The 113,633-nt window shown below is 62.4% G+C and carries 100 protein-coding genes, 1 tRNA gene and 12 pseudogenes (2 of these 113 only partly in view); 47 read left to right on the top strand and 66 right to left on the bottom strand.

Going from position 1 to position 113,633, the window contains the following annotated elements:
- The 5 genes and pseudogenes from THIX_RS14380 to THIX_RS14360 all read right to left on the bottom strand — a co-directional run.
- A protein-coding gene (locus THIX_RS14380) for a tetratricopeptide repeat protein (protein WP_158540901.1) crosses the window boundary here: on the bottom strand, positions 1–388 show its 5' portion. 347 nt of this gene lie to the left of the window's left edge; the window shows 388 of its 735 coding nt (coding positions 1–388); it begins with the start codon at positions 386–388; its stop codon lies beyond the left edge, outside the window.
- A gap of 255 nt (positions 389–643) precedes the next feature.
- Complete coding sequence (locus tag THIX_RS14375; RefSeq protein ID WP_112486740.1) at positions 644–1,669, bottom strand: patatin-like phospholipase family protein; 1,026 nt, start codon at positions 1,667–1,669, stop codon at positions 644–646.
- Positions 1,670–1,789: 120 nt separating this feature from the next.
- The gene (locus THIX_RS24905; RefSeq protein ID WP_112486739.1) at positions 1,790–2,029 is read right to left on the bottom strand and encodes a cytochrome c; all 240 of its coding nucleotides are present in this window, start codon (positions 2,027–2,029) and stop codon (positions 1,790–1,792) included.
- A 26-nt stretch (positions 2,030–2,055) separates the two neighbouring features.
- A pseudogene (locus THIX_RS23835) lies at positions 2,056–2,218 on the bottom strand (IS5/IS1182 family transposase); the annotation flags it as partial.
- A 319-nt stretch (positions 2,219–2,537) separates the two neighbouring features.
- The gene (locus tag THIX_RS14360) at positions 2,538–3,044 is read right to left on the bottom strand and encodes a DsrE family protein (RefSeq protein WP_112486738.1); all 507 of its coding nucleotides are present in this window, start codon (positions 3,042–3,044) and stop codon (positions 2,538–2,540) included.
- Between the two features lie 431 nt (positions 3,045–3,475).
- On the opposite strand from THIX_RS14360, the gene THIX_RS23830 reads away from it, so the two are divergent.
- Positions 3,476–4,240 carry a cytochrome P460 family protein gene (locus THIX_RS23830; RefSeq protein WP_199195307.1) on the top strand — a complete coding sequence of 255 codons (765 nt, stop codon included), beginning with the start codon at positions 3,476–3,478 and terminating at the stop codon, positions 4,238–4,240.
- Positions 4,241–4,484: 244 nt separating this feature from the next.
- Here THIX_RS23830 and dmeF read toward each other — a convergent pair whose 3' ends face one another.
- Both dmeF and THIX_RS14345 read right to left on the bottom strand, forming a co-directional pair.
- Entirely contained in the window at positions 4,485–5,768 is a 1,284-nt protein-coding gene (gene dmeF, locus THIX_RS14350) for a CDF family Co(II)/Ni(II) efflux transporter DmeF (protein WP_112486737.1), read from the bottom strand.
- An 8-nt stretch (positions 5,769–5,776) separates the two neighbouring features.
- Complete coding sequence (locus THIX_RS14345) at positions 5,777–6,055, bottom strand: metal/formaldehyde-sensitive transcriptional repressor (protein ID WP_112486736.1); 279 nt, start codon at positions 6,053–6,055, stop codon at positions 5,777–5,779.
- Between the two features lie 243 nt (positions 6,056–6,298).
- Between THIX_RS14345 and THIX_RS14340 the strand changes: the two genes are divergently transcribed.
- The 5 genes and pseudogenes from THIX_RS14340 to THIX_RS14320 all read left to right on the top strand — a co-directional run bounded on the left by THIX_RS14340 (position 6,299) and on the right by THIX_RS14320 (position 10,937).
- Complete coding sequence (locus THIX_RS14340) at positions 6,299–8,014, top strand: multicopper oxidase family protein (RefSeq protein ID WP_112486735.1); 1,716 nt, start codon at positions 6,299–6,301, stop codon at positions 8,012–8,014.
- A 61-nt stretch (positions 8,015–8,075) separates the two neighbouring features.
- Positions 8,076–9,404: pseudogene (locus THIX_RS14335) on the top strand (heavy metal translocating P-type ATPase); the annotation flags it as partial.
- 197 nt (positions 9,405–9,601) lie between these two features.
- A complete protein-coding gene (locus THIX_RS14330) occupies positions 9,602–9,997 on the top strand; it encodes a DUF302 domain-containing protein (RefSeq protein WP_112486734.1) in 396 nt (131 codons plus the stop codon).
- 87 nt (positions 9,998–10,084) lie between these two features.
- A complete protein-coding gene (locus THIX_RS14325) occupies positions 10,085–10,336 on the top strand; it encodes an SHOCT domain-containing protein (protein ID WP_031407537.1) in 252 nt (83 codons plus the stop codon).
- Positions 10,337–10,346: 10 nt separating this feature from the next.
- A complete protein-coding gene (locus THIX_RS14320) occupies positions 10,347–10,937 on the top strand; it encodes a hypothetical protein (protein ID WP_112486733.1) in 591 nt (196 codons plus the stop codon).
- Between the two features lie 148 nt (positions 10,938–11,085).
- On the opposite strand, the gene THIX_RS14315 is transcribed toward THIX_RS14320, so the two are convergent.
- The 6 genes and pseudogenes from THIX_RS14315 to THIX_RS14300 form a co-directional block, all read right to left on the bottom strand.
- The gene (locus THIX_RS14315) at positions 11,086–11,577 is read right to left on the bottom strand and encodes a protein-disulfide reductase DsbD domain-containing protein (RefSeq protein WP_233224566.1); all 492 of its coding nucleotides are present in this window, start codon (positions 11,575–11,577) and stop codon (positions 11,086–11,088) included.
- A 10-nt stretch (positions 11,578–11,587) separates the two neighbouring features.
- Positions 11,588–12,760, bottom strand: a complete 1,173-nt coding sequence (locus THIX_RS14310; RefSeq protein ID WP_112486731.1) for a protein-disulfide reductase DsbD — start codon at positions 12,758–12,760, stop codon at positions 11,588–11,590.
- Between the two features lie 15 nt (positions 12,761–12,775).
- Positions 12,776–12,961: a hypothetical protein gene (locus THIX_RS23075; RefSeq protein ID WP_146748563.1), complete on the bottom strand. Its 186-nt coding sequence runs from the start codon at positions 12,959–12,961 to the stop codon at positions 12,776–12,778.
- A gap of 572 nt (positions 12,962–13,533) precedes the next feature.
- Positions 13,534–13,752: a hypothetical protein gene (locus tag THIX_RS14305; protein WP_112486730.1), complete on the bottom strand. Its 219-nt coding sequence runs from the start codon at positions 13,750–13,752 to the stop codon at positions 13,534–13,536.
- A 52-nt stretch (positions 13,753–13,804) separates the two neighbouring features.
- Positions 13,805–13,879: pseudogene (locus tag THIX_RS24900) on the bottom strand (hypothetical protein); the annotation flags it as partial.
- A gap of 32 nt (positions 13,880–13,911) precedes the next feature.
- Positions 13,912–14,666, bottom strand: a pseudogene (locus THIX_RS14300) (multicopper oxidase domain-containing protein); the annotation flags it as partial.
- Between the two features lie 303 nt (positions 14,667–14,969).
- On the opposite strand from THIX_RS14300, the gene THIX_RS14295 reads away from it, so the two are divergent.
- Complete coding sequence (locus THIX_RS14295) at positions 14,970–15,653, top strand: heavy metal response regulator transcription factor (RefSeq protein ID WP_112488392.1); 684 nt, start codon at positions 14,970–14,972, stop codon at positions 15,651–15,653.
- A complete protein-coding gene (locus tag THIX_RS14290; protein WP_112486729.1) occupies positions 15,643–17,070 on the top strand; it encodes a Cu(+)/Ag(+) sensor histidine kinase in 1,428 nt (475 codons plus the stop codon). The genes THIX_RS14295 and THIX_RS14290 overlap by 11 nt, the downstream gene beginning before the upstream one ends.
- Positions 17,071–17,235: 165 nt before the next feature.
- On the opposite strand, the gene THIX_RS14285 is transcribed toward THIX_RS14290, so the two are convergent.
- The 8 genes and pseudogenes from THIX_RS14285 to THIX_RS14250 all read right to left on the bottom strand — a co-directional run bounded on the left by THIX_RS14285 (position 17,236) and on the right by THIX_RS14250 (position 22,346).
- Entirely contained in the window at positions 17,236–17,802 is a 567-nt protein-coding gene (locus THIX_RS14285; RefSeq protein WP_146748562.1) for a BON domain-containing protein, read from the bottom strand.
- A 68-nt stretch (positions 17,803–17,870) separates the two neighbouring features.
- Positions 17,871–18,509 (bottom strand): glutathione S-transferase family protein, encoded by a 639-nt coding sequence (locus THIX_RS14280; protein ID WP_199195306.1) that lies wholly within the window; start codon positions 18,507–18,509, stop codon positions 17,871–17,873.
- A 104-nt stretch (positions 18,510–18,613) separates the two neighbouring features.
- A pseudogene (locus THIX_RS14275) lies at positions 18,614–19,016 on the bottom strand (VOC family protein); the annotation flags it as partial.
- Complete coding sequence (locus tag THIX_RS14270) at positions 19,013–20,335, bottom strand: RNA polymerase sigma factor (RefSeq protein ID WP_112486727.1); 1,323 nt, start codon at positions 20,333–20,335, stop codon at positions 19,013–19,015. The gene THIX_RS14270 and the pseudogene THIX_RS14275, both read right to left, overlap by 4 nt.
- A 38-nt stretch (positions 20,336–20,373) precedes the next feature.
- A complete protein-coding gene (locus THIX_RS14265) occupies positions 20,374–20,664 on the bottom strand; it encodes a VOC family protein (RefSeq protein ID WP_199195305.1) in 291 nt (96 codons plus the stop codon).
- A gap of 214 nt (positions 20,665–20,878) precedes the next feature.
- Positions 20,879–21,220 carry a YciI family protein gene (locus THIX_RS14260; protein ID WP_112486726.1) on the bottom strand — a complete coding sequence of 114 codons (342 nt, stop codon included), beginning with the start codon at positions 21,218–21,220 and terminating at the stop codon, positions 20,879–20,881.
- A gap of 172 nt (positions 21,221–21,392) precedes the next feature.
- The gene (locus THIX_RS14255) at positions 21,393–21,938 is read right to left on the bottom strand and encodes a DUF4256 domain-containing protein (RefSeq protein ID WP_112486725.1); all 546 of its coding nucleotides are present in this window, start codon (positions 21,936–21,938) and stop codon (positions 21,393–21,395) included.
- 51 nt (positions 21,939–21,989) lie between these two features.
- On the bottom strand, positions 21,990–22,346 hold the full coding sequence (locus tag THIX_RS14250; protein WP_199195304.1) for a dihydrofolate reductase family protein: 357 nt from the start codon (positions 22,344–22,346) through the stop codon (positions 21,990–21,992).
- Between THIX_RS14250 and THIX_RS14245 the strand changes: the two genes are divergently transcribed.
- Positions 22,310–23,665, top strand: coding sequence for an IS1182-like element ISThsp16 family transposase (locus tag THIX_RS14245; protein ID WP_112484377.1), 1,356 nt, complete (start codon positions 22,310–22,312; stop codon positions 23,663–23,665). The genes THIX_RS14250 and THIX_RS14245 overlap by 37 nt on opposite strands.
- A gap of 149 nt (positions 23,666–23,814) precedes the next feature.
- Here the strand turns inward: THIX_RS14245 and THIX_RS14240 are convergent, their stop codons facing one another.
- From THIX_RS14240 to THIX_RS24310, 9 genes and pseudogenes are all read right to left on the bottom strand, one after another.
- On the bottom strand, positions 23,815–24,225 hold the full coding sequence (locus tag THIX_RS14240; RefSeq protein ID WP_199195303.1) for a hypothetical protein: 411 nt from the start codon (positions 24,223–24,225) through the stop codon (positions 23,815–23,817).
- A gap of 64 nt (positions 24,226–24,289) precedes the next feature.
- Positions 24,290–24,775: a VOC family protein gene (locus THIX_RS14235; protein WP_112486724.1), complete on the bottom strand. Its 486-nt coding sequence runs from the start codon at positions 24,773–24,775 to the stop codon at positions 24,290–24,292.
- Between the two features lie 98 nt (positions 24,776–24,873).
- Positions 24,874–25,230, bottom strand: a complete 357-nt coding sequence (locus THIX_RS14230) for a YciI family protein (protein WP_112486723.1) — start codon at positions 25,228–25,230, stop codon at positions 24,874–24,876.
- Positions 25,231–25,258: 28 nt separating this feature from the next.
- Positions 25,259–25,648, bottom strand: coding sequence for a VOC family protein (locus tag THIX_RS14225; protein ID WP_112488390.1), 390 nt, complete (start codon positions 25,646–25,648; stop codon positions 25,259–25,261).
- Between the two features lie 50 nt (positions 25,649–25,698).
- On the bottom strand, positions 25,699–26,160 hold the full coding sequence (locus tag THIX_RS14220) for a VOC family protein (protein WP_112488389.1): 462 nt from the start codon (positions 26,158–26,160) through the stop codon (positions 25,699–25,701).
- Positions 26,161–26,252: 92 nt separating this feature from the next.
- Positions 26,253–26,675, bottom strand: a complete 423-nt coding sequence (locus tag THIX_RS14215; RefSeq protein WP_112488388.1) for a YciI family protein — start codon at positions 26,673–26,675, stop codon at positions 26,253–26,255.
- Between the two features lie 167 nt (positions 26,676–26,842).
- Entirely contained in the window at positions 26,843–27,199 is a 357-nt protein-coding gene (locus tag THIX_RS14210; protein ID WP_371413006.1) for a hypothetical protein, read from the bottom strand.
- Positions 27,084–27,329 (bottom strand): ketopantoate reductase family protein, encoded by a 246-nt coding sequence (locus THIX_RS24895; protein WP_371412923.1) that lies wholly within the window; start codon positions 27,327–27,329, stop codon positions 27,084–27,086. The genes THIX_RS14210 and THIX_RS24895 overlap by 116 nt, the downstream gene beginning before the upstream one ends.
- A gap of 19 nt (positions 27,330–27,348) precedes the next feature.
- Positions 27,349–27,849, bottom strand: a pseudogene (locus tag THIX_RS24310) (MFS transporter); the annotation flags it as partial.
- 152 nt (positions 27,850–28,001) lie between these two features.
- Here THIX_RS24310 and THIX_RS14200 point away from each other — a divergent pair.
- A complete protein-coding gene (locus tag THIX_RS14200; protein WP_112486722.1) occupies positions 28,002–28,379 on the top strand; it encodes a carboxymuconolactone decarboxylase family protein in 378 nt (125 codons plus the stop codon).
- Between the two features lie 401 nt (positions 28,380–28,780).
- On the opposite strand, the gene THIX_RS14195 is transcribed toward THIX_RS14200, so the two are convergent.
- A complete protein-coding gene (locus THIX_RS14195) occupies positions 28,781–29,533 on the bottom strand; it encodes a phasin family protein (RefSeq protein ID WP_233224565.1) in 753 nt (250 codons plus the stop codon).
- A 100-nt stretch (positions 29,534–29,633) separates the two neighbouring features.
- Here THIX_RS14195 and THIX_RS14190 point away from each other — a divergent pair, with 100 nt between their 5' ends.
- Positions 29,634–30,812, top strand: coding sequence for an AI-2E family transporter (locus THIX_RS14190; RefSeq protein ID WP_112486721.1), 1,179 nt, complete (start codon positions 29,634–29,636; stop codon positions 30,810–30,812).
- Between the two features lie 177 nt (positions 30,813–30,989).
- On the opposite strand, the gene THIX_RS14185 is transcribed toward THIX_RS14190, so the two are convergent.
- From THIX_RS14185 to THIX_RS14155, 7 genes are all read right to left on the bottom strand, one after another.
- Positions 30,990–32,441, bottom strand: a complete 1,452-nt coding sequence (locus THIX_RS14185) for an MFS transporter (RefSeq protein WP_112486720.1) — start codon at positions 32,439–32,441, stop codon at positions 30,990–30,992.
- Positions 32,442–32,830: 389 nt separating this feature from the next.
- Positions 32,831–33,721: an oxaloacetate decarboxylase gene (locus THIX_RS14180; RefSeq protein ID WP_112486719.1), complete on the bottom strand. Its 891-nt coding sequence runs from the start codon at positions 33,719–33,721 to the stop codon at positions 32,831–32,833.
- 33 nt (positions 33,722–33,754) lie between these two features.
- Positions 33,755–34,699, bottom strand: a complete 945-nt coding sequence (locus THIX_RS14175; protein WP_112486718.1) for a hydroxymethylglutaryl-CoA lyase — start codon at positions 34,697–34,699, stop codon at positions 33,755–33,757.
- 29 nt (positions 34,700–34,728) lie between these two features.
- Complete coding sequence (locus THIX_RS14170) at positions 34,729–35,946, bottom strand: CaiB/BaiF CoA-transferase family protein (protein ID WP_112486717.1); 1,218 nt, start codon at positions 35,944–35,946, stop codon at positions 34,729–34,731.
- A 201-nt stretch (positions 35,947–36,147) separates the two neighbouring features.
- Positions 36,148–37,035: a LysR family transcriptional regulator gene (locus THIX_RS14165; protein WP_112488386.1), complete on the bottom strand. Its 888-nt coding sequence runs from the start codon at positions 37,033–37,035 to the stop codon at positions 36,148–36,150.
- Between the two features lie 337 nt (positions 37,036–37,372).
- Complete coding sequence (locus THIX_RS14160) at positions 37,373–37,699, bottom strand: hypothetical protein (RefSeq protein WP_112486716.1); 327 nt, start codon at positions 37,697–37,699, stop codon at positions 37,373–37,375.
- A 176-nt stretch (positions 37,700–37,875) separates the two neighbouring features.
- Positions 37,876–38,331, bottom strand: coding sequence for a DMT family transporter (locus THIX_RS14155; protein ID WP_112486715.1), 456 nt, complete (start codon positions 38,329–38,331; stop codon positions 37,876–37,878).
- 158 nt (positions 38,332–38,489) lie between these two features.
- Here THIX_RS14155 and THIX_RS14150 point away from each other — a divergent pair, with 158 nt between their 5' ends.
- Both THIX_RS14150 and THIX_RS14145 read left to right on the top strand, forming a co-directional pair.
- Positions 38,490–42,146 (top strand): EAL domain-containing protein, encoded by a 3,657-nt coding sequence (locus THIX_RS14150; protein ID WP_233224564.1) that lies wholly within the window; start codon positions 38,490–38,492, stop codon positions 42,144–42,146.
- A gap of 368 nt (positions 42,147–42,514) precedes the next feature.
- Positions 42,515–42,591, top strand: a tRNA-Asp gene (locus tag THIX_RS14145).
- Positions 42,592–43,041: 450 nt separating this feature from the next.
- Here the strand turns inward: THIX_RS14145 and THIX_RS14140 are convergent.
- The 3 genes from THIX_RS14140 to THIX_RS14130 are packed head-to-tail and all read right to left on the bottom strand — an operon-like array spanning position 43,042 to position 45,408.
- Positions 43,042–43,911 (bottom strand): crotonase/enoyl-CoA hydratase family protein, encoded by an 870-nt coding sequence (locus THIX_RS14140; protein WP_112486713.1) that lies wholly within the window; start codon positions 43,909–43,911, stop codon positions 43,042–43,044.
- Between the two features lie 8 nt (positions 43,912–43,919).
- Positions 43,920–45,191 (bottom strand): beta-ketoacyl synthase, encoded by a 1,272-nt coding sequence (locus tag THIX_RS14135; protein ID WP_112486712.1) that lies wholly within the window; start codon positions 45,189–45,191, stop codon positions 43,920–43,922.
- The gene (locus tag THIX_RS14130) at positions 45,142–45,408 is read right to left on the bottom strand and encodes an acyl carrier protein (protein ID WP_112486711.1); all 267 of its coding nucleotides are present in this window, start codon (positions 45,406–45,408) and stop codon (positions 45,142–45,144) included. The genes THIX_RS14135 and THIX_RS14130 overlap by 50 nt, the downstream gene beginning before the upstream one ends.
- A gap of 164 nt (positions 45,409–45,572) precedes the next feature.
- Here THIX_RS14130 and THIX_RS14125 point away from each other — a divergent pair, with 164 nt between their 5' ends.
- Complete coding sequence (locus THIX_RS14125; RefSeq protein ID WP_112486710.1) at positions 45,573–46,640, top strand: HD-GYP domain-containing protein; 1,068 nt, start codon at positions 45,573–45,575, stop codon at positions 46,638–46,640.
- A gap of 78 nt (positions 46,641–46,718) precedes the next feature.
- Positions 46,719–48,875: an ATP-binding protein gene (locus THIX_RS14120; RefSeq protein ID WP_112486709.1), complete on the top strand. Its 2,157-nt coding sequence runs from the start codon at positions 46,719–46,721 to the stop codon at positions 48,873–48,875.
- A gap of 140 nt (positions 48,876–49,015) precedes the next feature.
- Here THIX_RS14120 and THIX_RS14115 read toward each other — a convergent pair whose 3' ends face one another.
- On the bottom strand, positions 49,016–49,891 hold the full coding sequence (locus THIX_RS14115; RefSeq protein ID WP_112486708.1) for an alpha/beta fold hydrolase: 876 nt from the start codon (positions 49,889–49,891) through the stop codon (positions 49,016–49,018).
- Here THIX_RS14115 and THIX_RS23690 point away from each other — a divergent pair.
- Positions 49,796–50,002: a hypothetical protein gene (locus THIX_RS23690; protein WP_162497975.1), complete on the top strand. Its 207-nt coding sequence runs from the start codon at positions 49,796–49,798 to the stop codon at positions 50,000–50,002. The genes THIX_RS14115 and THIX_RS23690 overlap by 96 nt on opposite strands.
- Positions 50,003–50,392: 390 nt before the next feature.
- Here the strand turns inward: THIX_RS23690 and THIX_RS14110 are convergent, their stop codons facing one another.
- The 3 genes and pseudogenes from THIX_RS14110 to THIX_RS14100 all read right to left on the bottom strand — a co-directional run bounded on the left by THIX_RS14110 (position 50,393) and on the right by THIX_RS14100 (position 53,307).
- Positions 50,393–51,232 (bottom strand): energy transducer TonB, encoded by an 840-nt coding sequence (locus THIX_RS14110; RefSeq protein ID WP_158540900.1) that lies wholly within the window; start codon positions 51,230–51,232, stop codon positions 50,393–50,395.
- Positions 51,232–52,050 (bottom strand): annotated as a pseudogene (locus tag THIX_RS14105) (IS3 family transposase); the annotation flags it as partial. The pseudogene THIX_RS14105 and the gene THIX_RS14110, both read right to left, overlap by 1 nt.
- Before the next feature lie 60 nt (positions 52,051–52,110).
- The gene (locus THIX_RS14100; RefSeq protein ID WP_233224539.1) at positions 52,111–53,307 is read right to left on the bottom strand and encodes a LysR substrate-binding domain-containing protein; all 1,197 of its coding nucleotides are present in this window, start codon (positions 53,305–53,307) and stop codon (positions 52,111–52,113) included.
- On the opposite strand from THIX_RS14100, the gene glyA reads away from it, so the two are divergent.
- Entirely contained in the window at positions 53,260–54,480 is a 1,221-nt protein-coding gene (gene glyA / locus THIX_RS14095; RefSeq protein ID WP_233224563.1) for a serine hydroxymethyltransferase, read from the top strand. The genes THIX_RS14100 and glyA overlap by 48 nt on opposite strands.
- Before the next feature lie 59 nt (positions 54,481–54,539).
- Here glyA and THIX_RS14090 read toward each other — a convergent pair.
- From THIX_RS14090 to THIX_RS14075, 4 genes and pseudogenes are all read right to left on the bottom strand, one after another.
- A pseudogene (locus tag THIX_RS14090) lies at positions 54,540–55,641 on the bottom strand (IS3 family transposase).
- Between the two features lie 284 nt (positions 55,642–55,925).
- Positions 55,926–56,345, bottom strand: coding sequence for a ribonucleotide reductase subunit alpha (locus THIX_RS14085; protein ID WP_112488384.1), 420 nt, complete (start codon positions 56,343–56,345; stop codon positions 55,926–55,928).
- A gap of 61 nt (positions 56,346–56,406) precedes the next feature.
- Complete coding sequence (locus THIX_RS14080) at positions 56,407–57,033, bottom strand: response regulator (RefSeq protein WP_199195301.1); 627 nt, start codon at positions 57,031–57,033, stop codon at positions 56,407–56,409.
- A 1-nt stretch (position 57,034) separates the two neighbouring features.
- On the bottom strand, positions 57,035–58,960 hold the full coding sequence (locus tag THIX_RS14075; protein ID WP_158540899.1) for a histidine kinase: 1,926 nt from the start codon (positions 58,958–58,960) through the stop codon (positions 57,035–57,037).
- Between the two features lie 536 nt (positions 58,961–59,496).
- On the opposite strand from THIX_RS14075, the gene THIX_RS14070 reads away from it, so the two are divergent.
- The 7 genes from THIX_RS14070 to THIX_RS14040 all read left to right on the top strand — a co-directional run bounded on the left by THIX_RS14070 (position 59,497) and on the right by THIX_RS14040 (position 70,085).
- A complete protein-coding gene (locus tag THIX_RS14070) occupies positions 59,497–60,453 on the top strand; it encodes a cytochrome c (protein ID WP_146748561.1) in 957 nt (318 codons plus the stop codon).
- 37 nt (positions 60,454–60,490) lie between these two features.
- Positions 60,491–64,108 carry a nitrate reductase subunit alpha gene (locus tag THIX_RS14065; RefSeq protein ID WP_199195300.1) on the top strand — a complete coding sequence of 1,206 codons (3,618 nt, stop codon included), beginning with the start codon at positions 60,491–60,493 and terminating at the stop codon, positions 64,106–64,108.
- Between the two features lie 12 nt (positions 64,109–64,120).
- Complete coding sequence (gene narH / locus THIX_RS14060; RefSeq protein ID WP_112486703.1) at positions 64,121–65,614, top strand: nitrate reductase subunit beta; 1,494 nt, start codon at positions 64,121–64,123, stop codon at positions 65,612–65,614.
- Complete coding sequence (locus THIX_RS23070) at positions 65,614–66,324, top strand: hypothetical protein (protein ID WP_146748560.1); 711 nt, start codon at positions 65,614–65,616, stop codon at positions 66,322–66,324. The genes narH and THIX_RS23070 overlap by 1 nt, the downstream gene beginning before the upstream one ends.
- 1 nt (position 66,325) lies before the next feature.
- Positions 66,326–67,051, top strand: coding sequence for a respiratory nitrate reductase subunit gamma (gene narI / locus THIX_RS14050; protein WP_158540898.1), 726 nt, complete (start codon positions 66,326–66,328; stop codon positions 67,049–67,051).
- 144 nt (positions 67,052–67,195) lie between these two features.
- Positions 67,196–68,581, top strand: a complete 1,386-nt coding sequence (locus THIX_RS14045) for a NarK family nitrate/nitrite MFS transporter (RefSeq protein ID WP_112486700.1) — start codon at positions 67,196–67,198, stop codon at positions 68,579–68,581.
- Positions 68,582–68,723: 142 nt separating this feature from the next.
- Positions 68,724–70,085 (top strand): IS1380-like element ISCARN34 family transposase, encoded by a 1,362-nt coding sequence (locus THIX_RS14040; protein ID WP_086558171.1) that lies wholly within the window; start codon positions 68,724–68,726, stop codon positions 70,083–70,085.
- Between the two features lie 442 nt (positions 70,086–70,527).
- Here the strand turns inward: THIX_RS14040 and THIX_RS24305 are convergent.
- From THIX_RS24305 to THIX_RS14000, 7 genes and pseudogenes are all read right to left on the bottom strand, one after another.
- Positions 70,528–71,993: pseudogene (locus THIX_RS24305) on the bottom strand (IS5 family transposase); the annotation flags it as partial.
- A gap of 133 nt (positions 71,994–72,126) precedes the next feature.
- Positions 72,127–73,077 carry an ACP S-malonyltransferase gene (locus THIX_RS14025; protein ID WP_112486697.1) on the bottom strand — a complete coding sequence of 317 codons (951 nt, stop codon included), beginning with the start codon at positions 73,075–73,077 and terminating at the stop codon, positions 72,127–72,129.
- Positions 73,074–75,338 carry a malonate decarboxylase holo-ACP synthase gene (locus tag THIX_RS24300; RefSeq protein ID WP_233224752.1) on the bottom strand — a complete coding sequence of 755 codons (2,265 nt, stop codon included), beginning with the start codon at positions 75,336–75,338 and terminating at the stop codon, positions 73,074–73,076. The genes THIX_RS14025 and THIX_RS24300 overlap by 4 nt, the downstream gene beginning before the upstream one ends.
- Before the next feature lie 18 nt (positions 75,339–75,356).
- Entirely contained in the window at positions 75,357–76,169 is an 813-nt protein-coding gene (gene mdcE, locus THIX_RS14015) for a biotin-independent malonate decarboxylase subunit gamma (protein ID WP_112486695.1), read from the bottom strand.
- Positions 76,166–77,014, bottom strand: a complete 849-nt coding sequence (locus THIX_RS14010) for a biotin-independent malonate decarboxylase subunit beta (protein ID WP_112486694.1) — start codon at positions 77,012–77,014, stop codon at positions 76,166–76,168. The genes mdcE and THIX_RS14010 overlap by 4 nt, the downstream gene beginning before the upstream one ends.
- Entirely contained in the window at positions 77,011–77,304 is a 294-nt protein-coding gene (locus tag THIX_RS14005; protein WP_112486693.1) for a malonate decarboxylase subunit delta, read from the bottom strand. Before THIX_RS14005 ends, THIX_RS14010 begins: the two co-directional genes overlap by 4 nt.
- A pseudogene (locus THIX_RS14000) lies at positions 77,285–78,160 on the bottom strand (triphosphoribosyl-dephospho-CoA synthase); the annotation flags it as partial. The pseudogene THIX_RS14000 and the gene THIX_RS14005, both read right to left, overlap by 20 nt.
- A gap of 36 nt (positions 78,161–78,196) precedes the next feature.
- Here THIX_RS14000 and THIX_RS13995 point away from each other — a divergent pair.
- Positions 78,197–78,373: pseudogene (locus THIX_RS13995) on the top strand (elongation factor P); the annotation flags it as partial.
- A gap of 46 nt (positions 78,374–78,419) precedes the next feature.
- Here THIX_RS13995 and THIX_RS13990 read toward each other — a convergent pair.
- Together THIX_RS13990 and mdcA are read right to left on the bottom strand one after the other, a co-directional pair.
- Positions 78,420–78,708 (bottom strand): annotated as a pseudogene (locus THIX_RS13990) (hypothetical protein); the annotation flags it as partial.
- Entirely contained in the window at positions 78,677–80,203 is a 1,527-nt protein-coding gene (mdcA, locus tag THIX_RS13985) for a malonate decarboxylase subunit alpha (protein ID WP_256359982.1), read from the bottom strand. The pseudogene THIX_RS13990 and the gene mdcA, both read right to left, overlap by 32 nt.
- A gap of 105 nt (positions 80,204–80,308) precedes the next feature.
- Here mdcA and THIX_RS13980 point away from each other — a divergent pair, with 105 nt between their 5' ends.
- The 12 genes from THIX_RS13980 (at position 80,309) to THIX_RS23445 (ending at position 90,942) form a co-directional block, all read left to right on the top strand.
- Positions 80,309–80,971, top strand: coding sequence for a GntR family transcriptional regulator (locus THIX_RS13980; RefSeq protein WP_112486692.1), 663 nt, complete (start codon positions 80,309–80,311; stop codon positions 80,969–80,971).
- 79 nt (positions 80,972–81,050) lie between these two features.
- Entirely contained in the window at positions 81,051–81,581 is a 531-nt protein-coding gene (gene def / locus THIX_RS13975; RefSeq protein ID WP_112486691.1) for a peptide deformylase, read from the top strand.
- 86 nt (positions 81,582–81,667) lie between these two features.
- Entirely contained in the window at positions 81,668–82,132 is a 465-nt protein-coding gene (locus tag THIX_RS13970; RefSeq protein WP_112486690.1) for a nuclear transport factor 2 family protein, read from the top strand.
- Between the two features lie 165 nt (positions 82,133–82,297).
- Entirely contained in the window at positions 82,298–82,843 is a 546-nt protein-coding gene (locus THIX_RS13965; protein WP_112486689.1) for a sigma-70 family RNA polymerase sigma factor, read from the top strand.
- Positions 82,840–83,658 (top strand): anti-sigma factor, encoded by an 819-nt coding sequence (locus THIX_RS13960; RefSeq protein ID WP_112486688.1) that lies wholly within the window; start codon positions 82,840–82,842, stop codon positions 83,656–83,658. Before THIX_RS13965 ends, THIX_RS13960 begins: the two co-directional genes overlap by 4 nt.
- A 200-nt stretch (positions 83,659–83,858) precedes the next feature.
- Complete coding sequence (locus tag THIX_RS13955; RefSeq protein WP_112488381.1) at positions 83,859–86,714, top strand: AMP-binding protein; 2,856 nt, start codon at positions 83,859–83,861, stop codon at positions 86,712–86,714.
- A 72-nt stretch (positions 86,715–86,786) separates the two neighbouring features.
- On the top strand, positions 86,787–87,206 hold the full coding sequence (locus tag THIX_RS13950; protein WP_112486687.1) for a hypothetical protein: 420 nt from the start codon (positions 86,787–86,789) through the stop codon (positions 87,204–87,206).
- A 24-nt stretch (positions 87,207–87,230) separates the two neighbouring features.
- The gene (locus THIX_RS13945; RefSeq protein ID WP_112486686.1) at positions 87,231–88,253 is read left to right on the top strand and encodes a heavy metal-binding domain-containing protein; all 1,023 of its coding nucleotides are present in this window, start codon (positions 87,231–87,233) and stop codon (positions 88,251–88,253) included.
- A 65-nt stretch (positions 88,254–88,318) separates the two neighbouring features.
- Positions 88,319–89,164: a heavy metal-binding domain-containing protein gene (locus tag THIX_RS13940; RefSeq protein WP_199195299.1), complete on the top strand. Its 846-nt coding sequence runs from the start codon at positions 88,319–88,321 to the stop codon at positions 89,162–89,164.
- 30 nt (positions 89,165–89,194) lie between these two features.
- A complete protein-coding gene (locus THIX_RS13935) occupies positions 89,195–89,899 on the top strand; it encodes a PspA/IM30 family protein (protein WP_112486685.1) in 705 nt (234 codons plus the stop codon).
- Between the two features lie 12 nt (positions 89,900–89,911).
- Positions 89,912–90,055 (top strand): hypothetical protein, encoded by a 144-nt coding sequence (locus THIX_RS23450; protein ID WP_158540896.1) that lies wholly within the window; start codon positions 89,912–89,914, stop codon positions 90,053–90,055.
- Positions 90,056–90,549: 494 nt separating this feature from the next.
- Entirely contained in the window at positions 90,550–90,942 is a 393-nt protein-coding gene (locus tag THIX_RS23445) for a hypothetical protein (RefSeq protein WP_158540895.1), read from the top strand.
- A gap of 98 nt (positions 90,943–91,040) precedes the next feature.
- Here the strand turns inward: THIX_RS23445 and THIX_RS13925 are convergent, their stop codons facing one another.
- Positions 91,041–91,343 (bottom strand): hypothetical protein, encoded by a 303-nt coding sequence (locus tag THIX_RS13925; RefSeq protein ID WP_112486683.1) that lies wholly within the window; start codon positions 91,341–91,343, stop codon positions 91,041–91,043.
- A 292-nt stretch (positions 91,344–91,635) separates the two neighbouring features.
- Here THIX_RS13925 and THIX_RS13920 point away from each other — a divergent pair, with 292 nt between their 5' ends.
- The 4 genes from THIX_RS13920 to THIX_RS13905 all read left to right on the top strand — a co-directional run bounded on the left by THIX_RS13920 (position 91,636) and on the right by THIX_RS13905 (position 96,995).
- Positions 91,636–93,945, top strand: coding sequence for a bifunctional diguanylate cyclase/phosphodiesterase (locus tag THIX_RS13920; RefSeq protein WP_112486682.1), 2,310 nt, complete (start codon positions 91,636–91,638; stop codon positions 93,943–93,945).
- Positions 93,942–94,445, top strand: a complete 504-nt coding sequence (locus tag THIX_RS13915; protein ID WP_146748558.1) for a CZB domain-containing protein — start codon at positions 93,942–93,944, stop codon at positions 94,443–94,445. Before THIX_RS13920 ends, THIX_RS13915 begins: the two co-directional genes overlap by 4 nt.
- A 147-nt stretch (positions 94,446–94,592) precedes the next feature.
- On the top strand, positions 94,593–96,458 hold the full coding sequence (locus tag THIX_RS13910) for a phosphoenolpyruvate carboxykinase (GTP) (RefSeq protein WP_112486680.1): 1,866 nt from the start codon (positions 94,593–94,595) through the stop codon (positions 96,456–96,458).
- A gap of 66 nt (positions 96,459–96,524) precedes the next feature.
- The gene (locus tag THIX_RS13905; protein ID WP_112486679.1) at positions 96,525–96,995 is read left to right on the top strand and encodes an HAD family hydrolase; all 471 of its coding nucleotides are present in this window, start codon (positions 96,525–96,527) and stop codon (positions 96,993–96,995) included.
- Positions 96,996–97,096: 101 nt separating this feature from the next.
- Here THIX_RS13905 and THIX_RS13900 read toward each other — a convergent pair whose 3' ends face one another.
- Both THIX_RS13900 and THIX_RS13895 read right to left on the bottom strand, forming a co-directional pair.
- Positions 97,097–97,486, bottom strand: a complete 390-nt coding sequence (locus THIX_RS13900; protein ID WP_112486678.1) for an Hsp20/alpha crystallin family protein — start codon at positions 97,484–97,486, stop codon at positions 97,097–97,099.
- A gap of 16 nt (positions 97,487–97,502) precedes the next feature.
- Positions 97,503–97,940 (bottom strand): Hsp20/alpha crystallin family protein, encoded by a 438-nt coding sequence (locus tag THIX_RS13895; RefSeq protein ID WP_112486677.1) that lies wholly within the window; start codon positions 97,938–97,940, stop codon positions 97,503–97,505.
- Between the two features lie 227 nt (positions 97,941–98,167).
- On the opposite strand from THIX_RS13895, the gene THIX_RS13890 reads away from it, so the two are divergent.
- Both THIX_RS13890 and THIX_RS13885 read left to right on the top strand, forming a co-directional pair.
- Positions 98,168–99,133, top strand: coding sequence for a DnaJ C-terminal domain-containing protein (locus THIX_RS13890; protein WP_112486676.1), 966 nt, complete (start codon positions 98,168–98,170; stop codon positions 99,131–99,133).
- Between the two features lie 14 nt (positions 99,134–99,147).
- On the top strand, positions 99,148–99,486 hold the full coding sequence (locus THIX_RS13885) for a chaperone modulator CbpM (RefSeq protein WP_112486675.1): 339 nt from the start codon (positions 99,148–99,150) through the stop codon (positions 99,484–99,486).
- A gap of 24 nt (positions 99,487–99,510) precedes the next feature.
- Here THIX_RS13885 and THIX_RS13880 read toward each other — a convergent pair whose 3' ends face one another.
- Together THIX_RS13880 and map are read right to left on the bottom strand one after the other, a co-directional pair.
- Positions 99,511–102,093 (bottom strand): [protein-PII] uridylyltransferase, encoded by a 2,583-nt coding sequence (locus THIX_RS13880; RefSeq protein ID WP_371413005.1) that lies wholly within the window; start codon positions 102,091–102,093, stop codon positions 99,511–99,513.
- A 65-nt stretch (positions 102,094–102,158) separates the two neighbouring features.
- On the bottom strand, positions 102,159–102,977 hold the full coding sequence (map, locus tag THIX_RS13875; protein ID WP_112486674.1) for a type I methionyl aminopeptidase: 819 nt from the start codon (positions 102,975–102,977) through the stop codon (positions 102,159–102,161).
- Positions 102,978–103,196: 219 nt separating this feature from the next.
- On the opposite strand from map, the gene purL reads away from it, so the two are divergent.
- Entirely contained in the window at positions 103,197–107,180 is a 3,984-nt protein-coding gene (purL, locus tag THIX_RS13870; protein WP_112486673.1) for a phosphoribosylformylglycinamidine synthase, read from the top strand.
- A gap of 19 nt (positions 107,181–107,199) precedes the next feature.
- Positions 107,200–107,949: a DUF1624 domain-containing protein gene (locus THIX_RS13865; RefSeq protein ID WP_233224751.1), complete on the top strand. Its 750-nt coding sequence runs from the start codon at positions 107,200–107,202 to the stop codon at positions 107,947–107,949.
- A gap of 88 nt (positions 107,950–108,037) precedes the next feature.
- Here the strand turns inward: THIX_RS13865 and THIX_RS13860 are convergent, their stop codons facing one another.
- The 3 genes from THIX_RS13860 to THIX_RS13850 form a co-directional block, all read right to left on the bottom strand.
- On the bottom strand, positions 108,038–108,445 hold the full coding sequence (locus THIX_RS13860; RefSeq protein ID WP_112486671.1) for a hypothetical protein: 408 nt from the start codon (positions 108,443–108,445) through the stop codon (positions 108,038–108,040).
- Positions 108,446–108,592: 147 nt separating this feature from the next.
- Complete coding sequence (locus tag THIX_RS13855) at positions 108,593–110,269, bottom strand: DUF5666 domain-containing protein (protein ID WP_233224562.1); 1,677 nt, start codon at positions 110,267–110,269, stop codon at positions 108,593–108,595.
- Positions 110,256–111,161 carry a DUF6502 family protein gene (locus THIX_RS13850; protein ID WP_112486669.1) on the bottom strand — a complete coding sequence of 302 codons (906 nt, stop codon included), beginning with the start codon at positions 111,159–111,161 and terminating at the stop codon, positions 110,256–110,258. The genes THIX_RS13855 and THIX_RS13850 overlap by 14 nt, the downstream gene beginning before the upstream one ends.
- Positions 111,162–111,299: 138 nt before the next feature.
- On the opposite strand from THIX_RS13850, the gene THIX_RS13845 reads away from it, so the two are divergent.
- Positions 111,300–112,979, top strand: coding sequence for a hypothetical protein (locus THIX_RS13845; RefSeq protein WP_112488378.1), 1,680 nt, complete (start codon positions 111,300–111,302; stop codon positions 112,977–112,979).
- Between the two features lie 3 nt (positions 112,980–112,982).
- Positions 112,983–113,633, top strand: partial view of an EAL domain-containing protein gene (locus THIX_RS13840; RefSeq protein ID WP_112486668.1) — the 5' portion only. 225 nt of this gene lie beyond the right edge of the window; 651 of the gene's 876 nt are visible here — the first part of the coding sequence; the start codon lies at positions 112,983–112,985; its stop codon lies off the right edge, out of view.

Below are 113,633 nucleotides of genomic sequence, written 5' to 3'. Positions count from 1 at the left end.
CGCGGAACCAGAGGGCGGCTTGCGCGAAGTCTTGGGCCACGCCCTGGCCTTGTTTGTGAAAGATGCCCAGAGCGCACTGTGCGCCGGCATGGCCCTGCGCTGCAGCCTTGCCATACCAAAAGGCTGCTTGCACGAAATCCTTGAAGACATCTTGACCGTGGGCATACAAGAAGCCCAGATGGAACTGAGCCACCGAGTTGCCGTGGTCAGCGGCCTTGCGTAACCAGATGGCAGCTTGCGCGTAGGCATGACTCGCTTTGAACGAGAGCCCGATCGCCAGGGGATCGGCTGAAAGTTCGGGCCCCTTGCTCCGCGCCGGCGGCACGAACCAGGGGGCATGTTGTCTCCCCGAGTGCCACGGTGCCGCTGGTATCGTGTTTTCAATCATGGGATGTACATCATTGAGGACGCGATCCTTGATCGCAAAATAGCCTTGCGCGAGGTGGGTGAGCTCTGCTGGGAACGACCGTGTCACAGGAGCGACCTCGCCCCGCGTGAAGTCACATGAAAGGTGATTGAAACCCCTGTGTGTGACTGCCGCATGACGTGGGCGGGGCATGCCTGGCCGATTCTTGGAGTCGGATGACCCTTCCGGAGCACCTGCGGCGCAGGGATGGGATCAGCCCGTCGGCTTGCCACAAGCTCAACCGAACAGCGCAGACAAATCCAGACTGGATTGCCGTCCGAGTTTGGCGCGGTGTTGGTCCAGCCATGTCGTCGTCTGCTCGCGACCAAGGTCTCGCAAGTGTTCGAGAAAGGGCAAATGCGGGGTCAGTCGGGTTTCGGCCGCAAGGTCGTGCATCAGCGCATGGGCCTCGATCAAGTGGAAGCGCGAACGCATGATGCGTCGCTCCAGCCGACCGAAGCGCATGGGCGACAAGGCGACAAAATCGTGGATGTGGGCAATGATCTGCATTTCCCGCAGGAATGGTGCCGTGAACGCCAGTTCCAGGGTGCGCTCCCGGATGCCCTGCACGCTGCGCGGGGTCGACACCGACTGGAGCGGACTGAGTAGAACCAGCAAGGTGTCGCTAGCACCTGTGAATAGCAGGGGCAAAACGGCAGGGTTGGCGGCAAAGGCGCCATCCCAATACATCGCGCCGTCCAGTTGAACGGCATGTTGCAGATTAGGCAAACACGCCGAGGCCAACAAGGCTTCGACGCCGAGTTCAGGGTTGCGGAACAGGTGTAGCTGGCCTGTCGCCACGCGCGTGGCGGCGATGAACAAGCTGGGCAACGCGGTCGTGCGCAACGCGTCGAAGTCCACCAGTTCGCCCAAGACCTCACGCAACGGGTTGAGGTTCAAGGGGTTGAACTGATATGGCGAGATGAATTGGGCCCACTGCAGCATCAGGCGCGCCGCAGGGGTCAAGGCCACATCGGCCCTTTCGTCGGTGGGCATGACGAACCCGATGGGCACATGGGCAGCGACACGGGTCCAGAACGTGGCCAACAGATCACGAGCACCATCGCGCCCGCCTCGGCGTAGCCCCTCAGCCAGCATCACGGCATTCATCGCTCCAGCGCTGGCGCCACTGAGGCCATCAAAACTGAAGCGGCCATCCTCCAGCAAAGCATCCAGCACCCCCCAGGTGAATGCTCCATGAGCGCCGCCCCCTTGCAGGGCAAGGTTGAGACGGATCGGCGATGAACGGTTAAAGAACAACATTGGAACGCGTACCTCCAGTGCATGGCCCACTCCGCGCCGAATCAACGACGAATCAACGACTCTTGTCGAAGTGACCGATGCTGATGCGTCGCGGTTGCGCCGTATCGGCCGCGCTTCACCCTAATTGCGGAAGCTGTCGTGGCAGCTCTTCCAAGTCTTGACGGTCTGGCCGAAGACGACGCGCATTGGGTTGAGTTGACCAGTCTGTGCGGCAGCGGTGAGTTTAGGTGTCAACCGCTTCAGATCCTGTGCATCGATCTGGAAGCGTTGCCGTTCGTGCCAGATTGACGACTTCGCATCAGTTCCACGAACGTCGGTTCCACCTTCGCGCGCAGGCTGGCCTTGCGTTGCTCGACCCATTCCATCTTTTCTACCCAGCCGTGCTTGGGCGGGCGGCCACGGCCACCGCTGCTGGGATCGTGAGGCGCAAGGACCGCTACCAGCGCATCCCAAGGCGCATCACCGCTTCAATCTCAGCCAGGAAGCGATCGCGCCGCGCGTCTGCCTCTTCTTGTTGGCGTATTCGAATTCAGAAAAGCTCGTCTGCACAGGGGCTCCTCAGCGTCTCGGGAGCAGCTTTCATTGTCTCAGCGCCACACCGCCAAGCCAAACGGCAGGCCGGGAATGAATCAGAATCAGCGCTTCCTTTTGTACTATCCATTAAAAATCGTGTTTATAAAATAAAATAAATGGATATAGTTAAACTTAATCATAAGTATCAGGGTAAACGTGATTCTTGGTTATGCTGCCACCTGCGCTGTTACGCAGATGGCAGCATGTTTGCCACTTCAACATGGGCGCAGTCGGTTCCGCGTCCTGGCATTGACACCGAAAGCTTTGCTTTGTCCGCCTTGGTTGCGTGGCGCTGTCATGGCTTGACATACGCAAAGCCATTTTTTTCGAGTTGCATGAGGCGCACGACACCCCCTGGAACGATCACAGCGCTGGGTGTCAACACAGGCATGTGCCCGAGTTTTTTGGCCATCCCTTCCATGGTGACGTGGCAGGCGTCAAATTCAATGCCCTCGGCATCTTGTGCTGCGATGCGCTCGGATACCGTGCTGTTTTTCAAGAGCATCAGAAGCCCTGGGCCATAGGCCACAACCACGATGCGCACGTTTCCCTGGCCGAGGTTGTCCATCACGTTTTGTGCATTGTTCAGCGTGAGGTTCCACAATTTTTGGTTGCCGTTGCTGACCTGTAACACCAGCTTGTATTTTGCAAACGGAAGGTCATGAACGAAGGTTGGCTTCTCAAAATTGAAGTCCTTCATCATGGATGGATTGTCGGCGCGCGCGTACGTTGCACCGCCAACGAGCAAGGCTGTGACCAGCAAGGTGTGACGTGCGAGGTGTGCCCAATAGTTGTTGCCCATTCTGATCTCCTCTGGTGCTGAACATGCCCCGCTTTCCTTATACAGCGCGCCGGGGCCTGGGGCATGCTGCATGTTCGCCAATGGTCCAGTGCGGGACAACTAGGCGACAGCGCGGATCCTAGGGATTCAGATCGCGACCGACAATCCAGGGATAGCCTGATCTGACCCACGAGGAACGCACGACAGACGGACTTGATGCTGATTCGCCATGCTGGCCGTGACCGGGAAAAAGCAGAGACAAGGCGCGCCATGGCGTGGTGCAACGACGCGAGTTCGCGCCAACGCTTGGTCGGTCATCAGGGCGCGGAGGCTCAGCTGGTCACGTCGAGAGCGTTTGACTCTGCGAACGCCGCGTGACGCCGGGCATGGGATGCTCCCAAGGAAGCGCAGGGCGGCCCCGGAGCTCGCGTTCAGCGCGGGTTGCCGCAGTCATGGCCGCCCCGGAGTCGTTCGGATTGACCAACACACTGTTACAGAAATGGTGGGGTGACTGGAATAAACCACCTTTGGATCGCGTCCTTCATCAGGCCAATCTGGCGAGGACTCGACGTCATGGCAAGCGTTCTTGCCTCCCGCCATCATGTCCCCCACGCACAAGGAGATTACCCACGCGCAAGCTGTTTTTGTCCGGCATCGCCATCATCATTCTGGCCGCTCCGACCCTGTCGTCTGCAGCCCAGGCCCCGACTTCCGCCGCGCTCTGGCAGGACATACAGGCTCTGGAAAAGAGCCATGCCATCATGCTGGATAGCCAGCCTTATCAGCTCGGTTCGCGCACCGTGGACGTCTACACCACCGACCTTGCCAACGCCGCCGAGAACGACGCCGTACGCAAGGCCGGCAGCATCGAGAAGGTCAAGCGTTATCCCAATGGAGCCTTGGTGGTCAAAGAGAACTATGACGCCCACAAAAAACTCACCGGGGTCACCGCCATGCTCAAGCTCGACGGCTACGACAAGGCTGATCGCGATTGGGTCATGGCCGCGTACAAGCCGGATGGCCAAGTCGTCGCCTACGGCAAGGTTCAGGCCTGTATTGCCTGCCATGCCATGGTGACGCAGCAGGACTTTGTCTTTGCGCCGCCGCCCGAGCAGTTGCTGCCGGTGTCGATCTGGAAAGCGTTTTTCCCCAAGCAGCAGATGTCCACGCAATACGTCAAGCTGCTGGATCAGCACCCTGAGGCGATTGTGAAGTAAGGTAGTTTCAATGCCGCTTGTGCGAGCATGAAAAGAGCCGACCCAGTGGCCGGCTCTTTTCATGCTCAGCCCAGAGGGCATTGACTTGGCTGCGGTGATGTCGCCGCAAGCCACGTACTTTTTCCGATCGGTCGGGCTGGGTCACTCCCTTGGGCGTGCCCTTCAGATGCACGATGACCGCATGCCGAGCCGGTGCGCCGGCGTTCGGGATTCGTGGCGCCACAAGGATCGAATGCAGGTGGAGCTACGCCCTTCCAACCTCGACCGTCAGATGCGACAAGTCCTGGAAGCCTTGCAACTTGTGCCGGTAGTGGCGCGCATCGCGAGCGGGATCGTGGCTGTTCACCGCCACGATCGCCCCAAGGTGCCCAGGCCCGAGGCGCCAGAGATGCAGGTCCGCAAGCTCATCGCCTTCCTCCTGAACGGCCTTGCGGATGGCCTGGCTCAACGGCTCGTCCGGATTCACGTCCAGCAAGATGGCTCCCGTATCACGGATCAAGCCGACGGACCAATTGGCGATGACCACGGCACCCACAATGCCCATCACCGGATCCATGAAGTTCAGGCCGAAGAACTTGCCCGCCATCAGCCCCAGGATGGCCAGCACCGAAACCGCCGCGTCGGCCGCCACATGCACGAACGCCGCGCGCATATTGTGGTCGCGGTGATGGGCGGCATGGCCGGGGTCATGGGCATGATCTTCGGGCTCGGCAAAATGCAGCGTGTGGGTGAAAACATCGGCCCCGATGCGCAGATGCAAGCTGGCCTGGAAGGCATGGGGTTCGGGGATGGTGTCGATGGATTCCCAATAAGCCCCCTTGTCCTGGAATGCGAAGGTCTGGCGCAGGCCTTGAGGGCGAATCGTCTCCATGGTCAACTCCAGGGGCGCACGCACCGGCGGCAGGCCCGGAGGGGCGTCTGAACGATCCGGCCAGTGCAGCCGAAACCTCGGCGGTACGCGATCTTCATGAATCTCCACCCGCACACGCCCTGCGGCGGTGTCCACGAACTGTCCCGCATCGTCTGCGGCTGCCGCGCCATGCGCGTGACCATGCCCATGCCCATGGCTGTGGCCATCGCCACTGAGCAGCCAGGCGCTCACGATGTTGACGAACAGCCCGAGAAAGGCAATGGCGATGGCCGCGTTGAAGTCGATTTCCACGGGGTGGATGAAGCGCGAGATCGCCTCATAGCCGATCAGCAAGGCGATCATGGCCAGAATGATGGCGCTGGAAAAACCGGCCAGATCTCCCACTTTGCCCGTGCCGAAGCTGAAGCGGGGGTCCCGGGCATGTTGGCGCGCGTAGCGGTAGGCGAGGGCGGCAATCAGCATGGCCGCCGCATGGGTGCTCATGTGCAGGCCGTCGGCCACCAGCGCCAGGGAGCCGAAATGCATTCCGCCGGCGATCTCGACGACCATCACCACGGTGCACAGGGCGATGACGGACCAGGTCTTGCGGGCGTTGCGGTCATGGCCCCGGCCGAGAAAGACATGCTCGTGTTCCATGGCGAGTGGCATGACGGACATGGGTGTTCTCACTTGAAGTAGCTGTGCACGACGTCGATCAGCTGCGCGGCAGCCTCGGCGGATTCGTCCTGCTTGCCCTTGAGGGGATCGATCAGGTGGGTCTGGATGTGAGCTTCGACGACTTCGGACAGCAGGCCGTTGATGGCCCCGCGGCAGGCAGCGATGACATGCATGACCTGCTCGCAGCCAGCCTCGTTCTCCAGCGCCCGTTCGATGGCATCGACTTGGCCACGGATGCGGCGCACGCGGTTGAGGAGCTTGGTTTTTTCTCGGATGGTATGACTCATCCGGACAGTATAGGTGGGTAGGCTATTGTTCAGATGTTGCCTCTGCACGAACTCCGAAGCACCGGCCTTGTATTTCACGATGCTTGTGCTACATCAATCTGGTGGCGACTGGGCATGCGATGATGAGCCGTTCGCGTGTCGTGCTGCGCATCGAAGGAGCATCATCGAGATGCCGTGGAGCGCATCCCGAGCGAGATCAGCCACGAAGACAAGCAACGCACGAGATCAAACCTGGAGTCACCCATGCTCAACGATCCCCAGCAAGACGCAGATCCTTCCCCGCAGCCCGACCTGGCATCGAGCCCGGAGACCCGAATGCTCACGCGGCGCCAGGTGTTGGGTGCTGTTGCGGCCGGCGGCGCCCTCTGGGCGGCGCATCACGCCCGCGGCCAGGGCATGGCTGGGCCGCCCATGGGGATGATGGGCGGCGGAATGGCGGGGATGTCCGGCATGGGCGCGCAGCCCATGGCGAAGCCGCAACCGGCCCCGTTCAACCGCCCCCTTCCCATCCCTCCTCAGCTGCAAGGGCAACTCGAGGCCGATGGCAGCCTGGCCTATGCACTGCGCATGGCGCCGGGCAGGACGGCGCTGCTGGCTGGCGTGCAAACACCGACCTGGGGCTACAACGGGGCCTACCTCGGGCCCGCACTACGCGTTCCGCAAGGCAAACCGGTGCGCATCACCCTGCGCAATGACCTGGACCAAACCACCACCACCCACTGGCATGGTGCCCACGTACCAGGTCGCATGGACGGCGGCCCCCAGAGCCTGATCGCCCCGGGTCAATCGCTGGACGATACCTTCACCCTGAATCAGCCCGGTGCAACCCTGTGGTACCACCCGCATCCTGATGGACGGACCGGGGCGCATGTCTACGCCGGGCTGGCGGGATTGCTGCTGCTGGACGACGGCGTCGACAAATCCCTGGGGCTGCCGCACACCTGGGGCGTGGACGACATTCCGGTGGTTCTCCAAGACCGCCGCGTGGCTGCGGACGGTACCCTGCTGTACATGACCAGCATGATGGATCGCATGGGCATGAAGGGGGATCGTTTTCTGGTCAACGGCTGCGAGCAGCCTTATGTCCAGGTTCCCGCGCAATGGGTGCGCTTGCGCGTGCTCAATGGCTCCAACGCACGGGTCTACAACCTTGCGTTTGCCGATGACCACGGCTTCCAGGTGATTGCGGGTGACGCCGGCCTGCTGGCGCATCCCGTGGAGATGCGCAGCTTGCTGCTGGCCCCGGGCGAGCGCGCGGAGATGCTTCTCGACCTTCGCCGGCTGCAGGGCAAGACGTTGATCTTGCGCAGCAACTCGGGCACTGTCGTTCCCGGGCTGAGCAGCATGCCGATGGATGCCGACGCCTTCGACCACCAAGGTTTCGATCTCCTGCAACTGCGGGTGATGGCCCCAAACGCAAGGCCAGGCCGACTGCCCGTGAAGCTTGCCTCCATGCCTGTGCTGCGAGCGGATGCGCCCCTGCGGCGCTTCAGCCTCCAGGGGATGGGTGCCATGATGGCTGGCGGTGGCATGGCTGGCATGATGGGTGGCATGATGGGCCGGCAGACAGGCTCCGAGAACACAGGCCCCGGCGGGATGAGCCTGGGGGTTGGCATGCAGCACCTGTTCTCCATCAACCACCAGTTCATGAATATGGCGGTGATCAACCAGCGCGTGCGCCTGGGCAGCACCGAGATCTGGGAGGTGAGCAACGATGCGGCGATGGCCCACCCTTTTCATGTGCATGGCACGTCGTTTCAGATCCTCTCGCGCGACGGCATGGCTCCACCGGAACATGAGCGCGGCTGGAAGGATGTCGTTTTCGTGCTGCGGGACCAAACCGTGCGGCTGATTGCCCGCTTCGATCAGCCAGCCGGCCAAGATCACCCGTTCATGTACCACTGTCACATTCTGGAGCATGAGGACAACGGCATGATGGGGCAGTTGACCGTGGCATGACAAGCGGCGACGTGTCCGGCCCGTCAGCGTGGCCAGCCCATTCAGGAACGAGGCGATCCGCATGAACACCACCAGCGTCATCGATGTCTCCGGACTGGTATCGAGCCTCTGCGCCCATGGAGTCGAAAAGCAGCTCCGGCGCCTGCCCGGTGTCGACGACGTGCAGGTCAACTACGTCGCGGGCAGCGCCACGGTTGTGTACGACGCGGCCTTGACCAACCTGGCCGCACTGCAGGCGCAGGTCGAGCGTTGCGGCTACCACTGCCGCGGCGAGTCGGTTCCCGACCATCTGTGCGAGCCGCGCGAGGAGCGCGCCGTGCGGCATGCCCAGGGTGCGCACAAGGCTGGGATGGAGTATGGCGGGGCCACGCTCCAAGGCGCCGAACACGCCGCCCATTCCGGACGTGCGACCGGCATGGACGCCATGGCGCACGACATGGGCCATGGCGCCGGCATGGACGCGCGTGACATGGCGCGAGACATGCGCAACCGGTTCTGGGTGTGCCTGTTGTTCACGGTCCCGCTGTTCGCGTACTCGCCCATCATGGGTGGCCTGTCCGCACCGCCGGCGCCGCCGTTCGGTCTCGCGCTCAAGGACTGGCTGTTCGGCCTGGCCAGCGCTGCAGTGATCTATCCGGCGTGGCCCTTTTTCGTCGCGGCGGCACGCGCACTGCGCAACGGTGTGCTCAATATGGCGGTGCTGGTCGTGCTCTTCGTCGGCACAGGCTATCTGTTCAGCGTCGGCACGACCTTTTTCTTCGAGGGGGCGCAGTTCTACGAGGCCGTGTCGGTGCTGCTGGTGTTCATCCTGCTGGGGCATTGGCTCGAAATGCGCGCCCGCGCCGGCGCTTGCGAGGCGATCCGCACGCAGATGAACCTGGCGCCGCCCAAGGCGATGGTGCTGCGCAACGGTGCAGAAATCACGGTTGCAACCTCCGAGGTGCCGCCGGGCGACGTGGTGCTCATCCGCCCCGGCGACAAGATTCCGGTGGATGGCGAGGTGCTGGAAGACGCGTCGCAGGTCGATGAGTCGATGCTGCCCGGCGAGTCGATACCGGTGGGGAAAAAACCCGGCGACGCGGTGATCGGAGCGACCATCAACAAGAGCGGCAGCTTGCGCTACCGCGCCACCAAGGTGGGCGCCGACACCGCGCTGGCGCAGATCGTCAAGCTGGTGCAGGAGGCGCAGAACTCCAAGGCGCCGGCGCAATTGCTGGCCGACCGCGCAGCGCAATGGCTGGTGGTGATCGCCGTCCTGATCGGCGTGGCGACCTTCGTCTCCTGGTACGTCGTCCTGGGGCAGCCGCTGCTGCTGGCGCTGGCACTGACCATCACCGTGTTCGTCATCGCCTGTCCGGACGCCCGGGGCCTTGCTACCCAGATGGCCGTCAATGCCTTGATGCTCAAGCGCACCCGGCTGGCCGGCATTCGCATCGGTCCGGCCACGAGCGCCGTGGTCGGGCCGCAGATGGCAACAGCGCAGGCGTGACATGCAGCCGACAGAGCCGCCATGCGCCAGACGATGCCATCAAGGACCGTGCACCACCATCTTCAACCCGTTCATTCCTAAAACCCGGAGGTTTACCCATGAGTGACTATGTCTTTACCGTGACCAGCCCCAAAGGCTTCGAGGCCACCGTGCGAGCGGTGACCGAGGCGTTGCAACAGGAGGGCTTCGGCGTCCTGACCACCATCGATGTGGCCGCCACGCTCAAGGCCAAACTCGGCATCGAGGAACGTCCCTACCTCATCCTCGGAGCCTGCAATCCGAGCTATGCCCATCAGGCCCTGCAAGCCGAGCCGGATATTGGCGCGCTGCTGCCCTGCAATGTCGTCGTGCGGGAAGAGGCGGACGGCAGGGTCAGCGTGGTGTTCATGGATCCAGCGGCCGTGCTCGGCATGGTCAAGCGCCCCGAGGTGGACAAACTCGGCGGCGAAGTGCGCGACAAGCTCAAGCGCGTCGCCGAGGCCCTGCGTGCCTGAGGGCTGCGTCGGTGCCGTCATCAAGGCGCTGATTCGGTCCAGCCGGTCGGTGCCTGGTTATTGTGAACATCCAATGGGAGCATGGTCATGGGCTATGGATATGGAATGATGGGCGGATGGGGCGGCTTCGGTTTGGGCTGGCTCTTTATGCTGGTGTGGTGGGGTTTGATTCTCGCCGTGCTTGTGGGTTTGATCCGATGGCTGTTCACGGGCCATTCGGGCGATTCCGGGGCGCGATCCGACAGCAAAAGGCACCTGGACATTCTGAAGGAGCGCTACGCCCGCGGGGACATCGACCGCGACACCTACGACCGCATGCGGCGCGAGCTGGAAAGCTGAGGCCCGGATCATGAAACCGCTACCGAAGTGGCTGCTCGCGCTGGCGATCGTGCTGTTCGCTTTTTACCTGCTCTTGATCCCCGAATTCGGCGCTGTCCCCTTCTGGGGCCGGCGATGGGAAGCGGGCGCACCACCCCCCTGGCGTGAAAGTGCCGGTTGGTGGGGGCCACGATTCGGCTACGGCATGATGAACGGTCCGGTCAGGGACTGGGGTGCGCTCGGCGTTCAGGGCGATCACGGCTATGGTGACGACGGCGGTTATGGCTACGGCATGATGGGCGGGGGCATCTGGCCGGCGGCCAGGGGTTCTTGGCAGGAAACGTTCACGCCGCAGCAGCGCGTGCGCATTGGACAGATCCAAGCCGAGGCCTTGCGTCAGGAAGGCGCCTTGCAGGCGCAGCTCTACACCGCTCGCGCCAACCTGCTGGCGGTCAACTCCGTGGCCAAACCCGATCCGGCGGCACAGGCCAAGGCCGGCGCCGCGGTTGCCGAAATCCTGCGGCAAATCGTCCAAATCCGCCTTCGGGCGGAGCAGCAAATCCAGGTTGCGTTGAGCGCCCCGTCGCAGCCGACAGCGACATCGTCCGCGCCCGGCTCCTGACCTGTGCGACTGGTGGGTTCTGGGATGCAGGGCGGGCCGCTGTGGCGAGGCAAATCAGCCCGCCGAATCTGAGCATGGGGCCGCTGGGCCATGCCGTGTTTCGCGGATGCCGCCGGCGGTATCCATCGAGCACGCATGGATGTCGCGTTCATCGCGACGAAGCGATGAGCGTTGCGGGTGGAAGACATAGCCCCTTGTCGGCACAGGCTTGGACCCGCACCTGTATGTGGACATCGCGCAGGCTGGACAGACCGGGTAGTGCGATGCGCGTGCCGTTCTCGTAGACCCGGATGATCTTGCCGTCGGCCCGTAGGCCAATGTCCTGACCAGGTGGGTAGCTCGGCTGGAGATCCAGCCCGTGGCCGCCACGTTGCACGACGATCGTGACAGGGATCAAGTAAGGAGCCGACGGCGGATTTGCGTACACATGCCAGCCCGGCTGGATGTGCAACGTCACCACAGCATCGCGGCCATCGATCGCGGCGCCAGCGCGAACCTTCATGGAGGAGTCGACGAGGTTGGCGGGGGTGCTCGCGCCGAAGCCAGGAGGGTGGGTGGCCCGGATCAGCAACATGGCAGCAAGCAAAAGGGCAAGAACGATGAACGAGGCGATGGCAATGCGTAGGGTTCTTGGATTCATCATGAGTTCTCTATCGGTGGATGGCATTCAAATCGCCGAGGAGCGCGTCGGCCGTGAACAATCCTGAATGATGATCGATCTCCCGTCCATGTCGATCCAGGATGGCCACGAACGGCAGGCCATCCCCGCCGTATGCGGCAAGCAGCTGTTGCAGTTCTGGGTTGGGGCGCGTCAGGTCGACTTGCAGTGGGACGACACGACCGGCGCGCAGGGCTTGCACAACGCGCGAGTCGCGGTAGACGGTTTTCTCCAGAAACCTGCAATTCAGGCACCACTGCGCGGTGAACTCGACCAGCGCAGGTCGATGCAGACTGGCGATCTCGGTGATCTGATCTGCCTTGAGCGGCTGCCAGGGGATGCCTTGCGATGGGGCGGGCCAGATCCCCGCACTCAGGTAGACCAAAGCCAGCGAAGGAAGGCTCGATAGTGGCGCGGCCCAGCGGGAGGCATGATCTGCGGCGCGAAAGCTCGTTGCGAAGACCCACAGCATGATCCCGACAACCAAGCTGAACCATAGCGCTTTGTCGAGCATGGCTGGAACCAGGCTTTGCGCGAAAAAGACCGCGGCGCCGGCAAGCAGCCAGCCGAAGCTTTGACGCACGACGTCGGTCCAAGCCCCTCCTCGCGGCAGTCGATCGAGAAGCCCGGGCTTCAGAAGCAGAACGGCGTAGGGCAGAGCCAGGCCGAGGCCGATGGCCATGAAAATGATCACGATCTCGGTGGCTGGCCGGGTGAGGGCAAACACGAGGATCCCACCCAGCAAGGGGCCGGTGCAGGGAGAAGACAAAAGGGCACTGACCAGGCCGGAGATCAGTGGCTCGGCAAAACGACCGCCTCCCATTCTGGCGATGGCGGCAGGAATGGGCAATCCGCGCCCCGTGAAATTCATCACCGCCATCGCCAGAAGGACGATGACCAAGCCGATCAGCACGGCCTGTGATTGGAACAGCACACCCCATTGAAGATGCAGCAGAGCTGTGGCCAGCCCGAGGGGGGTGAAAAACAACAGGGAGCCCGCAGCGAACAGGCTGGCGGACAGGGCGCGGGTTGCCGGTTTTTCTCCCGCTTCGCGCAGGATGGTGCGAACCTTGATTGGAATGACCGGCAGCACGCATGGCGTCAGGTTGAGCAGCATGCCTGCGCCGAGCGCGAGCATGACTTCGAGGAGGAGTGAGATGTCCATGGGGGTTCGGCTGTTTCAAGCGCTTGTGGCAAGCCCGTGCGGGGTCAGCCGACCGAGTGCTGGGAAGTCTGGCTCGACGAACATCGGCTTGACGATGTTCCTTGGGTTGTTGACCGGAAACGTGGTCGGCGTCAGGCGCACGTCGTGACGCAGCGGGTCGCGGCGTGTATCGGCCACGACTCGCGCGGAGGCCGGACGCATGCCGGCCTTGAGGGCAGATCAGGCCCGGGGTGGGTGATATGGTGCGTCCGGCAGCGCACTTGTGACGAGGCGCGTGTGGAATTCCGGCGCATGTGCCGCGATATGCGCAAAGTGCAAAGCGGCAGGAGTGGTAGACGGCGCTAGAACCACGCCGCACAGCACATGGCAAATGCCCCGGCCATTGGATGGGCTGGCCTCATGGCCGCTTCGCGCAGAACCGGGTGCCAGGCCAAAACGATTGGGGCCGTGTGGCGTCGATTCCCGCATGCGCGCGGCCGCAAAGGTGCCTGCGCGCCACGCCTGCTGCATGGATGGGTCTGGTCCGGTTCTGCGGCAGGCAGCGGGGGAACCTGGTGTCGTGTTGTCGAGGCGCACAGCGCTCCACGCGTGTAGTGGCAACAAGGCCAGCAGCACGGCAGCCCAGACAACACGCAGGACTTTCATGTGTTCAGACGACATGGATGCCGATGCGGGCGCGAACTTGCTTGGGTGAAGGACATGCAGCACTTGAGCATGAAAAGACCGCAAAAGTTCCTGAAACAGAACGCGCTCGCACCGTCGTCAAAACAGGCTTACTTCACGACGACTTGCCCAACCATGCCCTGCTTCCCCATCATCGGCATGTCCATCATGCCCTGGCCCTGCATCGCTGCCTGGCCCTGGGCCGGATGCTGCTGCTGCGCGGCGCTCTGTCCTTGCGCCTGGACCGGCGCCTGCCCGCCATGGTTGGCCGCGGCACTGGCCAAGAGCGGCATCGCGCCGAGCATGATGGCCGAGATCATCTTTTTCATATTGCAGAATCAGTTTTTGCGTCAGCAAGATGTCGTAGCTCGTAGCCGGCCGGATGGCGCTTCGTCCCTGATCGCCAAGATGGCCGGTGGCCTCGACGTCGAACCAATAGGGAGCCAGGCCCCGCACACCGAATGCCAGCTAGGAACGCTCAGGACCGATTCCACGAGATCGTTCGGGCTCATGCGCATCTTGTTCCACATCCGGCGCTTCTCCAGAGCGGCCTTCAAGCCGTCCGGGGCAACATCGTGAAAAAACTCCGTGGCCGTGGGCTGGTTGTAGTTGTAGTAGCCGCTGTCAGCCTTGAGCTTGGCCATGACGCGCATCGGATCTTCATCGGTCCAATCTGAAAGTTGCACGACATGGTCACGCGTGGCCTTCAGGGTTGCGCCGCCGACAGGCTCGATGACGATGGCGCCATGCATGCCTGTCTGCTCTTGCGAGCCCGAATGGGGGTGGTGCCAATAGGTGCCCGATTGAAGGACCTTGAAGCGGTAGACGGAACGTTGCCCCGGGCGCGACGCCCTTGAAGCTGATGCCCGGCACTCCGTCCATCTGGAACGGCCGGAGCATGCCGTGCCAATGCACCGAGGTCGCCTGGCGCATTCTGTTCGTCACCCGAATCGTGACGGCATCGCCTTCGCGCCAGCGCAAGTCGGTGCTGGAATCGAGCCGTTGATGGTGGTTGCCATCCGGGGACTGCCGGTGAAGTTCACCGGCGATTCGGCCACGACCAGATCAAATTCGGTGCCTCGCAGTTCCGGCGCCGAACCCGTCGCAGTCGTCGTGCCTTGCCCCGAGCCATTGCGGCAAGCGGCGATCAGCCGAGCATGACACCGCCTGCCGCCAGTCCTTGAACGAATCGTCGACGAGGCACCTGGATCGCGCATGGGGAGGTTGGCGGAAATTGCTGCATGGTGATGCAGTTCTCCTGGTCAGAACGGTTCGACGCCATGTTCTCAAGCGGCACCGTGGTATGAATCGGTACGCAACCCGGTGTTGAGCGCCTCAGCGCCGTTGCAAGCCAGCATCTTATGTAACGATAAATTTCAGAATCATGACCGCAAGATGACATTAATGTCATCTTGCGGTCATGTTCGTGTCGAGTGCGCCGGATTAAAGTGGCGCCAGTCGAATCCGGCGCGTGCGGCACCATGGGAACGGGGATCGGATGAACGACGGGCGAAAGTGCGACGGCGACGCAGCAAGGGAGACACGCATGAAACTGCTTATCGTCGAAGACGAGCCCAAAACCGGGGAATACCTGCGGCAAGGTCTGATGGAGGCCGGCTTTGTCGTCGATCTCGCGCGCACCGGCCTGGACGGGCATCACCAGGCCATGACGGAGCACTACGATCTCGTCGCGCTCGACGTGATGCTCCCTGATGTGGACGGCTGGAGCATCGTGCGGGCTCTGCGTCACGCCGGCAAAGACACCCCCGTGTTGTTCCTGACCGCCCGCGACAGCGTCGAAGATCGGGTCAAGGGACTGGAGCTTGGGGCCGATGATTATTTGGTCAAGCCGTTCGTCTTCACGGAACTGCTCGCGCGCGTACGAACCTTGTTGCGGCGGGGGCGCGCAGCGGTCCAGGCGGAACGGCTGCAGGTCGCTGACCTGATGCTCGATTTGACACGACGCCGCGCGGTCCGCGCCGACACCCGGATTCATTTGACCAACAAGGAATTCGCCTTGTTGGAACTCCTGGTCCGAAGGCGAGGGGAAGTGCTCCCCCGCTCACTGATCGCATCCCAGGTCTGGGACATGAATTTCGACAGCGACACGAATGTGATCGACGTGGCCATCCGGCGCCTGCGGGCCAAGGTCGACGACGCTTTCGAACCGAAGCTCATCCAGACGGTGCGGGGATTGGGCTACATGCTGGACGCACCCGATGGCCAGTAGCGCACGCCGACGTCGCCCGGCATCGCTCGCGCTTCGCGTGACGACCTTCGTCGGCTTGGCCACGACGCTCATGTTTCTGCTCTCGGCCTGGGGCATCGAGGCGTCCATCGAGCGCCACTTCGCCGAGCAGGATCTCGGCGAAGTGCGGGCCGTCAGCCAATCCGTGGAAGCCGTGCTCGCCGACGCGAACACGAACCGCAGTGACCTCGAACACAGGCTTGCGGGTGCGGTGGCCGGGCATCACGGGGTGTATTTCCTGGTGCAGGACGCCCAAGGAAAGCTGCTCTACGAAACCGCGACCCCGGGACTCGCCGGGTTTGCGAACAGCATGGAACCGGTGACGCGCCTCGACGCGCAGGCGCTGCGCATTTGGCGGGTCAACCAACGCACCTACCGTGGGGCCGTGCTGCGCGACGGCCCCTTCACCGTGTTGGTGGCGATGGACATGGGTTTTCATCTGCACTACCTCGCCGAGCTCAGGCGCGCGCTCTGGCTCGGGGCGCTGATGACCAGCATCATCAGCATCGGGGTGGCTTGGTTGGCGGTCCAGCATGGTCATGCGCCGATTCGCCGCATCAGTGCCAGGATGCAAGACATCACCTCCGAGCATTTGCACGTTCGACTCGACCCGAAGCAGGTCCCGATCGAACTCGCCGAGCTGGTGGTGGCTTTCAACACCATGCTCAGGCGCATCGAGGACAGCTTCCAACGCTTGACGAACGCTTCTGCGGATATTGCCCATGAACTGCGCACGCCGCTGACCAACCTGATCACGCAGACGCAAGTGGCCTTGTCAAAAGTCCGTGGCATGGATGTCTATCGCGAAGTCCTCTATTCCAACCTGGAGGAGTTCGAGCGCTTGAGCGCAATGATCGACGGCATGCTTTTCCTGGCCCAGGCCGACCACAGCCGGATCCACCTGGAGTCGGGAGGTGTCGACCTCTGTGCCGAGGTGCGGGCGCTGTTCGATTACTTCGAGGCCTGGGCGGACGATCACCGTGTCGGTCTTGTCCTCGAAGGGGAAGCCGTCACGGTCAGTGGCGATCGCCAGATGCTGCAGCGAGCCCTCAGCAACCTGATCGCCAATGCCATTCGGCATACGCCTGAAGGCCAGGCCGTCGTTGTCGCGCTGCGGCAGGAGGCCGATCGGGCCATCGTGGACATCTCGAATCCGGGGCCGTGCATCCCCGCGGAGCATCTGCCGCGACTCTTCGATCGCTTTTACCGCGTCGATCCTTCCCGCCAGCGCCAAGGCGAAGGTGCGGGGCTGGGGCTGGCAATCGTCAAGTCCATCGTGGAAGCGCACGGCGGAGCGGTGCTGGTCACGTCCGAGCGCGGGCTCACACGGTTCAGCGTGAGGTTACCGAATGGTCCGGCTCAAGGGCCGGGCGGGCTCCAGGGAAAGCCGCCGCGTTGACGCGGACCCGAACAAGCCATCCTCGACCGTCTTCCAAGCCCTGGAGTGGATCCATCATTCCGATACGTGGACAGTCCTTGCAGACCAGGCCATGCTGGCGTGCAGTCAGGTGTTTGGCGCAGGGCGGAACGCACCATGCTGCAGGACGTTCAGTTGGGCATCGAATCAAGGCGATGCCAGGGGGTAGGGCGGCTTGCCGTGGGTGCCAACCAGGACATCGCTGAGCACGGCCTGCACCTGGGGTGTGGCATGGGCCACCGCTTCGAGATGCGCGATCTGCTCCTGCCGCGAGACGCAACCGAACAACTGCACGAAGCGCCCCTGCACCAGCATCCACACGCTGGTGTCGCGCAATTGCGGGTCGGCACGCAGCGCGGGCAGCAGGGCGCGCGCAATGTCGCGGTCGTACAGAAAGCTGTTGGACAGGCGGCATTTGCCGGCCAGGTAGCAGCTATTGCCTCGTTCGACGCGGTGATGCTCCACCTCCTGCATCTCCGCCTGCGTATAGGTCGGTGGGCTCGGCACCGGGCAGCCCGCCAAGCCCTGCGTGGCCTGCTCGAAGGGGTCGTGAAACGGGTTGATGAGGACGGTGGGAGGCGCGGCTCCTGCCCAGCGACACAGGCCGGTGAGCAAGCCGGCAGCGGCAAGCGCAGGCCACCTGCGGGGCTGGCGACGCGCCGGGTGTACGCGGTTTGCTGAACCGTCGCCGAGTGGGATGGGGTCGGTTGGCATGATGCCTCCCAGGGTGTTCGTTGCAAGGAGTCTTGCGGGGAAACCCGATGCTCGGCCTGCTCCTGCGTTCAGGCCCCGGCGGGCGACTTGGGCATGAGGTCGTCGTCGATCCGCCTTGCCCGCAGCGCCGCGGCGCGCGTGCTCAGTCTCGCCCAATAGCGCTCGAAAGCCGGGCGCTTGTCGATGGTGCCGAACTGCATGCCAAACCCCAGTTGCGAGCCCAGGACCACATCCGCTGCGGAGAATGTGGCGCCAAGCAGGTAGTCGCCCTGCGACACCGCGCTTTCCAGTACACCCATGACGTCCGCATAGCTGCCGTAGCCCATCATGCGCTCGCGTCCCGGCGGCACGACGAAGCCCAGCGCCTTGTTGCTGGCCGCGGCTTCCACCGGCCCGGCCGCATAGAACAGCCAGCGGTAGTAAGGGCCGCGCAGGCGGTCGCCGAGCGCCGGCGCCAGCTTTGCCTGCGGAAAAGCATCCGCGAGATAGGTGCAGATGGCCGCAGCTTCGGTCACCACGGTGTCGCCATGCCGGATGGCGGGAACCTTGCCCATCGGGTTGATGGCCAGATACTCGGGCGCCTTCATCGTCGTGCCGTAGTCGAGCAGCACCGTGTCGTAGGGAACCCCCAGTTCTTCGAGCATCCAGCGCACGATGCACCCGCGCGACATGGGGTTGGTGTAGAAGGTCAGGCTGTCATGGATCATGGCGTTGCGCTCCGCTGGGTGGGGTGATGGCTTCCGCGGTGCTCGGATGGCGACCGCTTGGTCGGAGAAGCTGGGGCCTGAACGCTATGGGGAATCGTCCAGGCCGGGTTCCAGGCCACTTCCCACAAGTGCGGCCATCCGGATCTTGAAAATAGCCGGCGTAGCCGCCCCAGAAGGTGGCGCGTCCGGGTTTCACGATGCATGCGCTGGCGGCTTGGGCCTCTTGCATCACGGCATCGACTTCGGCTTGGCTTGCAACGTTGTGGGCCAGACAAGCTGGCACTGCAGCTGGGCTGCCAAGGTCCATCCCGGCGTCGTGCGCGAGGCTGCGGCGTGGGTAAAGCGCCAGCTTGAGTTGCGCCTGCAACTCGAAAAGACCACGGCGCCATGCTTGAACTCGGTGCCGACGATGCCCGCGGTGGGCAGGCCCAGGCCGTTGCGGTAAAAGCGCAGCGAGCGCTCAAGATCAGCGACGCCGAGGGTGATCAGGGTGATGCGCGGCTTCATCGGCATGCTCCATCGGCCATGCTCCGGCATGTCGCCGCGCGGCCGAGCAGCAGCGCGCGCTCGCGTGCGTTGCCAGCCAGGGCTGCGGCGCGTTGAAATTCTGCGCGCGCTTCAGGCCAGCGGTCCAGTCGCATGAGCAGATCGCCGCGTACCGCAGGCAGCAGGTGGTAGCGAGCCAGGGCGGGCTCGGTCAGCAGGCCATCGACCAGTTCCAGACCGGCGGCGGCGCCGAAGGCCATCGCCACCGCCACCGCGCGATTGAGCGTGATCACCGGCGACGGCGCCAGCTGCGCCAGCGCGTCGTACAGCGCGGCGATGCGCGTCCAGTCGGTGGCGTCGGTGCTGGCGACGCGCGCGTGGCAGGCGGCAATGGCGGCCTGCAGCGCGTAGGGGCCGAGCGGACCGGGCAGCGTCTCGGCGCGCGCCAGCGCATCGAGGCCGCGGCGGATCAGCAGGTGATCCCAGCGGCGGCGATCCTGCTCGGCGAGCAGGATCGGGCTGCCCTGCGCATCCACGCGCGCGCCCAGCCGCGAGGCCTGGATTTCCATCAGCGCGAGCAGGCCCAGCACCTCCGACTGCTGCGGCATCAGCCCGGCCAGCACGCGGCCCAGGCGCAGCGCCTCCTCGCACAGCGCCGGACGCATCCACTCCGGGCCGGCGGTGGCGGCGTAGCCCTCGTTGAACATCAGGTACAGCACCTCCAGCACCGAGGCGAGGCGGGCATGCAGCTCATCGCCGCGCGGCACCTCGAACGGAACATGCGCGGCGGCCAGGCTGCGCTTGGCGCGCACGATGCGCTGCGCGATGGTGGGCTCAGGTCTCAGGTAGGCGCGCGCGATTTCGGCAGTGGACAAGCCACCCATCACGCGCAGCGTGAGCGCACTGCGCGCCTCCGGTGCGAGTACGGGATGGCAGGCGGTGAAGATCAGCCGCAGCAGGTCGTCGCCGATGTCGTTGTCGAGCCGCGCGTCGATCATTTCGCTGAACTCGCGCGCGGCGATGTCGCGCTGGATATCGAGTTCGTGGCCGAGCTCTTCGTGGCGCGGCGCGGCCATCTTCTCGTGGCGCAGATGGTCCAGCGCGCGACGTTTGGCGGCAGTCATCAGCCAGGCGCCGGGGCGCTCGGGCACGCCCAGCTCCGGCCAGTGCTCCAGTGCAGCCACCAGCGCGTCCTGCGCGCAGTCCTCGGCCAGCCCCAGGTCATAGGTGATGCGCGCCACGTGCGCCACCACCCTGGCCGACTCGATGCGCCAGATCGCGGCGATGGCGCGCGCGGTGGCGGCGGCGGCCGCTGTGGCGGCGGGATCAGGCGTGGGCATCGTCGTTCAGAGCATGGGGTGGATGACGGCGGCATCGATCATGATGCATCGCTGAGTTGTAGAAAATCGGAAGTCGAGCTGGCGCAAGGTGACGCGCACGAGAGATTGAGTCCGACCTCGCTCGATGTTTTCGGCGGAATCGGGCGCGTGGTCAGCGTGCGCCACGTTGCGTGGGTCAGGAGCATGACGCTGATCGACTCGCTCCACGTCATGAACGCCGCCGTGTCGCTGCTGAACTGCGGATTCCTGACGAAACCGAGGGCGGTGTAGAAAGCCACCGACGCTTTCAGGTCGGCGACGGGCAGGCTGACGGTGATCGTGCGGAGCATGAATGGCCTCCTGTTGACTTGGAATACGATGGACAACATGCAAATTCATCCGTGGCGAAGCACGCTGTAGCAATTCGGCCACGCACTTTTCTTTTTGGGTTTTGGCATGGGAAGTTCATTGTGTGTTGCCTGCATGAGCTGACTGAGCCAGTCTCGGTCTTCCCAGAGAAATGAGTTGTTCGGCTGCGCTTCCTGCGCCATTTCAGTGCCGCCCTCAGGACCGCGGGTCGAACCCGAAGACGCGTAGCTCTTGCTCGCACCGGCAGGCCTTCGCAATGCGCGCGGCCCACGCGATGGCCTCCTCGCGCGAGGGCAGTTCGAGCACGGTGAAGCCGCCGTCAAGCGGGGGCGCCCACGGGTAGCCGCCCTCGGGGACCAAACCGTCGGCCGAGACGAGCACAGGCGGCACGTCTTCGTCGATACCGCCGCCGAAGACGTAAACGCCGGCGGCCTTCGCCTCATCGATCACGGCGTGCGCGTCGCGGCCCACCGCCTCCCACTCGCCGTCGGGCACGACCATCGCTGCGCTGGGGAAGGAGATCAGGTACTTGGCCATTGTGTGCTTTCCTTAGAGATTGATGACGGTTGCGAAGTGTGTGTGCGGCCTAACTTGCTTTAGACCGGACCTGAGTCGTTGACCGCCAATTTCGCGGCGACGGTGGTTTCGACGGTGATTTGCATGGCGGGCTCCTGTGGACTGCAAGCGGGGTGGATACGGATGCAGCCGCTCAAACGCGCAGCAAGGCGCGGAAGCCTCGGGCGGCGTAGTAGGACTCGGCTCCGTTGTGATAGACGAACACCTTGCCGTAGCGGCGGTCGCTGAACAGGGCGCCGCCAAGCGCACGGACTGCTTCAGGCGTCGCGACCCAACTGGATGTCCTGGTATCGAACTCGCCAAGCTGCTGCAGCTCGCGATAGCGCTGTTCGGTCAGCAGTTCGACACCCATTGCGGCGGCGAGATCCACCGCGCAGCCTTTCGGCTTGTTCTCCTTCCTCGCATCCAGCGCCTTGCGGTCGTAGCACAGGCTGCGGCGCCCTGCCGGACTCTCCGCAGTGCAGTCACAGAACAGGAACTGGCCGGATTCTTTGTCGTGGCCGATCACATCCGGCTCACCGCCAGATCGCTCCATCTCGCCAAGCGACTGGAGTGCCGCTTTGCTTGCTTCGAGCGTGGCCTGCACCTTCTCCCAGGCAATGCCTTTGTGGCGCTGCACGTTCTTTTCGAACCGGACCTTCAGCGTCTCGATCAACTCTTGTGGGACAAAGGACTTCATGAGATTTCCTCGCTGAGAGCGTTGCGTGATGCCGAACGAATCAGGCCGCTGTTACTCACGCACATAGCGCAGGTGCGTGGCGGCCGGGCCATTCAGCACCCGGTCGATGCGGAACCGCGGCGCGGGCTCGCGCAGGTTCTCGAACAGGCGCCGCCCGCCGCCGAACAGCACCGGCGCCAGGGCGATTTCCAGTTCGTCGATGGCACCCAGGTTCAGGTACTGCTGGATCACATCCGCTCCACCCGCGATACGAATATCACGACTGCCTGCGGATTCCCGAGCCAACTCTAGGAGACTGTCGGACTTTGCGGTCTTCCGGATGAAGACGCTATCCGAGACAATTGCTGCTGCACAACCGAGAGCCCGAGCCGATGAGCCGCTTCGTCCCTGTTGACCGAGACACCGCATATCTGTTGCCACCGTCGGTGGACGAATGGCTGCCCACTGATCACTTGGCGCGCTTCGTGGTCGAAGTCATCGAGCAGCTTGATCTGGGCGATCTGGCCCGACAGTACGCAGGCCGGGGCTCGGCGGCGCACCATCCGGCGGTGCTGCTGGGCCTGCTGATCTACGGCTACGCCAACGGCGTGCACTCCAGCCGCAAGATCGAGCGGGCGACCTACGACTCGGTGGCGTTCCGCTTTGTTGCGGCCAATACCCACCCCGATCACGACACGCTGGCGACGTTCCGCCGCCGCTTCTTGAAGGAGGTGGAGGCACTGTTCGTGCAGGTGCTGGTTCTGGCGCGCGAGATGAAGCTGCTCAAGCTCGGACACATCGCGCTGGATGGCACCAAGATCGACGCCAACGCCAGCAAGCACAAGGCCTTGTCGTGGGCTCATGCCAACAAGATCGAGGCGCAGCTGCGCCAGGAAGTACAAACGCTGCTGGCGCTGGCAGAGAACAGCGACCGCGCGACGGTACCCGACGGCATGGATGTGCCGGCGGAGATCGCCCTGCGTGCAGATCGCTTGAGCGCAATCGCGCAGGCCAAGGCCAAGATCGAGCAGCGCGCCAGCGAACGCCATCAGGTCGAGCAGCAGGAGTACGAGGCCAAGACCGCCAAGCGCCAAGCCCAGCGCGAGGCGGGCAAGAAGCCGCGCGGCAAGGACCCTGAGCCGCCAGAGGCCGGCCCCCGGAGCAGCGATCAGGTCAACCTCACGGATGAAGAGTCGCGCATCATGCCCGTGTCGGGTGGGGGCTTCGAGCAAAGCTACAACGCACAAGCCGGCGTGGACATCGCGACGATGATGGTGATCACCCAGCATGTGAGCCAGGCATCCAACGACAAGCGCGAAGTTGTGCCTACGCTGCAGCAGATCCAAGCGTTACCCGCGGTGCTGGGCGAGGTGCACACGCTCATCACGGACAACGGCTTCTTCAGCCAAGCCAACGTGATCGCGTGCAACGACGCGGGTATCGAGCCGCTGCTGGCGCTCAAGCGGGAGTCGCATCACACGCCGGTGATGGGGCGCTTTGCACCCGATGTGCCCGAGCCCCAGACGACGGATCCGCTCGTGCAGATGGCACACCGCCTGGGCACGCAAGCAGGCCGAGCCCTGTACGGCCTGCGCAAGCAGACAGTGGAGCCGGTGTTCGGCATCATCAAGCAAGTGATGGGTTGGCGCCAGATGAGCATGCGCGGGCTGGCCAAGGCACAAGGCGAATGGAGCTTGGTGACCATGGCTTGGAACATCAAGCGCATGCACGTCCTGCGAGCCGCGTGAGGGCAATAGTGCGCCCCGACCACGCCAAAACCGAGTCCCCAGGCCGCCCCATGTGCCCTCACAGTGTCTCGCCAACCATCGAGAGCGTTCGATCAGCGCGCCGCTGTCAAAAAAAACGCGTCGCACTGATCAATCGGATTCGCTCGGGTTCAAGTCCGACAGCCTCCTAGGGCACGCTGCGGCCCGTCGGTGATGAAGTGGAAGGTCGTCCCGCCAGGGCGCACCCAGGGTTCGCGCCGCTGATGGGTCAGGACGTAGACCGGGGTGTGAAACGGCGCCTCCTCGGGCCAGGCGACCTCGCCCTGGTCGAACATGCGCTTGCCCGTGATGCTGGCGCCGATGCGCTCCATGGTGCCGCGAACCAGGTCGTTGACCGGGCCGGTCTCGCCGCCCGGTCCGAGCTTGAGGTTGTCGCGGAAGGACTGCTGCTTGATGAGCCAGCCCATCAGCGCACCCCACCTGGCGCCCCAGTTCTTGTGCTCGGGCTTGCCCATGGTCATGCCTTCCGGCGCCATGTAGCCATCGAGGCTGAGGCCGATGTTGACGAAGACTTTGTGCATGGTTCTCCTCGCGCTTGTGGGGTGTCGGCCTCACGTTGATGGGCGCAGCGACGGTGGTTTCGAGTCAGCCGCGCCGCGCCGCCTCGATCGTGGCGATGTCGATCTTGCGCATCGTCATCATTGCGTCGAACGCGCGCTTGGCTGCTGCAGGGTCGGGGTCGGCAATCGCTTCCGTCAGCGCCATCGGGGTGATCTGCCACGACAAACCCCACTTGTCCCTGCACCAGCCGCACGCACTTTCCTCGCCGCCGCTGTCGACGATCGCATGCCAGTAGCGGTCCGTTTCGGCCTGGTGGGCGGTGGCAATCTGGAACGAAAAGGCTTCGCTATGCCTGAAAGCGGGCCCACCGTTGAGCCCGAGGCAGGGAATGCCCATCACGGTGAACTTGACCGTCAGCACATCGCCCTGCTTCCCGGCGGGATAGTCGCCCGGCGCGCGGTACACCGCCTCGACCGAGGAATCGGGAAAGGTGGCGGCATAGAACCGCGCCGCGTCCTCAGCGGTGCCGTCGAACCAGAGGCAAATTGTGTTTTTGGCAATCTTCGTCACGAGGTTTCTCCATCAATCAATATCAAGGCCGGTCGTCCCCGCAGGCGCTTCGATCCGCGCGTCGACACTTGCGCGAAGCGTGCGGGGTGCCGCGCGTTTCATTGCACATAGCAGGGCGCGCACTCGCGCACCTCGACGGTGGCGAAGCGCGCGGCGGGACAACGCTGAGCGATGGCGACGGCCTCGTCCAGGCTGGCGCAGTCGAGCAGGAAAAAACCGCCGATCATTTCCCTGGCCTCGGCGAACGGGCCGTCGCGCAGCTGCGGCTTGCCCTCGTGCACCTGCACGCGCACGCCGTGACGGTCGGGGCGCAGCGACTCGCTGGCCAGCAACTGGCCACGCGCGGCCAACTGCTCACCGAAGCGCTGCATCTCCTCGTAGCACGCGCGGCCTTCGGCCTCGCTGCGCGCTTCGCGCTGGCCGCGCGGCTCGACGATCGACAACAGAAATTTCATGGACTCGCTCCCTTGGCTTGCGCGGCGGCTACTGCATCGAATGCAGGCCGATGGTATTGCCCTCGGTGTCGACCGCCAGCGCAATGTGGCCGTAGTCGCCGATGGCCATCTTGGGCCGCTCGATGCGCCCGCCGGCAGGCGCCACGCGGGCGGCTTCCACGGCGCAGTCGGCGCAGCTGAAATACACCAGCGTGCCGAGGCCGCCGGAGGGCGCGCCAGGCATCTTCACCAACGCACCTCCCGCGCCCCGGCGTTCCGGCTGCGCCGGAAAGGCCCACAGCTCCATGCCCGCATCCTGCATGGAAGCGGGCGTGCCGAGCCGCTGCAGCTTGCACTGGAATACGGCCTCGTAGAAACGGCGCGCGCGGGCGATGTCCTGCACATAGATCTCGAACCAGCCGACGGGATTGCGCTCCATGGTGTGCTCCTTGGCAAGCAGGATGAAAGTTGGATTTTGCCCAGCGCCGCTCATCGCATGGCCTCGGCCGCCGCAACCCGGATCTGCTCCGGGCTGAGGTCGCGCACATGGGTGGCGACGGCCCAGTGGTGACCGAACGGATCTTCCAACTGGCCGTAGCGGTCGCCCCAGAACTGGTCGGCCAGCGGCATGGTGATTTTCGCGCCGGCGTCCACCGCGCGCGCGAATGTGGCATCGGCGTCCTGCACCTGCAGGTGAATCGTCACCGGCGAGCCCTTCAGCGCCTGCGGGCCGAGTGCGCCGTGCTTGGGCATCTCGTCGAACAGAAACAGCTGCGAGTCGCCGATCAGCACGCAGGCGTGGATCAGCTTGCCGTCTGGCGTCGGCAGGCGGAACTGCTCGATGGCGCCGAAAGCGCGGCGGTAGAAGTCGATCGCCGCCGCAGCGTTGCGGCAGACCAGATGCGGCGTGAGGCTGTGCATGCCGTCGGGGATGGCTTTGACCTTGCTCATGATGATCTCCTGTTGCGTCGGGTTGAGGGCGTTGCCTGGCGCCCTGTTCGAACGACGTGCCAGGTCGGCGCAAATCGACACGCACGCCGGTTTTATTTCGCAGCATCGAGGGCGCGGAAGCGCTCGACCTCGCCGGATGGCGCGAAGTCGTCCAGCTCGAACAGCTGGCGCACCTCGATCTCGGCCGGCTGACCTTGGCCGACCGGGTTGGGAAAGCGCCGCGCCCATTCCAGCGCTTCCTCGCGCGACTGCACCTGGATCAGGGTGTAGCCGGCGATCAGCTCCCTGGATTCGGTGAACGGGCCGTCGATGACGGTGCGGCGCTGGCCGTCGTAACGCACGCGCCAGCCGGTGTGGCTGGGTTTGAGGCCGTTGCCTTCGAGCAGCACGCCGGCGCGCGCCAGTTCCTCGTGGTAGGCGGCCATCTCGGCGAATACGGTGGGCTCGGGCTGGAAGCCGGTGCTGGCCTGGGCCTCGAATTCAGGATTGGACTTGACGATGATCATGAAGCGCATGGCGGTCTCCTGCTGGATGGGGTGACGGGGCAGCGCAAATGACCGCGCCCTGCCGATACGACGCGCCAGACGATGCCGGATCGACATCACGCGGCCAAGCATGTGGCCAGCACACGAAATTTTGCACCGCGGCCCATGACGTCCGCAATCACGCGTTCATGGCGTCATCAAGGTGCCTTGCTTGCAGTTCCAGCCCTGCGCGCCTCATAGGCCTTCAGATGGCATAGGCGATGGAAAGCCAGAGAGGCGCCACTCGACTCAAGCCCGGCTTCAGTTCGACGTTGGAGCATGTCTCCCACGATGTGGTCGGTTTCGATGCGGGAGCCGTTCTCGATGTCACGAAGCACCGAGGCCGTCAATGTGGAACCTTCCGTGGTCAGGATTTCGCGCGTGCGCTCCAAGATGACGTCATCCCGGTCGTAAGCCTTGCAGCACAGCACGATGAGGTCGAAGTGGGTGCGCAAATTCTCCGCCTGGACGGTGGCCGGTTCGTGAATGGCGACGTGGCCGAGCGGACTCTGGATTTGCAAACCGGAGATCCCGAGTTGCAGCGTGCGGCGCGCGCACGAGAAAGGTCACGTTCTGACCTGCTTGCAGCAGCCGGCCGCCAAAATAGCCGCCGATCACTCCGGCGCCGATGACAAGTATTCGCATGATCGAGGCCCTTTGCGACTCAAGCGGCAACCACGCGCACCGGGCGACTGCGGATGCGCAGCACCAGCACGGCGGCAACCAATCCGAGGATGCCGGAGAGGGTCGTGGCCAAGGCGTAATTGCCGTAGCTGCTGCGCAGGATCCCTCACATCAACGCGGTAAAGGCCGCCCCGATCTGGTGACCGGCCACGATCCAGCCGAGCACGATGGGCGCCTCGCGGCTGCCGAACGCATCGTTCGTGAGGCGTACGGTCGGCGGCACGGTGGCCACCCAATCCAGCCCGTAGAACAGGGCGAAGACCGGCAGGCCGTGGTCGCCGCACATGGCAATGAAGTGCGTGCCGATATAGCCGTTGGTGGTCGCGCCGCAGATGAAGAAGCTGAAGAAGAGCAGCCAGAAGTCGCGCACCTTCACGGCCTTGCCGAGGGCGCCGAAGGCCATGGCGATGGGGTTGGCCTTCGGTGCCTCGGCCTGGGCTGGCGCGTCGTCGGCTTCTCCGTAGCGCCGCAGACCGCCCGAGGCGCGGATGCGATGCGCACGAGGGACTTGTCCAGCGTTGCCTTAGACTTGATTCGCCTCATTGAAGGCGATCTCGCAGCTTTCGTCATCCTGCTCGTGCGAAGAGTTTTTTCTGACTCGACGCCATGCATCGATGCTTGATAGAGAACCAGATGGATCAAAATCGATACGACCGTGGCCTGGCTGTCCGCAAGGACGTGCTGGGGGCCGACTATGTGGACGCTGCCATCAGCAGTGCCGACGATTTCAACCGCGACCTGCAAAGTTTGGTGACCGAGTACGCCTGGGGCGAGATTTGGTCTCGCCCCGGTCTGTCGCGTCGTGACCGCAGCCTGCTCAATTTAGGCATGCTCACCGCACTCAACCGGCCGCACGAACTCAAGCTGCACATTCGGGGAGCCCTCACCAACGGGGTGACTCGGGACGAAATCAAGGAGGTGTTCCTCCAGGCAGTCGTTTACTGTGGCGCACCCGCCGCCATCGATAGTTTTCGCATTGCGCGCGAAGTGTTCAAGGAGCTGGGGCTTTGAGCCTGGACCGTTTGGAGGCATGACCATGACACTGCAGCCGGCTGCGCGGGCGCTGACTGTCCTCGCAGCCTGACACCTGCCGACCGCCTCCGCCAAGCCGTCGACCTGGAATGACGCCGAGGGTGCTCAGGCTGCGTTCGACTGCACGATCCAGAAGGCCCAGCCCAGCAAAATCGCGCAGATCACCATCACTTGCGATCGCGAAAAGATCATCGCCAGCCCGCCGATGCTGCAGGGTCTCAAGCTGGTCCATTCGCAACTGACGGATCAGGAATAACGATGTTTGGCTAGGGCCGCATCTCTCCGCGCAGCGCATGCACGAGGAAACCCCCGAGGCCAGCGGTGCCCCACGCCTCGATGCTGGACTCCAACGGGGTTGAGGTCGATTCGGCAGCCTGGTCTCAGGTTTTGCGCTTGGACCTGGCCGAGGCGGCTTCGACCGATTTGCGCGCGGCAGTCGTGGCTGCACACAGATTCGTCTCGGCCATTTCGCCAGCTTGCTTGGACGCTTTGCGCACCGAGTCGTAAGCAGCGTTGGCGCCTTGGATGGCCGTCTTCATCATCGCCACGGCGGGCTCGGAGCCAGCTGGGGCGTGTTTCGCCGAGCTTTCGACCAGGGCCATGAACTGGCGATGCATCTCCGCCACCTGTGCCTCTGCATTTTTGGCGATTTCAGCCTGGGCACCAGAAGTGATCTGCTGCACATGTTGGGCATAGCTCAGCATGCGTTCGGCCATCGGTTCCATCCACTGGCCCTGTTGGGTCGTCAGACTCTGCAAATCCTTGGCCGACATCTTGGCCATGGTCTCCTCGGCACTATCCTGCAAGGTGGACTTCACGGTCTGCATGCTGAGGGTCACCAGCTTTTCCATGCTGTCCATGGTCTTGGTCACCATATTGAACAGATTTTCGAACTGGGCTTTTTGCGCGGCAATCAACTGTTCGGGATTCATGGCCATCCTTTCCTTGAAGTGGAGTTTGCATGCTAGGACGGCTCCCGGGCCAATACAACAACAATACAAGGAACCCAAGGAACTGCACTGGGGTGTGAGCAGACCGTGCGCCAGGCCAGCAATCCTGAAAGAGATCACCGCATCAGGGCAGCGCGATTCTTGGAATAGGACCTGCCGCGCGACCCAGGCAACCCATTTCATGGGTTCGGATCTTGCATGCGGAACTCTGGAGCAGGCAGTTGGATGCATTCCATCGCGCTTCGTCGGCGATGTTCTCGAGAACTTTTGATGAAAGCACATCATGCGCGAAGACGACGACAACAGCCCGACATTACCCCTGCCGCATGCGGTGCAAGAGCGCAGTGCGAGCGAGCCGACGCCGTTGCTGATGCATGTTCCGGTCAACATTCGCAGCATGTCGCTGGTGCTTCTGGCCGCGCTGGCAAGCATCTTCGTACTGAGCTGGGCCAAGGCCGTTTTCATACCGCTCATGACGAGTCTGATGCTGAGCTACGCACTTTCGCCGGCGGTGAACTGGCTGGAACACCGACGCATACCTCGCTGGCTCGGTGCCGCCTTGATCCTGTTGACGATTTGCAGCGCAGTAGGCGTTGCCGCGTACCTGCTGAGTAACCAGGCGACGAGGCTGGTTGTCGCCTTACCGGCTGCCGTCCAAAAGTTCAGGATGGAGATCAAGCCCAGCAATGGAAATCACGACACAGCACTGGAGACGGTGCAAAAAGCCGCAACCCAAATTGAAAAGGCGGCCGGGAATCGGAGGGAGGTTCGCAACAGCCATGAAGCCATGCGCGTGGTCGTTGAGCCTTCGAGTTTCAATGTCAAAGACTATTTGTGGTCGAGCACGATCGGCTTGTTGACCCTGCTTGGTCAGACCGCAGCCGTCCTGTTCCTGACCTACTTCCTGATCATTTCTGGCGACAGCTTCCGACGCAAGCTGATCAAGCTGGCCGGCCCGAGTTTGAGCAGCAAGAAAATCACGCTGCAAGCTCTCCATGAAATTACCGATCAGATCCAGCGCTATCTGCAAGTGCAGATTTTCACGAGTGCGCTGGTGGCCGTGCTCACCGGGCTGGCGCTGATGGCGCTGGGTCTACAAAACGCCGCAGTCTGGGGCATTGTGGCGGGTGTCTTGAACCTGGTGCCTTATGTCGGCTCACTGATCACGGCATCCACATCGGGACTGGTCGCTTTTTTGCAGTTTGGCTCTCTCGACATGGCCCTGGTCATCGGCGGGGTTTCCCTGGGGATCCATACGCTGGTTGGCAATTTGCTGACGCCTTGGCTGACCAGTCGCAGCAGCCAACTCAGCCCGGTGGCCGTCTTTGTCGGATTGCTCGCCTGGGGGTGGCTCTGGGGGGTCTGGGGCTTACTGCTTGGGGTGCCGATTCTGATGATCGTCAAGGCAGTCTGTGATCGTTTGGATGGCTTGAAGCCGATTGGTGAATTTCTCGGATCTTGAGCGGCTTCGCGCTGCCGACCTGATGATCTGGCCGTGCCAAGCTCGGTTTTCAGACTTCACATAGGACGCCACGGCCGGCCAAGGGTATGCGCTGGCGCGTCCGATGCCGGTGCGCGGCGCCCAGAGATCGGCAGAGTCTGGGAACCGCGCAGCCTTTTAATACATGACGCAGCATGGCTAGCGTGCAATATCCTCCAGCCGGCGCTTCGTCACTTTCGGGCCCATCGTGGCAACGACGAGGAAAACCCCCACCATGGCTGCGGCGATGAAACTGAACACCCCCATGGCTCCATAGTGCCCCAGCAGCCAAGCGATCAAAAATCCGCTGAACACCGCGCTGATGCGGCTGAACGAATACACGAAGCCCACAGCTCGCGCCCGGATGCGCGTCGGGTAAAGCTCGGACTGGTAAGCATGAAACGCAAAGCTCATCCAGTTGTTTGCCAGCGTGACCAGGATGCCGAACAGCACAATCGGCAGCGCCGCCGCAGAATTGGCGAACAGCAAGCCGGCACCGGCGACCACCAGGGCAGCGATGCCGATCTGCCACTTGCGCTCGAATCGGTCCGCAAACACCAAACCGATCAGTGGCCCCACGGGATTGGCCATCGCGATGATGAAGGTGTACTCCAGCGATTTGGTGACATCCAGCCCCTTTGAAATCAGGTAGGTCGGTGCCCAGACCGCAAAGCCGTAAAAACCAACGGTCTGCAAGATGTTGAACAGGATGAGCATGGTGGTGCGGCGACGGTAGGCGTCGTGCCACATTTCCATCCATGCGCCGCGCACCGTTTCGTCCTCTCCCGCCACCACGACCGGCGGCGGCAGCGGCTGCCCCGTCTCGGCCTGCACCTTGCCCTCAATGGTGCGCATGATGCGATCGGCCTCCTCGTGCCGGCCGTGCTGCGCCAGCCAGCGGGGAGATTCGGGCAGGCGCAGCCGGATGAACCAGACGAACACCGCGCCAATCGCGCCAATGATCGCCACCCAGCGCCAGCCGTCCAGTCCCATGATTTGCTGCGGAACCAGCATCCACCCGAGGAACGCCACCACCGGAACCGCTGCGAAGGCAAAGACCTGGTTGAATGCGAAATATTGTCCGCGTTGCGCGCGGGGTGCCATTTCCGACACGTAACTGTCGATGTTCACCAGCTCCACGCCGATGCCGATGGAAGCGATGAAGCGCCAGATGTCGATGCTCATCGCCGTGTGCTGAAACGCCATGATGAGCGTGCCCGCGCAGTACCACAGCAGCGACCAGGTGTAGACCGCGCGCCGCCCATACCGGTCCGACAGCCAGCTCACGAACAAGGTGCCCACCCACAAACCGCCGAACAGCGCGGCGACGAAGCTGGCGATGCCCTCCATGCCGAACAGGCCCTTGGTGGTGGCGGTGAACACCCCGCTCTTGAACAGGCCGGGGGCGATGTAGGCCGTGAGGAACAGGTCGTAGAACTCGAATGAACCACCCAGCGACAACAAGGCCACCATGTTGCGCACGGTTCTGGAAGGCGGCAGGCGGTCGATGCGCGCGGCGATGGTTGGATTCTGGGGCGAAAGCGCCGCAGCGACAGGTCTTGAAGCCAAGTCCTGTGGCGACGATGCTGGAGTTACGGGTATTGAAGCCATGTCTTGTCTCCTGATGTCTTTGGGTTGTTTCAAAATTCAGAGAGCACCTTCAGTGACGTGCTGCTGACTGAACCGGTTGGCGGCCTACGAGGCAGCTTGCATCTCCCGCGGGCAAGCTTGAACAACGCAGAGCAAGGCAGGCCGCAACGGCCTCGCTCGGAGTCTCCGGTGGTTGATCGACGACAACATGGCGCATGCCTCCATCAAGGTTTGGTTCATGCCATACGCCTTTACCGGGAATCGCTGGAGAAGCATGCGACCAGCCTTGGCCAGCACAGACGTCCGTGCCGGAACCCGTTTTTGACAGGGATAAAGCTGCGTTCACAGCGCGCTGCCACGCATTTCAACCTCACTGTCATGATGCGTCGTGCGGAGTTTCAAACACTTCGTCATCCAGGCGTTGGGATACAGCGCCTCGTCTTGTACAGATCTTCGAGTTGGCCGTATTCGGCCAGACCGATGAGCGTGTTGAACTCGGCAAAGGTGATCATGTCCCGGACCTTGTTCGCCGTGCTCTTGGCCGTCCGGAGTTCCTTCAAGTACGACTCGACCGCTTTCGCTGCGGCGTACAGCGGGCCGAGAGGGTAGATGGCGATCCCGAAACCCAATCCCTCGAGTTCATCGGCGCGCAGCAGCGGGGTCCGGCCACCCTCGATCATGTTGGCGAGCGTCGGCGTGTTGGGAAACGCCTCATTGATCCGCCTGAGTTCGTCCACGCTCTCGGGAGACTCGATGAAGATCACGTCGGCGCCGGCCTGCTCGTACGCTCGTCCCCGCCGCAACGCTTCTTCCAGGCCATGGCTGGTCCGAGCGTCCGTGCGCGCAACGATGACGAAATCATCGTCCTGGCGCGTGTCGACGGCCGCCTTGATCTTCTGCACCATGTCCTCCATCGGAATGACCTCGCGCCCCAGCATGTGGCCACACTTCTTGGGGGAAACCTGGTCTTCGAGCTGGATGCCGCAGACGCCCGCTTTTTCGTATTCCCTGACCGTGCGCTTCACGTTGATGGCATTGCCAAAACCGGTGTCGCCGTCGGCCAGCACGGGGATGTTCACAGCATCGGCGATATCGCCCGCCAGCTTCAGCATCTCGCTCATCGTGAGCAAACCCACGTCGGGCGCACCCAGCACGCTGGCCGAGGCGCCGTAGCCGGTCATATACACGGCGTCGAATCCACAGCGCGCGATGATCTTGGCGCTCAGCGCGTCATAGGCGCCGGGCGCGACGAGCAGTTGCTTGGCCTGAAGGAGGTGCTTGAGTTGGGTCGTTTTTTTCATGAGACAAGCCTTTTTGAGTTGAATGCGTTCGCTTCAAGCAAGCTGGAGTGGTGTGTGGTGCGGATGCAGATCCGTTCTTTTCCCGGCCTTGAGGACCTGCCCCGGAACGTCGTGACCGAGGACGCGCGGCAGATCTTTCGCGATCGCGAGCAGCCGATCCAGATCGACGCCCGTGGAAATGCCGCACGACTCCAGCATGTGCACCAGATCCTCGGTGCAGATGTTGCCCGTGGCACCGGGCGCAAAGGGGCAGCCACCGATTCCGCCCAGCGAGGCGTCGAAGCTGCGGGCGCCAGCCTCGATGGCGGCGATCACATTCGCCAGTCCCATGCCGCGCGTGTTGTGAAAATGCAGGGTTAGCGGGACTTCCGGGAACGTCTGCAGGAAGATCTGTACCAGTTCTCCGACCTGTCTTGGCGCGGCCATGCCAGTCGTGTCGGCGAGCGTCACGCTGTGCATGCCCATGTCGAGGTCGTGCGTGGCAGCCCGCAAGATCTTGCTTGGCGCCTGGTCGCCGTCGAACGGGCAACCGAAGGCTGTGGCGATGGTGCCGTTCACGCGTACCCCGGTCCCCCTGACCATGGCCATGACACGGCGGAACTGTTCCAGCGATTGTTCACAGCTCATGCGTATGTTCGCCAAGTTGTGGCGCTCTCCGATGGACATGATCAGGTTGATTTCATCCACCTCACAGGCCAGTGCCCGCTCGCAGCCGCGTTCGTTCGGGACCAGGCAGACATAGGCCACATCGGCCGCCCTGGTGATTCCACGCATGACTTGCTCGGCGTCCCGCAGGTTGGGTATCGCCTTGGGCGAGACGAAAGAAGTCACCTCGATCTTGGCCAGGCCGGTCCGGGAAAGCCGGTCGATCAGTCGGATCTTGTCTTCGGTCGGCACAAATACCGACTCGCTCTGGAAGCCGTCACGCACGGCGACATCTTGGATCGAAACCCGCATGGGCGATTTCGAGAACAGCATGCTGGTGCTCCTTGGTTGGCGATAGTCGCTTAAACCACGCCCTGCGCCCTGAGTTCGGCGACGGCGCTGCTGTCGATGCCGATCGATGCCAGCACCTCCGCGGTATGGGCGCCAAGCGCGGGGCCGAGCCATTTCGTCCGTCCCGGCGTCTCGCTCAACTTGGGCACGATGCCGGGCAGGTCGATCGCTTGCCCATCCGGCAGGGAGAACCGCCCAATCATGTCGCGCGCCCGGTAATGGGGGTCCGCATGGATGTCCGCCGCCGTATAAATCTTGCTGCACGGAACCGCTGCCGCATCGAGCGTTTTGAGCACATCGTCCAGGTCATGAGAAGTCGTCCACCTGGAAATCGCTTCGTCAAGCATGTCGTTGTGCTCGACACGGCCATCATTGCGCGCAAGTTTGGGGTCGCCGGCCAGGTCGTCGCGGCCGATGGCCTGCATCATCCGCTTGAAAATGCTGTCCCCATTGCCGGCGATGACGACGTACTGGCCATCCTTGCACAGGTAGGTGTTCGAGGGAGATATCCCCGGCAAGCTGGCCCCCGTGCATGCGCGGACATAACCGGAAACCGAGAACTCCGGAACGAGGCTCTCCATCACGCCGAAGACGGCCTCGTACAGCGCCACATCGATATATTGTCCCTTGCCTCCATTCACCTTGAGGTGATGCATCGCCAGCAGCGCACCGATCACCCCGTACAGGGAAGCGAGCGTGTCACCGATGCTCACGCCCATGCGTACGGGCGGGCGGTCCGGGTAGCCCGCCAAGTGGCGCAGCCCGCCCAGGGATTCCGCGATGGCCGCGAATCCCGGTCTATCCCGATAGGGGCCTGTCTGGCCGTAGCCCGAGACGCGCACCATGACCAGGTCTGGATTGATCTGCGACAGATGCTCCCAGCCCAAACCCCATGCTTCGAGCGACCCGGGGCGGAAGTTCTCGATCACGATGTCCGCATCCCGAACGAGGTCGCGGACGATCTGTTGGCCCTTCTCCGATTTGAGGTTGAGCGTGATCGATTTCTTGTTGCGGCTCTGCGTGTACCACCACAAGGATGTGCCGTTGTGGAGCTTGCGCCATTTGCGCAGCGGATCGCCATCACCGGGCGGCTCGATCTTGATCACTTCGGCGCCGAACTGGGCTAGAAGACTCGCGGCGTAGGGTCCGGCGATGAGCGTCCCCAGTTCGATCACCTTCATTCCAGCAAGGGGCGACTTTCCGTCGCTGTTCGATGTTTTCGAGCTCATCGAGAAGCATCGCTCAGCTTCATGGCGCCCGGACTGCTTGAATGAACCATTGATCCTCCTATGCGGAATGGCCGGTGCTCGCTGGTTTTGGCAGGTGCGACACCGTGTCATCCGAAGTATGGATGCGGTTTCAAGCGGGGTAAAACGCTATTACGCGAGCCTGCCATCACGAAATACGATGGCAGGCTTGGGGCATAGGGTTCAGGATGGTTTTCTGAGATGGTCAACCAGAATTCTTGCGGCAACCGAAAGCGCGTCGTAGGAGCGAACGCAAATCGCCAGTTCGCGCTTCGCCCACGGCTCATTCAAAGGAATGGCTTTGATGGCTAAAGATTTCAAATAGGGTTGCGCGCTATTGCTTGGAATGATACCGATACCCAGCCCAGCATCGACCATCAGGCAGAGTGCATCATAGCTGGTGACCTGAATGCGCAGCTTCAAGCTTCGTTCAAGTTCAGTTGCTGCCTTGATCAGTTGATGATTGATGGCGCTGCCGGTATGGAGGCCGACATAATCAAAATCGAGTGTTTCGGCGAGACAGGCCGATTGTTTCTGCGCGAGGATGTGATGTCGTGGCGTAATCAGCACGAGTTCGTCGTTATGGTAAGGAAAGATTTCAAGATTCTGGCCATGATGCCCCATGGTGAAAATGCCTATATCGGCTGCATTCTCGGCGACAGCCTTGGTGATCACCGTACTGATTTTTTCTTCCAGATGGATTTGCACGAGAGGGTAAACGGCCAAGAAGGATTTCAGTTTTTCTGGAAGGAGTTGGGTGATCGCCGAGATGTTGGCAAACACTCGGATATGGCCCCGAATGCCGCTTGAGTACTCCCGCATCTGCGAGTAAATCTCATCGAGATGATGGAGAACGCCCCGCGCCAGATTCAACAACGCAATGCCCGCTGCCGTCGGTTCGATGCCTTTGTTGCTGCGCGTCAGTAACTGGGTGTTGAGTGTCTCCTCCAGTTCACTGAGTCGTTTGCTGACTGCGGAGGCGGCGAGATGCTCAAGCTCGGCTGCGGCAGCGATCGTGCCCTCCTCAACGACACTGACGAATAATCTCAGAGAAGTTGGATCGAGTCGCATCATTCTGTCTTTCTCATCTTCATGATGTTGAGAAGTGGCTCCGTAGATCTGAACAGCATTCCCCGATTCATGCGACTACTGGCGGGTTGCAGGCAGGGCAGGGTTGCACGCGGCGGCCAGTGATGCATGCGACGAGCCGAATGATGCAATGGGCAATTCGTGACCCACAGCGGGATTGATGGAATGCGGCCTGCTTGAGGGTTGCCAGATTGGCAAAGTAGCGCGCGTCAGGTGTGAACGCATCCAGACCGCACAGCAAGAGTGCCCGGTTAGGACATCGGGCTGCTCACCAGCCTCATGGGCCGCCCGCTTCAAGGTGAGGCCTGCCACCGCAGCGCTATCTCTTCTTGGCTTTGTTGGCGGCCAGACGCTGAAGCAACCAGGCCTGTGCTTGGGGTTTGCCCACCTCGGCCAGGGCGCCTACATCCAGAACCAGCCTTGAGCTCGACAGGCAGTGCCCCGTGCGGGCGTCATACAGCACTCCGGTGATGCCGTCGGCCAGAACTTGGTGGCGTCCGTGGAACGACAACTCCACCACGAGACGTTGGCCCAGCAACAAACGCACTGGCTTCAAGTCGCGTCCGGCATGGGGCAAGGCTTTGCCCTGGATCCAGTGGCCCAGCGCCGCCACGGCCCCATCCGTGAGATGGGTGGCCGTCGACATGTCTGAGGGAGGTTCGGTCTTGACGGCGGAGTGCATGCGGGGGTCGCTTCAGGTTGGGGGCGACCCATACCATAGCGTGCCGCTGACTTGTGCATCCGGGCCACCACGATGAATCCATGCATCGGCCACGCCTCGATCGGCATCTTGAATGCCGCGCGCCGCCTCGGGGGCACGCCTCAGTAGCGCACCAGCACCACGCCGATCACCAGCAAGAAGGCGCCTGAAAGCCGCACCAGATCGACCGGGTGCCGCGGTACGCCGAACAGGCCGTAGTGGTCGAAGATCAGGGAGGAGAGCATCTGGCCAGCGACGAGCAGCGCCACGAACGCCGCCGTACCGATTCGGGGCACGAGCACGATGGAAATGCCGATATAGATGGCCCCGAACAGCCCGCCGCTCCATGCCCACCAGTGGCTGCGGGCCATGGCGCTGGCCTGGGGCACCTGGTCACGCAAAACCAGGGCAAGGACGAGCATGCAGATCGTTCCACCGAGATAGCTCACGAATCCTGCCCATGCGGCGGAGTGCAGGCTTGCCCGCAGATCTGCATTGACCGCTTGCTGCATGACGAAGCTGAGTCCGGCGACAACGGCGAGCAGGCTGATTCCAACGAGGGCGGCGAATTGCGGCATGCGCCAGCTTATCGCGGCTTCGCCGCCGGCGTCCAGCGACCTGGGGTGAAGGAGTTATTGGTGAGTCGCACTGGCCAATCAGTTAAGTTCAAACTCTACATACTCCACCAGACCTAGCCCTGCCCATGCCGGCTGCCTCCGAACACCGATTCCGCCGCTTGACCCTTGGACTCTATGCCTGCGTTCTGGGCCTGCTGCTCGCAGGCATGGGCTGGTACCTGGCCAGCACTTGGCGCGAACAGTTGCATCAGACGCGCGATCAACTCCATGCCCTGACGCAGTTGACCCATCAAGCGGTCCAGATCCAATTCGATCAATATGCCAGGAATCTGGACTTACTCGCCTCGCAGCTTCAAGACGGGCACGAACGGGATCTAGGCTTGGTGCGCCGACGGCTGATCCAGTTCGCGCAGTCCGATCGCGGGATCGCCGTGCTGAACGTGGTTGGCGCCGACGGTCAAATCGTCGCCAGCACAGCGCTTGCCACCGGCGCGGCCAAACCCAACCTGAATGCCAACCCCGTGCTGCGCGGTTTCCTGGAGCAAGCGCGCGCTCATCCCCGCGCCCTGCAGTTGTTTCATCCCATCGTCAGCCCCTTGGTTCACAGCTTGGTGATTCCTTTCGCTCTGGCTGGACCGACCCAGAACGGCTCCCTGTTCTATCTGGTCGGCGGGATCGACATGGGCCGGCAGGTACAGCTCTATCACGCCCTGTTGACGCCCCGCCAGCGTGCGGCTGGCGAGGTGATCGGTGTGCTGGGGCGAGGGGGCTATTTATTCGGGGCCTGGCCCATCCCCGGGCCGAACGCTGGGCCGCCTGGGGCGCAAGGCAACCTCGACAACTTCCTGCTGCGGCCGCGCAACGGCGCCTTGCAGCAAGACCTGCTCAAACATCCGGAAGCCCTGCGGGGCGATGTCGACGGACTGATCAATATCGGGCTTGCCAACACCGAATACCTCGGGGCGTTTCAGCGTTTGGCCCATTTTCCTCTGTATGCCTTTGTCTTCGCACCCAAACCCCTGGTCTGGCAGAACTGGTGGCACTTGACCTTGGCGCCCCTCATCGGGGCTGCCATCGGCATCGCGATGCTGACCCTCATCATGGGCTTGAGCCTGCGCCTGCAACGGCAGTGGTTCCTGGACACACAGCGCAAGAACGAACAGTTGCGCTCGGCTTACCAGGCCGAATCGCGTCAGAGCACCGCACTCGGTTTGCTGGGACAGACTTTGGTGATGACGATGCGCGCCCCGGATGCGCATGCCATCTTGCAGGGATTGTGTGCGCTGGCGACCGAGCAACTGGGTTGTGCCCTGGTCTGGGTGGGTCGTGCCGCCGTCGATGCGCCGCGCCGCGTGAGCGTTCTCGCCTCGGCAGGGCATACGGCTTATCTCGATGACATCGAGATTGCGCTCGATGACCCACAGACCGGGCAAGGCCCTTTCGCCCATTGCATCAACAGCCGGCAACCCGTCTTTTTGGGCATCGACACGCCGGCATTTCACCCCTGGCGCGATCGCGCACGGGCCTATGGCATCCAGGACATCTTGGCGTTGCCTCTGCCCATGGGCACGGGGCAGATCGACCATGCGGTATTGGTCTACGGAACACGCCCGGGTTTCTTCACCGACGCGCATGTGGTGGGCACCTTGCGGCAAATGGTGCAGGAAGTGGCACTGGCTTTACAGTCTTTGCTGGCCAGGCAAGCGCTTGAACGGGCGCGCCACGCAGAGTCCGCGGCCAATGCCCGCTACCACCAGATCTTCAGCAACCTTCCTGCTGGCGTGATTGTGTTCAACGCCGAAGGGCGGGTGCAATACTGCAGCGCGGCGTTCATCGGCCTGTACAACCTGGATGTTGATCCGCAGACCTTCGTCGGCCGTCCCTGGCGCGAGATCTGGGCGCAGATCGCCGAGTTGCACGTCAATCCCGAGCAGACCACCCAAAGGATCAAGGCCCAGATGTTTCACAACCAGGCCGTCGAGGATGAGATTCGGCTTCGCAATGGCCGGGTGCTTCTTGGCAGCTACGTGCCACTGCACGACCAAGGCCAACCGCACGGGGCCTTGTGGAGCTTGCAGGACATCACCTCGCTCAAAACCCAGGAAGCCCAGATCAAAAAGCTCATCAACCAGGATCCTCTGACCGGCTTGGCCAACCGCCGCGCGTTTGACACCCGCCTCGCGCAATGTCTGTACGCGCTCGCATCAAGTCAGCAGCTCGTCGTCGGCATTCTGGATCTGGATTATTTCAAGAACATCAATGATCGGCTCGGCCACCAGGTGGGGGATGAACTGTTGATCGAGGTCAGTCGCAGGCTTGGCCAGGTCTTGCGTGATACCGATCTGCTGGCTCGATTGGGTGGCGATGAGTTCGGCCTGATCTTGCCCGACTGCCCGAGCCTTGACCATCTGGGGGACATCGCCCAGCGTTTGCTGGACGCCGTGGAACCCCCCATGCAACTCAACGGCCATACCGAGAGCATCAGCCTGTCCTTGGGCTTTGCCGTGCAATTGGATGGTGTCATCGATGGCCCAACCCTCTTGCGCCAAGCGGACATAGCCATGTATGCCGCCAAAGCCGATGGGCGGCGCCAGTACCGTATCTTTGGCGAGGCGATGGAGGCACAAGTGGCGCGGCGCGAGTCCTTGCTGCAATGGGTGGGCCGCGCCTTGCGCGAACATCGGCTGGAGCTGCATTACCAGCCGATCCTGTCCTTCACAACAGATGCCAAGGGCCTGCTGGTGGCCAGCGTGCGCAAGGCCGAGGCTTTGCTGCGGTTGCGTGACGAGCTGGGCACCTTGCATGCCGCGGGGGCATTCGAAGAGGTTTTGGATGATCCGCAATTGGCCGTACACATCGGTCGCTACGTCCTGCACGAGGCCGTCTCCCGGGCCCTGCAATGGCGTGCCGAGGGGCAACGTCTGCAGGTTTGCATCAATATCAGCCCTCGACATTTCCTGGATCGTGGATTTCTTGAGGATGTCAAGCAAGCCCTGCGTGCAGTACCGGCCGGCATCCGCGACCTGATCGAATTGGAGTTGACCGAACACGGCTCACAGCTCAATGGGCAACAGGCCCGAGACGTCGTCAAGGCGTGTCGATCCCTGGGTGTTTGCGTCAGCCTGGACGACTTCGGCACGGGCAGTGCAAGTCTCACACACTTGCAACTTCTCGACGTGTCAACCGTCAAGATTGATCGTCGCTTCACCCGAGATCTGTTCAGTAGTGATGCTGACTTGAGCATCACCTATGGCATGTTGCGTACCGCCCAGATGATGGGCTTGAATGTGGTCGCGGAAGGTGTGGAATCTTCACGCCAGGCCTTGGCCCTGTGCGTCATGGGATGCCTGCATTTGCAGGGTTATGTCATTGCACGACCCATGTCAGCGCAACAGCTCCATGCGTGGCTGGGCCAATGGCGAGAAGCCTTGCCCTGGATTGACCAGATAGAAGGCGGGCTGCAAGTGGATGACGCGGCCATTCAAGCCATCGTGACCCACAGCATCGGGATCCGTAACCTGGTGCAGCAGACGATCGGTGATCAGGACCGCGATTTTTACCTGCAGCCCAATGCGCATGAACTCTGCCTGCTCGGAACTTGGTGCACCAGGCAAGCTGAACGGTACCAGGGCGGCAGCCCCTTCGCTGCGCTACTGAGCAGTCATGCGGCGTTTCATGACCTGGCACGTCACGGCATGACCGAACCCGGCATCGTGGATCCCACAGCCCTCGGGGCGGCCAGCCAGCGTATGCGTCAGGCGTTCTGGGATGTCCTGCTGGGATGCAAAGCGACTGAGGCAGACCAACAAGCCTAGGCGATCAGAGGCTGTTCCGCTGATGAACAGCGCGACAAGTGCAAACTTTCGGCGTCAGCAGATGCCACGGATAGGAGGAGGAGCATCAGGTGCCGAAGAAATCCGCATGGTGCGTTCGCTTTGCCCACGCATCCGCGCTAAGAGCCCAAGTGGTCGTGGTCGCATTGCATGAAGACATGACTCTGACCAAGCCCATCGATCCGTCCAGGCGCTGGAAGCATTGTTATGACTTTGGCCTTGACGCGAGGCCGATCCTTTGGCATAATTTTAGATTGCCTTCGCAAGAAGGCAAGGCTGTTGACGCTGGGGTTTTATGCGAATGCCCGCAAGACGGCTAGCTGTCAAGCCGTTGTCAGTTCAAGTCAGTTGGAGTGGTAGTTCAGTTGGTTAGAATACCGGCCTGTCACGCCGGGGGTCGCGGGTTCGAGTCCCGTCCACTCCGCCAATAAAACAGTATAAGTCCTTGATTATCAAGGACTTTCTGAGAATTTCAAGGCTTTGCTCCCACAAAAGCTCCCACAAAACCTACCCTAGCAAATTTGCCCTGTAGGTTATTTTTGCCTTCAATTTTTTGCTTCATGGCGGCATCGGCGCGCTACTCCCCCCAGGGGTTTAATCCCTGCATGGTGAGCCTTGACCCTGGCCGATCGCTGCCTTCCTGGATGCAATACCGCGCTGGCCATCACACCAGGCCGCCTGACTCTCCCCACCAGTGCCGGCACTTTCCTGAAATCCTGGAACGTGCCGCATCGCCATCAAAAGCTTGCTCGCACCTGTTTCCGAGGTTCTGAGCCTGTCGCAGCAGGAGCTACGAGCTGCAACGGATCAGTTCCAGGACCGTGCGATTGTGTGGGGCGCAGCAGACATACCGTGCGGTTCAAGCATGGTATGGATATTAATGGGCAAATTCAGACCGCTGCATTTTGACCAGTGTTTCGAGGACTCGCAACTCATTATCCGTGAGACACATCGCAGCGGCAACCCAATCATTCACAACTGAATTCAACTCCTCATAATTGAGTGCGGTCATCCTGGCTTTAGCATGCTGTAGGGCTTGTCTGGCCTTGCGGCGTTTGCTATGCTCGATAATAAACTCCCCGATCGCGCTTTCGCCGGTCCCTGAAGGGCAAACACGATCGATGATGCCAATTTCCTCTAATTCAATTGCCGAATAGATCTTGCCATTGCGCATGATTTTTTCCGCTTCATAAACTCCAATTCGGCGCGCTAACAAGCTCATCCCGCCGGTACAAGGGAAGAGGCCGAAAAGGATTTCCGGGAAACCGAATTCAGCATGTTCTTCTGCAACAATATAGTCCGCGGACAAAGCTGTCTCAAACCCACCACCCAAGGCGCGACCTTGGACAAGGGCAATGGTGGTGCTCTGCCGAGTGATTGCGGTGGCCCATTGATAAATCATATCAAGACATTGCATAGAGTAGTTTCGAAGCGAGTCGGGATCGCCTCGCCGTATACAATCCAGAAAGTAATTGAGATCGCCGCCTAGGTTGAAGTAATTGGGGTGTCTAGATCGGAGCACAGCGTAATGAATCGGATCGCCTCCTTCTTCATTACCCCATAGGCCTTGATTTTCGCACACGTGATTAATCAGGCCCTGGAGTGCCTGAAGCAGCTTGTTGGAAAAATTCTGCGGCCGACTTCTTTGGATCGTCATGCTGATCCACAGCGCATTCAGCGCAGGATCAAAGTCAGCCTCGACAAGAGGCGCCGAGAGCGCAACGACATTCGCATCCGTACTTAGCATGGTTAGATTCAGTCGAGTGTGGAGGACCGTACCACCAGAGCCGCATTGGTCCCGCCGAAGCCTGCAGATAGGCTCATGGCATGTCGTACGGGCTGATCGCGCATCGTCTCAGTCACATGCCGAATGCCACTGCACTCTGGATCGATATCGGAAAGATGTGCCGTTGCTGGAATGAACGAATGGCGCAAAGCTAGGACACAAACCAGAAGTTCCATCGCGCTGGCTGCGCCGAGCATGTGGGCATGCAAGGCCTTCGTAGCGCTCACAGGAACCGACTGCGCTGCATTGCCGAGGACTTCTTTTAAAGCTGCCACTTCGACGGGATCACCGCCGCGCGTAGCGGTCGCGTGGGCATTGATGTAGTCAAGTTCGGAGGCATCGATGCCAGCAGTGCGCAGGGCCGAACGCATCGCAGCGATCTGTCCGCGCTGGTGGGGTGAACCGATGTGATAGCCGTCAGAAGCGATGCCCCAGCCAGCAACAAATGCATGAATTGGGGCCTGACGTCGTTCTGCGTGCTCACGCGATTCCAGCACGAAAAACACGCTTCCCTCCCCCAAGACTAAACCGGTGCGCTGGCGCGAAAAAGGGCGACAACTTTGGGACGGCACGGGGTCGACTTCGGCTAACGCGCGAAGCCCATCCCATGCACCAAGAAATACAGGTGTCAGCGCTGCTTCCGCTCCACCGGCAATTGCAACGTCAATTTCCCCGCTCCTGATTTGCCTGCAAGCGTCAGCAATTGCAGATCCTGACGATGAGCATGCCGATGTATGACTTGCTGTAGGCCCATATACCTGCTGCCGAATGGAAATCTGTGCAGCTCCGGCGTTAGCCATGCAACCCATGATCACATAGGGTTTGGCGGTTTTCTTCTCGCCGGTGTAAAACTGACGTGTCCACTCCCATTCAGTTGCGCCACCACCACGGACTGTCCCAAAAAAAACGCCGGCACGTTCGCCAAATGAGGAATAGTTCACGATTCCGGCGTTTTCTGTAGCTTGCTGGGCTGCCAGGATCGCCAACTGGGTCGTACGATCAAGGAAAGGCAATTCGACGCGCGTGAACGAGTCATTGAACTGGGCCTCAACGGGAGCCATCGGAAATGGCCTCGACAAGGCTTGGGATTCGAACGCCCTGACTCCTGATCGCGAAGCGAGAAGACTTTCCAAGACTGTCGTCTCTGTCATGCCGATCGGAGAGATGACGCCAATACCGGTGATTGCTATATCAATCATGACCGCCTGCTTGCATATTTTTAATAACCATATCAGCAACATCGCGCAATGTTGGATTTTTAGGAAGGTCAATATTTTTTAAATTCTGCCCGATGACGTCCTCCAGGTTCATGATCACATCGAGAATTCCCATTGAGTCCAAACCCAGATCCCCAATTGGCATGGTGTCTGGTTTGTTGGATAAATCAATGTTGAACGTCGATAGGACTATATCTTTGATTTTCTTGATAATTTGAAACTCATCCCAGATCTGATTCATGATTTCCTTTGTGTGTCGAAAGTGATTTAATATGCGTTATTCCGTGCGGGTCGTTTTGCGTCGCATCCTTTATTTCCGCGGCAGCTTATTGTAAGTTCTAATTCAATATTTAAACCCTGGCATGAAAATAATAATATATTTTATATGGCGATGATTTCTTAAAAATGAACATCAATAGCGGCAACGATTGGAAAGGCGCGCCCACGATAATAATCGTCGATGATCAAGCGACGAATCGTCATTTATTGGCTGAGATTTCAAGTAATACTTGTCCGCAGGCAAACATCCTGCCATTCGAAGATCCTGTGGCCGCCCTTTCATATGCCAATACCCATCCCGTTGATCTTGTTCTAACTGATTATCGCATGCCCCGAATGAATGGGGTGATGCTGATCAAGGCCCTAAGGTCGCTGGAGCATCTGGCCGAGCCGCCCATCATCTGCATCACGGCGGTCGACGATTTGGCAGTACGGTACGACGCCTTGGATGCTGGCGCCAATGACTATCTTAGTCACCCGTTGGACTACCGCGAATGCGCTGCCAGATGTCGAAACCTCCTCAATCTGCGCCGCTTCCAACTCGCAACTCTCCGTCACGCCGGCGAGTTGGAGCATAGGGTCGAGCAGGTCATACAAGATCTTCAAAAAGAAAAAATGGAGACGTTGTTCCGCCTTGCCAAAGTCGCTGAGCAGCGTGACATCGATACCGGGGCGCATCTCAGCCGCATCGGGCGCTACTCGGCGTTGTTGTCGCGCCGTTTGGGGTGCAGCGAAGCCTTCACGGCAGTTTTAGAGATGGCTGCGCCGCTCCATGACATCGGGAAAGTCGCCATACCCGATCAAATTTTGCTAGCGAGGCGCAGCTTGACGCCGGAGGAGTGGACGGTCATGAAGACCCACACGGTGATTGGAGATGCCATGCTCTCCGGCGGTCATACGGAACACATGAGAGTCGCTGCGGAAATCGCGCGTTCACATCACGAGAAATTTGATGGCAGCGGGTATCCAGACGGCCTTTCAGGACAAGACATTCCGCTTTCGGCGCGAATCCTAGCGGTGGTCGATGTTTACGACGCGCTCACTTCCAGGCGGCCGTATAAGGAGGCGTGGACGCATGAGAAAGCACAGGACTATTTGCGCCAACAGGCTGGTTCACACATGGACCCGGAATTGGTCAAGGTCTTCCTGGCCGATCTAACGGGGTTGACTGAAATCAGCACAAGTCTGCCCTAACGCCAAACTGGCTACGAGCCCCTTAAACCCAAGCCCTTACCGGCATGGACACCGAGTAAAGGATAAAGGAAGCCCATCATGGAAAAGCCAAGCATTTTTGATTACGCAACCGCGCTAAGAGGGCAAGCACGATTGCGGATGTGGTTGGCGGGCATATGCATCGCGATTTGGCTGTGTGTGATTTTCGCCCTGAAGTCGCCTCCTCTGTATGTATTTTTCGTGGCATTTGTCCATCTAACTTACGCAGTTGCCCTCTATGTCATGACGCATCGAGGCCGAAATGTCTGGTCAAAATGGCTCGGGTATCTGACGGCACTCCTCGACCCCCTGATGCTGACTGCTTGGGTCATTGTGATGGGGCAAACAGCTGTGCTTGTGGTCCCGCTTTTTATCTTTACTTCCATTGGTTACGGTATGCGGACCGGCAACAAGGCGATCATGCGTACCGCACAAGGTGCCTCACTCGCTGGACTTGCGATGACTCCTCTGTTGGCATCTTACTGGCAGGATCACATGTTGTTTTGGTTTTCCAGTTTGATTTCAATTCTGATGATTCCCGGCTATGTTGCTGTCCTGATGGACAAGCTAAATCAAGCTATTGTGTTTGCCGAGCACGAGAGTCGGGCTAAATCTGATTTGCTGGCGAGGGTTAGCCACGAATTGCGTACTCCACTGGGTGGAATCTCCAATGCTGCGGAGCTATTACAAGCAGAGGCAAACACGGAGAGGCCCAAACAACTGGCTGCGACAATACTCACATTGAGCGGTCACTTGCTCGCGGATATCAATGATCTCCTGGATCAAAGCAAGCTAACGTTGACCAAGATACAACTCAAGGCAAACCCTATCAAGCTTGCCGATCAAGTGGACGTGGTTCGTGCTTCAGTCGAGACCAATGCCAGGAAAAAGGGGATCAGTTTTTCGAGCATGATCGACCCAAGAATTATCGATAACGTTGTCGGTGATTCCCATTGGCTGACACGTTTGTTGATTAACTTGGCCGGGAATTCCGTGAAATTTACGGAGTATGGCTCCGTGGCGTTGAATATTTCTCTCTTGCGGGAATCGCCATCCGATTATCTCTTGCGCTTTAGTATCAAAGACTCGGGGATTGGAATACCTAAAGAATTCCAGGATAAAATCTTCGATCCTTTTGTGCAGCTCAGCACAAAAAGCTTGCAGCACGCGGAAGGAACGGGGCTCGGATTGGCCATCAGCAGGCAAGTTGTCGAGGTGATGGGGGGGACTTTACGAGTCAGCAGCGATGTCGGCATAGGGAGTACTTTTTGGTTCGACCTGCGCATGCCCCGCATCCCAGCCAGTCGGAACGGATTCGAGGAATCGAGCAACGTTGGCGATCTGGATCGAAAAAGCATGCTCGAACGGCGACGCATCCTGATCGTTGATGACAATGAGACCAATCGCTACCTGCTGCAGGAAATATTGCAGAAAGAAGGCCACTCAGTGATTCTCGCTGACAGCGGCGGGCAAGCGCTAGATATGCTTGCAGGCAGTGAGCAATTTGATTTACTCCTTCTTGACTACAACCTCGGCGATATAGACGGTAGCACGGTATTGCAAACATACCGGTTTGGCTGTCGCAATCCTGTTCCTGCTTATTTTCTGACGGCTGATGCGTCGGCATTAACAGCTTCACGGCTGAAAAATACCGGCGCGCTCGGAGTCCTCACAAAGCCAGTTCTTGCGCAAGAACTGCGTGACGTGATCAATCGCACTTGCAATTCGATGGATGTTAAGCAAAAAATTTCATCCCTGCAAACAGTCTCAGGTCGCAAGGATTTGATGCCTGAACCTGCAGCGTCACAACGTTTGCGCCCGATTCCTACTGTTTATATAGACATGGGGGTTATCGATAAACTCAAGCAAATCGGTACGAGACGCGACTTTATTAAGGAATTATTGGGGCGTGCTAGCACTGATATTGAGCGCAATACGTCGCGCATTCTTGACGCACTGGAAGCAGAAGATCTCAATGGCGTACACGACGCCGCACATGCGCTAAAAGGCGTTTGCATGGAAACTGGTGCAATGCGTTTGATGAGCCTGGCGATTGGCATCATGCGAACAGAAAGTGCAATTCTGGTCGAGCAGAAACAGAGATTGGCGCAAGATTTGCAAGAATCGAGCACGAAAACCAGAGAAGCTCTGCGCGAGGTGATCGCGGAGGCTGGGCGTCAAGATGGCACGTTCTACCAAAATGTTGATTACGGATGAAGGTTGATGCAGGCTTTTTTGGAGCTTGTCGTTCAGCAAAAATCCAAAACTTCGGCTAAAAAGCCAGTCCCTACGAACCACCGTCTGCAAGGGCTGCATCCGGGCTGGGCACGGGCGGTTGGATTTGTCTTTGCTTGCAGTTAGCACAAAGTCGCGTGGATCTCTTGCAACAAAGCGTCAGGGGCCTCTTCGGGAATGTAGTGCCCGCAATCCAGGGCATGGCCACTGACTTGTTCGGCGACTTGGCCCCATTCACGCAAGGGGTCGAACAAACGCCCGACGATCCCTTGTTGCCCCCACAACACATGCAATGGACAAGTGACGCGACGGCCTTGCTGCCGGTCCCATCGATCGTGATCCAGATCGATGGTCGCCGACGCCCGGTAATCCTCGCACATCGCATGAACAGCCCCCTCGCTACGCAAGGCAGACCGATAGGCTCCCTGCGCCTCAGGCGTGAAAGGTGTCATGCCAGCGGAACGATTGCCCATCACGGCATCGATATAAGCATCGGGGTCGGAACTGATCAGTTTTTCCGGAAAAGGGTAGGGCTGGATCAGAAAAAACCAGTGGAAGTAGGCCGTTGCAAAGGCCCGATTGGTTTGCTCATACATCGCCAGGGTCGGAGCGATGTCGAGCAAGATGGCTTTGCGTATCGCGGCAGGGGAGTCCAGGCACAGGCGGTGCGCGACCCGTGCGCCACGGTCGTGGGCGCAGATGAAGAACGACTCGAATCCCAGGCTTTGCATCACCGCAACCTGATCTGCCGCCATGGCGCGTTTGCTGTAGGTGCTGTGATCCGCTTGCCCCTGTGGTTTCGACGACGCACCGTAGCCGCGTAAATCCGTCGCGACGACGGTGTAGTGTGCCGTCAAGGCATCTGCGATCTTGTGCCAGATCATGTGCGTCTGGGGATGACCATGCAGCAACAGCAGTGGTGGCCCGCTGCCGCCGATACGGCCTGCGATGCTCGAACTGCCGGTCTGGATGCGAATCGGATGAAAATTCTTGAACATACGCAGATCCTTTCAGATGCAGTTCTCGCAGGCGTTGAGTGGGTCCAGATGACACCATTGCCGCAGAGTGCATCCGACGTCGACGGTTTCAAGGCCGCATGGATGCGTTGATGCTGCGGCTGATGCGGTCTCATTGTGATGATGATCTGACTTCAAGGAGATGGCGGGGTCGCAGGTTTTGGCCAAGCTGGTGCCGGGGCGGCCTTCTAGGGCCTGTTCACGCTATTTCTGCGCCCGCGTTGCCACCAGACGGGGATGGTTGCAAGGCGGAGGGCGCCGGCAAGGGTGAACCGTTGCCAAGACCGACAACGCCGCAGACGCCCCGTCCGGTGGCAACCCTGCGGGACGGGGGACTGGGCAGCGCATTGCGGCGTTGCAAGCCGCTTGCGGTGCACAGCACCGCGGCACGGCTTGCGCCTTGCACTGCATCTGCCAAGTCCCCCGTCGCGGGCGCAGAAATAGCGTGAACAGGCCCTAGGTTCGACGCGTCGCGGCTGTCGGTCAAGGTGAAAGGGAAAACACGATCGGCACCAGCACCCAGCCGGAAACCGGCTTGCCTGCAGCCTGAGCTGGGATGAAGGTCCATTGCTGAACTGCGCTCAACGCCGCCGCATCGAGCTGACCATAGCCGGATGATTGCTGCACTTGAAGGGTTTCCACATGGCCCTGGGCCGACACCTTGACCTTGAGCAAGACCGTCCCTTCCTCGCCGAGCCTGCGTCCCAGGGGAGGATAGTCGGGCTTGGGGTTATGCAAGTAGGACGCGCCATAGGTCGGGGGTGCAGCGGACTGCTGTGCAGGGGAGGGCGGGGCCTCACCCTCGACGGATTCGTCAGGTTGCCGGGCTGACTCGGTTTCTGTCGGCGTAGAGGTCTGGGAGCGCGTGACGGACGAATTGGCCGCTGCCGGCGCACCCGCTGGCGTGGTCTGGGCCTCGGCGTGACTCACCGGCCTCTCAGCATCGGTCATTGACGGCTCAAGCGACGGTTTCGAGTCAACCACGCGGGCGGTTCGACTGGGCAGCGCGGCTTGATGCGGCTGTGGAGGGGGCTTGACAGCCTCGCGTGGAAAGGCTCGCGTGTTCGCGGCTGCCGCCAGGGCAGGCGGTGTGCGTGGATGGTTGTTGGATGCCACGGATTGCGGTTGTACCGACAAGGCCTCGACATGGATGATCGAGGGCATAGGCAGCTTGGGCGTGGGCACGAGACCGAACTGAAGCGCCCATAACGCCACCGCATGCAGTATCAAAACCGCCACAATCAGCGGCCAGGACACGCGTGCCGGAGGCATGTGCACCGCATCGGTGATTTCCAGACTGATGTTGGAGGATGAAGTCGACATTACCGCGACACCCATTGCAAGGTCGCCAGCTCGACCGATTCCTGGGTCTTCCACGGCGCGCGACGGTGGATCCGTTCGGCCTTGTACAGCCCGTTGATCGTCTCGGCCAGGGCGTTGTCGTAGCTGTCGCCCTTGCTTCCGACCGAAGGCTCGATACCGGCTTCGGCAAGCCGCTCGCTGTAGCGGATCGAGACGTCCTGGGAACCTCGGACGCCCTTCTGTTTGTCAAGCGGCGAATTGCTGTGGTGAATCAAGGCTGCGTCCCGCTCGGGCTGCCGGGCGTACAGCGCCTGCTCCAGGGCATCGAGCACGAAGTCCGTGCGCATGGAACGGCTCAAGCGCCAGCCGACGATGCGCCGGGCAAACACGTCGATGACGAAGGCCACAGACAGCCAGCCCTGCCAGGTCGAGACATAGGTGAAGTCCGCCGCCCAGAGCTGGTTCGGGCGATCGGCCTTGAAGACGCGGTCCACGCGATCCAATGGACAGGGCGCCAAGGCATCGCTGATCGTGGTGCGCATCACCTTGTCGCGGATGACGCCGCGCAGGCCCAGGCGGCGCATGGGCCGCTCGATGGTGCAGCGAGCGACGGCGACACCTTCGCGCCTCAGTTGCTTCCGGCCCCAGACCTTGTCGGCACCATAGACCTGCATGTTCGTCTGCCAGACCCGCTCCATGTGCGGGATCAGGGTGTCATCGCGCTGGGCTCGGGCACAGCGCCGTGTGGGCTCGCGCCGCTGGGCTGCAAAGTGCCGATAGTCAGACGGGGCGACCTGCAGCACGTTGCAGATCGGCTCGACCCCGTGGGTGCCGCGGTAAGAGATGGTGGGCTCAACATGACATCAGATTACCCACTCGGAATTCATGAGAGGCTCATTTCAAAACGTCGAAGCAGCTTCAGAAAACGACCTCTGGATCCAATTGACGAACTGCTGGGTGAGCGTGTGACTTGCTCGATGAGATGGCAATAGAAGGTTTGGCCCCGTGGGCAGAGGCACCCGAATAGGCGACGCAGCGCGCAACTTGCCACTGACCAGATAGGGGGCAACCAGGCACTCGCGCCCCATCAACAGACCGTCGCCGTCCAATGCCGCCTGCAAAGCCATGCTGTAGAGCGAAAACCGCGGGCCGGTTGTTGCATCGACCCCATGCATGCTTGTCGCGTCCAGCCACCGTGCCCAATCGCCATCCCACACCGTGTCATGCAGCAAGGGTTGCCCGTGCAGGCGGATCTTGCCTTTGACTCTGAGTGTCTTCAGGATTTTCGGCGTGCACACTGGAAGCAGATGGTCTTTTGCGAGGCCGACGATTCTGACGTCTTTACGCGGCGCGTCCAGATAGAACAAACCCATGTCGAACGGTTCACGTTTGAAGTTGGGCGGCTCCTCCATCGCCGTGACCGAAACCTGGACGCCGGGAAAGTCCAGGTGCAACCGTCGCAAGCGCGGTGACAGCCACAGTTGCCCCAGGGCCGGCAACGCGGCGATGTGCAGCTCGGATCCCCGCATTTCGCTGCGCAGGTTCTGTACCGCCAGCCCCATCTGATCCATCGCTGCGCTCAGGGCGGGTCGCGCATGTCGGCCTTGGGGTGTCAGCGCAATGCCCTGGCTGTGGCGTTCAAACAATGCACCACCGAGCCAGGCTTCCAGCGCTTTCACCTGCTGGGCCACGGCCGCTGGCGTCACGCACAGCTCGCGGGCCGCGGCGACAAAGCTGTTGTGGCGGGCAGCAGCCTCAAAAGCGCGTAGCGCCGTGTACGGCGGCAGGCGCAGCTTGGGTGGATCAACGGCCATGGTGTTGGGATCCAAAGTTGTGACGCCTAGATTTTCTAGCCCACCGCGCAAGAATATCTCGTTTGTGAACTGAGGGCGGCCCATCGCATACTGGTCCACGTCTTCACCATTCGTCACTTCAAAAAGGACATGCGCATGACGGCCTTGCTGCAACACCGCCCCTGGGTTCCGGCCGGCTGCGAAGCCCTGGTTCAGACGGTGGCACAAACGACGGCAAACCAGGATGTTGATGCCGTGGCCTCCGAGCTGGGCCGCCTGGTGGAAGAAAACCACCGCATTCACGATGTGGACGGCATCAACCTCAACCCGGCCACGAATGTGATGAACCCGAAGGCCGAGGCGATGCTGTCGGCGCACCTGGGCTCGCGTGCGTCTCTGGGTTATCCAGGTGACAAGTATGAGATGGGTTTGGAGGCCATTGAGCGCATCGAGGTGATGGCCGCCGAGCTGGCCGCCGAGGTGTTCGGTGCGCGGTACGTCGAAGTGCGCGTGGGCTCGGGCGCATTGGCCAATCTGTATGTGTTCATGGCCACGTGCCAGCCGGGCGACACCATCATTGCCCCGCCAGCCGAGATTGGGGGTCATGTGACGCATCACGCAGCGGGTGCGGCCGGCCTGTACGGGCTGAAAACCGTGCCGGCCCCGGTGCATGCTGACGGTTACACGGTGGATGTCGCCGCGCTGCGCATCTTGGCACGCGAGGTGAAGCCGAAACTGCTCACCATCGGTGGCAGCCTGAACCTTTTCCCCCACCCGGTCAGCGCCATACGTGAGATTGCGGATGCGGTCGGCGCTTATGTGTTGTTCGACGCCGCGCACCTGAGCGGCATGATTGCAGGACAAGCCTGGCAGCAGCCCCTGGCCGAGGGGGCGCATGTGATGACGATGAGCACTTACAAGAGCTTGGGTGGACCGCCAGGCGGGCTGATTGTGAGCGACAACGCGGCCCTGGCCGAACGGCTGGATGCCATAGCCTACCCGGGCTTGACGGCCAATTTTGATGCTGGCAAGACCGCAGCGCTGGCTGTGAGCCTGCTTGACTGGAAGGCCTTTGGCCTCGCCTACGGCCAGGCCATGAAACGCACCGCCCATGCGCTGGCCGAGGCCCTGGACGCCCAGGGCCTGCCCGTCTTTGCCCGATCCAGAGGCTACACCCAGTCGCATCAATTGGCCGTCGAGGCGGCGCGTTTTGGTGGTGGCCAAACAGCCGCCAAGCGCTTGCGTCGCGCCAATTTGCTGGCCTGCGGTATTGGTTTGCCATTGCCTGCCGTGGATGGCGATCACAACGGCCTGCGTTTTGGTGTACCGGAGATCGTGCGACTGGGCATGGGGGCGCCCGACATGACCGAGTTGGCATCCCTGGTTGCCCGGGCTCTGACTGGAGATCCTGATGGGGTTGCGTCCGAGGTTTCCGCTTTTCGACGGCGCTTCAGTGGTTTGCACTACATGCGCTGATCGGGTGACCTGTCCCCTCGCGCCGTACCAACGTAAAGTCAGGAGTCGGGGTTGCAAGGTTAATTGACCTCGTTGGTGGTTGTGGGGTGAGCAGCATCGCCAGCCTGTTTTCGATGCTGCTCGGTGAATCGAGCCGGTGGGATTCGGCCCAGGCCGCTGTGGGGCCGGACCTCGTTGAAGTCTCGGCGCCATTCAGCGATGGTCGCTCTGGCTTGGTGCAGCGTTTCGAACCATTGCTCGTTGAGACACTCGTTGCGGAACTTGCCGTTGAAGCTCTCGATGAAACCGTTCTGCGTGGGCTTGCCCGGTGCGATCAAGATGTGGCGCACGCCGCGAGTCGTGGCCCACGCCATGAATGCGCGGCTGGTGAACTCAGGTCCGTTGTCGGTTCTGACCGCCGCCGGGTATCCGCGGAATCTGGCGGCCTGATCGAGCAAGCGCGTCACGTCGGCACCGGGCATGCCATAGTCGACCGCGATGTCCACGCATTCATGGCTGAAGTCGTCGGCCACGGTCAGGCACTTCAGGCTCCGCCCGCCCGCCAACCTCATTGACCCTGGTGGCCCGTTGCAGCGGCACGCGCTCAGTCGCCGCTCGCCGGACCTTCTTGCGCTTGCGCACAGCCAGGTTGGCTTGGCTGTACAGCCGATACACCCGCTTGTGGTTGATGCCCGGAAACGCTGGGTGCAGCAGATCGTGCACGCGCCGATACCCGAACCGCCGGCGGACATGCGCGATCTCGACGATCTTGCCGTGCAGTTCAGTGTTCAGCGCATCCTGTTGGGGCGCATGGCGATAGCTATCTCGGCTGAGCCCGTTGATGCAGCACACTCGACGCTCGGACAAGTGATGCTCGCTGCTCATCTTGCCAATGGCCTGGCTCTTGACCCGTGGGGCTAGCGCTTGACCCCGAGCACGCTCCCCGGCGCGTGCATGTCCAGGTGCGCCTCGGCCAGCAGTTTCTTCAGCTTGGCGTTCTCGGCCTCCAGTTCACGCAGCCGCGTGGCCTCGGATGCCTCCATGCCGCCGAACTTTGCGCCACTTGTAGAACGTCGCGTCGCTGAAACCGCCCCTGCGGCACACCTCCTTGACCGAAACGCCAGCCTCGGCCTGCCGCAGGAACCCAATGATCTGCTCTTCGCTGAATCGACTCGTCTTCATGTCCATCATTCTCCATGTTGATGGACTCCACGAACTTCGCCGTGGTATGGCCGACGGGGGGCAGGTCACCACAGCCGTTCAACCATGCCGCTCGGGGAGGCGTTGCTAGACTCGCCACGCACGGCGTTTTGAATCGGCTGAAAAAATCCTCGATCAGCCCCCCTGACGGCCAGATGGACCGCGCTCGTGCCCATTTTGGCGATCGTGCACCGGCTCGAAACCAGATAAGCCGCGCCGCTGCCGTTGAGCAGTGGCAGAGGCCCGGGATACCTACCACGTGGTTTTTAAGTGGTGCTGACACTGACGAGGCGCACTGGTTCTCCGTCGCGATCGAAGGGCAGCATCCCTTCGAATAAACCCGCCCTGATGCATTCGATCATGTGTTGCAGAGACGCCTCGGTTTCTTCACTGATGGGGGCATGACCATCCCGCCAGGAAACCGACGACGTGAACACGAGGGACCACGGCGGGCCGTAGTCGGCTGACTCCGCACTCAGGGCCTCGAAACTCAGGATCTCATGAGGGTCCTTGTCGACATACATCACAGGCTCAAGCTCACCACCCTTGCCGGCATGAAATGCGGCTATTTGTTCTGTGCTGGCATTCTCGGGAAGCGTGGTGCCTATAAATACGAGTAAAAGGCGTTGCGGCTCGGATTCGCGACGTGCAAATTCCAGAAGATCATTAAAGTTATTGATTTCCATGATGTCCTTCAATCGATGCCAATTGTGCAAGCGATGTTTTAATCAATTTAGTATATGCAACTCAGATGTTTCCAACGGCCCATACGGCAGCTTGCGTGCGTGAATTAACATTGATTTTTTTGAGAATGCGTTTGACGTGAATCTTGACGGTTCCCTCGGCAATATCCAGGTCTCGAGCTATCTGTTTATTACTCTTCCCTTCTTTGAGGTGGGCGAGCACATTAAACTCTTGTGGTGTCAATTTTGCGGTCTCTTTCGTCTTGGATAAAAGATCTTCACGTAGCGACACGACTAATAAATTAACTAAATTGTCGCTCAGAGTCATCACACCGGTCTCGGATGTCTTGAGGATGCTGGCGAGCAAGGCTTCCGGTGCCATGTCCTTGAGCAGGTAACCATCAGCGCCCGCACGCAGCGCTGCAGTCAGATTTTCGGCATCATCGGATACCGTAACCATGATCGTCGTGATGCCCGGATAAACGGCCTTGAGCTCTCTCAGCGTGTCGAGGCCACTTATGCCTTTCATATGAAGATCGAGCAGGACCAACGTGGGTTTCAACCGACGCACAAGTTCCAGACCGTCTTTCCCGTTGTCTGCCTCGCCAACGACAACAAGCCGTTCGCTCGCCATCGCGATCAGGTCTTTCAGCCCTTGTCGGAATAACGGATGATCATCGATGATCACCACTTCATGTATTGAATTCATGCTCGGTGCTGGGGACGATTCGAATGGAGTTGATAAGGGCGCTGGGTGTCAATTGCACGGCAACTCTGGTTCCGCCTTGAGGCTTATTCGCGATGGATATTTTGGCGCGGATGTGGTTAGCGCGCTCGTGCATGATGAGCAGCCCATGGTGGCCAATCTTTGCGGCCTTTTCGCCAACGCCAATCCCATCATCATCAATGATGAGTTGAACAGTGCCGTTTTCGCCCCCATGCAAACTCACATCGATATGGTTCGGTTTAGCGTGTTGAATCGCGTTTGCGAGGGCTTCTCTTGTGATTTGCAGCAGGTTGATTTCCTCGTTAGGGCTTAGCGGGAAAATGGCTGGGTCTACTTGGGTGCGGATGGCAACGGAGCCGCGGAGAGAAAACTCGGCCGCAGCCTTTTCGAGTGCGATCGTCAGATTGTCTTCAGCTTTCACACGGAAAGTCGACAGTAGCTCGCGAAGGTGGTGGTAGGCATGGGCCAAGCCGTCGTCGAGCGAAGCCATGATGAGATCAATTTGCGCGGGATCCTTGGCCTGCACCACGGCTTTTAACCGGCATACCTGGATTCTCATATACGACAGCGATTGCGCAAGTGAATCGTGAAGTTCACGGGCTAGGATCGCACGTTCCTCGTAGACAGACCATCGCTTCGACTGTTCGGCGCGCATGGCCTCGCCGATCGCGATTCCCATGTGGGTCGAGAGGGCCTCTAGTAATTGAATCTGCCAGGGATCCAGGTCCTGCTCGGCAGGGATGACCCACTGGAGAACCCCGTAACTGGTGTTGGCATCGTGCAGAGGGAGTGCAAGCGCGCGCAAATGCTCATGTTCGAATTCGCGCCAGCGTATGGTACGGGTTCCGTGGCAGTCCGAACAATTCGAGATCTGGCACAGTTGGTGACTGCCCGCAGTGAATTTGAGTGATGTTTGGGTATCACTGTGTTTAGCGTCGGCAGCAAGGCAGACGAGACCGTGGCCGACGCCGATGGCTTTCTCGAAGTCGTTCAGCAAGGCCAGATGTGTGCCCGAATTAATTGCGCTGGGATAGAGGCGCCCGATCGACCGATAGAGCAACTCGAGCGACTTGTTGCTGCGCGCCAGGGATTCTGTTTTCTCCGCGACCTTACGTTCGAGATTCTGATAGAGCTTGTCGAGATCTTCTGCCATTAAATTGAACGACAGGCCGAGTCCGTCGAGGTCGTTTGCGGCGTACTGGGCGACGCGCACCGAGAGATCTTGCCTGCGTATCTTTTTGGTGGCCTCCTGGAGTTCTTTCAGGGGGACGAGAACCTCTGCGCGAGTGACATAGATCGTGGCCGCAATGCCGACGAAAACAGCGGTGATGGCGATGCCTTGGATGAGCCGCAGCAACGCGAGTTTTGCTTCGACGTTTTCCTGCAGCAAGGTGACCAGATCATTGATCGTCGTGACGAAACTCCGTGCTTGCGTCAAAAGCGCAGCCCGAGCTTGCTCGCTTTGTCGGGTTTCGGGCCCGAATCGTGATGTGTTGGCCGCGGCGATGAGCAAAGGGCGCATCCGCTGCTGCCAGATCGCGAGCATGCTGCGGTAGGCATGTGCACGCCGGTCGAGTTCATCGGATGGAATGAATTGGGTGAGGGTCGGTGAGGCCAACGTGGCTTCGAAATCGCCGAGTGATGCCTCTAAATTGCTGATTTGATCGGGGCCGCTGCGCGCGGGCACTGCATCGAGCATTGCGACCGCGCGGTAGGTTTTCATCCGCAACGACCCAGCAATGTTGATGGCGGAGGCTTCGCCACGTGCGCTGTCGGCGATGACTAGGGAACTGATCAAACTCGTCAGGGAGAGGAGCGCGATGAGAAGGAGCATTCGCGCCAGCCGCGCCAACAGCGACTGTCCCCAGAACTGCCGGTGCAAGCGAATCATGGTTTCCACGGAGTTGGACGTTGCGCTTATGGCAGGCTGAATGAGGGGCTTCGCACGAGCAATCAGTGGTTGTCCCGTGCATCAGGAAACTGTAGTCATTATGAACCTGCCGAGGACCAATCGGTGGCGCTCTCACATCGTGTTGTCGATACATCTGGGCCCGCGATCTTGGCCGGTACCTCTTTTGGGCTGCGCAACGCCATCTTGTCGATGCAATGGATCGAGGTAAGGAATCGCGTGTGGGCGAGGCGAGGCTATGCACGATATGGCGCTTTATTCGGCCGCGTGCCTCTACTCCCTCTGCTGTGGTTCTTGTATCTGGCTGCTGCGGCCCGACGGGCATGATGTATTGCGTGTCCCGCTGCATTGGGAAGCCGGCAATTGCTTCGGGGGTACCGCGAAAAACCCGGCCAGAGGGGAATCGGCGGTAGTCATTTTGAAAATGCAGCCGAATCAAGAGCTTGCCTAACTACCCCCATACCTCGATAGGGGTATATCAACGCCTTTCATGACGTTTCCTGGCAGTAGGCAATTGCGTGGCCAAGGCCTATCGTCCAAGTCATTCAAGTCCGCAGCAGGAGAAATTCATGAGAGGGTTGTCGTATCAACACGTGGCCCGCGCCAAGGCAGAACCTCACCAGCATTTATGGATGAGCGGGGCCTTCGTATTGCTGGTTGCGATGTATCTGGTGAACATGACCCAGGCTTTTGCCGATACCGGTAAGGCCATTTTCGAGCAGCGCTGTGCTCAATGTCACACGATCGGTGGCGGAAAGCTGGTTGGGCCGGATTTGAAGGACATCGAGACAAGCCGCAAGACAGACTGGCTGTTGCATTTCATTCAATCCCCCCAGCGGGTGATTCAGAGTGGTGATTCGGCGGCGAAATCGCTTGCCGCCCAATACGGCATGGTGATGCCAGATCAAGCGCTGTCCAGCACTGAAATCCGTGGCATCCTGGCCTACATTTCCCAAGCTTCTCAAGGTGCAATCCATGTCTCGGCACCGCTGACGACCACGCCCGCTGCAGCCGCACAGCCAAGTTCTTTACAGATCATGGCAGGCTCCAGGCTTTTCACCGGGCAAACGCGGCTTACCCATGGCGGTGCAGCGTGCATCTCTTGTCATGACGTCAACAACTCCACGATCGGTATCGCCGGTGGAAAGCTTGCCGTTGGCCTAACGGGGATCTACGGAACCATCGGCGCCGACGGCATCAAGGCCATGATCACCTCGCCCCCTTTTGCGCCGATGGCTATCGCCTATAAGGATCATCCTGTCACGACTGTAGAAACAGTGCAGTTAATTGCCTTCCTGCAGGCGGCAAATACATCCAAAGCAACGCAAGCAGGAACGCGTGTCGCGAACCACATGCTCGCAGCAGGGGGCTTGGGGATGCTTGCGATTTTGGCGGTCATGAATCTGATTTGGATCAGGCGAAAAAGAGTTAGCACCAAGCATTTGATTTATGCGCGCCAGGTCAAGACACATTGAATCAGACACCCAATATTCGACAAGAAACGAGGACATCATGAGCTGGATCAAAGACATTATTTCGCCAAAAACAAGATCTTGGGAAGAGTTTTATCGGAATCGTTGGCAGCACGATAAAGTTGTGCGCAGCACACATGGCGTCAATTGCACAGGAGGTTGTTCCTGGAACGTGCATGTGAAAGATGGAATTGTCGTCTATGAAACACAGGCCTTAGATTACCCGCTGCTCGAAAAATCACTTCCACCTTATGAACCGCGTGGCTGTCAGCGAGGCATTTCTTATTCTTGGTACCTCTACAGCCCGATCCGCGTCAAATATCCCCTGATGCGAGGAGCCTTACTCGATCTTTATCGCGAAGAAAAAGAGAAAACCCGTGACCCAGTCCTGGCTTGGCGGAACCTGCAGGATGATCCGGTAAAGCGCAAGCGTTATCAACAGGCACGCGGTAAGGGCGGCTTTCGCCGCGTGCAGTGGGATGAGGCGATGGAGTTGATCAGCGCCGCATCGCTGCACACAGTCAAAAAATATGGCCCTGACCGCCTTGTCGGGTTCTCACCGATTCCGGCGATGTCGATGCTGAGTTTCGCCGCAGGGTCGCGTTTCCTGCAATTGATGGGCGGAGTGCTGCTGAGTTTTTACGATTGGTATTGCGACCTACCCCCGGCCTTTCCCGAAGTTTGGGGCGAGCAGACGGACGTGGCCGAAAGCGCCGACTGGTACAACTCGAAATTCACGGCTGTCATGGGAGCCAATCTCGGGATGACGCGCACACCCGACGTCCATTTTTTTTCGGAATCGCGTCATAACGGTACCAAGACGGTCGTATTTTCCCCCGACTTCAGCATGGTGGCGAAATATGCGGACCAATGGGTCCCGGTGCATGCAGGGGGAGATGGGGCTTTCTGGATGGCTGTGACGCACGTCATTCTGACGGAATGGCATCATCAAAAGCGGACATCTTATTTTATCGATTACACAAAAAAGTATACAGATAGTCCCTATCTGGTTGAGTTGCATGCCAATGGTGAGCATTACATCCCAGGCAAACTACTCCGCGCGAACAGGATCGAAAAATATAAGGAACAGGAAAATGGCGATTGGAAATTTCTAAACATTGATGAACAGACCGGCACACTGGTGATGCCGAAGGGAAGTGTCGGACATCGTTGGGACAAAGCGAAAGGAAACTGGAACACCAAGTTCGAGGATGGGCTCGACGACCGAAGCTATGACCCCCTGCTCACGATGCTCGGCAAGAGCGACGACGTGTTGCCAGTTGAGTTCACTGAGTATGGGTTGGATCGTAAGGCTTTGCGTGGCGTCCCGGTCAGGTATGTGACAACGGTTTCTGACGAGCGCATACCCGTTGCCACGATCTACGACCTCATCATGGCTCACTACGGAGTCGATCGTGGCCTGGGTGGCGATTACCCGGACGACTACAACGATAAGGATGCTGCTTATACGCCAGCATGGCAGGAAATTTTCACAGGCATTGGGTCAGAAACAGTGTTGCAATTTGCTCGTGAATGGGCTCGCACTGCGGAGATGACGAATGGCAAATGCACCATCATTGTCGGTGCTGGTATCAACCACTGGTTTCACGGTAATTTGATCTATCGAGCAGGAATGATGGCGCTCATGCTGACCGGATGTGTCGGCGTTAATGGCGGGGGGATGAATCATTATGTTGGCCAGGAAAAACTTGCGCCTTCAGACTCATGGGGAAGCATCATGTCAGCGCGCGACTGGCAGAGCACAACACGACTTCAACAAGCGCCTATTTGGCATTACATGAATTCTGATCAGTGGCGCTATGACGGCAATCAGAACGAATACAACGCGGCGCCGAGTAACGATACGACGAAACTGCATACCGCAGATTTTATTGTGAAGGCCGTGCGAAATGGCTGGCTTCCGTTTTTCCCCCAATTCAACGTGAACAACTTTGAATTGGTGGAGCAAGCGCGCCAAGCTGGGGCCAGCACCGATGAGGAAATCAAGAATTACGTCCTAGAAAAACTGAAATTAACCGAGGTGCGATATTCAGTGACCGATCCGGATGCCGAAATCAATTGGCCGCGCGTATGGTTTATTTGGCGCGGCAATGCAATCGGCACCAGTGCAAAGGGCCACGAATATTTTCTCGATCATTATTTGGGAACGCACCATAATCACATTGCTGATGAGGCGGCGAAAGGTAAAGTCAAAGATGTCAAATGGCGTGACGCCGCAGTCAGTGGAAAAATGGATCTGATTATCGACCTGAATTTCAGAATGGACACGTCAGCGCTTTATTCAGACATCGTGCTACCCACAGCCTCGTGGTACGAAAAGGATGATCTGAATTCTACCGATATGCATTCATTCATTCACCCGCTAAGCGCGGCAATTCCACCCGTTTGGGAATCAAAGACAGACTGGAATATTTTCCGGGACCTCGCAAACGTTGTGAGCGAGATGGCAAAGAAACATATGCCGGAGCCGGTCACCGATATTGTGATGTCAGCGCTCTCGCATGACACGGCCGACGAAATTGCTCAGCCAAAGATGCTTGACTGGACAAAGGGTGAATGCGAGCCGGTGCTGGGCAAGTCTATGCACAAACTCGCATTGGAAGATCGAGATTACACGCAGATTTATAATAAATTTATTACGCTCGGACCTAACGTGCGTGCAAAAGGCTTGGGCGCGCACGGAAATCAGTATGACTGCGCCGATTTCTATGACAAGATGCTCGAAAACAAAGATCATATACAGACAATTCAAGGCAAGCACTATCCCTCTCTTAAGGAGGATACCGAAGCAATCGAGGCTGTTCTTTATCTCTCATCTGCGACAAACGGAGAGCTGGCGCAACGTGCCTATAAAAATGCAGAGATTAAAACTGGGTTAAAGCTATCTCATTTGAGTGAGGCCTCAAAAGGCGTGCTGATCAATAATCGCGACCTGAAAACGCAGCCCCGACGCCTAATCAATACACCAGTCTGGTCGGGCCTGATGGACGATGGCCGGGCTTATTCAGGATTCACCTATAACGTCGAACACAAGGTGCCTTGGCGCACATTGACAGGGCGCCAGCATTTTTATCTGGATCATGACGGTTATATTGCGTTCGGCGAGCATTTGCCAACATTTAAGCCGTCGCCTACGCCAGAGGCTTATGGAGACTTACGCCAATCAGTGAACGATGGTAAGGCAAAAATGTTGAATGTGCTGACACCACATGGGAAATGGCATATTCACTCGACCTATGGTGACACACTACGGATGTTGACGCTTTCCCGCGGCATGGAGCCTTGTTGGTTGAGTGAGGCAGACGCCGAAAGTCTAGGAATTCAAGACAACGATTGGGTCGAAGTCTATAACGACCATGGCGTTTATTGCACCCGCGCTGCGGTGAGCGCACGAATCCCATCGGGAGTTTGCATTGTCTATCACGCTGTTGAGCGCACTTATAGCGTGCCGAAGTCCCAGATCAGAGGTGGAAAGCGAGCTGGAATGAACAACAGCATCACGCGTGTGCATTTGAAACCGAATCTCTGCGTTGGCGGTTATGGCCAGTTTACCTACCATCTCAACTATTGGGGCCCGGTGGGGGTCAATCGCGATACCCATGTGCTGGTCAGGAAAATGGAAACAGTCAACTTCTAAGGGAGCAGAATTATGGATATCAGATCGCAAATTTCAATGGTGTTTCACCTTGATAAATGCATCGGCTGCCACACTTGTTCGGTTGCTTGCAAGAATATTTGGACCGACCGTAAGGGTGCGGAGTATATGTGGTGGAATAATGTTGAGACTAAACCTGGAACCGGATACCCAACGCGCTGGGAGGATCAGGAGGTCTATAAAGGTGGATGGGAGAAAATTGGAGATGAAATAAGGCCAAAAAGCAATAAAAATAAGGTCATTACCCTGAAAAACATCACCTACAATCCGGACATGCCGGTGATGGATGATTACTACGAACCATGGACTTACAAATATTCTGATCTGTTCGATGCGCCGGAAGGCAATGATCAGCCAACGGCAAGGACAATATCCTTGGTCACAGGCAATCCAATTGATGTTAAAGCGGGGCCGAATTGGGACGATGATCTTGGGGGGACAAAGGATTATGCACGCAAGGACGTCAATCTGGAAAAATTGAGTCCCGAAGAGCAGGAGGCTATGTTTCAGCTTGAACGCCTCACCTTTATGTATCTGCCGCGTATATGTAATCATTGCCTCAATCCAACTTGCGTCGCTTCGTGCCCTTCCGGAGCCCTGTATAAAAGGGGTGAGGATGGGATTGTGTTGATCAATCAGGAACGTTGCCGTGGTTGGCGAATGTGCGTTACAGCTTGTCCTTACAAAAAAACCTATTACAACTGGTCGACAGGAAAGTCTGAGAAGTGCGTGCTGTGTTACCCCCGCCTTGAAGCCGGCATGGCACCGGCTTGTTTTCACACATGTGTCGGGCGGATTCGGTATCTGGGCGTGATGCTCTATGACGCCGAGAAAATCGAGTCGATGGCGTCTTGTGATGAGCAGGACCTCGTTAACAAGCATTTCGATATTTATCTCGATCCCTTCGACCCAGATGTGATTAAAAGGGCAAAGGAATGCGGTATCGCAGACTCGACAATCGACGCCGCTCAAAAATCGCCGGTTTATAAATTTGTTAAGCAATGGGGAATCGCACTCCCACTCCACCCAGAATTTCGGACACTTCCTAATCTGTTTTACGTGCCGCCACTCCTGCCGACTATGGGCAAGGTCACTGAGGGGCTTTACAACACGTCCACGAAGTCTTTCTGGGGTGGGATCGAGAACTCGCGGCTGCCATTGGAATATCTGGCATCGCTGTTCTCTGCCGGTAACGTTAAGCAAATTGAGACTGTCTTGAAGAAGATGATGGCTGTCAAGATTCACCGCCGCAGAGTGACAGTTGGGGATCTTCCTGAGCAAGAAGTCACCAAGGCGATGCAAGAAGCGGAGATGTGCGAAGAGATGGCGGACGCCATATTCCGATTAACCACCTTGGCGCTGAACGAGGAGCGCTTCGTGATTCCGGCAGCGCATCGGGAGGAAGCGAGTGAATTGCTTGAAGCCACCGATGATCGTAAGGGCAATGTTGGATTTGGTTTTAGTGATAAGCCGGTTCGGGGTCTTTGATGAATAGTAACTTAGAAATTTATAGGCAATTCTCCGCGCCATTCCGCTACCCAGGGCTTGGGTTGATCGAGGAATTAAGTAATTTCAAGGCTCAACTCGAACTATCACATCCGGGCGCGCTACCGGAGCTTGAAAAATATGTCGGCCACATGCTCGTGCGTGACCAGACACAGCGGGAAGAAATCTTTCTCAAGACGTTCGAGGTTCAGGCGATCTGCCATCTGGAGATCGGATATGTGCTGTTTGGCGAGGACTATAAGCGCGGACTCTTTCTGGCGAGCATGAAGGAGGAACACCGAAGAAGAGGTCATGACTGCGGACTTGAATTACCGGACCATCTCTCGAATGTACTGGATCTGTTTTCTTGTTTGGATGATGAAGAATTGGTCAAGGACATTGCTGAACTAGCGCTGATTCCTGCTGTTCGATCGATGCTTTCGGCGTTCGATGAAAAACGAATCCGTGATCGCATCGCTTCTCTAAAGAAGAAACATGAGGCTATTGTGCAAGAGGAGTTGAACTACGGAAATCCCTATCGGCATGCTCTTGGGGCGCTGTTGATGGTGCTTGATCACGATTTTCCAGGCGTGCCGGAACAACATCGCGGACTGGCAGGTAACAATTTTATTCCGATTCGTGATTTTAAAGATGGCGAACTCCCGATGTGCGCAATTGCGTGCCCTTCAGTTGAAATGGCTCAAGGAGATTAAGATGAGTTTTCGACAAGCACTGTTCACGATACTGCCATATGTCGCTCTCACGACATTGCTGGTAGGGTCGATTTATCGCTATCGAATGCTGGGTTTTAAGGTGACGTCGCTGTCGTCGCAATTTCTGGAGAGTCGGAAATTGTTTTGGGGCACCCAACCATTTCATTGGGGGATACTCATTGTATTCCTTGGGCATTTGGCTGCATTCGCCGTTCCTCAAACTATTTTGGCATGGAACGGCCAACCATGGCGCCTGCTGGCTCTGGAGTGGACGATGTTTGCCTTCGGGCTGAGTGCAATGTTCGGCCTCGCGGCTTTGATCGTAAGGCGCTTGAGTGATGCGCGATTACGCAAGGTAACGAGCCGTATGGACGTAATACTCTATATTTTGCTGACTTTTCAGTTGATGACTGGGTTGATGATCGCTTATTTTGACAGATGGGGAACATCTTGGTTTTCATCGTCAGTAACACCTTATCTACGTTCGATTTTCATTTTGAATCCGAAAGTCGATGCGATCCTGGCTTTGCCTGATATTGTTCAACTGCACATATTGTCTGCTTTTGTAATTTTCGGATTAATTCCTTTCACACGCTTGATCCACTTCACAGTGTTCCCGTTGAATTACACATGGCGGCCGTATCAGCAGGTAATTTGGAATTGGGTTGGAAAAAATAGGCGGAACGCCAGGGATCTTAGGGTTGGCGTGAAGCCTAAGAATAATTGAAAGATTTGAGCGAAACGGCTGCTGTAAAAGCGCAACCGCAGACGATATACTAAGAAAATCAAGATTGACTCAGTCAGAGGTCTTTCTCTGCATTTTCGTAAAAAAACTGCGAAGCAACTCTTATAACTCTACTGGGGCTTGAACATGTCTAGAAATCTCATTATTGAGTGGACTCCTGAAGACGAAGCGTTTTGGCGCCGAAAGGGTCGGAATATTGCTCTACAAAATCTTTGGATTTCGATCCCTGCACTTACTTTGGCCTTTGCAGTCTGGATGGTGTGGTCGGTCGTCGTGGTGAAATTGCCAGCGGTTGGATTCAAGTTCTCGACCAATCAGTTGTTTTGGCTAGCTGCTCTTCCAGGCTTGTTCGGCGCCACGCTGCGAATCTTCTATTCTTTCATGGTGCCGATTTTTGGTGGCAGACGCTGGACGGCCATTTCTACTGCGTCCCTGCTGCTACCGGCAATCGGCATTTATTTTGCCGTGCAAAATCTTAGCACATCCTATTCCACATTTGTCATTCTAGCGCTGCTCAGTGGTTTCGGTGGAGGGAACTTTGCTTCATCAATGGCGAACATTAGTTTTTTCTTTCCAAGATCCAAAAAAGGCCTTGGGCTCGGCCTAAATGCCGGGCTGGGAAATCTTGGAGTTTCTCTGGTGCAATTCGTTGTGCCATTGGTAATTTCCATAGGCATTTTTGGCGCGCTTGGGGGTGGTCCACAGAGTGTCGTTCAAAAAGGGCAAACTAGCCATGTGTGGCTGCAAAATGCAGGCCTTGTTTGGGTGCCATTCATTGTCGTTGTCAGTCTAGCTGCATGGTTTGGCATGCATGACCTCGCTGAGGCGGAAGCTTCCTTTGCAGAGCAAGCTGTTATTTTTAAACGTAAACACACATGGGTTATGAGTTTCCTCTACACAGGCACGTTCGGCTCCTTCATTGGCTATTCGGCAGGCATGCCTCTACTAATCAAGTCGCAGTTTCCAGGCATTAACGCACTTGATTATGCTTGGCTCGGCCCCTTGGTCGGCGCGCTAGCGCGGCCTATTGGTGGCTGGTTGGCTGACAAATTGGGAGGGGCTCGCGTAACTTTTTGGAATTTTATCCTGATGGCCCTAGGAGCTCTTGTGGTGCTGGTTTCTCTGCCACACGCTCATCAGGGAGGCAATTTTATCGTTTTCCTGTGGGCTTTTTTAATATTGTTTGCTACGACCGGCATCGGCAACGGCTCAACCTTTCGCATGATCCCAGTAATTTTCCTTACAGATCGCAGACGTGCTGCTATTGGCATGGACGCCGCTGGGCAAGAACAAGCTCGCAAAGACGCAAACAAGGAGTCGGCGGCGGCCATTGGTTTCATTTCAGCGGTTGCCGCTTACGGTGCCTTCTACATCCCTAAGACCTTCGGCTCCTCGATTTCACTTACTGGTGGTCCCCAAGCTGCGCTTTATTTTTTCATTGCATTCTACGCTATGTGTACGCTATTAACTTGGTGGCAATACAGCCGCAAAAATGCCGCTGTTCCGTGCTGATGCGCCTATTTTGCATTTAGACATCCTGAATCCGTGAGCTCGGGCATGCGGAATTTTCATAAGTTGTTGATGCATAATGGTTTATTCGATAAAATGACCCCTTTGTCTTCTCACCCAGCGGGTGAACGTTCCGGGGTATGGCATGGGGTTTGGATTTCGCGTCAAGCAACTCGACTATGACCTGACGCCGGTGGCCGGTCTGGCCCTTGTCGGTCATCACCTCAAGCGCCTCGATCCTCTGTTCAAACGCCTGGATGCCCAGTGGCCTTGCCGCGGCGGACTGCCGCCCAGCACACTGATGCGCAGCTATGTTGGCTTGCTCGCGCAGAGCAAGAGCGACTTCGATGCCATCGAAGGCTTTCGAGGCGATCGTTTCTTCCAGGAGGCGCTGGGTCTGGTGGGTGTGCCGTCCTCGCCCACCCTGCGCCAGCGCCTGGATGCGCAGGCCGCCCTGTGGTTTGACTTCACCTCCCAGGCGATTGAAGCGCTGCTGCGCAAGAGCCAACCGGACTATGGTCTTTTGCCTTGCGGTCATGTGCCGCTGGACATCGACACCTTCGCGATGGACAACTCGGGCACAGCCAAGGATGGGGTGAGCCGCACCTACGCGGGGGTCGATGGCTACTGCCCGCTGGCGGCCTACCTGGGCACGCATGGGTTTTGCCTGGAGTTCGCCCTACGTCCGGGCGCGCAGCACTCGGCTTCGGAGACGACCTACAACCTCGAGACGGCCGTGCCCATGGCGCAGCGCCTGTCGACCGCAGGCCCCAAGGCGCCGATTCTCGTGCGCATGGATGCGGGGTTTTGCTCGGCCGCCTTGATGGCCGACATGCAGCGCTGCAACAGGCCAGGACTGCCCCGGGTCGATGTTCTGATCAAGTGGAATCCCCGCAAGACCGATCCTCTGGAGGTCTTGCGACGGCAGGAACTGGAAGGGGGTTTGTTGTGGCAGCATCCGCGCGCAGGCAAGCGCGTGGCGGTTTGGGAGGTGGCCGTGCAGGTCGAAGGCATCGCCCATCGCCTGCGCCGCATTGTGCGCATCACGGAGCGCACCGTCGATGCCCGTGGCCAGCAGTTTTTGGTCCCCGAGATCATCTTGGAGGGCTGGACGACAAGCTTGCCCAAGGCCATCAGCGCCGAGGCGATCATCGACCTGTACGCCGGGCACGCTACGCACGAGCAGTTCCATGCGGAATTCAAAACCGACATGGATCTGGAGCGACTGCCCTCGGGGAAGTTCGACACGAACGATCTTGTCTGCCAGCTTGCGGCCCTGACGATGAACGTGCTGCGCCTCATGGGGCAGCAAGGGCTGCTGGGGCCGCATGCACCGGTGCGCCATGCGGCCAGGCGACGGCGTCTGAAGACTGTGATCCAGGAACTTGTCATCCGCGCAGCACGCGTGATCAACCATGGCGGGCGGCTGTGGTTGGGACTGGGCGCCAACGACAAGGCAGCCCGTGCCTTTTGCGATCTGCATGCGCAGTTCGCCGCCAGCGGCTGAAGACGCAGTCCAAGCTTTCCCAGCACCCCAAGACGCTGGCCACAAGGGCTCAGCGGGGGAACGGCTGCGCGCAACCCACCCGAAATGACCGATCAAGGGGGCCGATCGTTCGCGCACAGCCCCACAGCCCCCTTCGACACGGCGCTCGAACCGTGAACCTGCGGGAAATCGGGAAAATCGGGCCGTCACAATCAGCTTTCAAGTCGATGGATTATCGGAAGTCACGGATTCAGGGACATATCAGCATATTAGTCTGTATCCGCGCCCCATCTTCGCCGTTAGATTTGATTATAAATCACCATGTTGATAATTGGTCAGCCCTGCGAAATTCATTTCCCGCCGCCGACCTGGAAGATATGACGACCATGGCGGATACTCAGCAAGGTGAAAGAATTGGTCGTCCCCAAAAGCGCTGCAGCCAGGTCATGATCGCCAGGCGCAAAAAGACCGCCTGGATGCCCAGACGGGCGATTTGGCGCAGCAGCCAGCGCAGGTTGTAGCCGCAGGCCGCCAGCACCGCATTCATCGCATCGCCCAGCGCCCCTTTGAGGAAGCAGCGACCCAAGCGGTTCTCACTCTTGGCGTGCCCGATGGCGGGCTCCACCGCCTGGCGGCGCCTGAGCCAGGTTTTTTGCTGCCGGGTGAGCGATTGGTATCGCCCGCGGTGGATGACCTCCACGCCTGCCGGGACGTCATGCCCCCGGTACCCTAGATCCACGACGACCACCTTCGGCGCGGGCACGTTCAGGTCTTGCAGCAAGATGCCCGTCTGCTCCAGTTGGCTGCTGAGCGTGTGTCCGTCGTAGGGGTTGCCGGCAAAGCTCCTGGCCCCCACCATCAGGCCGCTTGTGTGCGTTACCGCCACGCTGACCTTGACGCCGAACTCGTAGGGGTGACGGGCTTTGCCCTTGGAGATGCACTCCGCTTCCGGGGCGTGCAGCGCATAGAGCTTGTGCTTGTCTTTGGGCTGCTGGGTGTGGATGCGCCGCGCCCTGCCATCAGATCGTCCAAGCCACGGCGCACGGCATCCGACAGACCTTGCCGTTTGCGCTCGACCTCCCGCAGCAGGATCCCCTGGATGGTGCGCTGGCGCTTGATCACCCGCTTGAGCCGTTTGAATTGCCTGGCATGCGCATAGCTGCCCGCCTTGCGGCGCAGTTGCGCGCCCTCCTTGTCAAAGGTCTGCTTGAGCGCAATTCCGCAGCGCTGGGCCGTGCGCACCACGAGGCGACGCGCCACATCCAGCAGACGGCTGTCGGTGGGATGGGCAATGGCTTTCTCCTACACCGTGGTGTCGACAATGACGCGCTCGAACTCTTGCGGTTTGACCACTTGCATCTCGACGGTAGCCTGCAGCGTCTTGGCCAGCAGTTCTTCCACCCCGGCCTCGCCCAGAATTCCCCGAAAGCGCACGATCTGGGAGGCATCACAGGGCGGGCTGTGCTCGAAGTACGCCCGTCCGCTGAAGAACTGCCAGAGCACGTCCTGGCTCCAGCGCTCCACGAGATCCTCGTCGCTGAGGTTGAAGGCGTGCTTGAGATCCAGCAGCGACACCATCAGGCGCAGGGGCAGGCGCGGGCGCCCGGCGTTGCTCACACCCCCACCGACGACGGCCACGGTGCGGCCGAATCGGTCGGCGATGGGGCCCCAGATGAACGACAGCCCCCAGCCGACGAGGAATAGTGCAAAGAGGATCGAGCCCGCCAGGCCGATGTTGCCGGGCGTGGCGGCGATGCCGGACTTGGGCAGCAATTCGGTCAGCGCCGGAACCAGGACCAGGGCGTAAATGATCGAATCCATGCCGTCCAGGGTCCAGCCGAACCAGGCGGCCCAGAAGCCTCGAATCTGGTCACGATTCAAGGGTGTGCGCGTCGGCCGTGCTGTGGCGGCCAGGGTGTTGCTGTCCATCGCTTGTCTCCTTCGATTGATCCGGGTTGTGGGGCCCGGGTATGTGATGCCATGCAAGTTGGCGCACGCCGGACGAACCGGCGCATGCCAAGGGGTTGAACCCGCGCCGCGTCGATGTTCATGTCCTGTTGCGTCAATCCTCCATGCTGGTTTGGAACCGCTGCGCACCGAGAACCAGGGAGCGCAGGTCGGAACCCTCGGCGGAAACGGCGCGCACCGTATCGAAAGTCGACTGCGCCAGTTGAGTCAGTGTCTGCCCGGGAGGCAGTTCGATGAACTGGCGCACCCCATGCTCGAGCAGCACCGTGGTTCCGTCATGCCACCGCACCGGGGCCATGACGCTGTCTGCCAGGTCGGCCGTGATGGCCTCTGCAGACCCGAGCAGGCGTCCGCTTCGATTGCCGACGTAGGGCACCCGCGGGGCATGGACGTGCGAATCGAGCAGCGCGTCGCGCAGGGCATGCGCGACACTGGACAGCAGGACGCAGTGCGAGGGCACGGCCACGTCAAGCCGCTCGGCACGGCGCGCGCCGAGGTTCTGGGCGTGGCGCAGAGCCTGTTCCAACGCATGGTCGGCGCCGGCAATGACGAACTGGGATGGTCCGTTGAAGTTGGCCAGGTAAACCCGTTGCTCGGCCGTGGCGCTGGCCGGCGCGGCCGAGCGCAGGATGTCCTCGACACTGCGTTGGCCCAGGCCAACGATCACGGCCATGCCGTAGCCCTGCGGGTAGGCCTGCTCCATGAGGGTGGCGCGGAGCAGCACGACGCGCAGGGCCTGGTCGAACACCAGCGAGCCGACGATCACGGCGGCGGTGAAGGCTCCCACCGACAGGCCCGCGACCGCGTCGGGCCGCAGGCCTTGCGCCTCGAGAGCACGAGCCAGGGCGACGCCGGCAATCACAATGGACAGTTGGGTGGCGACGGTGGAGCGCAGCTCGAGGGCACTGTCCAGACGGCGCGCGTCACGTTGCAGGACCACGCTGGCCTCGTCCAGCGTTCGCTCCACCTCGGCGTGCCGAGGCAGACGTCCCAGAAAACCAGGCGACTGAGCGCCTTGTCCCGGACAGAGGAAGGCCAGCTTCATGCGACCTCGGCCCGCGGCGCTTCGGCCCATGGATCGCGCGTCAGTCGTGCGCCGTTGGCGCTGCGCAGCATCACGGAGCCAGCGCCCATCGCATACTCGGACAGGGCCACGGCGCCGGCTGGCGTTTGCAGTTGCACGTCCATGCGTGCCGGACCCTGGTGCGGCAGCTGTTTCCAGAGCGTATGGGCTTCGGACCGCGGGATCGCGCGATCGAGCAGAACCACCAGATCGAGGTCGCTGTCGTTGCCGACGCTGGCGAGCCCGGAGGCCAGCTCGAACCCCACGCTGCCGCCCGGGCCCCAGCGCAAACCTGGCCAGGCGCTCCACGCCCGTTCCACGGCTGCGAGGGCTTGTATCGCCGGCATGGCGAGGCGCGATGCGTCAAGCTCCCTGGCCCGGCCTCGCAGATCCCAAGGCGACAGCCTGCGCACGACATGCAGCGGATCCAGCCAGGCTGCGGTGCGCTGATTGCGGGCGCCACCGCGAATGCCAACGGGTACGCGGTTCGCGCGCCAAGGCGCACGGCGGACGACGACCCATGGCGCCTGGGTCAAGGAGCGCGCAACCCAATCGGGCGGCAAGGTGTCGAAGGCAAGCGCCGCAAGGCTTCTGTCGAGGCAGCGCTGGGCCGTTCCCGCGTTGCCTTGGCTCCCGCGGAGGGAGCCCGCTTGCGGGCTGCCGGGGGCGCTCTCAAGGAAACGAAGGGCCGCTCCCGAGTTTTCTTGACCCCCTCGGGGGGAGCCCGCTTGCGGGCTGCTGGGGGCGCTCTCAAGGAAACGAAGGGCCGTTCCCGAGTTTTCTTGACCCCCTCGGGGGGAGCCCGCTTGCGGGCTGCTGGGGGCGCTCACAAGGAAACGAAGGGCCGTTCCCGAGTTTTCTTGACCCCCTCGGGGGGAGCCCGCTTGCGGGCTGCTGGGGGCGCTCTCAAGGAAACGAAGGGCCGTTCCCGAGTTTTCTTGACCCCCTCGGGGGGAGCCCGCTTGCGGGCTGCTGGGGGCGCTCACAAGGAAACGAAGGGCCGTTCCCGAGTTTTCTTGACCCCCTCGGGGGGAGCCCGCTTGCGGGCTGCTGGGGGCGCTCTCAAGGAAACGAAGGGCCGTTCCCGAGTTTTCTTGACCCCCTCGGGGGGAGCCCGCTTGCGGGCTGCTGGGGGCGCTCACAAGGAAACGAAGGGCCGTTCCCGAGTTTTCTTGACCCCCTCGGGGGGAGCCCGCTTGCGGGCTGCTGGGGGCGCTCTCAAGGAAACGAAGGGCCGTTCCCGAGTTTTCTTGACCCCCTCGGGGGGAGCCCGCTTGCGGGCTGCTGGGGGCGCTCACAAGGAAACGAAGGGCCGTTCCCGAGTTTTCTTGACCCCCTCGGGGGGAGCCCGCTTGCGGGCTGCTGGGGGCGCTCTCAAGGAAACGAAGGGCCGTTCCCGAGTTTTCTTGACCCCCTCGGGGGGAGCCCGCTTGCGGGCTGCTGGGGGCGCTCACAAGGAAACGAAGGGCCGTTCCCGAGTTTTCTTGACCCCCTCGGGGGGAGCCCGCTTGCGGGCTGCTGGGGGCGCTCTCAAGGAAACGAAGGGCCGTTCCCGAGTTTTCTTGACCCCCTCGGGGGGAGCCCGCTTGCGGGCTGCTGGGGGCGCTCACAAGGAAACGAAGGGCCGTTCCCGAGTTTTCTTGACCCCCTCGGGGGGAGCCCGCTTGCGGGCTGCTGGGGGCGCTCTCAAGGAAACGAAGGGCCGTTCCCGAGTTTTCTTGACCCCCTCGGGGGGAGCCCGCTTGCGGGCTGCTGGGGGCGCTCACAAGGAAACGAAGGGCCGTTCCCGAGTTTTCTTGACCCCCTCGGGGGGAGCCCGCTTGCGGGCTGCTGGGGGCGCTCTCAAGGAAACGAAGGGCCGCTCCCGAGTTTTCTTGACCCCCTCGGGGGGAGCCCGCTTGCGGGCTGCTGGGGGCGCTCTCAAGGAAACGAAGGGCCGTTCCCGAGTTTTCTTGACCCCCTCGGGGGGAGCCCGCTTGCGGGCTGCCGGGGGCGCTCTCAAGGAAACGAAGGGCCGTTCCCGAGTTTTCTTGACCCCCTCGGGGGGAGCCCGCTTGCGGGCTGCTGGGGGCGCTCTCAAGGAAACGAAGGGCCGTTCCCGAGTTTTCTTGACCCCCTCGGGGGGAGCCCGCTTGCGGGCTGCTGGGGGCGCTCACGAGCAGGAGGTCATGGGGCCGCCACGCCACCGAAGCCAACTCGGAACCGGGTTGCTCGAGCTGCGGCCGTACTGTGGCCCTTTCCATCGGTGCATGCATCACGGGTCACCATTGCTCGGCCAGGCGTTCGCGAACCTCGCACGAGGCGGCGCGCCCGGTTCGCGCCGTCGGCGACGTCAGCCTCGCAGCCAAGTCCCTTTCGTCGGGCCCGATGCTGGCCAGGGCTGCCAGTACCGCCTGCCGTACCGTGGCGACGTCCCGATCCGTTGGCGCATCCGCTTGAATCCCGGCAATGAGGTCGTGCAGCAAGCCCAGGCGCGCGTAGTCCGTGATGCGATAGGACATCGGCGGGTTCGTGGTGCCAAGTTGGTCGAGTTCGTCAACGCTGCGCCGGGTGACCCGCGCAGCCGCCTCGCGCCCCATCGCATGCACCATGACGCGGGCATCGTCGAGCGCCAGGATGCGGTGTGCCTGGTAGCCATGCGCGAGGAATGCCCCCGACATCGCCGCGCCGACGAGCAGCGCAATGACGGGGTGCCCGGCCATGCGGGCCGAGGCATAGGCATCCACCGCCGCAGCGCAAGCCAGGTGAATGCCGAGCATCTCTTCCCGGCGCCCATAGGCCTGGCTGGGCACGTCGACGATGGCCAGCAGCAAACGCTTGGAGCCCCGCGCGTCCTGCGCCATCGCATCCCGCACGGTTTGCGCCAGCGCCCAGCCTTCGCGCAGGCCGACTTCGCCCTGGCGCGCACGCGGGTAGGGGCTGGCTGGGTCGGGCACCACGGCCACAAGGCGGGCCGGGTGGTCGCCCAGGCGGGCATCCGATGCAAGCACCGAGTGCGGTAAGCCTGGCAGGGCGGAGGCCGTGCCTCGCAGGGCATCGAACCAGGTGCGTCCCCGAGTGGATAACGCGGTCATGGCTGCTGCGCCTCTCGATTCCAAAGGACGCGCAAGCCGGGGCCGTCGAGATCCTTCAGCGAAGCTGCGCGTTCGATGCGCCCCTGGTAGTCCAGAACGCGTTCGCTGCGCGCCGGTCCTGAGCGGGTCCCGGTGCAGGCTTCCAGCGCGGCGCTGCGAACCTGCGCGGCGTCGTCATCGACCAGGCGATCGGCCAGGCCAGTGGCATACCGTTGTTCGCCGCCGATCAAGCTCCAGATCAGGCGGCGGTCGCGCGCGTCGAGTTCCTCCAATCCGGCCTCCTGTTCGATCACCTCCGGGCCGTTCATGCCGAGCCTTGCCTGCCGCGTGAGCACGAGATGGCTGCATAGCGCGGCAACCAGCGACATGCCGCCGAAGCAGCCGACCAGGCCGGCGACGACGGCGACCACTGGAACATGGCGCCGCAGGGCGACGATGGCCGCCTGGATCTCGGCGATTGCCGCCAGCCCGAGATTGGCTTCTTGCAGGCGCACGCCGCCGGTCTCCAGCAGCAGGATGGGCCAGACGGGCTGGCCGGCCTCGCAGTCGCGCAAGGCCAGTTCCAGCGCGCCGGCGATCTTCGCACCCGAGACTTCGCCGATGCTCCCCCCTTGGAATCCGCTCTCGACGGCCAGCACGACCGCAGCATGGCCATCGAGTGTGCCTTTGACGATGATGACTCCGTCGTCGGATTGGGGCACGATGCCCTGACGCGCGAGCCAGGGCGACATCAGCCGCTCGAACGGGCCGAGCAGTTCGCGCTGGCTGCCGGGGTCGAGAACCACCAGGGCGCGCTCGCGGCCGCCGAGTTCGATGAAGCTCTGGGAGTTTCGGGGCGCGTTCATGCCTGGCTTGCCTCCAGCGCCTGCTCCAAGCGCAAGGTCACGACCCCAGGGGTGGCGCCGAAATCGTTGATTTCGACCCGCACGGCCCAGGGATGGCGGGCGAAAAAGCGCTCCAGCACCCGCTGCCAGATCGCCGCATAGCCGTCCACGCTGGTGCGAACCCTGACTTTCGTCATCGTCTCGGATGCGGGTTCGATCAGGACCTCCAGATCCCCTGAGCCGACTACGCCGATGTGCGCGCGTTGTCGCGTCGGCTGGCTGGCGGCGAATTCAAAGTCGAGCGTTTCCATGGTCGGATCTTGGTTGCATCAGGCACGGATCGGCCAGAACGTCGGTGCCATCGAGGAAGAGGGTCACAGCCAGAAGGTCGGCACTGCCACCAGGCGACGCATGCAGCGCCAACAGTTCGTGGTCGAGTCGCATCAGGGCCTGCATGCCCTGCGCCGCGCTGCTGCCGCCCAGATCGAGCACCGACTGGGCACCACGCCGCGCTGTATCCAGCGCCGCGGGTCCGCCGCGATGCAGCAGGCATGTGTCGGCGAGCCTGGACATGATCGCCAGCAAGGCATCGAGCCTGGCGTGTTGCTCGCCGCAGCCGCGCGCTCTGGCTTGGCGCAGGCAAGGCAGTCCGATCTGCAGGGCGTGGGGAAAACCGTCGCAAGCTTCGGCCTTCGCACCCCCCACGCCATAACGGCGACAGATTCGCACGCCATGCGAGTCGGTGTCGACGGCGTTCTGATCCGGGTGGCGCGCGATGGCTGCCGCGGTCGATGCCAGCAACTCGGCATCGACTTCCTGTTCGCCGTGCAGGGATGCGGCCGCAACGAGCAAACCCAGCGCCCAGATGGCTCCGCGATGGGCGTTCGCTCCACCAGTGGCCATCAACATGCGCTGTTCGGCGCTCCGGCCGATGGAGGCAAGCTGTGTGCGCAGCGCGGATGAGGGCCTGGCGCCGCGGGCGGCTTGCGCCATCTGCGTCAAGGGCAGGCGAAGCGCCTCGGCCGAGCGCAGCATGCGCGCAAGGTCGAGGTCATGGTGGGCGCCGCTGCCGCGCCTGTCCACGAGGGCCGGTTTTGGCGTCAGCAGGGCTTCGTCGCGCAGCGCCTGGACCGCACGGTCAGCCCAGTCTTCGGCCGAGGTTAAGCGCGGCGCCGGGCGTTGGCTTGGCGATAAGGCGNCAACACCGTGGTGCGCGAAATCATCTACACCGAACCCGCCGTGAAGGGTGACACCTCTGGCAAGGTGCTCAAGCCGGCGAAGATTTCCACCGGTGTGGAAATCCCGGTGCCGATCTTCGTTGCCACCGGCGACAAGATCGAAATCGACACCCGCACCGGCGAATACAAAGGCCGGGTCTGAGCAGGACTCAACCGAGATTTCCCATGAGCCGGTTGGAGCGGGCTGGTAGGTTGGCTTCCTGCAGGCGCGCGCCGCCGGTCTCCAGCAGCAACAGGGGCCGCACGGGGCGGCCGGCCTCGCAGTCGCGCAAGGCCAGTTCCGGCGCGCCGGCGATCTTGGCACCGGAGAACTTCGCCGATGCTGCCGCCCTGGAATGCGCCTTCGATGGACAGCGCCACGGCGGCATGGCCGTCCAGGGTGCCGCGCGCGCCATGTCGGCGAAGGGCAGGCGAAGCGCCTGCGCCGAGCGCAGCATGCGCAGTCTCACCGGTTCTGGAACCGTGAGGGCGGTTGATACAGGCCGCCCGACCAGTCCACCAGGTCCTCGATGCTGCGCGCCGCCAGCAAGGAGCGCTTGGCCTGCAGCGGACTGACGCCGAGGTCGGCCGGATAGGCGACGATGCCGCGCGCGTGAAGGTTGCGCGCCACGGCAGCGTCCGAGCGCTGGCCGATGGGCGTGACGCCGGCGATCGCCGCCAGCGCGGCACGCCGCTCCTCCTGGCCCTGCGCCTTGTACAAGTAGGCGATGCCCTCTTCGGTCACCACATGCGTGACGTCGTCGCCGTAGATCATGATGGGCGCGATCGGCATCCCGCTCTTTTCCCCGACCGCGATGGCGTCCAGCGCATCCACCAGCGCCGGCACGCCGCCTTTCTGGTACGTCTCGACCAGTTGCACCACCAGCTTGCGCCCCCGGACAACCGGCGCGTCGGCGGTGATCAGCGACAGCCAGGCGGGGGAGGGATGGCGGCGCCCACGCGGGTCGTGCCCCATGTTGGGCGCGCCGCCGAAGCCCGTCAGCCGCCCCAGCGTCACGGTCGAAGCATTGGCGTCGGCGTCCATCTGCAAGGTCGAGCCGATGAACAGGTCCACCCCGTATTGGCCCGCCAGTTGACACAGCACGCGGTTCGAGCGCATCGAGCCGTCGCGGCCGATGAAGAACACGTCGGAACGGGCGGCAACGTAGTTTTCCATGCCGACTTCGCTGCCAAAGCAATGCACGCTCTGCACCCAGCCGCTCTCGATCGCCGGAATCAGCGTGGGATGCGGGTTGAGCGCCCAGTTGCGGCAGATCCTGCCCTTCAGCCCGAGCGATGCGCCATAGGTCGGCAGCAGCAGTTCGATCGCGGCGGTGTCGTATCCGATGCCATGGTTCAAGGAGGTGACCTGGTAGCGTTCGTAGATGCCGCGGATGGCCATCATCCCCATGAGCACCTGCAAGTCGGTGATGTGGCGCGGATCGCGCGTGAACAGCGGCTCGATGGCGAAGGGACGGTCCGCGACCACGACGAAGTCCACCCACGAGCCGGGGATGTCCACGCGCGGCAGCGCGTCCACGATCTCGTTGACCTGGGCGATGACGATGCCCTGCCGGAATGCGGCGGCCTCGACGAGGGTGGGCGTGTCCTCGGTGTTCGGCCCGGTGTAGAGGTTGCCCTGCGCGTCGGCCTTCTCGGCGCAAACCAGCGCCACGTGCGGCGTCAGGTCGATGAACATGCGCGCGTAAAGCTCGACATAGGTGTGAATCGCGCCGATCTCCAGCTTGCCGTCCTCCAGCAGTTGGGCCACGCGCAAACTCTGCGGCCCCGCAAAGGCGAAATCCACCCGCCGCGCGATGCCGCGCTCAAACAGCGTCAGGTGCTCGGGTCGGCTGATGCTCGAAATCAACAGGTGCAGATCGTGCACGCGGCGGGCATCGACCTGCGCCAGGCTGCGCCAGAGGAAGTCCGCCTGCTTCTGGTTGTTGCCTTCGAGCGCGACGCGGTCGCCCGGCATCAGCAGCAACCCCAATTTGTTTTTGTATTTTTATTTGATTGCATTGCATGCGTAATTTTGGGTTTACCAGTACACAAAACACATCCACCGTGTCGTTCCAAGTCCAAGTAGTATTGGCGCATGGACAAGAGTCTTTCCCTCGCCGACCGGCTGCGCGAGTCCATTGAAGAGGACATCGCGACTGGCGAACTGCCCCCCGGGGCGCCGCTGGACGAAGCCGAGCTGACGCAGCGCTTCGGCGTGTCGCGCACGCCGGTGCGCGAGGCACTGATGCAGTTGGCATCGGCCGGCATGGTCGACATCCGGCACCGGCGCGGCGCCGCCGTGGCCCAGCTCGGCCCGCAGCGCCTGATCGAGATGTTCGAGGTCATGGCCGAGCTTGAGGCCATGTGCGGGCGGCATGCCGCCCGGCGCATGCCGGCCGAGGCACTGGCCGCGCTGGAAGCCGCGCACCTGGCCTGCGAGGCCGCGCGCAACGCCGGCGACGCCGATGCCTACTACCACCTCAACGAAACCTTCCATCACCAGATCTACGCCGGCAGCCACAGCGGCTTCCTGTGCGAACAGGCCACGACGCTGCATCGCAGGCTGCGCCCCTACCGGCGCCTGCAATTGCGCGTCAAGGGCCGGCTGCAGGCGTCCTACAGCGAGCACCAGGCCGTCGTCGACGCCATCCAGGCCGGCGACGGCGAGCGCGCCGCGCAGGCCCTGCGCCGGCATGTCATGGTCCAGGGCGAGCGCTTCGCCGACCTGATGGCCGCGCTGGCGCAACTGCCCGCCTAGCGAGTGCTTTCCAAGCTTCGGGGCCAGAAGCCCTGCCCCCGGAAAACGTAGCCTCAAGGACCGATCGAGGAGGTTTGCCATGGCTGTTCGAGACATTCTGAAAATGGGCGATGCCCGCCTGCTGCGTGTGGCGCCACCCGTGCAGACGTTCGACACACCGGAGTTGCACGCGCTGGTCGTGGACTTGATCGACACCATGAAGGCGGCCGACGGTGCCGGGCTTGCTGCGCCGCAGATCGGGGTCGATCTGGCGGTGGTGATCTTCGGCTTCACCCACAACGCGCGCTACCCGGACGCGCCCGAGGTGCCGTTCACGGTGCTGTGCAATCCGCAGATCACATCGTTGTCGGATGCGCAGGAAGAGGCCTGGGAGGGTTGCCTGTCGGTGCCGGGGCTGCGCGGCGTGGTGCCGCGCCATGCCAGCATCCGCTACACCGGCTTCGATCAGCACGGCCAGCCCATCGACCGCACGGTGCATGGTTTTCATGCGCGCGTGGTGCAGCATGAGTGCGACCACCTCATCGGCAAGCTCTACCCCATGCGCATGCTCGACTTCACCCGTTTCGGTTTTCTCGATGTGCTGGACGTCCCGAATTTGCCGGCGGATTGAGGGCTTGGGTGTTTTTGGCAGGGGCCTGGAATAAACCTGCGCCCCTGCCGTCCATGCAGGTATTCCCAACCCTCATGGAGTGACCGATGACCATCCTGCAAGCCCGCCACACCCCACGCCTTGCCGCTGCCGCCTTGGCGCTCGCCGCGGCTTTCGCCGCCAGCACGGCCTGGGCCGAAACCCCGGCCGAGGCCGCCAAAGCCCGCATCGAGGCGATTGCCGCCGGCAATGTCGACGCCATCACCGCCGGCTACGGCCCGAATGCGCTGCTCGAATGGGTGGGCGGCCCGCTCGACGGGCGCTATGCGTCGATGGACGGCATCAAGGAAGCCTGGACCAAGTTCGCCAAGGCCAACGGCCCGCTGAAGGCCGATATCGGCCATCTGCAGGAAGCCGCCAATCCCAAGGGCGCCACGGTGACCGCCGACGTGGTGTTCAAGGGCAAGGCCACGGTGCCGGTACGCTATGTGCTCACTTACCGTGATGGCAAGCTGGTCGATGAAATCTGGCAAATCGACCCCAAACTCGCCGCCAAGCCTGCTGGGTATTGAGCGCCCCCAGCAGTCCGCCAGCGGACTCCCCCCGAGGGGGTCAAGAGAGAACTCGGGAGCGGAACACAGAGATCGCTCCGAGGTGTGCTGACCCCAGGGGGCGGCACCCTCGCGGCAGTCCAACGTAGGGTGCTCATACTTTGCTTTTTTCTTGTCCCATGACCGATGCTTGACCGCCACCGCCTGCTGACCGAGCAGATTCCGCACCTGCGGCGCTACGCCAGGGTGCTGCATGGCGGCCGCATGGCCGATGCGGACGACCTGGTGCAGGACACGCTGGAGCGTGCCTTCAGCAAGTGGCTGTTGTGGCGCGGGGTGGGCAGTGTGCGGCCCTGGCTGTTTTCCATCATGCACAACCTGTTCATCGACCAATGCGCGGTGCGCGGCGGTGTCGGCGCGCCCGAGGCGCTGGACGATCTGCCCGAGGCCCTGCATCCCGCCCAGGCCGCCACCCAGGAACTTCACCTGCAGGCGCTGGACATGATTGCCGCCTTGCAACACCTGTCGGTGCCGCTGCGTGAGGCGCTGCTGCTGGTCGCGGTGGAAGACTTGAGCTATGCCGACGCCGCGCGCGCCCTGGGCGTCCCCATCGGCACCGTCATGTCGCGCCTGTCGCGCGCGCGCAGCCAGTTGCGCGCGCTCACCGACGGCGAGGCATCCGCCGCGCGGCCACCGCTGCGCGTGATCGAAGGACAAAGGAGTTTGGGATGAGCGCACCGCGCCCCGACCGCGACACCCTCATGGCTTATGTCGATGGCCAGCTCGCATCCCCCCACCGCGCCGAAGTCGAGCAGTGGTGCGCGCAAGACCCTGCGCTCGCTGCCGAGGTCGCCGCGCTGCAGGCGCAGCGCCAAGCCTTGCGCGACGCGTTCGACCCGCTGCTGGACGACCCCGTGCCCGCGCGTCTGCTGCTGCGCCCGGCGCCGCCGGCGCGGCATTGGGCGCAGGCCGCCTCGGTGGCGCTGTGGCTGGGCGTGGGCGCGCTGGCCGGCAGCCTGGCCACGCGCAGCTTCATGCCGCAGCCGCAAGCCGTGGTGGCGCAGGCGCAGGACGAAGGCACCATGCACTTCGTGCGACAGGCCGAACTCGCCTACGCCGTCTACACCCCCGACCCGCGCCGCCCGGTGGAAGTGCGCAACGGCAGCGACCTCACCACCTGGCTGTCGCGCCGGCTCAATCGCGCCATCGTCGCGCCCGACGCCTTGCCCGGTGGCCTGGTGCTGATGGGCGGGCGCCTGCTGCCCGGCATGCCCGACAAACCCGCAGCCCAGCTCATGTACCAGGATGCGCAGGGCAAGCGCATCACCGTTTTCCTGCGCGCCATGGCCAAGCCCACGGCCGAAACCGGTTTTCGCATCGTCGACCACGACGGCACCTCCACCTTCTACTGGGTGGACCGCGACTGGGGTTACGCCCTCACCGGCGAGTTGCCGCGGGCGCAAATGCTGCAGGCCGCCAAAGTGCTGTACCAGCGCTACGCCCCGCGGGCACCGCAGGCACAGCCCGCTGCGCGGCCGATGTCCTGAACTGGCGCATTCATCCCACCGGGCCGACAGTTCCCATCCGGCGGGGCTGCATTCTTGCGCCAGGCTTAAGGTCTTCGACCATCCCGCACTTTATCCCCGAGTTTTGATCACACTTCAATAGACCTGCCAGAAATGGGATCGGCAGGTGCGTGTTCGTGTTCTTGCACACCTGTGCCGGAGCGACTCGAGGGGAGATGGCCATGAACCACACGCTGACGCCCGCCGGAGTCTTGTCGACCGCCGGTGGCGGAGACGTGCCAGCCAGACTGCTGGGCCTGGTGCGCGAAACCTATCTGGAATTGAACCGGCAGTCGGCCAAACCGGTGGCGGTGGACCTCGACACGGTGCTCGACCGCGACCTGGGCCTCGACAGCCTGGCGCGGGTGGAGTTGCTGATGCGCATCGAGCGTGCGTTCGGCCGACGCCTGCCCGAGGCGCTGCTCGCCCAGGCGCAAACCCCGCGTGATTTGCTGGCCGCCCTGCAGTCAGCCCCCAACCAGGCTGCGCCCCTGGCCCGTGTCCATTCGGCAACGCAAGAGGCAACGCAAGACCCCGCCGACCGCCCGGTCCACGCCACGACGCTGCTCGAGATGCTGGACTGGCATGTCCAGCGCCACCCCGACCGCATCCAACTGGTGCTGCTGTCCGACACGGGTGAAACCCCGTTCACCTATGCCGAGCTGCTGCGCGGTGCCCGCACGGTGGCGGCGCGGCTGCAGCAGCTGGGGGTGACGCCGCAGCAGACCGTGGCCATCATGCTGCCGACCTGCGCCGATTACTTTTTCAGCTACTTCGGCATCCTGCTGGCCGGAGCGGTGCCGGTGCCGATTTATCCGCCCACGCGCTTGTCGCAAATCGAAGACCATGTCCGGCGCCATGCCCGCATCCTGGCCAATGCACGCACCCAGGTGCTGATCACGGTGGCCGAGGCGATGCCCGTGGCGCATTTGCTCGAAGCCCTGGTGCCCGGCCTGCGCCAGGTCATCACGCCGCAGCCCGCGACGCAGAGCCTTCCGGCGTGGCAGCCGGTGCCGGTGCTGGCGGGTGACATCGCCTTCATCCAGTACACCTCCGGCAGCACCGGCGACCCGAAGGGCGTGGCGCTCACCCATGCCAATCTGCTGGCGAATATCCGCGCCATCGGCGAAGTGCTGCAACTCACCGCCGCCGACGTGTTCGTCAGCTGGCTGCCGCTGTACCACGACATGGGTCTGATCGGCGCCTGGCTGTGCAGCCTGTACACCGGCAACCGCCTGGTGGTGATGTCGCCGCTGGCGTTTTTGCTGCGCCCGCAGGACTGGCTGTGGGCCATCCACCGCCACCACGGCACCCACACCGCGGCACCCAATTTCGCCTACGAACTGTGCCTGCGCCATGTGCGCCCGCAGGACATCGACGGGCTCGATCTCAGCAGCCTGCGCGTCGCCGCCAACGGCGCCGAGCCCGTGAGCCCGGAAACCGTCACCCGCTTCGCCGAGCGCTTCGCCGCGCATGGCCTGCGGCCGCAGGCCATGACCCCGGTGTACGGCCTGGCCGAGTCCACCGTGGCGCTGCTGATCTCAAAGCCGGAGCACATGCCGCTGGTGGACTTCATCGACCGCGCCGTGTTCGAGCGCGAGCACCGCGCCCAGCCCGCCGTCTACCACGACCCGCATGCATTGCGCTTCGTTGCCTGCGGCCATCCGCTCCCCGGGCACCGCGTGCGCCTGGTGGACGCCGCCGGCGTCAAGGTGCCCGAGCGCGTCGAAGGCCGGCTGGAATTCCAGGGTCCGTCGGCCACGGCCGGCTACTACCGCAGGCCTGACGAGACCCGCAAGCTGATGCACGACGGCTGGCTCGACAGCGGCGACCGCGCTTACCGTGCCGAGGGTGAGATCTACATCACCGGGCGGGTGAAAGACATCATCATCCGTGGCGGTCGCCACCTCTACCCGCACGAGATCGAGCAGGCCGTTGGCGAGCTTCCGGGCGTGCGCAAAGGCTGCGTGGTGGCCTTCGGCAGCGCCGACCCCATCAGCGGCACCGAGCGCCTGGTGCTGCTGGCCGAAACCCGCGAAAGCGGTCCGCAGGCACGCGCGCGGCTGCGCGAAGCGGTGCAGCAGCGCGTCGTCGACGTGCTCGGCGAACCGGCCGACACCGTGGTGCTGGCGCCGCCGCATACGGTGCGCAAAACCTCCAGCGGCAAGCTGCGCCGCGCCGCCACGCGCGAGGTGTTCGAGCGTGGCGGCATCGGCGCCCATTCGCGCCCGGTGTGGCGGCAGTTCGCCAGCCTGGGCTGGAACGCCGCGGCGCTGCGCGGCCGCCAAGCCACCGCGCAGGCTGGCCACATGGCTTACGCCGCCTGGTTCTGGCTGGTGTTCGCGCTGCTGGCGCCACCAGCCTGGCTGGCCGTGGCGCTGGCGCCGGACCCGGCGCGCGCCTGGGCGCGGGCGCGGGTTGCGGCACGCCTGCTGCTGCGCGGCACCGGGTTGAAGCTGCGCGTGCGCGGGCTGGAGGCCGTGCCGCTGCAAACGCATCTCGTCGTCGCCAACCATGCCAGCGACCTCGACGCGCTGATGCTGCTGGCGGCGCTGCCGGCGCCGCACCGCTTCGTCGCCAAGCGCGAACTGCTGCGCCATCCGGCGGTGCGCATTTTTCTGCGGAGGCTCGGCACGGTGTTCGTCGAGCGCTTCGACGCGCAACGCAGCGTGGCCGATGCCCGCCGCCTGACCGAGCTGGCAACGCGGGGCGTGTCGCTCTGCGTGTTTCCGGAAGGTACGTTCCGGCCCGAGCCGGGCCTGCTGGGCTTTCACCTCGGTCCCTTTGAGACCGCGGTGCAGGCGCGCATCGCCGTGGTTCCCGCCACCCTGCAGGGTACCCGCGAGGTATTGGGCGATGGCGAGCGCCTGCCGCATCACCACCCCGTCCAACTCGACTTCGACGCGCCGATTCGCGCCGCCCAAGCGCCGGCCGAACCCTTCGCCGCCGCCGTGGCGCTGCGCGACGCGGCGCGTGCGGCGATGTCGCAGCGCCTGGGCGAGAAGGGGGAGGGCGCTGCCGTCGGCGCAACCCCGTGATGGCTCTCGCCGCCGCTGCTGCCTCACCCAACGAATCCCTCTCCAGCGCAAGCTCAACCGCCGCACCAGTCCATGACCGACACCGCAAATCCCAATGACCCCGGGGCGAACGACGCCAGCAAGATCGATCTGCAAACCGCCTGGATCCGTCGTTCCACGGCCGACATCCAGGCCTTCGTCGAAGGCCTGGCCGCGCGCCTGGAGGGCGACCTTCCGGGGCAGGTGGACGTCGTGCGCAAGCGCGACGGCCTGTTCGCCAAGGCCAGCCATGTGCAGAGCATCGTGGTGCGGACCGAGGATTTCCATTACCTGCTCGACAAACAGCCCTCAGGCGTGCGCACGCAGCGTGCCAGGGTGGTGGGCGGCGTCATCCTCAAGCGCGAGGAGCTGAGTCTGGCGGCATGGATGGAAAACCTGCTTGCCGCCTTGTTCTCGCAGTCCGGCGAGTTGCAGCGCGCCAGCCAGTCGCTGCACGATTTTTTGATGAACTGAACCCGCACACCACAGGAGAGCCGCATGTCGATCTGGGATCAACTCAAGAAACGCGTCGAGGACGTGGCGCAGGACGCGCGGCATGCGGTGGACGGGCTGACCGCCACCGCCCACGGCCTGGTTGCGCCGCGCGGCCTCACGCCCGACGAAGTGGCGCGGCAACAAGCCTGGGCCGACGCCCTGCCGCATGCCGACCTGCCCGCCTTCGTCAAGGCGAGGTTGGGCGCCACGGCGCGGCGCGAGCTGCCCTGGATCAGCACCGCGACCCCGGCCGAGATGCTGGCGCAACGCAGCCACGGCATCGAGCCCGTGGGCACGGTCACGGGCAATTGCTGGTACCACTTCGGCTACTCCTGGTCCGACGGGCAGGTCGACGGCTGGCACCAGGCCATCGACCGCCTGCGCCTGGAAGCCACGCTCCTGGGCGCGAATGCCGTGGTGGACGTGCAGCTCCACGGGCAGCGCGGGCAGAACCCGACCGACATGGACTATGCCCTGAGCGGCACCGCGGTGCGCGTCCGCGGCCTGCCGCCGTCGATCGAGCCGGCGCTGGCCACGGTGTCGGCGCTGCATTTCGTGCGCCTGCTGGACGATGGCGCGGTGCCGGTGGGCATCGCCATCGGCGCCCACTTCGATTGGTACATCGCCGGGGCGCAGTCCTATGCAAGCTTTGCCCCTTATGGCCAACAGGGTTTGAGGCCCGGGCCTGGCTATGGCAGCGGTTATGGCAACGGTGGCGTCGGCAATCCCTGGATGAATGCGGAACTCACCGACCTCTCGGCCTTTCAGCAGCATGTGCGGCGCAGCGCGCTGGAGCATTTGCGCAGCGACGGCCAGCGCCTGCAGGCCTCGGTGCTGGCGCACACGCAGTATTCCGAGTTGTTCCGCGAAGAGGGCGGCAACGAGGAGCCGCCGCGCTACCTCTGCCGCCACATCGCCATCGGCACGGCCGTGGCTTACGACCGCGACCGCCCGCCCAAGGCCAGCCTGACGCCGACGTTCAGTCTGGCCGACCGCCAACTCGAAGCCCCACCGGCTCAACCTTGAATCCAGCCTTGACCACAACCTCGACCCCAGCCTTCATAGCCTCCATTCCACCAGGACGACCCATCATGACCGATATGACCGAACCCGTAGAACAAGCCGCCGAGCAACTCGCCCCGCATGCCGTCGAGCGCCTCAAAGGCTTGCGCTCCCAGGGAAGCCACGAAGGCATCTTCACCTCCGACCTGTCGGTGAATGAATTCGTCATGGTGCGCCAGGCCGGCTTCGAGCCGCTCGGCCTGGTGGTCGGTTCCTGCGTCTACCACCTCGGCATCCAGTACGGCCAATGGTCGACGAACATGGAAATGGACGTGCTGTCGCAAGCCATGTACCAGGCGCGCGAACTGGCCATGAGCCGCATGGAGCAAGAGGCCATCCTGCTGCGGGCCGACGGCGTGGTCGGCCTGCGGCTGGAGGTCAAGCGTATGGAGTGGGACAAGGACATTCTGGAGTTCATGGCCATCGGCACGGCCATTGCGCACCGCACCGGCGATCCCGGCTTCAAGGGCGTGGGTGGCAAACCTTTCACCTCCGACCTGTCGGGCCAGGACTTCTGGATGCTGCTCAAGTCCGGCTACCGGCCGATGGAAATGGTGATGGGCTCCTGCGTCTATCACGTCGCCCACCAGGGCGCGCTGCGCTCGCTCGGCAATATCGGCAACAACGTCGAGCTGGGGCAGTTCACCCAGGCCATGTACGACGCCCGCGAACTGGCGATGGAGCGCATGCAGCACGAGGCTGCGGCGGCGCAGGCCGATGGCGTCACCGGGGTGCAGTTGCACGAAGGCTCGCACAACTGGCAGCCGCATGTCATCGAGTTCTTTGCCATCGGCACGGCGGTGAAGGCGATGGCCAAGGCCGACGCCATGGTGGATGCGCTCAATCCCCAACTCGTCATTCCAGTCAATGACTGAAGCCCGCTCAACCGCTCAGGAGAAATCACCATGTCCATGTTCAAACACGCCGCCGAAATTCTGGAAGCCAGGGTCAACACCTTTCTCAACCGCGCCGACGATCCGGCGCAGACCCTGGACCTGTCTTACGAAAAAATGATCACCACGTTGCAGGACACCAAGCGCCACTTGGCCGACGTGATCACCGAGCGCATCTCGCTGGAAAACCAGATGGCCGCGGCCAAGCGCGACAGCGACAAGGCCGAGACCGACGCCCGCATGGCGCTGCAGGCCCAGCGCGAAGACCTGGCCCGTGCCGCGCTGGCTGAAAAACAGTCCGCGCTGCAGAAAATCGACGCGCTGCAACAGGCACACGACGGCATTGCGACGCAGGCGGAAAAACTCACCGCTTACGAGACCCGATTGCAGGATCGCATCGAGCAATTCCGTACCCAGAAAGAGGTGATGAAAACCCAGATGACCGCCGCTGCCGCCGAAGTTGGCGTGTCGGAATCGCTCTCCGGCCTGGGCACGGGCCTGGCCGATGCGGGCGACGCCATGCGCCGCGCGCAGGACAAAACGGCCCAAATGCAAGCCAAGGCCGAGGCGATGGAAGGCATGACCGAGGTCGGCATTCTGAGCGATCCGCTGGACGCGCGCGACAGCACCGAAAAGGAACTCGACAAGCTGCGCAGCACCACCGGCGTGGACGCCGACCTGGCAAGGCTCAAGGCCGAGATGACGGCGCCGAAATAAGCGGCGTCCGCCATGAACTGGATCGACGCGCATGTCGATGGCTTGCTCGCCGTTTACGCTGGCTTGGTGCTCGCCGCGGTCGGCTTGCTGACGCTGCGCCAGGCACTGCGGCGCAGTAGCAAGCCGCCAAAGCCAGCGCGGAAATCCGATGCGTGATGTTCGGGACTTTGAGGGCGCCTGCCTGGTGTATCGCCCCGTCCTTTTGCTTCATCTTCTGCCCATGACGCCCCGACCACCGCCGTGGTGGACGGGTTCAATGCCGCCTTGACCTCGATCAAGAGGCCAAGGTCGACTGTCTCCACCAATAGACTTGCCCCCAATCCACCCCAATATCACGCATGAGATCGCGGGTTTGCCGGGATTCGATGCCCTAGGCGGACAGGCGCCGACGAGATCATTGCAAAGCCGCTGCAAGACGGCGCAAGGATCGTTGGTCTGCTCCAGGTGCGTCGAGAACTTCACCAGGACTTGCAGCAAGGCCTCGCGTTCTTGTCAATCTGCAAAGACCTGCGGCGTGGGCAATGTCGGCTTTTGGAGCGCGCACGCTTCGTGGGCTTGAGCATGCTCTGGGGGCGGCACATGACTCGCTACCGTGGTCGGGGCGACCTCCCGACAACAAGAAATCGCCATGCTCAGTTCACCCTGGTTCGATGCTCGTCCAGCAAGGCGTAGGCGCGTCGCTGGAAGACATCAGCCTGCGGACCATCGATGAAAAGGCGGACGAACTTGCAGGACGCATCGATCGCGGCTTTCAGGGACGCTGGATCGTCCTGAGCGAGCTCGAATTTCTGCAGCAGTTTGGCCTGAGCGCCGAACATTTGCCGAACCAGTGCCATGAGTCGCGGCTTGCGGTCCGATTCCTGGATGTCGGCCCATTCCAAGGGCGGCTCTGCGGGCTGGGCCACGGACTGGAGAAAACCTTCGTCCAACAGCATCGACAAACTGGCTTGGCCGCGCAACGGATCTGTGCTGGCCGACAAAAGGTCGCGGGCTGGACGCTGGCCATCGGCCAAGATCAGCAGGCTGCGAATGGGAGGGGGTAGATGATGGGCACGAGACACCACCTCATCACGGCCTTTCGGTGTCTTCTCCAAAATCCAATGCGGCTGCACGGGGTGTCTCATGGCGGGATCTCCCAGGCTCAGGCCAGTTCCTCGATGATGCGAAACAGCAGCCGCACCGTGATGGCAACGTAGATCGCGCCGAACAAAAAGATGATGGCGACGAACATGCGAATGGCGTTGGCAGGCAGGCTCCCGAAGAATGGTGTCGTCAGATAACCGAGTGCGAACAGGCCGACCAGCATCGTGAGCGCCCTCCAGGTCTTGCCCACCATGCCGCCCGGCACTTTGCTGCGCAGCATCACGATTTCGGCGAAGCCATAGATCATGATGGCAATGCCCACAGCATCGATGAGAAACGGGGTATCGATCTGAACATTCATGACACTCTCCCAGGTTGAAAAATTGCGAAATATCAATCATTAGGGCTTGATTCGTCATCAAGTTGTCAGGATTGTTCTGTGTCTGCCGAATATTAAGGAGAGGTATTTTCCCCAGCACTGTGAATTTTTCGGGGAATGCGTGATATTTTTCACGGATGGCGCCTCAGTGGCGTTTGCACTCTATCGTGGACCTTGTGGCGCACCTAGACTGCCGCACGAGGCCGCACGGGACATTGCACGTCCCGCCAAAGTCTCGGACACAAGACAGCCACGAACCGAATCGGCCCCCAACTTGGAAACCCTTCCGCCCGTCCTGGCCCAAGCCATCGATCCCGACGGCTCTCAAACCGAGCGGACCGATTTGCTGCGTGTGCGCAGCTTGTTCGCCCTGGGTTATGCAATCTGCATGATGCTGACCCTGGTGTTGTTCGGCGTTTACGCCATACTGCACTGGCAGGCGCAGCAGCGCAGCCTGAACACCCGGCTGGCTTCCAATGCCCAACTTCTGGCCAGTGCCACGCAGGGCCGGCTGGGCCAATACACGGTGCTGGCGGACGCTCTGGCAGCGAGTTTGCGGCGCAATCCGCAGTTGTTGGCCAACCCGGCGGAACTCGAGCACCGGCTCATGCAGGCGAGGACCGGCATGGCGGGCACGGCCATCCTGCGCGTGGTCGATGCGCAGGGCGTGATCCTTGGCGCCACGGCGGCGCTGGGCCCGGCATTCGAGTTGCGCAACACTCCGCAAATCTGGGCCGGCCTGTTGCAGGCGCGCAGCCTGGGCCGTCCGGTGGTGGGGCCGCTGGTGCGAGTGCCGGCCTTGGGCATGTGGATCTTGCCGCAAGTCCATTTCTATCCGGCCAAGGGCCAGACACCCGCGTTCTGGATCGGTGTCGGAATCGACCGCGAGGCCTTCAACCGATTCTGGGGCGGTTTGATGTCCCGGCAAATGGGTTCAAACCGCCTGCGTCAGTCCGAGGCTTTCATCCTGGTGCGGCAGGATGGCTATGTGCTGGCGCGCTGGCCTGACGTTCCTGCGGCGCAGTTCACCGTCTATTACACCCGTCCGCAAACCGGCATCCTGGTGCGTTCGCTGCAGGCGAACGAGGGCTTGTCGGGAACAGCCTTTCATGGGGTGGTGCACTCCATCAACCAGGAGCGCCGGGGCTACTGGACGCGTCTGGGGCCAGGTGCCCCGGATCTGGCGGTCTCGGTGTCACTGCCGGCCTCCGTGTTGTGGTCGGATTACTGGCGGAGCTTGGCCCCCACGGCGGCCGCTGCCCTGTTGATCCTGGCCACGCTGACCCTGGCCTATGTGCTGTTGCAGCAACGCATGCGCACGGAGGCCCGAGCCATCAACGCCCGCCATGAGGCGCTGCTTTCATACAACGGGCAGTTGCGTCAACTTGCCGACAAGGACTATCTCACCGCCCTGCCCAACCGCCGGTACCTGATGGCCCAACTGGGCAGGCTGTGCGACGCCGGGGAAAGGGAAGAGGCGCTGCGCTTCGCCGTCGCCATTCTGGATATGGACGACTTCAAACGCGTCAACGACACCCGCGGACACACCGAGGGAGACAAATTCCTCAAAGTCTTGTCACGCAGGCTGCAGCAGGCGTTGCGTGAAGGCGATGTGATCGTGCGTCTGGGTGGCGACGAGTTCGCGATCCTGCTGCAGGGCCTCACCCAGGGACGCGACGCCATGCAGGCTTGCCAGCGCCTGGTGGACTGTGCCCGCACGCTGGTGGAACTCAACCCGCAAGACGCCGTGCAAGTGACCGCCAGCCTGGGCCTGGCGCTTTACCCGGAGGATGGCACCGAGCCCGAAGCCCTGTTGCGCCACGCCGATCAAGCCATGTACGCAGCCAAGCTGAGCGGCAAGAATCTGGTGCAGCGCTTCGCGCCCCGGATGGAAGAGGCAGTCCACGCCCAGCAAAGCGCCTTCGACCTGCTGCGCCAGGCGCTGACCGAGCATTGGCTGTGCCTGCACTATCAGCCTGTGGTGGGCATCAGCGGTCGCGAAGTTGGCCGAGTGATCGGCGTGGAGGCGCTGCTGCGTATCCGCCACCCAGAGCATGGCGTGCTGGCGGCACAATCCTTTATCAGTGCGCTGGACGCGCCGCATCTCGCCCGGCCGGTGGGGCGCTGGGTGTTGCAGCAGGCACTGGGCCAGGCCCAATTCTGGAACGCGCAGGGGCTGGATTTGCGCGTGATGGTGAACATCAGCACACTGCACTTCCTCGACTCCGCCTGGCTGGATGATCTGCGCGAAGCGCTCGCCGGGCACCCCGGGGTGCGGCCGGGACAGATCGAGATCGAACTCACCGAATCAGGCGCGCTACGCGACCTGGACCTGGCGGCGCAGGTGATGCGGGCGAGCGTCGCCGCCGGCGTGCGTGTTGCGCTCGACGACTTCGGCCAAGGTGAAACCACACTACGCTACCTGCAGCGCTTGCCGACGCACGCCATCAAGATCGACCAGGCGTTCGTGCGCGACATGATCGACGATCCGCGCGACTACGCCATCGTCGCCGGCTTGCTGCACATAGCCACCTTGATGGGGCTGTTCACCGTGGCCGAAGTGTGGAAGATCTCGACACCTTGAACCTGTTGGCCTCGCTGGGTTGCTCCTACGCACAGGGGTACGGCATTGCCCGGCCCATGCCCGCGGAGGAACTGTCCGCGTGGATCCAGGCGTGGAGGCCGCCGATATTGCCCCGGCTTTCGGTGCATGCCTCGCCCAATCTGCCCAAAATTCAGCGGCAGCGCTTCACCCGGCTTTATGCCGCGGCCGAGGGCAGCATGCCGTTCCCGCAGCGGGTGATGGAGGCCGATGCCGAACGCTTCTGTCACCTCGGGCAATGGTTGCATGGTGCCGGACAGTTCTTCTATGGCAACGACCCCCGCTATGCCGATTTCCACCGCCGCCACGCGCAAATTCACGCCCTGGCGCGGCGCGCGAAGGTCGCAGCCGATGCCGGCGATCACGCTGAAGCCTTGAGCTTGGTGCGCGAAGCCCAGGTGGTCAACGACGCATTGGTCGACGAGGTGGAAAGGATTGTGCGCGGCGAGCCATCGATGGCCGGTGGTCTTTCACCGCAATAAATCCGACCTGGGCCTGGCCTCTACCGTGCATGTTCAGTGACTTCCAGGTGGACTAGGATTGAAAACCCGGCGGCACATAACAGCGACAGAAACACAGGGATACGGACGCCGGGTGCAACACGGTATTCCTCTCCTACGGAGACGCAGATGAACCCAATTGCTTCGGCTGAAGCCCGGGCTTACGCCCCCGCCTATGTCAAAAACACCCGCCTGATCGAATGGGTCGGGCAGATCGCCGCGCTCACCGCTGCCAAGGCCATTCACTGGTGCGACGGCAGTGACGCCGAATACAACCAGCTTTGCCAGCAACTGGTTGACGCCGGCACCTTCAAGAAGCTGAACCCCGCCAGACGCCCCAACAGCTTTTTGGCCTGCTCGGACCCCTCCGATGTGGCGCGGGTGGAAGACCGCACCTTCATCTGCAGCCGCAACCAGGACGACGCCGGCCCGACCAATAACTGGATGGCCCCGGCCGAGATGCGCGCGCTGCTGCAGACCGGCGAGCGCGCCCTGTTCAAGGGCTGCATGCAGGGCCGCACGCTCTACGTCATCCCGTTCAGCATGGGGCCGCTGGGCTCGCCCATTTCGCATCTCGGCGTCGAGCTGTCGGACTCGGCCTATGTCGCCGTCAACATGAAGCTGATGACCCGCATGGGCCGCCCCGTGGTCGATCTGCTCGGCACCGATGGCCGCTTCGTGCCCTGCGTGCACAGCGTGGGCGCGCCGCTGCAGCCGGGGCAGCGTGACGTGCCCTGGCCCTGCAATGCGGAGAAGAAGTACATCGTCCACTACCCCGAAACGCAGGAGATCTGGTCTTACGGTTCGGGCTACGGCGGCAACGCGCTGCTGGGCAAGAAATGCCTCGCCCTGCGCATTGCCTCCACCATGGGGCGCGACCAGGGTTGGCTGGCCGAGCACATGCTCATCCTCGGCGTGACCACGCCGGCCAGGCGCAAATACCACGTCGCCGCCGCATTCCCCAGCGCCTGCGGCAAGACCAATTTCGCCATGCTCATCCCACCCGCCGCCATGGGCGGCTGGACGGTCACGACCATCGGCGACGACATCGCCTGGATCAAACCCGGCAGCGATGGCCGGCTCTACGCCATCAACCCCGAAGCCGGCTACTTCGGCGTGGCTCCTGGGACCAACTTCGAGACCAACCCCAACTGCATGCGCAGCCTGGAGCACGACGTGATTTTCACCAACGTCGCCCTCACCGACGATGGCGATGTCTGGTGGGAGGGCATGGGCCCGGCGCCGCAACATGCGATCGACTGGCAAGGGCGCGACTGGACGCCAGCCATCGCACAAGAAACCGGCGCCAAAGCCGCCCATCCGAACTCCCGCTTCACTGTCGCGGCGACCAACAACCCGGCGCTCGACCCGGCCTGGGACGACGCCTCCGGCGTGCCGATCGACGCCTTCATTTTCGGCGGCCGCCGCTCCACCACCGTGCCCCTCGTCACCGAGGCGCGCAACTGGATGGAAGGCATCTATATGGGTGCCACGCTCGGCTCCGAAACCACCGCCGCGGCGGTCGGCCAGCAGGGCGTGGTGCGCCGCGACCCCTTTGCCATGCTGCCGTTCTGCGGTTACAACATGGGCGACTATTTCCAGCACTGGCTGGACATGGAATCCCGGCTTGCTTCGCAGGGCGCGACGCTGCCCAGAATCTTCTGCGTCAACTGGTTCCGCAAGGGCGCCGATGGCCAGTTCGTCTGGCCGGGCTACGGCGAAAACGCCCGCGTGCTGAAGTGGATGATCGAGCGCATCGAGGGCAAGGCCGCCGGCGAGAACCACCTGTTCGGCATCAGCCCACGGTATGACGACCTCGACTGGGGCGGCCTGGATTTCAGCCGCGAGCGCTACGCCAGCATCACCTGCGCCGACCCCGCTTCCTGGCAGGCTGAGTTGAAACTGCATGACGAGTTGTTCAAGCTCCTGGCCGCACGTCTGCCGGCGTCGCTGAAAAACGCCCGGCAGGCGATGGAGGCGGGGCTGGCTGGCTAGGGCATCCAGACCTCAGTGGAAAACAGCGCACCCCTACACTGCCCCTGTTTCCCATGAGGCGATGCGATGCTCAGCTTTGAGATTCTCGACTTCGGCACCCTGCACCTGGACCAGTTGGTGCTGGACTTCAACGGCACCCTGGCCAGCGATGGCCTGCTCCTGCCCGGCGTGGCCGAGCGCCTGGCATGGCTGGCCAATGACCTGACGGTGCATGTCATCACCGGCGACACCAACGGCACGGCGGCCGCGCAACTGGACGGCTTGGATTGCAGGCTGCATGTGTTGCCGCCCACCGATCAGGCGCGCATCAAGCGCGACTACGTGCTGGCGCTGGGCGCTGCCGGCGTGGTGGCGATCGGCAACGGCCGCAACGATGCGCGCATGCTGCAAGCCGCCGCGCTGGGCATTGCCGTGCTGGGCGAGGAGGGGTGCGCTGCGGCGACCCTGGCGGCGGCCGATGTGCTGACGCGCTCGATCGACGACGCGCTGGAGTTGCTGCTGCGCCCGCAGCGTCTGGTGGCGTCCTTGCGGGCATGACATGCAAGCTCGCACGCGTCCTGGTCGCGCGCGAGCTTGCGCCAGGCCCACGGTCGTCGCCGCCCTGGGCCCGGCGTGCCGCGCTTCTCAGACCAACTGCCTCAGACCAACTGCACGTCGACCTTGCGCGGCTTGGCATGCTCGGCCTTGGGGATGCGCAGGTCCAGCACGCCGTCCTTCAGCTTGGCGGCAATGCCGCTGGCGTCGAGTTCGCGCGACAGCGTGAAACTGCGCTCCCAGGTGCTGCTGCGCAGCTCGGCGTAATACGGGTCCATGCCCTGGGGCAGCGCGATGGCGATGTCGCCGCGCAGTGTCAGGGTGTCGCCCTCGACCTGCACGTGCAAGGCGTCGCGCGGCACACCGGGCATGTCGGCGTACAAGGTGATGCCATCCGCATCCTCGACGATGTCCACGCGCGGCGACAGTGGCTGGGCCTGACGTGCGGCGGTTGGAACGTTTTGGGTTTCGCGTTGTACGACTTCGGTGCTCATGATGGTGTCCTCCAGATCAGTTGATGGCGATGCGGCGGGGCTGCACGGCGGCCTTGCGGGCGATGCGCACGCGCAGCACGCCGTCGGTGTAGCGGGCCTCCACCTGCGCCGGGTCGACGTCGTCGGGCAGGCTGATGACGCGGCGGAAGGCGCCGTCGAAGCGCTCCTCGGCGTAGACCGATCCACCCTTGGGCGGCTCGGCCAGTTTGCGCTCGCCGACCAGGGTCAGCAGGTTGTTGTCGACCATCACGTCCAGCTTGCTGGTATCCAGTCCGGGGGCGAAGGCATAGACTTCAACCGCGTCGGCCGTGGATCCGATATTGATGGCCGGAAAGGCCGAGCCGCCCGCAGCGCGGATGCTGGTGGGCAGGCCGAAGCTGCGCTCCATCTCGCGCTGAAGGTGATCGAGATCGGCGAACAGGCTCGCCGGGGTCCGAAATAATGTGGCAACCATGATGCGTGCTCCTTGTTCAAGAAAGGCAGGTCGGGCACATAGCCCGACTCCAACGATGACGATGAATCGGCTCACGGCCGACCGCTACGAGCTGGATCTCGGAGGCGATGTTGGCCGCGGTTTGATGCGGATCAGTCGCTCCAGTCACCAAGTCGTCCCACAATAGGACTTGAAACCCGGCACGGTCGAACCGATTTGCTGTTGAACTGGTATTTGCGAGCACCCGCATGAAATTCAAGGACTACTACCAAACTCTGGGCGTCGACCGCGGCGCCGGCGACGACGAGATCAAGCGCGCCTACCGCAAGCTGGCGCGCAAATTCCATCCGGACGTGAGCAAGGAGCCGAAGGCGGAGGAGCGCTTCAAGGAACTGGGCGAGGCTTACGAGGTGTTGAAAGACCCGGAGAAGCGCGCCGCCTACGACCGTCTCGGCGCCAGTTATCAGGCCGGCCAGGACTTTCAGCCGCCGCCCGACTGGGGCAGCGGCTTCGAGTACTCGGGCGCCGCGCCGCAGGGCGGGCAAGGCATGAGCGCCGAGGAGGCGGCTGCCTTCAGCGACTTTTTCGAGTCACTGTTTGGCGGTGCCGAACGCGGTCGCAGTTCATCTCAAGCGTATGCAGCGCGTTCCGCGCGGCCGGCCGATCACCACGCGCGCATCGCCATCGACCTGGACGACGCTTACCACGGCGTCGAGCGCAGCATCACCCTGCAAAGCCCGCAGGTGGACGCCGCGGGCCATGTCGTGATGCAGGAGCGCAGCCTGAACGTGAAGATTCCGCGCGGCGTGCGCGAGGGCCAGCGCCTGCGCCTTGCCGGCCAGGGCGCACCGGGGCCGGATGGGCGCAGCGGCGACCTGTATCTCGAAATCCACTTCAAGCCGCATTCCTGGTACCGCGTGGTCGACAAGGACCTGTATCTCACCCTGCCGGTGGCACCCTGGGAAGCGGCGCTGGGCGGCGAGGTGACCGCCCCCACGCCCGCCGGCAAGGTGGACGTGAACATTCCCGCAGGTTCGCAAAGCGGGCGCAAGTTGCGTCTCAAGGGGCGGGGTTTGCCAGCCGCCGAGCCGGGCGATCTGTACATCGAACTCAAGGTGGTGCTGCCGCCGGCGGACAGCCCGAAAGCGGTCGAGGCCTACAAGCGCCTGGCCACCGAGTTGCGTTTCAACCCGCGCCTGCATCTGGGCGTTTGACGGGAGTTTGAACCATGCAAACCCATGCTTTGGCCTGCACGACCATGGATGAAGGTGTGTTGCTCGAATTGCGCGACCTCACCCGTGCCTGCGCCCAACCGGAAACCTGGGTGATGGAACTGGTGCAAGTGGGCATCCTGGAGCCGTTGCCAGGCGCGGCGCACAAACCCGGCAAACCGGGCAAGCCGGGAGATTGGCGATTTTCGGGGCAGGCCCTGTTCACTGCGCGCAAGGTGCAGCATCTGCAACAGGACCTGGGGGTGAACCTGGAAGGCGCCGCTCTGGCGCTGGAGTTGATGCAGCAGCTCGACGAACTGCGCGCCCGGCTGGCACGCGCCGGGGTGGCCGACTGACGGCTGCGGGAGTTTCAGCCCCGCTCAGTTCGCCAGCGCTTCGAGCAGCTCGTTTTCCAGCGCGATCTGGGATTTTTCGTTGCCCAGATTCTGCTCCTGGGCTTGCAGCAGAAAGGTGTCTTCGACGCGCTCGCCCAGGGTCATGATCTTGGCGAGCTGCACGCTGATGCCGCGCGCTGCCAGCACCCGGGCGATGGCGAAGAGCAGGCCGGTGCGGTCGCTGGCGCGCACACTGAGGATCCAGCGCTGGCCGCGCTCGTCGGGCCGCAGTTCCACCCGGGGTTGCACCGGGAAATGGCGCACGCGGCGCGAGACGCGGCCACGCACCGGCTCGGGCAGGGAGCCACGTGCGGCGAGGGTGCGGGCCAGTTCCACTTCGACCATGGAAATGAGTTCGCGGTAATGCTCGGACAGATGCGGCTCGACCACGATGAAGCTGTCCAGCGCCCAGTTGCTGCGCGTGGTGTGGATCTTGGCGTCGAGAATGCTGAAATTGTGGCTGTCGAAAAAGCCGCAAATGCGCGCGAACAAATCCGGCTGGTCAGGACAGTACACCAGCACCTGCAGACCCTCGCCGAAGGGCGCCAGGCGGGAGCTGACCACGGGGTCGGCGCTTTGCACGCGGCGCATGAGCTGGCGGGTGTGCCAGGCGACATCGGCGGGTTCGTGGCGCAGGAAATAGCTGGAATCCAGCGTGTCCCACAGCGCCTTGGCGCCGTGCTCGTCGATGCCGTAGAGGTTGAGCAGGCGGCGTGCTTCCTGCTGGCGCTGTTGCAATTCGGCCTGCGGGTTGGGCGCCTGGCCGCCGAGCACGCGCAGGGTGGCGCGGTAGAGGTCTTCCAGCAGCTTGGCTTTCCAGCCGTTCCACACCTTGGGGCTGGTGCCGCGAATATCGGCCACGGTCAGCAGGTAGAGCGCCGTGAGGTGAGGCTCGTCGCCCACGCCCTGGGCGAAGCGGGTGACGACCTCGGGGTCGCTCAGGTCTTCCTTTTGCGCCACGCGCGACATGGTGAGGTGATGCTCGACCAGGAAGGCGACGAATTCGGTGTCCTCCGTGCTCAGCCCATGGGCTTTGCCGAAGCGCCGCACCTCGGTCGTACCGAGGGTGGAGTGATCGCCACCGCGGCCCTTGGCGATGTCGTGGAACAGCGCGGCGAGCACCAGGCGCCAGGGTTTTTCCATGCTGGCGGCGAGTTGGGAGCAAAACAGATATTCGTGCGCGTGTTCGAGGATGAAAAAGCGCCGCACATTGCGCACCACCATGAGGATGTGCTGATCCACGGTGTAGACGTGGAACAGGTCGTGCTGCATCTGCCCGACGATGCGCCGGAACACGCGCAGATAGCGCCCGAGCACGCTGGTGCGGTTCATCAGGCGCAGCGCGTGCGTCACGCCCTGTGGCGACTGGATGATGCGCAGGAACAGCGCGTGGCTACGTGGACTGCGGCAGAACGCGGCGTCCATGCGCTCGCGGGCGTGGTAGAGCGCGCGCAGGGTGGGCGCGGTGAGGCTGCGTATGCCGGGCGCCTGGGTGAACACCACGAAGGTTTCGAGGATGGCAGGCGGGTCGCGCTCGTAGAGCGATCGGTCGGCCGGCTCCAGACGGCCATCCTTGTCGAGGAAACGGCCGTCTTCGATGTCCTCGATCTGGGTGATGGGTACGCCCGGCTGCGCCGCCAGTTCCGGCCAGAGCCGGCCTTCGATGGTCAGCAGCACGATCTGGTTGAGCTGCTCCACCGCCTTGGCGGCCCAGTAGTAATGCTGCATCAAGCCTTCGCCGGCGCGCTTGGTCGGATCGGGCTTCAAGCCGAGCGAGCTGGCAACGGCGGTTTGCAGGTCGAACACCAGACGGTCTTCGCGCCGCCCGGCAACCAGGTGCAGATGCGCGCGGATGCGCTTGAGGGTGCGCTCGTTGGCCTGGATCTTGTGGGCCTCGTAGCTGCTCAGCACGCCGCTTTTGCGCAATTGCTGCCAGCTTCCGCCCAGGCGGGCAGCGCGTGCCACCCACAGCAGCATTTGCAGATCGCGCAGGCCGCCGGGGCTTTCCTTGCAGTTGGGTTCCAGCGCGTAGGGCGTGTTCTCGAACTTGGCGTGGCGTTGGCGCATTTCCAGCATCTTCGCCTGGAAGAAGGCGCGTGGGTCGAGGTGCGCCTTGAAGGCCTTGCGGAAGCGGCGCACCAGCGCGGCGTCGCCAACCAGGGCGCGTGCTTCGAGCAGCGTGGTTTGCACCGTCACGTCCTGCGCGGCCTCTTCGATGCAGGCCTGCACCGTGCGCACGCTGGGGCCGATTTCGATGCCGGCGTCCCAGCAGGAGGCGACGAAGCGCTCGGCGGCCTGCTGGGTGGCTTGCCCGGTGGCATCCGGCAGCAGGATGAGCACATCCACGTCGGAATAGGGAAACAATTCGCCGCGACCGAAACCGCCCACGGCGAGCAGGGCGGTGTCGGCCGGCATCCCAGCTTCGGCCCACAGGGTTCGCAGCGACTGGTCCGCCGCGCGCGACAAGCCTTGCACCAGGCCGCTGACGCGCTGTGGGTGGACGGTGAAGTCGGCCAGCAGAGCCTGCCGTGCATCGCGCCAGGCGCGGCGCATGTCGACGGTGGAGATCGGCTCGGGGACGACGACCGCAGATTCGGAGGTCAGGCTGGTGGGCGGGAATGACACCGGATGCTTCAGGCGGCGTTGGCGAACTCGCGCACGAACTCGGGCGGGGCAGGCGTGCCGGCCGAGACCGTGAGCACTTCATAGCTGCTGTCCGTGACCAGCACGGTGTGCTCCCATTGCGCCGACAGCGAGCGGTCCTTGGTGACGATGGTCCAGCCGTCGGACATTTCGCGAATGTCGCGCCGCCCGGCGTTGATCATCGGCTCGATGGTGAAAATCATGCCGGCGCGCAGTTCTTCCAAGGTGCCTGGGCGGCCGTAATGCAGCACCTGCGGGTCTTCGTGGAACATGCGGCCAATGCCATGGCCGCAGAACTCGCGCACCACGCTGTAGCCGGCGCCCTCGGCAAAAGCCTGGATGGCGTGGCCGATGTCGCCCAGGCGCATGCCGGGCCGCACCCGCACGATGCCGTGCCACATGGCTTCATACGTGATCTGGCACAGGCGCTGCACATGGCCGGGCACCTTGCCGACGAGAAACATGCGGCTGGTGTCGCCGTGAAAACCGTCCTTGATGACGGTGACGTCGATGTTGATGACGTCGCCGTCCTTCAACACCTTGTCGCCCGGAATGCCGTGGCAGACCACATGGTTCACCGAGGTGCAGATGGACGCCGGGTAGGGGGTGTAGCCGGGGGGGGCGTAGTTCAGCGGGGCGGGAATGGCCTGCTGCACATTGACGATGTAATCGTGCGCCAGACGGTCGAGCTTGCGCGTGGTGATGCCGGGCTTCACATGCGGCGCGAGGTAGTCCAGCACCTCGGAGCCGAGCCGGCCAGCCACCCGCATCTTGGCGATATCGTCAGGGGTTTTGATCGAAATACTCATGGTGGGCGAATTATCTCACCGCTCATGCGGCCCGGCAGGCCTGGAGCCGGTAGCCGCGTTCGCAGCGGGGCGGCCCCCTAAAATGCGCAGCGCGCAGGCCCCGCCTGCCCCGGCGCGCATCGCCCCGCTCCAAGTCGCGGCGCCAGGGGTCGGCGTCCTTGCTGCCATTCCCTTCCACCGGCATTCTCTTCGAGCTTGTCCTTCCCGCACGCGCCTTCCATGCATATTTCCACCTTCGAGGGCGCCCAGGCGCTGTCGCCATTCCGCCGTCAAGAGTTGGTGCAGCGCCTGCAAGCGGCGCAACCTCGCCTGGCTGCCCTGGTGAGCAACATCCATGCGCGCCTGCTGCATTTCGCCGCCACCGACAGCCAGCCCGACGCCGCTTTGCAGGACCGCCTTGCCGCTCTGCTGCGCTACGGACCGAGTTACGACGGCCCGACCGACGGCCCGGCGCTGCTGGTGATGCCGCGCCTGGGCACCATCTCCCCCTGGGCCAGCAAGGCCACCGACATCGCCCACAACTGCGGCGCGCCGGTGCGGCGCATCGAGCGCGCGGTGGAATACCGCTTCGCATTGAAGTCGGCGGGTCTGTTCGGCAAGGCCCCCAGCCTGAGCGATGACGACCTGCTGGCGCTCGGCGGCCTGCTGCACGACCGCATGACCGAAACCGTGGTGCTGCGGCGCGTCGATGCCCAGCGCCTGTTCGCCGACCTCGCGCCCAAGCCGCTGCAGACGGTGGATGTGCTGGGGCAGGGGCGCGAGGCGCTGGCGCGCGCCAATGTGGCGCAGGGACTGGCGCTGTCGGACGATGAGATCGACTATCTGGCCGAGGCCTTCACCCAGCAGCTCAAGCGCAACCCCACCGACGTGGAGCTGCTGATGTTCGCGCAGGCCAATAGCGAGCATTGCCGCCACAAGATTTTCAACGCCCACTTCATCGTCGACGGCCAGCCGCAGCCGCTGTCGATGTTCGGCATGATTCGCCACACCCACGCCACCAGCCCGGCTGGCACGGTGGTGGCGTATTCCGACAATTCCGCGGTGATGCAGGGGGGCGAGGTGCAGCGCTGGCAGCCGCAAGGGGCGCAGCATCATTACGCCGCCGAGCCGGCACTGGTGCACACGCTGATGAAGGTGGAAACCCACAACCATCCCACCGCCATTTCGCCCTTCCCGGGTGCCGCCACCGGCGCGGGCGGCGAGATTCGCGACGAGGGCGCCACCGGGCGCGGCGGCCGGCCGAAGGCAGGCCTGGCCGGATTCCATGTGTCCAATTTGCGCCTGGACGCCAGCCAGCCCGAGCCCTGGGAACGCGACGACATCGGCCGCCCCGCGCATATCGCCAGCGCCCTGCAAATCATGATCGAAGGGCCCATCGGCGCGGCCGCCTTCAACAACGAGTTCGGCCGCCCCAACCTGGCCGGTGTGTTTCGCGTGTTCGAGCAGCCCGCCGGCGGGCGCACCTGGGGCTACCACAAGCCCATCATGCTGGCCGGAGGCCTGGGCGAGGTGGCCGATGCCCACACCCACAAGCTGCCGTTCGATGCCGGCACGCTGCTGGTGCAACTCGGCGGCCCCGGCATGCGCATCGGCGTGGGCGGCGGCGCGGCGTCCAGCCTGGCCACCGGCGCCAATGCCGAGCATCTCGACTTCGACTCGGTGCAGCGTGGCAACCCCGAGATGCAGCGGCGTGCGCAGGAAGTGATCGACGCCTGCCGCGCCCTGGGGGCCGCCAACCCCATTCTGGCGATTCACGACGTCGGCGCCGGTGGCCTGTCGAACGCCTTCCCCGAACTGGTGGAGGGGGCCGGACGCGGCGCCCATTTCGAGCTGCGCGACGTGCCGGTGGACGAGCACGGCATGAGCCCGCGCGAGATCTGGTGCAACGAGAGCCAGGAGCGCTATGTGCTGGCCATCGCCCCCGAGGCACTGGACGCATTCGCCGCGCTGTGCGAGCGCGAGCGCTGCCCCTACGCCGTGGTGGGCCGCGCGCTGGCCGAGCCGCAGCTGCAGGTGAGCGACGCGCTGCTGCCCGAGCAGCCGGTGGACATGCCGCTGTCGGTGCTGCTGGGCAGGCCCCCGCGCATGGTGCGCGATGTGCAGCGCCAGGCCGTGAACCTGCCCGGCGTGAACCTCACCGGCGTGACGCTGGGCTGGGCCTGCACCCAGGTGCTGCGCCACCCCAGCGTGGCGAGCAAGCGCTTTCTCATCACCATCGGCGACCGCACCGTGGGCGGCCTGTCGCACCGCGACCCCGTGGTCGGCCCCTGGCAGGTGCCGGTTGCCGATTGCGCCATCACCCTGGCCGATTACGCCGGCGTGCGCGGCGAGGCCATGGCCATGGGCGAACGCACCCCGCTGGCGGTGAGCGATGCGCCGGCCTCCGGCCGCATGGCCGTGGCCGAGGCCATCACCAATCTGCTGGCCGCGCCCGTGGCGTCGCTGGCGCAAGTCAAACTCTCCTGCAACTGGATGGCCGCCTGCGGCCAGCCGGGCCAGGACGCCGCGCTCTACGACACCGTGCAGGCCGTGGCGATGGAGCTGTGCCCCGCTTTGGGCATCGGCGTGCCGGTGGGCAAGGACTCGCTGTCCATGCACACCCGCTGGCAGCAGGAGGGCGAGAGCCGTGGCGTGACCTCGCCGGTCTCGCTGCTGGTCTCGGCCTTCGCCGTGCTGGCCGATGTGCGCGGCGCCTTCACCCCGCAACTGCGGCTGGACGCAGGTCCCAGCGTGCTCATCCTGATCGACCTGGGCCGTGGCAAACAGCGCATGGGCGGCAGCATTCTGGCGCAGGCGCTGCAACAGGCCGCCTCGCCCGTGCCCGACCTGGACGACGCGCAAGACCTGCTGCGCCTCACGGCCGCGCTTTGCACCTTGCGCGAACAGGGCAGGGTGCTGGCCTACCACGACCGCAGCGACGGTGGCCTGTGGGCGGCTGCGTGCGAAATGGCGTTTGCCGGCCGCGCCGGCCTGGCGCTCAACCTCGATCTGCTGATTGCCGCGGCCGAGGCTATGCCCGATGAAGGCGACGCGAAGAACTGGGCTGGACAGGTGGCCGAGCGCCGCAACGACCTGGCCCTGCGCGCACTGTTCAACGAAGAGCTGGGCGCCGTGCTGCAGGTGCGCGCCACCGACCGCGACGCCGTGCTGCAAGTCCTGCGCGTACATGGCCTCTCGGCCTGCGGCCATGTGGTCGGGCAAGTCACCGAGCACGACGCCATCGAGGTCTGGCGCGACACGCAAAAAATCTACAGCGAGACCCGCACCGCCTTGCTGCTGCATTGGGACCATGTGTCGCACGCCATCGCGCGCCTGCGCGACAACCCGGAATGTGCCGATGCCGAGCATGCCGCCGTCTACGGCACCGACCCTGGGCTGCACGCGGCGCTGGCGTTCGATGTGCGCGAGAACATTGCCGCGCCTTTCATCGCGACCGGCGCCCGCCCCAAGGTCGCCATCCTGCGCGAGCAGGGCGTGAACTCGCAGCGCGAGATGGCCTGGGCCATGCACCAGGCCGGCTTCGACGCGTTTGACGTGCACATGAGCGACCTCATCCAGGGACGCGCGCAACTGGCCGATTTCCGTGGCTTCGTCGCTTGCGGCGGTTTCAGCTACGGCGACGTGCTGGGCGCAGGTGAAGGCTGGGCGCGCTCCATCCTGTTCAACCCCCGGCTTGCCGACGACTTTGCCCGCTTCTTTGCCCGCAGCGACACCTTCGCCCTGGGCGCATGCAACGGGTGCCAGATGCTGGCCGCGCTGGCACCCATGATTCCGGGCGCGCGCAGCTGGCCGCGCTTCACCCGCAACAAATCCGAGCAGTACGAAGCCCGCCTCTCCATGGTGGAAGTGCTGCCTTCGCCCTCGCTGTTCTTCAGCGGCATGGCCGGCAGCCGCATGCCCATCGTCGTCGCCCACGGCGAGGGCTACGCCGACTTCTCGCAACAGGGGCAAGCCGCCAGCGTGCATGCCGTCTTGCGCTTCGTCGATGGTGCCGGTCAGGCGACGGACACCTATCCTTTCAACCCCAATGGCAGCCCCGGCGGCCTCACCAGCGTGACCACGCCCGACGGCCGCTTCACCGCACTCATGCCCCACCCCGAGCGCGTGTTTCGCGGCCTGCAGTTCAGCTGGGCGCCTCCCGAATGGGGCGACGCCTCGCCCTGGATGCGCATGTTCCGCAATGCCCGGGCATGGTGTGCCTGAGCCCTTCGCCATGGCTGCGATGAACCAGGCCACCAGCCCGAGCTTCGGCCCACGACGCGTGCGTCTGGGCGGGCTCGACACCCTGCGCGGCCTGGCCATCGTCTGGATGATGAGCTTTCATTTCAGCTTCGACCTGAACTGGTTCGGCTTCATCCACGCCGACTTCTACACCAGCCCCTGGTGGTTGTGGCAGCGCATCTGCATCGTCAGCCTGTTCCTGTTCAGCGCGGGCCTGGCGCAAAGCTATGGTGACGCACGCGGCCGGCGCGAGGCGGCGTTCTGGAAGCGCTGGGGGCAGATCTTCGGCTGTGGCCTGCTGGTGGTGGTCGGCAGCTATCTGGCGTTTCCGCAGAGCTTCATCTACTTCGGCATCCTGCAAGGCGTGGCGGCAATGCTGCTGGTGCACCACCTGCTCAGCCGCCGCCTCGGCGCCTGGGTGCTGCTGCTGGCGCCCCTTGCCATTGCCGCACCGCAACTCTGGGGCCATCCCTTGTTCAACCCGCCGCTGTGGAACTGGACCGGGCTGATCACGCAAAAGCCCATCACCGAAGACTACGTGCCGCTGCTGCCCTGGATCGGCGTGTTCTGGGTCGGCTCAGGCCTGGGGGTGTTGTTGCAGCGGGTTGATTTCAAGCCCCTGGCCGTTCTGCCCAGCGTGCGCCCGCTGGCTTTTCTGGGGCGTTGGCCACTCACCATCTACATGCTGCACCAGCCGGTTTTCGTCGGTCTGGTGTGGTTGGCTTTCCACCTGAAGTCGATATCCATCTGAAGTTCTGTTCGGGTCGGCGCTCTGTATGCGGCTTGGGCACATGAAAACGCCGGCCTCGTGCCGGCGTTTTCATGTGCCCAAAAGGCGTTTACTTGGCTGCGGTGATGTCGCCGCAAGCCACGTACTTTTTCAGATCGGTCGGGCTTGCATGCACGTTGATGGCCATCGGCTCCTTGAGCAGATCGGACAGCGACGCGTTCACCATGGTGACGGACTTGCCGCCCACAACCGGCTTGAGGACATAGGCGGGCTTGGGGTCGAGGTTGGCGCAAGTGCCCTTGTGGATATGGTCGGGCTGGGTCACACCCTTGGGCGCGCCCTTCAGATGCACGATGACCTTGGTCTTGGCGCCGTGGGGGTAGAGCATGGCGTAGCCGGTTTCACCGGAACTGTTTTGCGCGGCGAGCTCAACCTTGACGGGTTTTTCCTTCATCGCCGCGAAGGCGGGAGCGGCGGCAAAGCCGGCGAGGACGAATGCGAGAGCAAGTTTGTTCATGGATTTTCCGGGGTTTGGGTTGTGGGAACTGCGCATTTTGCGGCAAGCGTACGTGGGAATGTGCATTCAATTGCGTCCCGACGTAAGCCAAGGTAAGGGGCACATGGGGGGTATGGCGCCGCCACCGCCCCGGACCTGCAGGCACGCTCAACGGTCGATGCTGATTTCCTTCGCCAGATTCTGGCTGCCCGATGGCGTGAACGTGACTTCGACCGTCACCCCATTGGCCAGTGTGCCGCTGTTGGGACTGACGCCATTGATCTGGATGGTCAGGGCGTTGACCTGGAAGCTGGTCGAGGTCAAGTTGTAGATCACACCCTTGGTCTCCAGAGTCGATGAGGAACCACCGGAACCACCATCACCGCTGCCGACGCCCCGGAACGACACGCTGTACGCCGTCAAGCCGCTGCTCGTGTTGGTTGCCTCGATCTCGACGTTGGCACCGTTGATCAGTTGCGCCGCTGCCCCGTTGCTGAACACCACATTCGGCGCGAGCGTGACCTGCGAGGTGCTCGTCGTCCCTTCTTTCTGCCACGTCAGCGTGAACGTGCCGTTGGCTGTGTTGAGGGCGCTGACCATGCCCTGATAGTCCACCGTGCCGCCATCGGGTGCTTGAGGGAGCACGGTGACGCTGCTGGCCGTCACCACATTGCCATTGCCGCTGCCGACATGGCCGAGGATGTCCACGAACACGCCGTTGCCCAGCGACGCGGCGCTGCCGCCGTTGAAGGTCACGCCCGGCGCCGAGGCATCCACCAGCACTCCGCGCACGAGGAAGTTGCTCGGGCTCACATAGCCGGTGATGGTGCCGCGCAGTTCGACTTGAGCGGGCTGGGTTGCATAGGCGCGAATGGAACTGGCCGTCACCACGCCGGTGCTGGCATCGGCCTGGCCCAGCACCACCACATACTCACCGAGCGTGAGGCCTTGCACGGTGGATGCGAGTGCCGGCGCGCTGGCATCGATCGTCACGCCCGACACCTGGAAGCGACTGCCGGACAGCATGGAGACCAGCCCGCCCACCTGCACGGGCCCGGAAACCCCTTGCAGGGTGCGAATGCGAACGACACCAGCCGTGATGCCACTGGCCGTCACAGGCACATTGCTCCAGACATTGACCAGTTGCCCGTTGGCCAGACTCAGGCCCGAAGGCACGACGCTGGTGGCCGCGCCGATCTGAACCGTCGTGGTGCCGATCTGGAAGGTGCCGCTGGCGGCTTGCAGATGGCTGATCACCCCCGTGATGCGCGTGACGGGGTTGGAGGGGGGCAACTGCTCGATCAGCGTCGCCTGAATGTAGCCCTGGCCGTTCGAGTTCACGCCATAAGCGCCATGCACTTCCACTTGCATGCCTGGGCTCAGCCCGGCGTAATCCGTCAGGCCGGAGTAATAGGTCACCGGACCTGCCGCTGGATTGGTATTGACCTGGACGGGAACGCCGTTGACGGAGAACCCCGTGGACGAGAGATTGGCCACCGCCCCCATCAGTTCAGGCTCGATCAGCACCATGCTCGGCGTGCCCTGGGCGTCCAACTGGATCCGCAGTTGGTTGCCAAGCTGCACGGCCGTGGCGGCGGTGAGCGTCGCTTCACCCTGATCGTTGCCGGCGAAGTATTGCGGACTGGCGCTGTTGTAAGGCGTGCCATCCACCACGACGCTGCCGAAGCCGGTGACCGTGCCGAAGGACATGCCCGTGCCCCCGGTGCCCACGCCGCCCCCGCTGGACGCCACGGTACTGCCGCCGCCGCAGGAAGCCAGCAGCAGGGTGAGCAAGGCAGCCAGGCCCAAGCCCAGCGCGGCCATGAAGGATTTAGGTTTCGTCACGATGTTCTCCCTGGGCCATGTCGTCGGATGCTGGTGAGACGGGCAGTACGTCCTCAGCCCAAAAATAGCTGCCAAAACGCACGCGGCGGGTCGCATCGTCGCGACCCTGGTCGGCCTCGAAACGGCGGGTGGCTTCGGCAATCATCTCACTTCGGGCCTGGGCCCAGAGTTTGCGCGCGAGTTCTCCGAGCGCTGCAGCCGACTCCGCGCTGATGCCGTCGGCGAACACGCTCTGCTCCAGGCGCGGGGGCTGGCCGAGCAGGTTGCCCACGGCGGCGGCGGCATGGTCGGCCAGGTTGGCGCCGAACAGATCCAGCAGTTCGCGCGAGCCCGGCGGCGGCACGAAGCCATCGCGGTGCGGCACGATCATCTCCACGCCCTTGAGGGTCCGCACCTGCACCAGCCCAAGCCGCAGCAGTTCGGTCAGCACCGTATAAGGATGCACGTCCTGCGTGACGCTGCGTGCCAGGGATTCGAACGAGGGCGCGGCCCCCAGACGGGGCAGCGGCTTGGGCCGCTTCCTGCGGTCGCGGTAGAGCGGGTCTTGCACCCAGCGGGCGAATACCTGCGAGCTGATCGACAGCTCCTGCGCGATGCGCCCGCTCAAGCCGTTCTGGCGCCACTCGCGCACATCCTTGCGATGCACGCCGCTGAGCAGGCTGATGGCCGAGTCGGTGTCCTTCTGCCCGGTGCGCAACAGCTCCTGGCGTGCCTGTTCGATGAATAGCGGTTTGAGCTCGGCCGCCAGCCGCGTGTAGTCCATGCCACCCGCCAGGAGCAGCCGCGCCAGGGGTCCCAGAATGCGCCCCAGGGCGCGCAGCACGTCGTCCGCCGGCGGCAGGGGATGCGCGGGCGGTTTGGCGGCAGGCAAGAGGCGAGGTGGGCGTCCCATGGTCGTTCGGATCCGGCAGGGGCCGGGGTGCGGATGCGAGTTTAGCGCAAAGTTTTTATTGAATGTTATTTTTTCCCAGCTATTATGGAGTTTCATCCCGCGCTTGCGGGGCGCTTGACACACCTCTGGGAGTCCACCATGAAGCCTTCGATCATCAACCCCGTTCGTTCCTGGACCTTGCTGCCCGTTGCGGCGGCACTCGCCTTGAGCCTCAGCGCCTGCGGCGGCGGTGGAGGCGGCATCGCGTCCACCTCGGCCACACCGGCGGCGGGTAAATCGACGCTGACGGGAGCCGTCATCGACGCCCCCATCGTGGGCGCAACCATCGTCATCACCACGGGTGCGCCATTGAGCCAACCCGGGGCGACGCAAGTTGGCACCGCCACCAGCGGCACCGGCGGCGCCTATACGGTCACTGTGACCTTGCCCAACACCTCTGTCCCCGTCTTCGCCAACGCGACGGCCACAACCCCAGCAGGCACAGCAGTCGTGTTGACGGCCTACCTGGGTTCCGCCAACACGGTGTCTGCCTCCGGCACCTTGACGGCGGCCAACATTCCCAATCTGGTCATCAGCCAAGTCACCACGGCAGCCTTGGCGGTCTATCAAAAGCTCAGCGGCGGTTCCTACACGAACCTGACCCCCGCTGTGTATGCGGCTCTGCTGTCCCAACACCACGACGACATTCTGCCGATCGCAGCGGCGATCCAAGCCGTCACCGATGATTTGTGTGCCAAGCCAGCGAAGTTCCAAGATACGGAGTCGATGGCGGAGGACATCGCCAACAACTCGACGCTGGCGGGTGGAACCTCTATGTCCACCGTCACGACCACCACATCGACGACGCTGGGAACAGGTTCGGCCACAGGATGCGATGCTGAACTGCAGAATCTGACGCAGTCGATCGCCTCCAACGGCACTTGGGCGCCTGAGCTCGATCAAGGTGACATCAATCAGTCGGGCATCACGGTGCTGACTGCAGGCAACTACACCTTGCAGGGCCTGATCACACCGACCGGCTTGCTGGCGACGGCGCCCGCATCGGCACCGAGCACCTCTGTTGCTGCTCCCAGTCCGTTCAATGACACGACGGTGACAGTCTCAAGCACCGGGCAGATCATGTCGACGGATAACAATGTGACGGGGACCGTCGTGGGCAATTATGTCCTGCTCAACGTGACAGACGCCAGCAAGAACAGCTACACCTTCGCCGGCAAACTGGGCATCCTGCCGGCAGCGTTCCTAAGCTCTGGCGCCGGTACGGGCTTTGCGATGCGGGCCGGTGGTCAAGCGAATGGTTCCACACCGACGCTCACCCGTCTGGACGCCGTGCTGGTGCCAGCGGCAGCCCAGCCCAACTGGGTTGGCGTGGCCAGCAACGCCGGGCGCAGCGAGGACGGTCTGGCTTGCCAGAATGGCTTTGGCGTCCGTCTGATGGGCAATGGCAGCACAGTGGGTGGCATTGTGTTGGGGGCTTGTGTGGCTCCACAGGCAACTGGCCTGGCGCTGTCCCAGTCCAGTGCGCAGGGGATGGGTGGGGAAGATGAATACCACATGGCCAACTCACAGACCCTGAGCTTCAATCCCTTCAATCTGAGTCAAGGCACGGGCGCGACGTCGATGCCGTTCGTGATCAGCGGACCAGCGACGCTGCCAGGGTCGAAGCTGGCCAGCGTCTCTGGCACGGCGTACTACGTGATGGGCGCCAACGAGATGGTGTTCAGCAGCAGCACCACGCCGGCAAGCAATGGCCTGTTCACGATGAACGAGAACCCCCTGGACAAACTCCAGGAGACCCTGTCCAACCAGGACCATTGAGCCATGGGCGCGCCTGAGTTGGTGTCGCCGTTGTTCCGGGAACCACGCCGCTCCCCGAACCTCTGGCTGCAGGATCGCGCAAATGGTCATCTGCGTGACGCCTTTCCCCGGGCGCAGGTGCGCTGGGCGCTGCAGGAGCGCCGGATGCGGGTGGCCTATCAGCCCATCCTGCGCCTGGACGATCTGCAGGTGGTGGGGCATGAGGCGCTGGCGCGCATGCTGACGCCGCAGGGGGCGACGCTGGTCGCGGAGAGTTTCATCGACGCCGCGGCCAGCATTGGCCTGGAGCCGCGCATCGACGCCGACATCACCGCCCAGGTGATGTCGGCCGCTGCCCGGCCCGGGCCGTTCGCGGCGACGCATGGCAAGCTCTTCATGAACTGTTGCAGCGCCTTTCTGGCGCAGCCGCTGTACGTGGAGATGCTGGCCAAGCGGCATCAGGACTGGCTCGATGCGTGGCCGGGCGCGGCCCAGGCCGGAGCGCCCTGGATCCTGGAAATCACCGAGCGCAACCTCGACGCCGACCCGCAGCATTTGCTGTCCACGCTGGCCCCTTTGCTGGACTTGGGTTTCGAGCTCGCGCTGGACGATTTCGGCAGCAAGCACAGCGCCTTTCCCTACTTGCTGAGCTTGCCCATCCGCTATCTCAAGTTC

The organism is Thiomonas sp. X19 (assembly GCF_900089495.1).
In the GTDB taxonomy this organism is placed as follows: Bacteria; Pseudomonadota; Gammaproteobacteria; order Burkholderiales; family Burkholderiaceae_C; genus Thiomonas_A.
Note: the sequence above shows the minus strand (reverse complement) of the source record. Positions and strands in the feature narration are given on the sequence as shown.

Bases quoted from the DNA above. Each gene is read 5' to 3' on its own strand.
- THIX_RS14375 (WP_112486740.1), bottom strand. From the start codon at position 1,669: ATGTTGTTCTTTAACCGTTCATCGCCGATCCGTCTCAACCTTGCCCTG.
- THIX_RS24905 (WP_112486739.1), bottom strand. From the start codon at position 2,029: ATGGGTCGAGCAACGCAAGGCCAGCCTGCGCGCGAAGGTGGAACCGAC.
- THIX_RS14360 (WP_112486738.1), bottom strand. From the start codon at position 3,044: ATGGGCAACAACTATTGGGCACACCTCGCACGTCACACCTTGCTGGTC.
- THIX_RS23830 (WP_199195307.1), top strand. From the start codon at position 3,476: ATGGCCGCCCCGGAGTCGTTCGGATTGACCAACACACTGTTACAGAAA.
- dmeF (WP_112486737.1), bottom strand. From the start codon at position 5,768: ATGTCCGTCATGCCACTCGCCATGGAACACGAGCATGTCTTTCTCGGC.
- THIX_RS14345 (WP_112486736.1), bottom strand. From the start codon at position 6,055: ATGAGTCATACCATCCGAGAAAAAACCAAGCTCCTCAACCGCGTGCGC.
- THIX_RS14340 (WP_112486735.1), top strand. From the start codon at position 6,299: ATGCTCAACGATCCCCAGCAAGACGCAGATCCTTCCCCGCAGCCCGAC.
- THIX_RS14330 (WP_112486734.1), top strand. From the start codon at position 9,602: ATGAGTGACTATGTCTTTACCGTGACCAGCCCCAAAGGCTTCGAGGCC.
- THIX_RS14325 (WP_031407537.1), top strand. From the start codon at position 10,085: ATGGGCTATGGATATGGAATGATGGGCGGATGGGGCGGCTTCGGTTTG.
- THIX_RS14320 (WP_112486733.1), top strand. From the start codon at position 10,347: ATGAAACCGCTACCGAAGTGGCTGCTCGCGCTGGCGATCGTGCTGTTC.
- THIX_RS14315 (WP_233224566.1), bottom strand. From the start codon at position 11,577: ATGAATCCAAGAACCCTACGCATTGCCATCGCCTCGTTCATCGTTCTT.
- THIX_RS14310 (WP_112486731.1), bottom strand. From the start codon at position 12,760: ATGGACATCTCACTCCTCCTCGAAGTCATGCTCGCGCTCGGCGCAGGC.
- THIX_RS23075 (WP_146748563.1), bottom strand. From the start codon at position 12,961: ATGCGTCCGGCCTCCGCGCGAGTCGTGGCCGATACACGCCGCGACCCG.
- THIX_RS14305 (WP_112486730.1), bottom strand. From the start codon at position 13,752: ATGAAAAAGATGATCTCGGCCATCATGCTCGGCGCGATGCCGCTCTTG.
- THIX_RS14295 (WP_112488392.1), top strand. From the start codon at position 14,970: ATGAAACTGCTTATCGTCGAAGACGAGCCCAAAACCGGGGAATACCTG.
- THIX_RS14290 (WP_112486729.1), top strand. From the start codon at position 15,643: ATGGCCAGTAGCGCACGCCGACGTCGCCCGGCATCGCTCGCGCTTCGC.
- THIX_RS14285 (WP_146748562.1), bottom strand. From the start codon at position 17,802: ATGCCAACCGACCCCATCCCACTCGGCGACGGTTCAGCAAACCGCGTA.
- THIX_RS14280 (WP_199195306.1), bottom strand. From the start codon at position 18,509: ATGATCCATGACAGCCTGACCTTCTACACCAACCCCATGTCGCGCGGG.
- THIX_RS14270 (WP_112486727.1), bottom strand. From the start codon at position 20,335: ATGCCCACGCCTGATCCCGCCGCCACAGCGGCCGCCGCCGCCACCGCG.
- THIX_RS14265 (WP_199195305.1), bottom strand. From the start codon at position 20,664: ATGCTCCGCACGATCACCGTCAGCCTGCCCGTCGCCGACCTGAAAGCG.
- THIX_RS14260 (WP_112486726.1), bottom strand. From the start codon at position 21,220: ATGGCCAAGTACCTGATCTCCTTCCCCAGCGCAGCGATGGTCGTGCCC.
- THIX_RS14255 (WP_112486725.1), bottom strand. From the start codon at position 21,938: ATGAAGTCCTTTGTCCCACAAGAGTTGATCGAGACGCTGAAGGTCCGG.
- THIX_RS14245 (WP_112484377.1), top strand. From the start codon at position 22,310: ATGAGCCGCTTCGTCCCTGTTGACCGAGACACCGCATATCTGTTGCCA.
- THIX_RS14250 (WP_199195304.1), bottom strand. From the start codon at position 22,346: ATGCGGTGTCTCGGTCAACAGGGACGAAGCGGCTCATCGGCTCGGGCT.
- THIX_RS14240 (WP_199195303.1), bottom strand. From the start codon at position 24,225: ATGCACAAAGTCTTCGTCAACATCGGCCTCAGCCTCGATGGCTACATG.
- THIX_RS14230 (WP_112486723.1), bottom strand. From the start codon at position 25,230: ATGAAATTTCTGTTGTCGATCGTCGAGCCGCGCGGCCAGCGCGAAGCG.
- THIX_RS14225 (WP_112488390.1), bottom strand. From the start codon at position 25,648: ATGGAGCGCAATCCCGTCGGCTGGTTCGAGATCTATGTGCAGGACATC.
- THIX_RS14220 (WP_112488389.1), bottom strand. From the start codon at position 26,160: ATGAGCAAGGTCAAAGCCATCCCCGACGGCATGCACAGCCTCACGCCG.
- THIX_RS14215 (WP_112488388.1), bottom strand. From the start codon at position 26,675: ATGCGCTTCATGATCATCGTCAAGTCCAATCCTGAATTCGAGGCCCAG.
- THIX_RS24895 (WP_371412923.1), bottom strand. From the start codon at position 27,329: ATGCGAATACTTGTCATCGGCGCCGGAGTGATCGGCGGCTATTTTGGC.
- THIX_RS14200 (WP_112486722.1), top strand. From the start codon at position 28,002: ATGGATCAAAATCGATACGACCGTGGCCTGGCTGTCCGCAAGGACGTG.
- THIX_RS14195 (WP_233224565.1), bottom strand. From the start codon at position 29,533: ATGAAATGGGTTGCCTGGGTCGCGCGGCAGGTCCTATTCCAAGAATCG.
- THIX_RS14190 (WP_112486721.1), top strand. From the start codon at position 29,634: ATGCGCGAAGACGACGACAACAGCCCGACATTACCCCTGCCGCATGCG.
- THIX_RS14185 (WP_112486720.1), bottom strand. From the start codon at position 32,441: ATGGCTTCAATACCCGTAACTCCAGCATCGTCGCCACAGGACTTGGCT.
- THIX_RS14180 (WP_112486719.1), bottom strand. From the start codon at position 33,721: ATGAAAAAAACGACCCAACTCAAGCACCTCCTTCAGGCCAAGCAACTG.
- THIX_RS14175 (WP_112486718.1), bottom strand. From the start codon at position 34,699: ATGCTGTTCTCGAAATCGCCCATGCGGGTTTCGATCCAAGATGTCGCC.
- THIX_RS14170 (WP_112486717.1), bottom strand. From the start codon at position 35,946: ATGAGCTCGAAAACATCGAACAGCGACGGAAAGTCGCCCCTTGCTGGA.
- THIX_RS14165 (WP_112488386.1), bottom strand. From the start codon at position 37,035: ATGCGACTCGATCCAACTTCTCTGAGATTATTCGTCAGTGTCGTTGAG.
- THIX_RS14160 (WP_112486716.1), bottom strand. From the start codon at position 37,699: ATGTCGACGGCCACCCATCTCACGGATGGGGCCGTGGCGGCGCTGGGC.
- THIX_RS14155 (WP_112486715.1), bottom strand. From the start codon at position 38,331: ATGCCGCAATTCGCCGCCCTCGTTGGAATCAGCCTGCTCGCCGTTGTC.
- THIX_RS14140 (WP_112486713.1), bottom strand. From the start codon at position 43,911: ATGCTAAGTACGGATGCGAATGTCGTTGCGCTCTCGGCGCCTCTTGTC.
- THIX_RS14135 (WP_112486712.1), bottom strand. From the start codon at position 45,191: ATGTTGCTGATATGGTTATTAAAAATATGCAAGCAGGCGGTCATGATT.
- THIX_RS14130 (WP_112486711.1), bottom strand. From the start codon at position 45,408: ATGAATCAGATCTGGGATGAGTTTCAAATTATCAAGAAAATCAAAGAT.
- THIX_RS14125 (WP_112486710.1), top strand. From the start codon at position 45,573: ATGAACATCAATAGCGGCAACGATTGGAAAGGCGCGCCCACGATAATA.
- THIX_RS14120 (WP_112486709.1), top strand. From the start codon at position 46,719: ATGGAAAAGCCAAGCATTTTTGATTACGCAACCGCGCTAAGAGGGCAA.
- THIX_RS23690 (WP_162497975.1), top strand. From the start codon at position 49,796: ATGCAGCAACAGCAGTGGTGGCCCGCTGCCGCCGATACGGCCTGCGAT.
- THIX_RS14115 (WP_112486708.1), bottom strand. From the start codon at position 49,891: ATGTTCAAGAATTTTCATCCGATTCGCATCCAGACCGGCAGTTCGAGC.
- THIX_RS14110 (WP_158540900.1), bottom strand. From the start codon at position 51,232: ATGTCGACTTCATCCTCCAACATCAGTCTGGAAATCACCGATGCGGTG.
- THIX_RS14085 (WP_112488384.1), bottom strand. From the start codon at position 56,345: ATGGAAATCAATAACTTTAATGATCTTCTGGAATTTGCACGTCGCGAA.
- THIX_RS14075 (WP_158540899.1), bottom strand. From the start codon at position 58,960: ATGATTCGCTTGCACCGGCAGTTCTGGGGACAGTCGCTGTTGGCGCGG.
- THIX_RS14065 (WP_199195300.1), top strand. From the start codon at position 60,491: ATGAGCTGGATCAAAGACATTATTTCGCCAAAAACAAGATCTTGGGAA.
- narH (WP_112486703.1), top strand. From the start codon at position 64,121: ATGGATATCAGATCGCAAATTTCAATGGTGTTTCACCTTGATAAATGC.
- THIX_RS23070 (WP_146748560.1), top strand. From the start codon at position 65,614: ATGAATAGTAACTTAGAAATTTATAGGCAATTCTCCGCGCCATTCCGC.
- narI (WP_158540898.1), top strand. From the start codon at position 66,326: ATGAGTTTTCGACAAGCACTGTTCACGATACTGCCATATGTCGCTCTC.
- THIX_RS14045 (WP_112486700.1), top strand. From the start codon at position 67,196: ATGTCTAGAAATCTCATTATTGAGTGGACTCCTGAAGACGAAGCGTTT.
- THIX_RS14040 (WP_086558171.1), top strand. From the start codon at position 68,724: ATGGGGTTTGGATTTCGCGTCAAGCAACTCGACTATGACCTGACGCCG.
- THIX_RS14025 (WP_112486697.1), bottom strand. From the start codon at position 73,077: ATGAAGCTGGCCTTCCTCTGTCCGGGACAAGGCGCTCAGTCGCCTGGT.
- THIX_RS24300 (WP_233224752.1), bottom strand. From the start codon at position 75,338: ATGGAAAGGGCCACAGTACGGCCGCAGCTCGAGCAACCCGGTTCCGAG.
- mdcE (WP_112486695.1), bottom strand. From the start codon at position 76,169: ATGACCGCGTTATCCACTCGGGGACGCACCTGGTTCGATGCCCTGCGA.
- THIX_RS14010 (WP_112486694.1), bottom strand. From the start codon at position 77,014: ATGAACGCGCCCCGAAACTCCCAGAGCTTCATCGAACTCGGCGGCCGC.
- THIX_RS14005 (WP_112486693.1), bottom strand. From the start codon at position 77,304: ATGGAAACGCTCGACTTTGAATTCGCCGCCAGCCAGCCGACGCGACAA.
- THIX_RS13980 (WP_112486692.1), top strand. From the start codon at position 80,309: ATGGACAAGAGTCTTTCCCTCGCCGACCGGCTGCGCGAGTCCATTGAA.
- def (WP_112486691.1), top strand. From the start codon at position 81,051: ATGGCTGTTCGAGACATTCTGAAAATGGGCGATGCCCGCCTGCTGCGT.
- THIX_RS13970 (WP_112486690.1), top strand. From the start codon at position 81,668: ATGACCATCCTGCAAGCCCGCCACACCCCACGCCTTGCCGCTGCCGCC.
- THIX_RS13965 (WP_112486689.1), top strand. From the start codon at position 82,298: ATGCTTGACCGCCACCGCCTGCTGACCGAGCAGATTCCGCACCTGCGG.
- THIX_RS13960 (WP_112486688.1), top strand. From the start codon at position 82,840: ATGAGCGCACCGCGCCCCGACCGCGACACCCTCATGGCTTATGTCGAT.
- THIX_RS13955 (WP_112488381.1), top strand. From the start codon at position 83,859: ATGAACCACACGCTGACGCCCGCCGGAGTCTTGTCGACCGCCGGTGGC.
- THIX_RS13950 (WP_112486687.1), top strand. From the start codon at position 86,787: ATGACCGACACCGCAAATCCCAATGACCCCGGGGCGAACGACGCCAGC.
- THIX_RS13945 (WP_112486686.1), top strand. From the start codon at position 87,231: ATGTCGATCTGGGATCAACTCAAGAAACGCGTCGAGGACGTGGCGCAG.
- THIX_RS13940 (WP_199195299.1), top strand. From the start codon at position 88,319: ATGACCGATATGACCGAACCCGTAGAACAAGCCGCCGAGCAACTCGCC.
- THIX_RS13935 (WP_112486685.1), top strand. From the start codon at position 89,195: ATGTCCATGTTCAAACACGCCGCCGAAATTCTGGAAGCCAGGGTCAAC.
- THIX_RS23450 (WP_158540896.1), top strand. From the start codon at position 89,912: ATGAACTGGATCGACGCGCATGTCGATGGCTTGCTCGCCGTTTACGCT.
- THIX_RS23445 (WP_158540895.1), top strand. From the start codon at position 90,550: ATGCTCGTCCAGCAAGGCGTAGGCGCGTCGCTGGAAGACATCAGCCTG.
- THIX_RS13925 (WP_112486683.1), bottom strand. From the start codon at position 91,343: ATGAATGTTCAGATCGATACCCCGTTTCTCATCGATGCTGTGGGCATT.
- THIX_RS13910 (WP_112486680.1), top strand. From the start codon at position 94,593: ATGAACCCAATTGCTTCGGCTGAAGCCCGGGCTTACGCCCCCGCCTAT.
- THIX_RS13905 (WP_112486679.1), top strand. From the start codon at position 96,525: ATGCTCAGCTTTGAGATTCTCGACTTCGGCACCCTGCACCTGGACCAG.
- THIX_RS13900 (WP_112486678.1), bottom strand. From the start codon at position 97,486: ATGAGCACCGAAGTCGTACAACGCGAAACCCAAAACGTTCCAACCGCC.
- THIX_RS13895 (WP_112486677.1), bottom strand. From the start codon at position 97,940: ATGGTTGCCACATTATTTCGGACCCCGGCGAGCCTGTTCGCCGATCTC.
- THIX_RS13890 (WP_112486676.1), top strand. From the start codon at position 98,168: ATGAAATTCAAGGACTACTACCAAACTCTGGGCGTCGACCGCGGCGCC.
- THIX_RS13885 (WP_112486675.1), top strand. From the start codon at position 99,148: ATGCAAACCCATGCTTTGGCCTGCACGACCATGGATGAAGGTGTGTTG.
- map (WP_112486674.1), bottom strand. From the start codon at position 102,977: ATGAGTATTTCGATCAAAACCCCTGACGATATCGCCAAGATGCGGGTG.
- purL (WP_112486673.1), top strand. From the start codon at position 103,197: ATGCATATTTCCACCTTCGAGGGCGCCCAGGCGCTGTCGCCATTCCGC.
- THIX_RS13865 (WP_233224751.1), top strand. From the start codon at position 107,200: ATGAACCAGGCCACCAGCCCGAGCTTCGGCCCACGACGCGTGCGTCTG.
- THIX_RS13860 (WP_112486671.1), bottom strand. From the start codon at position 108,445: ATGAACAAACTTGCTCTCGCATTCGTCCTCGCCGGCTTTGCCGCCGCT.
- THIX_RS13850 (WP_112486669.1), bottom strand. From the start codon at position 111,161: ATGGGACGCCCACCTCGCCTCTTGCCTGCCGCCAAACCGCCCGCGCAT.
- THIX_RS13845 (WP_112488378.1), top strand. From the start codon at position 111,300: ATGAAGCCTTCGATCATCAACCCCGTTCGTTCCTGGACCTTGCTGCCC.